The organism is Provencibacterium massiliense (genome assembly GCF_900169495.1).
GTDB classification, from domain to species: Bacteria; Bacillota; Clostridia; order Oscillospirales; family Ruminococcaceae; genus Harryflintia; species Harryflintia acetispora.
Genome location: NZ_FWCH01000011.1, coordinates 57672 through 173014, shown reverse-complemented (window position 1 = coordinate 173014; position 115343 = coordinate 57672). Strand labels below are relative to the sequence as shown.

102 protein-coding genes, 2 tRNA genes and 1 pseudogene (1 of these 105 only partly in view) are annotated in these 115343 nt (G+C 59.1%); 43 read left to right on the top strand and 62 right to left on the bottom strand.

What is annotated here, in order from left to right; genetic code table 11:
• Nucleotides 1-264 carry the start of a hypothetical protein gene (locus tag B5477_RS04510; protein ID WP_079698622.1) on the bottom strand. The gene continues 723 nt to the left of window position 1, outside the view, so only the first 264 of its 987 coding nucleotides appear in the window; it begins with the start codon at nucleotides 262-264; its stop codon lies beyond the left edge, outside the window.
• A gap of 188 nt (nucleotides 265-452) precedes the next feature.
• Nucleotides 453-1706, bottom strand: coding sequence for a serine hydroxymethyltransferase (locus tag B5477_RS04505; RefSeq protein WP_079698700.1), 1254 nt, complete (start codon nucleotides 1704-1706; stop codon nucleotides 453-455).
• Between the two features lie 263 nt (nucleotides 1707-1969).
• On the opposite strand from B5477_RS04505, the gene guaA reads away from it, so the two are divergent.
• From guaA to B5477_RS04485, 4 genes are read left to right on the top strand one after another with little or no spacing between them, the layout of a single operon-like run.
• Complete coding sequence (gene guaA, locus B5477_RS04500) at nucleotides 1970-3502, top strand: glutamine-hydrolyzing GMP synthase (protein WP_079698621.1); 1533 nt, start codon at nucleotides 1970-1972, stop codon at nucleotides 3500-3502.
• Between the two features lies 1 nt (nucleotide 3503).
• The gene (locus tag B5477_RS04495; protein ID WP_079698620.1) at nucleotides 3504-4055 is read left to right on the top strand and encodes a GNAT family N-acetyltransferase; all 552 of its coding nucleotides are present in this window, start codon (nucleotides 3504-3506) and stop codon (nucleotides 4053-4055) included.
• A 37-nt stretch (nucleotides 4056-4092) separates the two neighbouring features.
• Entirely contained in the window at nucleotides 4093-4485 is a 393-nt protein-coding gene (locus tag B5477_RS04490) for a DUF3795 domain-containing protein (RefSeq protein ID WP_079698619.1), read from the top strand.
• A complete protein-coding gene (locus B5477_RS04485; RefSeq protein ID WP_079698618.1) occupies nucleotides 4482-5660 on the top strand; it encodes an iron-containing alcohol dehydrogenase in 1179 nt (392 codons plus the stop codon). Before B5477_RS04490 ends, B5477_RS04485 begins: the two co-directional genes overlap by 4 nt.
• 53 nt (nucleotides 5661-5713) lie before the next feature.
• Here B5477_RS04485 and B5477_RS04480 read toward each other — a convergent pair whose 3' ends face one another.
• A complete protein-coding gene (locus B5477_RS04480) occupies nucleotides 5714-6091 on the bottom strand; it encodes a thioesterase family protein (RefSeq protein ID WP_159448929.1) in 378 nt (125 codons plus the stop codon).
• Between the two features lie 171 nt (nucleotides 6092-6262).
• On the opposite strand from B5477_RS04480, the gene B5477_RS04475 reads away from it, so the two are divergent.
• A complete protein-coding gene (locus B5477_RS04475; protein WP_159448928.1) occupies nucleotides 6263-8173 on the top strand; it encodes an ABC-F family ATP-binding cassette domain-containing protein in 1911 nt (636 codons plus the stop codon).
• A gap of 166 nt (nucleotides 8174-8339) precedes the next feature.
• Here the strand turns inward: B5477_RS04475 and B5477_RS04470 are convergent, their stop codons facing one another.
• From B5477_RS04470 to B5477_RS04455, 4 genes are all read right to left on the bottom strand, one after another.
• A complete protein-coding gene (locus tag B5477_RS04470; RefSeq protein WP_079698615.1) occupies nucleotides 8340-9587 on the bottom strand; it encodes a hypothetical protein in 1248 nt (415 codons plus the stop codon).
• Between the two features lie 237 nt (nucleotides 9588-9824).
• Nucleotides 9825-11087 (bottom strand): hypothetical protein, encoded by a 1263-nt coding sequence (locus B5477_RS04465; protein ID WP_079698614.1) that lies wholly within the window; start codon nucleotides 11085-11087, stop codon nucleotides 9825-9827.
• A gap of 234 nt (nucleotides 11088-11321) precedes the next feature.
• Nucleotides 11322-12548, bottom strand: a complete 1227-nt coding sequence (locus tag B5477_RS04460) for an AI-2E family transporter (RefSeq protein ID WP_079698613.1) — start codon at nucleotides 12546-12548, stop codon at nucleotides 11322-11324.
• An 81-nt stretch (nucleotides 12549-12629) separates the two neighbouring features.
• Nucleotides 12630-13598, bottom strand: coding sequence for a BMP family ABC transporter substrate-binding protein (locus tag B5477_RS04455; RefSeq protein WP_159448927.1), 969 nt, complete (start codon nucleotides 13596-13598; stop codon nucleotides 12630-12632).
• A gap of 350 nt (nucleotides 13599-13948) precedes the next feature.
• On the opposite strand from B5477_RS04455, the gene B5477_RS04450 reads away from it, so the two are divergent.
• Nucleotides 13949-14035 (top strand) — tRNA-Leu (locus B5477_RS04450).
• Between the two features lie 146 nt (nucleotides 14036-14181).
• Here B5477_RS04450 and B5477_RS14815 read toward each other — a convergent pair.
• Nucleotides 14182-16002: a hypothetical protein gene (locus B5477_RS14815; RefSeq protein ID WP_143533539.1), complete on the bottom strand. Its 1821-nt coding sequence runs from the start codon at nucleotides 16000-16002 to the stop codon at nucleotides 14182-14184.
• 544 nt (nucleotides 16003-16546) lie between these two features.
• Here B5477_RS14815 and B5477_RS04440 point away from each other — a divergent pair.
• Both B5477_RS04440 and B5477_RS04435 read left to right on the top strand, forming a co-directional pair.
• Nucleotides 16547-16936 (top strand): iron chaperone, encoded by a 390-nt coding sequence (locus B5477_RS04440; protein WP_079698610.1) that lies wholly within the window; start codon nucleotides 16547-16549, stop codon nucleotides 16934-16936.
• A 368-nt stretch (nucleotides 16937-17304) separates the two neighbouring features.
• Nucleotides 17305-17754: an NUDIX hydrolase gene (locus B5477_RS04435; protein ID WP_079698609.1), complete on the top strand. Its 450-nt coding sequence runs from the start codon at nucleotides 17305-17307 to the stop codon at nucleotides 17752-17754.
• 50 nt (nucleotides 17755-17804) lie between these two features.
• Here B5477_RS04435 and B5477_RS04430 read toward each other — a convergent pair whose 3' ends face one another.
• Entirely contained in the window at nucleotides 17805-18599 is a 795-nt protein-coding gene (locus B5477_RS04430) for a MerR family transcriptional regulator (protein WP_079698608.1), read from the bottom strand.
• 97 nt (nucleotides 18600-18696) lie between these two features.
• The gene (locus B5477_RS04425) at nucleotides 18697-19410 is read right to left on the bottom strand and encodes a GntR family transcriptional regulator (RefSeq protein ID WP_079698607.1); all 714 of its coding nucleotides are present in this window, start codon (nucleotides 19408-19410) and stop codon (nucleotides 18697-18699) included.
• Nucleotides 19411-19656: 246 nt separating this feature from the next.
• Here B5477_RS04425 and B5477_RS04420 point away from each other — a divergent pair, with 246 nt between their 5' ends.
• The 10 genes from B5477_RS04420 (at nucleotide 19657) to B5477_RS04375 (ending at nucleotide 26339) form a co-directional block, all read left to right on the top strand.
• Nucleotides 19657-20667 (top strand): SIS domain-containing protein, encoded by a 1011-nt coding sequence (locus tag B5477_RS04420; protein WP_079698606.1) that lies wholly within the window; start codon nucleotides 19657-19659, stop codon nucleotides 20665-20667.
• A gap of 167 nt (nucleotides 20668-20834) precedes the next feature.
• Entirely contained in the window at nucleotides 20835-21164 is a 330-nt protein-coding gene (locus B5477_RS04415; RefSeq protein ID WP_079698605.1) for a hypothetical protein, read from the top strand.
• 53 nt (nucleotides 21165-21217) lie between these two features.
• Nucleotides 21218-21424, top strand: a complete 207-nt coding sequence (locus B5477_RS04410) for a TM2 domain-containing protein (RefSeq protein WP_079698604.1) — start codon at nucleotides 21218-21220, stop codon at nucleotides 21422-21424.
• 82 nt (nucleotides 21425-21506) lie between these two features.
• Nucleotides 21507-22802, top strand: a complete 1296-nt coding sequence (locus B5477_RS04405; protein ID WP_159448926.1) for a patatin-like phospholipase family protein — start codon at nucleotides 21507-21509, stop codon at nucleotides 22800-22802.
• A 121-nt stretch (nucleotides 22803-22923) separates the two neighbouring features.
• Nucleotides 22924-23274 carry a DRTGG domain-containing protein gene (locus B5477_RS04400; protein WP_079698602.1) on the top strand — a complete coding sequence of 117 codons (351 nt, stop codon included), beginning with the start codon at nucleotides 22924-22926 and terminating at the stop codon, nucleotides 23272-23274.
• On the top strand, nucleotides 23274-23699 hold the full coding sequence (locus tag B5477_RS04395) for an ATP-binding protein (RefSeq protein WP_079698601.1): 426 nt from the start codon (nucleotides 23274-23276) through the stop codon (nucleotides 23697-23699). The genes B5477_RS04400 and B5477_RS04395 overlap by 1 nt, the downstream gene beginning before the upstream one ends.
• Nucleotides 23700-23760: 61 nt before the next feature.
• The gene (locus tag B5477_RS04390) at nucleotides 23761-25044 is read left to right on the top strand and encodes a [Fe-Fe] hydrogenase large subunit C-terminal domain-containing protein (RefSeq protein ID WP_079698600.1); all 1284 of its coding nucleotides are present in this window, start codon (nucleotides 23761-23763) and stop codon (nucleotides 25042-25044) included.
• A 12-nt stretch (nucleotides 25045-25056) separates the two neighbouring features.
• Nucleotides 25057-25404: a DRTGG domain-containing protein gene (locus tag B5477_RS04385; RefSeq protein WP_079698599.1), complete on the top strand. Its 348-nt coding sequence runs from the start codon at nucleotides 25057-25059 to the stop codon at nucleotides 25402-25404.
• The gene (locus B5477_RS04380) at nucleotides 25394-26113 is read left to right on the top strand and encodes a PHP domain-containing protein (RefSeq protein WP_079698598.1); all 720 of its coding nucleotides are present in this window, start codon (nucleotides 25394-25396) and stop codon (nucleotides 26111-26113) included. Before B5477_RS04385 ends, B5477_RS04380 begins: the two co-directional genes overlap by 11 nt.
• A gap of 134 nt (nucleotides 26114-26247) precedes the next feature.
• Nucleotides 26248-26339: transfer RNA gene (locus B5477_RS04375), tRNA-Ser, on the top strand.
• A gap of 428 nt (nucleotides 26340-26767) precedes the next feature.
• Here B5477_RS04375 and B5477_RS04370 read toward each other — a convergent pair.
• The 8 genes and pseudogenes from B5477_RS04370 to B5477_RS04330 form a co-directional block, all read right to left on the bottom strand.
• Nucleotides 26768-28270: a hypothetical protein gene (locus B5477_RS04370; protein WP_143533538.1), complete on the bottom strand. Its 1503-nt coding sequence runs from the start codon at nucleotides 28268-28270 to the stop codon at nucleotides 26768-26770.
• A gap of 829 nt (nucleotides 28271-29099) precedes the next feature.
• A complete protein-coding gene (locus tag B5477_RS04365; RefSeq protein ID WP_159448925.1) occupies nucleotides 29100-30233 on the bottom strand; it encodes a Gfo/Idh/MocA family protein in 1134 nt (377 codons plus the stop codon).
• Nucleotides 30234-30248: 15 nt separating this feature from the next.
• Nucleotides 30249-31376 carry an enolase C-terminal domain-like protein gene (locus B5477_RS04360; RefSeq protein WP_079698595.1) on the bottom strand — a complete coding sequence of 376 codons (1128 nt, stop codon included), beginning with the start codon at nucleotides 31374-31376 and terminating at the stop codon, nucleotides 30249-30251.
• Nucleotides 31373-32161 (bottom strand): HpcH/HpaI aldolase family protein, encoded by a 789-nt coding sequence (locus B5477_RS04355; RefSeq protein ID WP_079698594.1) that lies wholly within the window; start codon nucleotides 32159-32161, stop codon nucleotides 31373-31375. The genes B5477_RS04360 and B5477_RS04355 overlap by 4 nt, the downstream gene beginning before the upstream one ends.
• Before the next feature lie 19 nt (nucleotides 32162-32180).
• On the bottom strand, nucleotides 32181-33572 hold the full coding sequence (locus tag B5477_RS04350) for an L-fucose/L-arabinose isomerase family protein (RefSeq protein ID WP_159448924.1): 1392 nt from the start codon (nucleotides 33570-33572) through the stop codon (nucleotides 32181-32183).
• A gap of 99 nt (nucleotides 33573-33671) precedes the next feature.
• Nucleotides 33672-35102, bottom strand: coding sequence for an aldehyde dehydrogenase family protein (locus B5477_RS04345; RefSeq protein WP_159448923.1), 1431 nt, complete (start codon nucleotides 35100-35102; stop codon nucleotides 33672-33674).
• A gap of 22 nt (nucleotides 35103-35124) precedes the next feature.
• Nucleotides 35125-35955 (bottom strand): class II fructose-bisphosphate aldolase, encoded by an 831-nt coding sequence (locus tag B5477_RS04340; protein ID WP_079698591.1) that lies wholly within the window; start codon nucleotides 35953-35955, stop codon nucleotides 35125-35127.
• A pseudogene (locus B5477_RS04330) lies at nucleotides 35933-36919 on the bottom strand (carbohydrate kinase family protein). The gene B5477_RS04340 and the pseudogene B5477_RS04330 overlap by 23 nt, the downstream one beginning before the upstream one ends.
• A gap of 111 nt (nucleotides 36920-37030) precedes the next feature.
• Here B5477_RS04330 and B5477_RS04325 point away from each other — a divergent pair.
• Nucleotides 37031-38530: a response regulator transcription factor gene (locus B5477_RS04325; RefSeq protein WP_079698588.1), complete on the top strand. Its 1500-nt coding sequence runs from the start codon at nucleotides 37031-37033 to the stop codon at nucleotides 38528-38530.
• A 31-nt stretch (nucleotides 38531-38561) separates the two neighbouring features.
• Nucleotides 38562-40331 (top strand): sensor histidine kinase, encoded by a 1770-nt coding sequence (locus B5477_RS04320; RefSeq protein ID WP_079698587.1) that lies wholly within the window; start codon nucleotides 38562-38564, stop codon nucleotides 40329-40331.
• Here the strand turns inward: B5477_RS04320 and B5477_RS04315 are convergent.
• From B5477_RS04315 to B5477_RS04295, 5 genes are all read right to left on the bottom strand, one after another.
• Complete coding sequence (locus B5477_RS04315) at nucleotides 40328-40813, bottom strand: zinc-binding dehydrogenase (RefSeq protein WP_079698586.1); 486 nt, start codon at nucleotides 40811-40813, stop codon at nucleotides 40328-40330. The two genes, B5477_RS04320 and B5477_RS04315, sit on opposite strands and share 4 nt — an antisense overlap.
• A complete protein-coding gene (locus B5477_RS15015) occupies nucleotides 40810-41451 on the bottom strand; it encodes an alcohol dehydrogenase catalytic domain-containing protein (protein ID WP_079698585.1) in 642 nt (213 codons plus the stop codon). The genes B5477_RS04315 and B5477_RS15015 overlap by 4 nt, the downstream gene beginning before the upstream one ends.
• 24 nt (nucleotides 41452-41475) lie before the next feature.
• Nucleotides 41476-42306 (bottom strand): carbohydrate ABC transporter permease, encoded by an 831-nt coding sequence (locus tag B5477_RS04305; RefSeq protein ID WP_079698584.1) that lies wholly within the window; start codon nucleotides 42304-42306, stop codon nucleotides 41476-41478.
• A complete protein-coding gene (locus B5477_RS04300) occupies nucleotides 42306-43184 on the bottom strand; it encodes a carbohydrate ABC transporter permease (protein ID WP_423241243.1) in 879 nt (292 codons plus the stop codon). Before B5477_RS04300 ends, B5477_RS04305 begins: the two co-directional genes overlap by 1 nt.
• A 117-nt stretch (nucleotides 43185-43301) precedes the next feature.
• A complete protein-coding gene (locus tag B5477_RS04295; RefSeq protein ID WP_079698582.1) occupies nucleotides 43302-44672 on the bottom strand; it encodes an ABC transporter substrate-binding protein in 1371 nt (456 codons plus the stop codon).
• 368 nt (nucleotides 44673-45040) lie between these two features.
• Between B5477_RS04295 and B5477_RS04290 the strand changes: the two genes are divergently transcribed.
• The 12 genes from B5477_RS04290 to B5477_RS04230 all read left to right on the top strand — a co-directional run bounded on the left by B5477_RS04290 (nucleotide 45041) and on the right by B5477_RS04230 (nucleotide 58826).
• The gene (locus tag B5477_RS04290) at nucleotides 45041-46048 is read left to right on the top strand and encodes a LacI family DNA-binding transcriptional regulator (RefSeq protein WP_079698581.1); all 1008 of its coding nucleotides are present in this window, start codon (nucleotides 45041-45043) and stop codon (nucleotides 46046-46048) included.
• 26 nt (nucleotides 46049-46074) lie between these two features.
• The gene (locus tag B5477_RS04285) at nucleotides 46075-46899 is read left to right on the top strand and encodes a transketolase (protein ID WP_079698580.1); all 825 of its coding nucleotides are present in this window, start codon (nucleotides 46075-46077) and stop codon (nucleotides 46897-46899) included.
• The gene (locus tag B5477_RS04280) at nucleotides 46892-47827 is read left to right on the top strand and encodes a transketolase family protein (RefSeq protein WP_079698579.1); all 936 of its coding nucleotides are present in this window, start codon (nucleotides 46892-46894) and stop codon (nucleotides 47825-47827) included. Before B5477_RS04285 ends, B5477_RS04280 begins: the two co-directional genes overlap by 8 nt.
• Nucleotides 47824-49314 carry an FGGY-family carbohydrate kinase gene (locus B5477_RS04275; RefSeq protein ID WP_079698578.1) on the top strand — a complete coding sequence of 497 codons (1491 nt, stop codon included), beginning with the start codon at nucleotides 47824-47826 and terminating at the stop codon, nucleotides 49312-49314. The genes B5477_RS04280 and B5477_RS04275 overlap by 4 nt, the downstream gene beginning before the upstream one ends.
• 2 nt (nucleotides 49315-49316) lie before the next feature.
• Nucleotides 49317-50780, top strand: a complete 1464-nt coding sequence (locus B5477_RS04270) for a DUF5605 domain-containing protein (RefSeq protein WP_079698577.1) — start codon at nucleotides 49317-49319, stop codon at nucleotides 50778-50780.
• Nucleotides 50781-50836: 56 nt separating this feature from the next.
• Entirely contained in the window at nucleotides 50837-52135 is a 1299-nt protein-coding gene (locus tag B5477_RS04265; protein ID WP_079698576.1) for an ABC transporter substrate-binding protein, read from the top strand.
• 99 nt (nucleotides 52136-52234) lie between these two features.
• Nucleotides 52235-53152 carry a carbohydrate ABC transporter permease gene (locus tag B5477_RS04260; RefSeq protein WP_200806039.1) on the top strand — a complete coding sequence of 306 codons (918 nt, stop codon included), beginning with the start codon at nucleotides 52235-52237 and terminating at the stop codon, nucleotides 53150-53152.
• On the top strand, nucleotides 53149-53991 hold the full coding sequence (locus tag B5477_RS04255; RefSeq protein ID WP_079698574.1) for a carbohydrate ABC transporter permease: 843 nt from the start codon (nucleotides 53149-53151) through the stop codon (nucleotides 53989-53991). The genes B5477_RS04260 and B5477_RS04255 overlap by 4 nt, the downstream gene beginning before the upstream one ends.
• A gap of 37 nt (nucleotides 53992-54028) precedes the next feature.
• Entirely contained in the window at nucleotides 54029-55429 is a 1401-nt protein-coding gene (locus tag B5477_RS04250; RefSeq protein ID WP_079698573.1) for an L-fucose/L-arabinose isomerase family protein, read from the top strand.
• A 195-nt stretch (nucleotides 55430-55624) separates the two neighbouring features.
• Nucleotides 55625-56335 carry a DUF2461 domain-containing protein gene (locus B5477_RS04240; protein WP_079698571.1) on the top strand — a complete coding sequence of 237 codons (711 nt, stop codon included), beginning with the start codon at nucleotides 55625-55627 and terminating at the stop codon, nucleotides 56333-56335.
• Nucleotides 56336-56561: 226 nt separating this feature from the next.
• Entirely contained in the window at nucleotides 56562-57905 is a 1344-nt protein-coding gene (locus tag B5477_RS04235; RefSeq protein WP_242942118.1) for an MATE family efflux transporter, read from the top strand.
• A 24-nt stretch (nucleotides 57906-57929) separates the two neighbouring features.
• Nucleotides 57930-58826, top strand: coding sequence for an AbiJ-NTD4 domain-containing protein (locus B5477_RS04230; protein ID WP_079698569.1), 897 nt, complete (start codon nucleotides 57930-57932; stop codon nucleotides 58824-58826).
• A gap of 80 nt (nucleotides 58827-58906) precedes the next feature.
• On the opposite strand, the gene malQ is transcribed toward B5477_RS04230, so the two are convergent.
• From malQ to B5477_RS04205, 5 genes are all read right to left on the bottom strand, one after another.
• On the bottom strand, nucleotides 58907-60391 hold the full coding sequence (malQ, locus tag B5477_RS04225; RefSeq protein ID WP_079698568.1) for a 4-alpha-glucanotransferase: 1485 nt from the start codon (nucleotides 60389-60391) through the stop codon (nucleotides 58907-58909).
• A gap of 40 nt (nucleotides 60392-60431) precedes the next feature.
• Nucleotides 60432-61268 carry a carbohydrate ABC transporter permease gene (locus B5477_RS04220; protein ID WP_079698567.1) on the bottom strand — a complete coding sequence of 279 codons (837 nt, stop codon included), beginning with the start codon at nucleotides 61266-61268 and terminating at the stop codon, nucleotides 60432-60434.
• Entirely contained in the window at nucleotides 61268-62113 is an 846-nt protein-coding gene (locus B5477_RS04215) for a carbohydrate ABC transporter permease (protein WP_079698566.1), read from the bottom strand. The genes B5477_RS04220 and B5477_RS04215 overlap by 1 nt, the downstream gene beginning before the upstream one ends.
• A gap of 227 nt (nucleotides 62114-62340) precedes the next feature.
• A complete protein-coding gene (locus B5477_RS04210; RefSeq protein ID WP_079698565.1) occupies nucleotides 62341-63750 on the bottom strand; it encodes an ABC transporter substrate-binding protein in 1410 nt (469 codons plus the stop codon).
• A gap of 57 nt (nucleotides 63751-63807) precedes the next feature.
• Nucleotides 63808-64809: a LacI family DNA-binding transcriptional regulator gene (locus B5477_RS04205; protein ID WP_079698564.1), complete on the bottom strand. Its 1002-nt coding sequence runs from the start codon at nucleotides 64807-64809 to the stop codon at nucleotides 63808-63810.
• 248 nt (nucleotides 64810-65057) lie between these two features.
• On the opposite strand from B5477_RS04205, the gene B5477_RS04200 reads away from it, so the two are divergent.
• From B5477_RS04200 to B5477_RS04180, 6 genes are all read left to right on the top strand, one after another.
• Nucleotides 65058-65285: a hypothetical protein gene (locus tag B5477_RS04200; RefSeq protein ID WP_079698563.1), complete on the top strand. Its 228-nt coding sequence runs from the start codon at nucleotides 65058-65060 to the stop codon at nucleotides 65283-65285.
• An 11-nt stretch (nucleotides 65286-65296) separates the two neighbouring features.
• Entirely contained in the window at nucleotides 65297-66241 is a 945-nt protein-coding gene (mmuM, locus tag B5477_RS04195; protein WP_079698562.1) for a homocysteine S-methyltransferase, read from the top strand.
• A gap of 105 nt (nucleotides 66242-66346) precedes the next feature.
• Complete coding sequence (locus B5477_RS04190) at nucleotides 66347-66652, top strand: hypothetical protein (protein ID WP_079698561.1); 306 nt, start codon at nucleotides 66347-66349, stop codon at nucleotides 66650-66652.
• A 420-nt stretch (nucleotides 66653-67072) separates the two neighbouring features.
• The gene (locus tag B5477_RS15010) at nucleotides 67073-67219 is read left to right on the top strand and encodes a hypothetical protein (protein WP_159448921.1); all 147 of its coding nucleotides are present in this window, start codon (nucleotides 67073-67075) and stop codon (nucleotides 67217-67219) included.
• Nucleotides 67216-67413 (top strand): hypothetical protein, encoded by a 198-nt coding sequence (locus B5477_RS04185; RefSeq protein ID WP_079698560.1) that lies wholly within the window; start codon nucleotides 67216-67218, stop codon nucleotides 67411-67413. Before B5477_RS15010 ends, B5477_RS04185 begins: the two co-directional genes overlap by 4 nt.
• 95 nt (nucleotides 67414-67508) lie before the next feature.
• Nucleotides 67509-69494 carry a hypothetical protein gene (locus B5477_RS04180; RefSeq protein WP_143533537.1) on the top strand — a complete coding sequence of 662 codons (1986 nt, stop codon included), beginning with the start codon at nucleotides 67509-67511 and terminating at the stop codon, nucleotides 69492-69494.
• Between the two features lie 49 nt (nucleotides 69495-69543).
• On the opposite strand, the gene B5477_RS04175 is transcribed toward B5477_RS04180, so the two are convergent.
• The 5 genes from B5477_RS04175 to B5477_RS04155 all read right to left on the bottom strand — a co-directional run bounded on the left by B5477_RS04175 (nucleotide 69544) and on the right by B5477_RS04155 (nucleotide 74987).
• Nucleotides 69544-72213 (bottom strand): cation-translocating P-type ATPase, encoded by a 2670-nt coding sequence (locus B5477_RS04175; RefSeq protein WP_079698699.1) that lies wholly within the window; start codon nucleotides 72211-72213, stop codon nucleotides 69544-69546.
• Between the two features lie 263 nt (nucleotides 72214-72476).
• Nucleotides 72477-73154: a manganese catalase family protein gene (locus B5477_RS04170; protein WP_079698558.1), complete on the bottom strand. Its 678-nt coding sequence runs from the start codon at nucleotides 73152-73154 to the stop codon at nucleotides 72477-72479.
• Nucleotides 73155-73264: 110 nt separating this feature from the next.
• Nucleotides 73265-73435 carry a DUF1540 domain-containing protein gene (locus tag B5477_RS04165; protein ID WP_079698557.1) on the bottom strand — a complete coding sequence of 57 codons (171 nt, stop codon included), beginning with the start codon at nucleotides 73433-73435 and terminating at the stop codon, nucleotides 73265-73267.
• A gap of 124 nt (nucleotides 73436-73559) precedes the next feature.
• Nucleotides 73560-74432, bottom strand: coding sequence for a hypothetical protein (locus B5477_RS04160; RefSeq protein WP_079698556.1), 873 nt, complete (start codon nucleotides 74430-74432; stop codon nucleotides 73560-73562).
• 3 nt (nucleotides 74433-74435) lie between these two features.
• Entirely contained in the window at nucleotides 74436-74987 is a 552-nt protein-coding gene (locus B5477_RS04155) for a sigma-70 family RNA polymerase sigma factor (protein ID WP_079698555.1), read from the bottom strand.
• Nucleotides 74988-75545: 558 nt separating this feature from the next.
• Here B5477_RS04155 and B5477_RS04150 point away from each other — a divergent pair.
• Nucleotides 75546-76190: a recombinase family protein gene (locus B5477_RS04150; RefSeq protein WP_079698554.1), complete on the top strand. Its 645-nt coding sequence runs from the start codon at nucleotides 75546-75548 to the stop codon at nucleotides 76188-76190.
• 198 nt (nucleotides 76191-76388) lie between these two features.
• The gene (locus B5477_RS04145) at nucleotides 76389-77687 is read left to right on the top strand and encodes a cation:proton antiporter (protein ID WP_079698553.1); all 1299 of its coding nucleotides are present in this window, start codon (nucleotides 76389-76391) and stop codon (nucleotides 77685-77687) included.
• 48 nt (nucleotides 77688-77735) lie between these two features.
• Here B5477_RS04145 and B5477_RS04140 read toward each other — a convergent pair whose 3' ends face one another.
• The 13 genes from B5477_RS04140 to B5477_RS04080 all read right to left on the bottom strand — a co-directional run bounded on the left by B5477_RS04140 (nucleotide 77736) and on the right by B5477_RS04080 (nucleotide 91407).
• Nucleotides 77736-78194, bottom strand: coding sequence for a NusG domain II-containing protein (locus tag B5477_RS04140; RefSeq protein ID WP_079698552.1), 459 nt, complete (start codon nucleotides 78192-78194; stop codon nucleotides 77736-77738).
• 255 nt (nucleotides 78195-78449) lie between these two features.
• Nucleotides 78450-80237 (bottom strand): aspartate--tRNA ligase, encoded by a 1788-nt coding sequence (gene aspS / locus B5477_RS04135; RefSeq protein ID WP_079698551.1) that lies wholly within the window; start codon nucleotides 80235-80237, stop codon nucleotides 78450-78452.
• Nucleotides 80238-80255: 18 nt separating this feature from the next.
• A complete protein-coding gene (gene hisS, locus B5477_RS04130) occupies nucleotides 80256-81581 on the bottom strand; it encodes a histidine--tRNA ligase (RefSeq protein WP_079698550.1) in 1326 nt (441 codons plus the stop codon).
• Nucleotides 81582-81703: 122 nt separating this feature from the next.
• Nucleotides 81704-82105, bottom strand: coding sequence for a methylglyoxal synthase (gene mgsA / locus B5477_RS04125; protein ID WP_079698549.1), 402 nt, complete (start codon nucleotides 82103-82105; stop codon nucleotides 81704-81706).
• Between the two features lie 52 nt (nucleotides 82106-82157).
• Nucleotides 82158-82895, bottom strand: coding sequence for a P-loop NTPase (locus B5477_RS04120; RefSeq protein ID WP_079698548.1), 738 nt, complete (start codon nucleotides 82893-82895; stop codon nucleotides 82158-82160).
• Nucleotides 82896-83078: 183 nt separating this feature from the next.
• On the bottom strand, nucleotides 83079-85103 hold the full coding sequence (locus B5477_RS04115) for a penicillin-binding transpeptidase domain-containing protein (protein WP_079698547.1): 2025 nt from the start codon (nucleotides 85101-85103) through the stop codon (nucleotides 83079-83081).
• A 24-nt stretch (nucleotides 85104-85127) separates the two neighbouring features.
• Entirely contained in the window at nucleotides 85128-85652 is a 525-nt protein-coding gene (gene mreD / locus B5477_RS15005; protein WP_079698546.1) for a rod shape-determining protein MreD, read from the bottom strand.
• Complete coding sequence (gene mreC, locus B5477_RS04105; protein ID WP_079698545.1) at nucleotides 85649-86626, bottom strand: rod shape-determining protein MreC; 978 nt, start codon at nucleotides 86624-86626, stop codon at nucleotides 85649-85651. Before mreC ends, mreD begins: the two co-directional genes overlap by 4 nt.
• Before the next feature lie 44 nt (nucleotides 86627-86670).
• Nucleotides 86671-87702 carry a rod shape-determining protein gene (locus tag B5477_RS04100; protein WP_079698544.1) on the bottom strand — a complete coding sequence of 344 codons (1032 nt, stop codon included), beginning with the start codon at nucleotides 87700-87702 and terminating at the stop codon, nucleotides 86671-86673.
• Between the two features lie 77 nt (nucleotides 87703-87779).
• On the bottom strand, nucleotides 87780-88370 hold the full coding sequence (locus B5477_RS04095; RefSeq protein WP_079698543.1) for a Maf family protein: 591 nt from the start codon (nucleotides 88368-88370) through the stop codon (nucleotides 87780-87782).
• Nucleotides 88367-88831, bottom strand: a complete 465-nt coding sequence (dut, locus tag B5477_RS04090; protein ID WP_079698542.1) for a dUTP diphosphatase — start codon at nucleotides 88829-88831, stop codon at nucleotides 88367-88369. Before dut ends, B5477_RS04095 begins: the two co-directional genes overlap by 4 nt.
• 40 nt (nucleotides 88832-88871) lie before the next feature.
• Complete coding sequence (locus B5477_RS04085) at nucleotides 88872-90944, bottom strand: U32 family peptidase (RefSeq protein ID WP_079698541.1); 2073 nt, start codon at nucleotides 90942-90944, stop codon at nucleotides 88872-88874.
• A gap of 88 nt (nucleotides 90945-91032) precedes the next feature.
• The gene (locus B5477_RS04080) at nucleotides 91033-91407 is read right to left on the bottom strand and encodes a cell division protein ZapA (protein WP_159448920.1); all 375 of its coding nucleotides are present in this window, start codon (nucleotides 91405-91407) and stop codon (nucleotides 91033-91035) included.
• Nucleotides 91408-91746: 339 nt separating this feature from the next.
• Between B5477_RS04080 and B5477_RS04075 the strand changes: the two genes are divergently transcribed.
• Both B5477_RS04075 and B5477_RS04070 read left to right on the top strand, forming a co-directional pair.
• Nucleotides 91747-94155, top strand: coding sequence for a glycogen/starch/alpha-glucan phosphorylase (locus B5477_RS04075; RefSeq protein WP_079698539.1), 2409 nt, complete (start codon nucleotides 91747-91749; stop codon nucleotides 94153-94155).
• Between the two features lie 21 nt (nucleotides 94156-94176).
• On the top strand, nucleotides 94177-96033 hold the full coding sequence (locus B5477_RS04070) for a glycoside hydrolase family 13 protein (protein ID WP_079698537.1): 1857 nt from the start codon (nucleotides 94177-94179) through the stop codon (nucleotides 96031-96033).
• 65 nt (nucleotides 96034-96098) lie between these two features.
• Here the strand turns inward: B5477_RS04070 and B5477_RS04065 are convergent, their stop codons facing one another.
• From B5477_RS04065 to B5477_RS04045, 4 genes are all read right to left on the bottom strand, one after another.
• A complete protein-coding gene (locus tag B5477_RS04065; RefSeq protein WP_079698536.1) occupies nucleotides 96099-96794 on the bottom strand; it encodes a lysophospholipid acyltransferase family protein in 696 nt (231 codons plus the stop codon).
• Between the two features lie 1150 nt (nucleotides 96795-97944).
• Nucleotides 97945-98754 (bottom strand): NYN domain-containing protein, encoded by an 810-nt coding sequence (locus B5477_RS04055; protein ID WP_079698534.1) that lies wholly within the window; start codon nucleotides 98752-98754, stop codon nucleotides 97945-97947.
• 9 nt (nucleotides 98755-98763) lie between these two features.
• The gene (locus B5477_RS04050) at nucleotides 98764-99936 is read right to left on the bottom strand and encodes a phosphopentomutase (protein ID WP_079698532.1); all 1173 of its coding nucleotides are present in this window, start codon (nucleotides 99934-99936) and stop codon (nucleotides 98764-98766) included.
• A 13-nt stretch (nucleotides 99937-99949) separates the two neighbouring features.
• On the bottom strand, nucleotides 99950-100663 hold the full coding sequence (locus tag B5477_RS04045) for a GntR family transcriptional regulator (RefSeq protein ID WP_079698531.1): 714 nt from the start codon (nucleotides 100661-100663) through the stop codon (nucleotides 99950-99952).
• 242 nt (nucleotides 100664-100905) lie between these two features.
• On the opposite strand from B5477_RS04045, the gene B5477_RS04040 reads away from it, so the two are divergent.
• Nucleotides 100906-101727, top strand: a complete 822-nt coding sequence (locus tag B5477_RS04040) for a histidinol-phosphatase HisJ family protein (RefSeq protein ID WP_159448919.1) — start codon at nucleotides 100906-100908, stop codon at nucleotides 101725-101727.
• Nucleotides 101728-101877: 150 nt separating this feature from the next.
• Here the strand turns inward: B5477_RS04040 and B5477_RS04035 are convergent, their stop codons facing one another.
• The 12 genes from B5477_RS04035 to B5477_RS03980 form a co-directional block, all read right to left on the bottom strand.
• The gene (locus B5477_RS04035; RefSeq protein ID WP_079698529.1) at nucleotides 101878-102693 is read right to left on the bottom strand and encodes a biotin--[acetyl-CoA-carboxylase] ligase; all 816 of its coding nucleotides are present in this window, start codon (nucleotides 102691-102693) and stop codon (nucleotides 101878-101880) included.
• 130 nt (nucleotides 102694-102823) lie between these two features.
• Nucleotides 102824-104230 carry an SH3 domain-containing protein gene (locus tag B5477_RS04030; RefSeq protein ID WP_079698528.1) on the bottom strand — a complete coding sequence of 469 codons (1407 nt, stop codon included), beginning with the start codon at nucleotides 104228-104230 and terminating at the stop codon, nucleotides 102824-102826.
• A 47-nt stretch (nucleotides 104231-104277) separates the two neighbouring features.
• Nucleotides 104278-105021 carry an ABC transporter ATP-binding protein gene (locus B5477_RS04025; protein ID WP_079698527.1) on the bottom strand — a complete coding sequence of 248 codons (744 nt, stop codon included), beginning with the start codon at nucleotides 105019-105021 and terminating at the stop codon, nucleotides 104278-104280.
• 11 nt (nucleotides 105022-105032) lie between these two features.
• Nucleotides 105033-105800 (bottom strand): ABC transporter permease, encoded by a 768-nt coding sequence (locus B5477_RS04020; protein ID WP_079698526.1) that lies wholly within the window; start codon nucleotides 105798-105800, stop codon nucleotides 105033-105035.
• A gap of 31 nt (nucleotides 105801-105831) precedes the next feature.
• The gene (gene rfbD, locus B5477_RS15290) at nucleotides 105832-107571 is read right to left on the bottom strand and encodes a dTDP-4-dehydrorhamnose reductase (RefSeq protein ID WP_079698525.1); all 1740 of its coding nucleotides are present in this window, start codon (nucleotides 107569-107571) and stop codon (nucleotides 105832-105834) included.
• The gene (locus B5477_RS04010) at nucleotides 107568-108668 is read right to left on the bottom strand and encodes a rhamnan synthesis F family protein (protein WP_159448918.1); all 1101 of its coding nucleotides are present in this window, start codon (nucleotides 108666-108668) and stop codon (nucleotides 107568-107570) included. Before B5477_RS04010 ends, rfbD begins: the two co-directional genes overlap by 4 nt.
• A gap of 163 nt (nucleotides 108669-108831) precedes the next feature.
• Nucleotides 108832-110463: a glycosyltransferase family 2 protein gene (locus tag B5477_RS04005; RefSeq protein WP_079698523.1), complete on the bottom strand. Its 1632-nt coding sequence runs from the start codon at nucleotides 110461-110463 to the stop codon at nucleotides 108832-108834.
• Nucleotides 110464-110523: 60 nt separating this feature from the next.
• Entirely contained in the window at nucleotides 110524-111543 is a 1020-nt protein-coding gene (gene rfbB / locus B5477_RS04000) for a dTDP-glucose 4,6-dehydratase (protein ID WP_079698522.1), read from the bottom strand.
• Nucleotides 111540-112103, bottom strand: a complete 564-nt coding sequence (gene rfbC, locus B5477_RS03995; RefSeq protein WP_079698520.1) for a dTDP-4-dehydrorhamnose 3,5-epimerase — start codon at nucleotides 112101-112103, stop codon at nucleotides 111540-111542. The genes rfbB and rfbC overlap by 4 nt, the downstream gene beginning before the upstream one ends.
• Before the next feature lie 12 nt (nucleotides 112104-112115).
• Nucleotides 112116-112994 (bottom strand): glucose-1-phosphate thymidylyltransferase RfbA, encoded by an 879-nt coding sequence (gene rfbA / locus B5477_RS03990; RefSeq protein ID WP_079698519.1) that lies wholly within the window; start codon nucleotides 112992-112994, stop codon nucleotides 112116-112118.
• A 108-nt stretch (nucleotides 112995-113102) separates the two neighbouring features.
• Nucleotides 113103-114029, bottom strand: a complete 927-nt coding sequence (locus tag B5477_RS03985) for a glycosyltransferase family 2 protein (protein WP_079698518.1) — start codon at nucleotides 114027-114029, stop codon at nucleotides 113103-113105.
• 34 nt (nucleotides 114030-114063) lie between these two features.
• Nucleotides 114064-115266 (bottom strand): glycosyltransferase, encoded by a 1203-nt coding sequence (locus B5477_RS03980; protein ID WP_079698517.1) that lies wholly within the window; start codon nucleotides 115264-115266, stop codon nucleotides 114064-114066.
• Nucleotides 115267-115343 lie beyond the last annotated feature (77 nt).

Here is a 115343-nt window from a genome sequence, read left to right as displayed (position 1 = left end):
GTAAAGGCTCCCGGCGAGCCCCTCCTCGACATTCAGCTGGGCGATCACCCGCTGCGGCTCCTCCACCCCTTCCCGGGTGAAGGCCAGCAGGAGCCTGTCCTTTTGTGGCCACTGCCAGCTTTCGAGCACCACCCCGCCGGTGACCTGCTCCTCGCTGCCCGCGTCCAGCCGCACGCTGGTGGATCGCATCTTGGCCGCCGCGCCCGGCAGCGCGACCGCCAGGCTGAGCACCCCTGCCAACACGCCGACAATCAGCTTTTTCATTCCTTGACACTCCTTTCTTGGGAACCGGTTTTGGCCTTGGCGAAATGGCAGTATTACAACTGCCAAGGTGAAGAACCGGCCGCTTGAAAGACAAACCTTTCAAGCTTTTCCCTCTTTTTTCGATCCTTTAAAACGGCGCCGCCCCACAGTGGGGCGGCGCCGTGTAAAGTCGTCCTTCGCTTTCCAAATTACTCGTAAAGCGGATATTTTTCACACAGCGCATTCACGCCCGCGCGAATCTTGTCGGCACTTCCCTCGAAGTCGGTGGCGGTAAGATAGAGGAACTCGGCGATTTTGTCCATGTCCTCCTCGACCATCCCGCGCGAGGTGACCGCCGGGGTGCCCAGGCGCAGGCCGCTGGTGATAAAGGGGCTCTGCGGGTCGGCCGGGATGGCGTTCTTGTTGGCGGTGATGTACACCTCGTCGAGCTTCTTCTCCAGCTCCTTGCCGGTGATCCCCAGGTTGCGCAGGTCGAGCAGGATCAGGTGGTTGTCGCTGCCGTCCGAAACCATATGGAAGCCTCTCGCGCGCAGCCCCTCCTCGAGCGCCTTGCAGTTTTTGAGGATCTGCTGCTGATAGGATTTAAACTCCGGCTGCAGCGCCTCGCCCAGGCAAACCGCCTTGGAGGCGATGATATGCATGAGCGGGCCGCCCTGGGTGCCGGGGAAGATCGCCTTGTCGATCGCCTTGGCGTACTCCTCGCGGCAGAGGATCATGCCGCCGCGCGGGCCGCGCAGGGTCTTGTGGGTGGTGGTGGTCACCACGTCGGCGTAGGGCACCGGCGAGGGGTGCAGCCCCGCGGCGACCAGGCCCGCGATGTGCGCCATATCCACCATGAACAGGGCGCCCACCTCCTTGGCGATGGCCGCGAAGCGCTCAAAATCGATGGTGCGCGGATAGGCGCTCGCCCCCGCGACGATCAGTTTGGGCTTACATTCCTTCGCCTTCGCGAGCACTTTATCGTAGTCGATCCGGTGGGTCACCTCGTCCACGCCGTAGGACTCGAAATGATAATACTTGCCGGACATGTTGACCGGCGAGCCGTGGGTGAGGTGCCCTCCCTCGGCAAGGCTCATGCCCAGCACCGTGTCCCCCGGCTGCAGCAGCGCGAAATAGACCGCCAGATTCGCCTGCGCGCCCGAATGGGGCTGCACGTTGGCGTGCTCGGCGCCGAAGAGCTCCTTGGCGCGTTCGCGCGCGATGTTCTCCACGATGTCCACGCACTCGCATCCGCCGTAGTACCGCTTGCCCGGGTACCCCTCGGCGTATTTGTTGGTCAGCACCGAGCCCATCGCCGCCATCACCGCCGGGGAGACGATATTCTCCGACGCGATCAGCTCGATGTTGCGGCGCTGCCGCGCGAGCTCCTTGTCCATCGCCGCGGCGACCTCGGGGTCGCTCTTTCCCACATACCCGATCGTATCCATCAGATCCCTGTACACCTTCGCCATACCTCCATCTCGTCGGGCCCGCGCCGGGGCCCGCCCATATTCTCTCTCTATTATACATGGTCGGCGCGAAAACACCAATAGCTATGCGGTAAATTTTCTTGTCAGCACAACTTATTCAGAAATCCTTCCCTTCCCTTTTGGAAATTCTATCATCTTGCCACTTGTTTTTTTTGCTGAATAATGGCAGAATAAAATCAGTATATGTATACAAAATTTCGCCCGCGGGCGCGGCCGACAATCGGAGGTAATAATCTGTGGAACATCAACTGGTCCTGGTCCTGGATTTCGGAGGACAATACAACCAGCTCATCGCGCGCCGGGTACGGGAATGCTCGGTCTATTGCGAGGTTATCCCCTATCACACCCCGCTTCATGAAATCGAACGGCGCGCCCCCATCGGGATCATCTTTACCGGCGGGCCGAACAGCGTCTTCGCCGGCGAGGCGCCCTCGGTCGATCCGAAAATTTTTGAGCTCGGGATCCCGGTGCTCGGCCTTTGCTACGGCTGCCAGCTGATGGCCCAGCTGCTCGGCGGGTCGGTTTGCAGCGCCGAGGTCAAGGAGTTCGGCAAGACCGAGACCCAGTTCGACTTCCAGTCCCCCCTCTTTAAGGGCCTGCCGGTCTCGGGGATTACCTGGATGAGCCACAACGACTATATCGACAGGCTGCCCGCCGGCTTTCAGTCGGTCGCCCATACCAAGGGCTGCCCGGTGGCGGCGATGGAATGCAAGGAGCGCCGGCTCTACGGCATGCAGTACCATCCCGAGGTCAACCACACCGAGAACGGGGTCGCCATGCTGCGCAACTTCCTCTACGAGGTCTGCGGCGCAAAGGGCGACTGGACCATGGGGGACTACGCCAAGCGCTCGATCGAGACGATCCGCGCGCAGGTGGGTGACGGCCGGGTGCTGCTCGCCCTATCGGGCGGGGTGGATTCGTCGGTCGCCGCCGCGCTGATCTCCAAGGCGGTGGGCAACCAGCTGACCTGCATCTTCGTCGATCACGGCCTCATGCGCAAGAACGAGGGCGACGAAGTCGAGGCGGCCTTCGGGGGCGGAGACCTCAACTTTATCAGGGTCAACGCCAGGGACCGCTTCCTCGGGAAGCTCGCGGGGGTGGAAGAGCCGGAGCGCAAGCGCAAGATCATCGGCGAGGAGTTCATCCGTGTCTTTGAGGAGGAGGCCAAGAAGATCGGCGCGGTCGATTTCCTGGCCCAGGGCACCATCTATCCCGACGTGATCGAGTCCGGCACCGGGGATGCGGCGGTGATCAAGAGCCACCACAACGTCGGCGGACTGCCGGACTATGTCGACTTCAAGGAGATCATCGAGCCGCTGCGCCTTCTCTTCAAGGACGAGGTGCGCCGCCTGGGGCTCGAGCTCGGGCTGCCGGACTACCTGGTCTGGCGTCAGCCCTTCCCGGGGCCGGGATTGGCCATCCGGGTGATCGGGGAGATCACCGAGGAGAAGCTCGAAATCCTGCGTGACGCCGACTTCATCTTCCGCGAGGAGATCGCCAAGGCCGGGCTGGACCGGGACATCCACCAGTATTTCGCGGTGATCACCAACATGCGCTCGGTGGGCGTGATGGGCGACGGGCGCACCTATGATTATACCCTCGCGCTGCGCGGCGTGACCACCACCGACTTCATGACCGCAGACTGGGCGCGCATCCCCTACGAGGTGCTCGACCGCGTCTCGGTGCGGATCATCAACGAGGTGCGCCACATCAACCGGATCGTTTACGACATCACCTCCAAGCCCCCGGCAACCATTGAGTGGGAATAACATGCATATCATCTTTTACCCCCAGCAGGATTCCTCGCCGGAGTTGCGCGAACAAATCCTCGCGCTCGAGGACCGTGCCTGGCCATCTTTGCGCGGTGCCCCCTGGCCGCAGAGGGAGCACCGCGTTTCCCTTTGCGGCAAAGAGAACGGCCTGCTGATCGCCCACGCCGCCGTCGCGGCTGCCGCGCTTTCCTATAAAGGACAATCCTACCGCGCCTTCGGGTTGTGCGAGGTGGTCGTTGCCCCCGAATATCGGGGCCGGGGATTGGCCCTTGCTCTGATCGCCGCCGCCCGGGAAACTATGCAGCGGGAGGGCGCGGATTTGTGCGTCCTCACCTGTGAGCCTGAGCTTTGCGGGCTGTACACCCGTGCCGGATGGCGGCAAATGGACCGTCTTTCCGTTTGCGGCGGGACCGCCCCAGGAGCCCTTCACAGCGATTCACTGGGGCTGTGCACCCTGCTGAGCTTGTTTTCGCCCAAGGCGGTTTCCCACCAAAGCGACTTTGCATGCGGGGAGCTGATCCTCCCCCTGGAGGAGGGCGATCTGTGGTGAGCGCGCCCGGCAAACCATCTGAAACGGAGGAACCTTCATGAACCGTTCGCTCGGCGTCGGCTACTGCGGGCTGGTCTGCGCCCTGTGCAGCGAGAGCGAGGGCTGCCCCGGCTGCAAGCAGGGCGGCTGTCCTAAAAAAGACAGCTGCAAAAATTATCTCTGCTGCACACAAAAGGGATATTCCGCCTGCCACGAATGCGCCGGGTTTCCCTGTACGGATAGCATCCTACATAAAATGCGCATACGCGCCTTCGAGCGCTTCATCGCCCGCTGGGGCGAAGAAGCGCTGCTCGACTGTATGGAACGAAATGAACGCCAGGGGCTGGTCTACCACTATCCGGGCGGACATGTCGGGGACTATGACAAGCCGCAGAGCGAGGAGGAGATCATCGCCCTGGTTTTAAACGGAAAGGAGCAATCACAACTATGAAAAACTTTTCTTATTATACCCCCACCCGGGTGGTCTTCGGCAAGGGGACCGAGCTGCAGACCGGGGAGCTCATCAAGGCGCAGGGCGCCAAAAAAGCGCTGATCCACTACGGCGGCGGCAGCGTCAAGCGCACGGGGCTGCTGGAGAGGATCTGCCAGTCCCTGGATGATGCGGGGGTGGAATACGTCCTGCTCGGCGGGGTGGTGCCCAATCCCCGGATGTCCAAGGTCTACGAGGGGATCGAGCTCTGCCGGCGCGAGGGGGTCGACTTCCTGCTCCCGGTGGGCGGCGGCAGCGTGATCGACTCGGCCAAGGCGATCGGCTACGGGCTGTGCTACGACGGGGATGTCTGGGATTTCTACGCCAAGAAGGCGGTCCCCAAGGCCTGCGCCCCCATTGGCGCGGTGCTCACCCTCTCGGCGGCGGGCAGCGAGATGAGCGATTCATCGGTGCTCACCAACGAGGATGGCTGGCTCAAGCGCGGCTGCAACAGCGATTTGTGCCGCTGCCGCTTCGCGGTGATGAACCCCGAGCTGACCTACACCCTGCCCCCCTACCAGACCGCCTGCGGGGCGACCGACATCCTCATGCACACCATGGAGCGCTACTTCACCCGCGAGCCGGACACCTCCCTGACCGACGCGCTGGCCGAGGGCCTCATGCGCACTGTGATCGAGAGCGCCAGGACGGCGCTGCGCGATCCTCAAAACTACGACGCCCGCGCCCAGATCATGTGGGCGGGCAGCCTCTCGCACAACGGCCTCACCGGCTGCGGCACGGTGGGCGACTGGGCCAGCCACCAGCTCGAGCACGAGCTGGGCGGCATGTTCGACGTGGCCCACGGCGCGGGGCTCGCCGCAATCTGGGGCAGCTGGGCGCGGTACGTCTATAAGGAAGACCCGGCGCGCTTCGCGCAGTTCGCGGTCAACGTGCTGGGGTGCAAAAACGATTTTGCCGACCCCCGGCGCACCGCCCTGCGCGGGATCGAGGCGATGGAGGACTTCTACCGCTCGATCGGGATGCCCACCAACCTGCGCGAGCTGGGGGTCGAGCCGACCGAGGAGCAGTTCCGTGAGCTCGCCTACAAGTGCAGCTTCCAGAACACCCGCACCATCGGCGGCTTCAAGGTGCTTAACATCGACGACATCGAAGCCATCTACCGGATGGCGAAATAACAAGAAAGCGGGGGGCTTCTCTATAGAGAAGCCCCCCGTTTGTTTTATGTAGCCTATTTTACCTTCGCCGCGGCGCGCTGCTGGAACTTGTCCCGGTTGACGATCAGCCGCAGGTGGGTCCCCTTGCCGACGATCCCCTCCCGGTCCTCGCAGAAGATCTTGAAGAGCACCTTCTTCCCCTCGATCTTGATGATTTCGGCGGTAGCGGTGATCTCCATCCCGGCGGGCACGGCGCTTATATGGGCCAGATCGATCTGCGCGCCGACGGTGGTCTCCCCCTCCTTGAGGCAGTCCTGCACGCAGGCACAGGCGGCCTGTTCCATCAGCGAGAGCATGACCGGCGTGGCCAGCACGCCCACATCCCCGCTGCCCAGGGCGCTGGCGAGCATCCCCTCGTCAACCTTGGCGCTGACCTGATACGATTTCCCCATATGCATATTCTGTTTCCATTCCTTTCCCAGACACCGGCGCCGATTCCACCCGGCAGTTTCACCAAACATCTATATGTTGCATTATAAAAAAAGACGAATTGTTTGTCAATCCTAAATCGACATGTTATAATACCTTTGGTTTATTTTTCTTAATAAAAGGTGGTGCTTTGCTTGCTGCTCGAGCTCGATCATATCTGTAAAAGTTTCGGCGTGGACGTCGTGCTGCAGGACGTCTGTCTCTCTCTGGAGGAGGGGGACCGGATCGGCCTGCTCGGACGCAACGGCGCGGGCAAGTCCACTTTACTGAATATCATCACCGGGAAGCTGGACTACGATTCCGGCTCGCTTTCCATCGGCCGCGGGGTAACCCTCGGCTATCTGCAGCAAAACGGCGCGCTGGACCTGCAAAACACCATCGAAAGCGAGGCCGCCTCGGTCTTCCACGACACCCTTGAGCTGGGGCGGCGGCTCCAGGCGCTGCGCCTGCGGTTGTCATCCCTCCCGCAGGACGATCAGTCCCGCGCCGGGCTGCTCGAGGAATATGACCGGATGAACACCGCCTTCGAGGCGCAGGACGGCTACCAGATCGACGTAAAGATCAGCACCGTCCTCAACGGCATGGGCTTCGGGAATTACGACCGCCGCCAGCCGGTGGCTGAGCTCAGCGGCGGGGAGAAGACCCGCCTGGCCATCGCCAAGCTCCTGCTGCAAAACCCCCAGGTGCTGATTTTGGACGAGCCGACCAACCACCTCGATTTCGTCACGCTGGGCTGGCTGGAGGAATATTTGCGCGCCTACCGCGGGGCGCTGATCGTGGTCTCCCACGACCGGTATTTTCTGGACAGCGTGGTCAGCGACATCTGCGAGCTCGAGCGGCACGCCCTGACCCGGTACAAGGGCGGGTATTCCCAGTTCGTGCGCCAGAAGGAGGAGCGGCTCGACTACTGGCGCAAGCAGTACGAACGCCAGCAGGAGGAGATCGCCAAGATGGAGGACTACGTCGCGCGCAACCTGGTGCGCGCCTCCACCTCGGGCAGCGCCAAGAGCCGGATCGCCGCGCTCGAGCGCATGGAGCGCATCGACCGCCCGCCCGGGGAGCTAAAGGATTGCAAGCTGCGCTTCGCGCTGGATTTCGAGCCCTACAAGGACGTGCTGATCGCCGAGGAGGTTTCGGTGCGCGTCGGCGAGGGGGAAAGTGAAAAGCTGCTCTGCCAGGACATCGGCCTGCACATCGAAAAGGGCGAGAAGGTCGCCGTCATCGGCCAAAACGGGGTGGGCAAGTCCTCCCTGCTGCGGGCGCTGCAGGGGATGATCCCCCACGGCGGCCGGATCAAGTGGGGCACCAACGTCAAAATTTCCTACTTCGAGCAGGAGAACCGCCAGCTCTCGCCGCAAAAGACGGTGATCGCCGAGCTGCGCGACCACTTTCCCCGCAAGAGCGAGACCGAGCTGCGCACCCTGCTCGGCTCCCTGCTGCTGCAGGGGGACGACATCTATAAGCAGATACGCGACCTCTCGGGCGGCGAGCGGGCCAAGGTCGCCTTCGCGCTGATCATGCTCGAGCGGGCGAACGTGCTGATTTTAGACGAGCCGACCAACCACCTCGACTACTCCACCAAGGAGGTGCTCGACGAAGCGCTCTCCTCCTACCAGGGCACCATCCTGATGGTCTCGCACGATCGGTACCTGCTCAACCGCGTCCCCAGCCGGATCATCGAAATGTTCCCCGACCGGCTGCAGAGCTACGCCGGCGGCTACGACTACTATAAGGAGCACAAGGTTTCCCCGCAGGAGGTGCCGCAGCAAAGCGAGCCGCAGGAGCAGCCAAAGCAGAACCCCTATTACCGCTCCAAGGCCCAGCGCGCCGCCGAGCAGCGCCGCAAGAGCCGGCTCTTATCACTCGAGGGCGAGGTCTCAGCCCTCGAGGAGGAGATCGCCGCGATGGAGCGGCAGCTCGCCTCGCCAGAGCTCGCCAGCGATTATCAAAAGCTGGGTGAGCATTGCGCCCTGCTCGAGGAGCGCCGCGCGCTGCTCGGCGCGCGCATGGACGAGTGGCTCGCCCTCACCGAGGAAACGGAGTAATTATGCCCCATAAGGGATCGATGCAGGAAGGGCCCGCCGGCTTCGGCGGGCCCTTCCTGTTGGGGATGTTTTCCTCAGCGGCGAAATTGGGGGATCGCCGCCATATAGACGGGCCGTAGGCCCGCCGGTAAACCCATGGGGGGATATGGGTGTTACCCGATGTTAATCAGCCGCCCTGGAAGACCCGCAGCACGGGCGCGGTGGCGGTCACGGCGTTGCCGGAGGCGTCGGTGTAGGAGACCTCTCCCATCACCCAGACGTTTTCAAAATCCCAGCCCGCGGCTTCAAAGCGGGACTGATCTGCGAACTGCGAGAGCTCCAGCGGGGCGGCGTTGGTGTTGTCGCCCGAGGGTAGGCTCCCGTAGCTGGCAACACCCTTGAGGTAGAAGGAATTTCCCACCGTACCGGAGCGGATGTAGGCGGCGATGCCCGCCGGCTTCGGGGAGGTGAGCTTGGCCGGCATGGCATAGGTCTTGTCAATCTGTGAAGAGTAGGACATGCAGCCGGTGATCCCGCCTGCACCGTAGGACTCGTCCTTCGTTGTCGTCAATTGGCCGCCCACGGTGTAGCAGTTCTCGATCCTGCCCTCGGCCCAATGTACAAGGGGGCTGGCATGGTTGTTTGCGCTCGCGTCGATGTCCTTGCCGTAACAATACTCCACAACCGACGTGGTATCCCCAGAAACCGGGCCCGCGCCGTTGGTGCCGGAAAAGGACAGCTCTTCAAAGCCCAGGTTGCGCAGGGTCGATCCCTTTACGCCAAAGATCGCCGCACTGCTGTTCGCAGCGGTGCAACGCACCGAGCCGTCCCGGATGACATGCCCGTTGCCGTCATAAACGCTGCCGGCGCCGAGCTTTACCTCTTCGTTTTTTTGCTGCGAGTAGGTGTGGTCCCCAAAAATGATGTCCGCCGTCTGCATATAATAGCATTTCTGCGCGGCGTGCTGGTTGATGTGCAGCAGCTGCCCGAGCGTCCCGACGAGATAGGGGTCGGCCTCGGTGCCGCTGCCGATCTGGAAGCGGTCCGCCGTGGCGCAGGAACAGCCCTTGGCCGCGCTGGCTTCCTGCCTGACGCTTGCCGTACTGTCAAACCCCGCCCGCTCGCCGGAGGGGTAAGCCGTCACCCGCACGGTATATGTGCCGGGATTGGCCGCGTCGATATTTTCAATTGGCAGGAAGCAAGCGGCATCCGCGACATGCTCGCGGGAGGCGACCACGCGCTCCCCCTCGAGCAGCTCATAGGTGTAGTCCTTCGTCCGGGTACTGGCAGGATCCAGCGCCACATGAAAGCCATACTGCCGCTGTGCGCTCCCGGCCTGCGCCGTGAGGCGCAGGGCGCCCTCCTGCGCCGCGGCCGGAAGGGCTGCAAGCGCCAGCAGGCAGGCGGCCAGGGCCGCGCCGATCAGATGTTTCATGCCATTTCCTCCCCATCGGAAAAGACCGGTACCATACGTTACTGTAGGTCTTTTTTTAAGTCTCAATATCCAGAATATACCAAAATTAAATAAATTTTATAACAGTTCGTCCTAATTATATCCTGTTCTGGGAGAGAATGCAAGCAAAAAGGGCCGTAAACGGCCCTATCCCCTTTAAAAAAAGACCTGTAGTAACGTATACTATAGGCCTTTTTATTTTTCTGCCGTTGCATGCCTTCAGCGCTTTGCAAAGACCCGCAGCACGGGCGCCGCGGCGGTCACGGCATTGCCGGACGCATCATTATAAGTGATTTCCCCCATTGTCCAGACATTCTCAAAATCCCAGCCCGCGGCTTCAAAGCGGGACTGGTCCGCGAACTGTGAAAGCTCCAGCGGGGCGGCGTTGGTGTTGTCGTTGCCCGGTAGGCTCCCGTAGCTGGCGGTGCCCTTGAGGTAGAAGGAATTGAGGATGGAACCCGCGCGGATATAACCGATCCCGCTGATCTTCGGCGCACTCAGCTTGGCGGGAAAGGCATAGGTTCTCGCTACGGTGGGAGATACCGCACCGGGACTGCCCAGATACCCGATCAGACCGCCCGAACCGTAAGTGCTGTCCGAAGTCGAGCTCGCCTTGATCCCGGCGGTATAGCAGTCCTCCGCCCCGATACCCCAGCAGTTGATCAAGCCGCCCGCGTGGTTTCTTCCCACCGCGTTGATGTTAATTGCATAGCAGCGCTTGACCGTCCCGCTGTGGCCGCCAACCGGCGCCGCGCCGTAGCCTGAGCTGTTGACCGAAAAGGTCATGTCCTCAAAGCCCGTATTGAGCAGGTTCCCGTTCTTGAGCGAAAACACCTCGGCATTGTCCCCGGTTCTGGTGACCTTCACCGACCCGCCCCGGATCACATGCCCGTTCCCGTCATAGGTGCTGCCGCTGTGCAGCTTGACGACACCGTAGTCGTCCACCATACTGGTGTAGTCCCCGAACTGGATGTCCGCCGTCTGCATATAGTAGCATTTCTGCGTGGCGTGCTGGTTGACGTGCAGCAGCTGCCCGAGCGTCCCGACAAGGTAGGGATCGCCCTCGGTGCCGCTGCCGAGCTGGAAGCGGTCCGCCGTGACGCAGGAACAGCCCTTGGCCGTGCCAAATTCCTTCTGGATGCTCGCCGCCCGCTCAAACCCCGCCCGCTCGCCGGAGGGATAAGCCGTTACCCGCACGGTACACCTGCCGGGACTGGCCGCGTCGATATTGACGATCGGCAAAAAGCAAGCCGTGTCCGCGACATGCTCGCGGGAGGCGATCACGCTTCCCCCCTCGAGCAGCTCATAGCTGTAGTCCTTCGCCCGGGCGCTGGCGGGGTCCAGCGTCACATATACGCCGTATTCCCGCCGCGCGCCGGCCTGCTGCGCCGTGAGGCGCAGCCCGCTCCCCTGCGCCGCGGCCGGGACGGCCGACAGGGCCAGCAGGCAGGCCGCCAGGACCGCGCCAATCCATCGTTTCATACCATTCTCTCCCTTTCACAAAAGACCGATAGCATAGCATGCTTCCGGTCATCCCCTGGCAGGGAATCGGCAAAAAGACGGGTTCCGGCTTGAATTTTCTCCCAGAACCGGGTATAATTAGGACGGAATTTGACGAAGCGGACGCTTTATTTCCACAAACCGGAAAATACAACGCAAAAAAAGACCTGCAGCATGCTATGCTATAGGTCTTTCTTTTTATCTTGTCATTCCCACTTATTTTTTGGACTTTGGCTTTTTGGGCGGCTTGCCCTCGATGAGGGGGTGCTTCTTTGAGGCAAATGCGCCGGTGGAAATGGGCAGCCCCTTCTTCTCCAGCCGCCACTCGGCGAACTGCCGGATGAGCGAGTAGATCACCGCAAAGAGGGGTACGCCGATAAACATCCCGACCAGCCCCAGCAGGCTGCCGAACACGGTGATCGAAAAGACCACCCAGAAGGCGGAAAGCCCGGTCGAATCGCCTAAAATCTTCGGGCCGATGACATTCCCATCCAGCTGCTGCAGCAGCAGCACGAAGAGCGCGAACCACAGCGCGGTGACCGGCTCGACCATCAGCAGGATCAGGATGGAGGGGATCGCCCCGATGAACGGCCCGAAGTAGGGGATGATGTTCGTCACCCCGACGATCACGCTGATCAGCATGGCGTAGGGCATTTGGAACAGGTTCATGCCGCAGAAGCAGAGCACCCCAATGATCAGCGAGTCGAGCAGCTTGCCCGAGATGAAGCCGCTGAAAATCTCATGGCTCTGGTGGGTGATGTCCAGAATTTTCTGAACCACCGGGCTGGGGATCAGGGCGTTCATCAGCTTTTTGATCTGCGCAAAGAAGCGCTCCTTGCTCAGCAGCATATAGATCGAGATGATGATCCCCAGGATGAAATTGAGCACCCCGGTGGTGACCGAAAGGGTCGCCTTCCAGACGTGGGGGATCGCGTCGGTGAGCACCCCGGTCACCGAGCTGAGCACCTGCTCGAACGCCTTCATGATCTGCTGTAAGGTCGAGGTCGGCAGGTTATACAGGTCATATTTCGCTATAATGTCGTTGGCGAACGCCTCCACACTAGTCATCCAGCCCGGGATCTGCACCGCGATACTCGTCACGCTCGAGACGATCTGCGGGATGACGATCCAAAAGAAGATGGTCAAGACGATGATGGTGACGATGTAGGTCAGAATCAGGCAGATCACCCGCCGCGTACCGCGGCGCAGGCGCTCCCCCGTCAGCCTTGCCAGCAGCCGCTCGATGGCGTTGAGAATGGGACACAGGATGTATGCGAGCACGAACCCGATGATGAAGGGGGTGAGCAGGGAAACGAAATTCCCCAGATACGCCCATATCTTCGGGAAGTTGATGATCGCCGCAACCACCACGGCCGAGACGGCAACCACCAGCACCGCATAGATCGCGATGGTGTTATATTTCCTGTTAAAGTCCGGCTTCACGCAGCAGCCTCCATTTCAAATTAAACGTCCCAGGGTATTGCAACAGCAGGATGAACCCCTTCACCCTGCTGTCAAATCAGTTCAGCCCAGCGCCTCCATAAAGACCTCGTAGCTCGCCACATCCGCGGGCGGTACGATTGCGCCGCCGGAAATCTGGGTGCCCAGGCGCTCCATGCGGCTGACGACGTCCTCCGGCACCTTGACCGAGCAGTCCAGCTTGAGGCAATTCTCAGCCAGCCCCAATGAAAGGGTTTCCCCTCCCTTGCTCCCCGCAAGGTAGCGGTTCGCCGTCTCGCACATCGCGTTGCCCACCTGCTTGACCGCCACGGCCAGCATGCCGTCCACCCGGTCGGTGCGGTCGGCGCAGATCACATACCGGCCGCTGTCCAGCGCCGCTTTGAGCGCCGCGTCCACATCGTCGAGCGCGAAGACCACCTGCGCCCGGTCCCCGAACAGCCCGGCGGCCAGCTCTCCCGCGCTGGAGTCTGTGTCCTCGGCGTAGCGGACCGCCACCTCGATCGTCCTGCCCTGCTCCCTGGCGCCGAAGGCGGCGCCGGCGCGGTAACCGTATTCATATTCCTCGCTGCGCGCATCCCGCGCCTGTGCGACGAAGCCGACCTTGCCGCCCTGTGGCATATAAGAGGCGACATAGCCCGCCAGGAAAGCGCTCTCCTGGCTGCGGAAAGTCACCCCATAGACGTTCGGCATGGGCGCGCCGGGGTCGGCATCGAGCAGTGCGAAGCTGGTGCCGGAGTGCTCCTGCGCCGCGTAGAGGAGCGGGTCGCCCATCTCCTTGCCGACGGCGAAGACCAGCTTCTGCCCCGCGAGCTTATTAAGGCTGTCCCGGTATTCTTCGCTCGATTGGCTGTCCTGCTGCTTGGCGCTTGCCGACAGTTTTTTCTTCACTGTCTCGAGGCCCTGCACCGCCTGCGCTCCCACGCCGCCGTCCGCCTGCGCGGGCGTCGCGAGTCCGACGCTGAGCTTCCCTTTGCAGCCGCCCAGCGAAACCGCCAGCACGACCGCCAGCAGCAAAGTCATGATCCGTTTCATGGTTGTCCCCCCAAAGTTGACGGCGCACACCCAAAAAGCGCGCCTTTCGCTTGTGCGCTCCTGACAATGGGCAGCTGGATCCAAAACAGGGCCAGCCCTCCATGACGGGCGCTTTTCTCTGTTTGCATAGCCGGGCGTTCCAAGGGCTTGGCCCGGGCAATCAACTGGATTTATTATAATACAGATTGCCATAATTTACAACTTCTATTCTAACTTTCGCTGCGGTTTCGGCAGCCGGACGCGTGGAAAATCTTCGGAAGCGTCTTGACAAGTTTTTTGGGTGATGCTATAATCAATCATGCTGATTGCGGCTCGTCCCTTTTGGGGATCTTGCCGGCAGCATATAAAATGCGGATATGGCGGAATTGGCAGACGCGCTAGATTCAGGTTCTAGTGGGGGCGACTCTGTGCAGGTTCAAGTCCTGTTATCCGCACCATATTTTGTCGAAAGAAGCCGAATGCTGAAAAGCAATCGGCTTCTTTCGTTAAGTATAACCTTATGTATTATTGTAAGCGATAGTTTGAAAAAAGTATTACATGGTGTATATAAATTTGTTAAAAAATAATGATACCCCGCCCTTCATTATATACATTCAACGATGCCGTTAGGCAGTATATCGTCTATTTTCAAAAAATCTTGTTTGAGAATATCATAATAAGTAATGTAATTTTCTTTTAAAATCGCAAGAGCTTCCTCTACGGAGTTCGCATTTTTGTGCTCAATATAAAACACAATTTCACTCATTATCTGAGCTAAATATGAATACAGATGCTCAATATAGATAATCAAAGACTTATTTTGCTTAAATGCCGAGTGTGTGATTTCATTCCGTATCCTATACAATCTTTGTATATGCCACCGGATTTTTTGAGTGTAATGATCTAATCTTTTAATGATTTCATCTACACTAGTTAGTAGAGAGTGGATTTCGTTACAGCGATATAACAATAAAGAGTTGCAATTACATCTTCGCTGGAGTATTGGATATTTTTCCGCATTTCGAAACAAATGGATCAATTTTTCTACAACTTCCTTTTTGTTTGGTGATTGCATGTCAATACCAATGGTTGGGTCTGAAGAAAAATTACATCTTATGCAATCTTCCGAAAAGTTACGTACGATACGGTAGACATAACGGGTGCACATTATTTCTGGAAGAACTAACTTTATATGAGAAATGATATCACCATATTGGCCGGTTCTCATCAGTGACTCCAAAGCAATCCAAAGAGAAATATATTTAGTTTCTTGAAACAATGCCGACCGACTCAGGCTGGTATATGCGAATGCGGCACCAATTTTAGCTGCGATCTCGTTCATGCCTTGGTCAACAAAAATTTGGTTCGTATCTTCAAAAAGACTATTATGACTATCAATATAGTCATAGGTTTTGAATATGTCTGTGAGCCTTAAATTTGTAGTATAATTTGTATCGGCATCATAAACAATAATTTGAGGGGAATTTGCAATCCAAGGGCTAATAATATTATAAAAAGTGGCAATGCTCAATTTGCTGTTTAGAATATTGATTGCTGACAAAACTCCAGCATAAATGTCTGTAGCGTTTATATTTAGAATTAAGTATGTGGTTATCGGAGTAATTTTTGAGCACAAATCAGGTCTTTCACGAGAATTTTCCAATATTTGTATTCCGAGTTCTGTTCGTAATCCAAGACTGCAAATTATTCCTCGAATGTTTTGAGCATCGAGTCCAGGAGATGTTTCTATCTTTAAACTATAATATACCTCAAATGATTTGAAAGGATGATCAACTAGCCGACTTTTGAATGTTTCCCACTTCTCCGTCGGGGTCTTATCGCCAGTAAAATAGGCAGCTAATTGAAATAAACCTTTTGCAGACCAGCCATTAAAAACGCATTGACTGATTAAACAACTTGTACAACTTTCTATTTTAGCATTATCTAGAGTATCGATGGATTCATTCAAGTCATCTAATATATAAGCCAAATATGAAGTTTCTAACTGGCGAATCGGTGTCTTAAGTTGGTATTTGAGTCTATTTAAGGAAATATTTTGAGTTCCGTTTTTATCATCGCTAGATTCTCCTCGAGGTTTTCCGTCGATTTTAGAAGCTAAAATGCGAAGTAGCATTATTTTTAAGGAACGATTATGCTTTTCAAGAATCTTATCCGATTTTACTATCAATAATGCTTCTTCTTTGCAATCATCAACATTTTGGCGTGAAGTTAGTAGCCCAGACATTGTCTTTTCTATTACATCCGACAGTTCCATGCAAGCAACATAGGAATTTAAAATATTGTATTGGTACATATCAAGTGTACGGCTTTCTAGCATTTCTTGCCATCTCTGATAGAAAAATATATGTTTACTATTAATTTTTCGATATTGTTGTAATCGTTCGTCGTTAGACCCTGCTAACATAATTTTTGAAGCCCCCTTTATGTATTGACATTTTTGCTAATTTCACGTATAATAATGGTGTGGAGAAATCCATACTATATATTGATATTAAGAGGCAGATTCTTTAGTGACGAGGCGCTTGCCCGCACGAAAAGAACAAGCCTCTTATTTTTTGTGTAAATGTCTCGCATTTAGCTGAAGTTTGGAATATTATAACACAAAAATGGTGATGTGTCACCTGATAAAGAGCTTGATTTGGCTGAGTCGGAATTGTCCCGCGCCAACATGATGCTGATTTATGAAAAAGGCTTTAAGGACCCGTACCGCATGATGTTTTTGAGAACCGTTCTTGAAAGTGTAAAATGCTCAACTTTGGATATGCATCTTTTTTGAGCGAAAGACACAGATTTTATTGAAAGAAGTCGACTGCTTTTTAGTAGTCGACTTCTTTTGTTTTATATTACCGCTTAATCCATTCTATAGGGTCTTGGAGTGCGCTTTTGGAATGATCCGGTGTTTCACGGCAACAATATTAACACTTAAGCAACGAAAGCGGCGGGTGAAAATGGACATTTTTGAGAACTATCTGCTCCAAATAGAAAACCAGGATCACCGCGCCCTTTTGCGAAAAACTCTGCATTGGGTCCAGAAGTCTTTTCCCCCATTGGAGCCGCGGATCGCATGGAATCAGCCGATGTTTACCGATCACGGCACGTTCATCATTGGATTCAGCATTGCAAAGCGGCATTTCACCGTCGCGCCGGAGGCAAAGGGGATGGAACGCTTTTCAAGCGAAATTGAAAGAGCCGGATACAGCCAAACGCCTAATTTGTTCCGTATCAAATGGGGCGAACCGGTCGATTATCCGCTGCTGGAACGCATAATCCAATTCAACCGGGAGGATAAGGCGGATTGTCCGACCTTTTGGCGAAAATCGGAAGTATCCCGTCAATAGGTACTCCCTGTCCTATTGGTGCTTATGAATCCATCCATATCTATCCGGTATTCCGACACTGCCCGAGGATAATTGACAAAAATACGCTCTGCCTTTACAATGAATCAAAAATAGGAGGTGGAGAGATGCCAGCGGGATTGGCTCGCTAAATGATGCAACTGCGCATGGAATCGAAAGCAAAGGAGAATCAAAACAAACCGCTTCAAGGAGAAACGGCGCCGCAGTCTCCTCGTGCTCGCGCAGTGTTCCAGCATTTGTCTTTGTATTTTAAAACAATCTCAAAATTTAGCGCAATGAGGAGAAGGCACGCATAAGTGCCGTAAAACGGAAGAATTACAGGTGTTTGGACAAAAGAAAGGAGACCCGTTATGGCGTTTCACACCTTGGCCGTCGGCGGCCTGATCCGCGATCGGAGCGGGAAGATCCTGATCGTGAAAAGTCCGCTGCGGGGCTGGGAATTTCCGGGCGGCATGGTGGAACGCGCAGAGAGCCCGCTCGTGGCCCTCATGCGGGAAATACGGGAGGAGAGCGGCGTCGCGGTCACGGTGCGGGAGCTGGCGGGAATCTACACCAACCTGGAGCGGGACATCGTCAACCTGGACTTTCGCTGCGACTACCGCTCGGGAGAGCTCGCCACCAGTGAGGAGAGCGTGGAGGTTGGCTGGTTTTCGCCGCAGGAAGCGGTGCGAATGGTGACAAACGATAAGTATGTCCCGCGCCTACGAAACCTGTTGGACGAGCGTCCCGTAATCCATTTCGCCTCGTTTTATGAAGACCCCTTTCGCTATATGATGGAAACGGAGCTTCCGAGAAAATAAGAAGCAGGGACCGCACACCGAAACGGTGTGCGGTCCCTGCTTTCTACCCACTAGCCTTCCCGCTTCTTAACCGGAAAGAGTACGCCGGTCTGCAGCTCTTCGGGGTCCCCCACCTCGTTTTCATCCCGCAGGTACCGCTCGATGGCCGGCCCGCAGACCTCGTAATCCGGGTGGGATGACAGCCACGCCCCGATGGCCTCGTAGGCGTAGCGGATGGTCTCATACGGCCCGGTGTGGGTGACCGCGGCACAGAGCGAGGCGGGCAGCGTTTTCACGTCCGGGTGCTCTCCCGCCACCTCGACCTGGGCCTCCACGTCCGCCTGCTCATAGGAAAACTCCTCCCCCAGGCAGACAAGCTGGGTGGCGCCGCTGCGGCGCAGTCCCCGCTGCTCCATTTCGCGGTAGAGCTCCGAGAACAGCTCGTGCACCTCGCCGATGGCGATGGTGCGCCGCAGCCCCAGCACCCGCCGGGATGGTGTCTCCATTAAAATGACATGGTATCTTGACAAATTGATTCCCTCCATCTTGCTCAAGTCCTCCTCCATCCGGCGAAGGGCGCGCCGCAGCTCGCCCAGCTTCCGGTAGGCCGTCACCCGCCGGCGCTGGACGGCGACAGCCAGCTCCTGAGGCCCAAGCTCCAGCAGCACCCCGATCTCAGTGAGTGAAAAGCCGTAGCCTTTGAGCGTCTCAATTTTATGCACCCTGGCGAGCTGATCCGCTTCATAATAGCGGTAGCCGTTTTCGCTTCCGGTGCTAGCCGGGTGCAGCAGCCCGAGGCGGTCGTAATGCCGCAGCATCCGCGCGCTGACCTGGCACAGCCTGGAAAATTGCCCGATGGTGAACATCGCTTTCTCCTTTCTTCTATCCTGAACCGGTCCATAAGGAGAGGATACACCTTGTCACATTGTCAAGGTCAAGAGGGAATCAAGAAAAATTTATAAGCTAGCGGATTTCATATTTAAACCGGTCCCCCAGCACGATCTGCCGGGTGCGGTGGACCGGGATGTCCGGCTCTTCGAACATCAGCTCGCGCACCAGCAGTACCGGCGTGCGTTTTTTGACCCCGAGCTGGGAAGCCTCCCACTCGTTTGCCCGCGCGATTTCGATGCTCTTGCTCGGGCGCAGCCGGGTGATCCCGAAGCGGGAAGTCAGCAGCGCGTAGATCGACTCGTGCTCCAGATCCTCCTTGATCAGTGGGCAGAAGCGCTCGGTGAAGAAATTTTCTTCGAGCACGACCGGCACTCCGTCGGCATAGCGCAGCCGGTGCAGGTAGAGGATCCGGCTGTCAGAAGCGACCCCGAGCTCGCGCACGTCCTCCTCCCCGGCGGGCCTGATCGCCACCGAGATCAGCTTGGCCCCCGGCACCACCCCGTTGCGCTGGCAGACCGAGGTAAAGCTGAGGTTTTCCATAATGTTTTCCCCGATCTTGGGGTTGCACACATAGGTGCCCTTCCCCTGCCGGCGGGTGAGGTGCCCCTCTTCCACCAGCTCGGTGAGCGCCTTGCGCACCGTCACCCGGCTGACGCCGTAGTGGTCGCTCAGCTCCATTTCGGTTGGCACCCGTTCTCCCCGGCGCAAGGAACCGGCGTTGATTTGCGAGAGCAGGTCCTCCTTGAGCTGCTTATAGAGCGGGGTGGAGGAATGTTCATCCAGCATGGTCCGCTTCTCCTCTCATTTGCGCAATTTATTAGTGCAATAAATTTATAATACAATTATCTATATTTGTATTATATAATTTTTATAATCCAAAATCAATTGGATAAAAAGAATAAATATATTAAAATTAATTAAATTAAACTGGATGATATTCTAAAATTTAAAAAACCTCTTTACAAATAAATTGTATCTATGATATTATCTGATCGTAGAACAATACATACATCGCATGAAGGAGGAAATGAAATGTTCAATTTTGACATTCCCCGGTATGAAAAGGTCGTCGGCGACGCGCTCGCGCTGCGCCCCGAAATCGAGAAGGCGGCGGACGAGATCAGCAAGCAGGGCTACTCCAACATCTTCTTTATCGGCTGCGGCGGCACCTATGCGCACTCCCTGCCGCTCAAGTACATGCTGGACACCCAGTCCGAGATCGAGTCCCACTCGGTGATCGCCGCGGAGTTCATGCTCATGGGCCACAAGAAGTTCTCGAAGGACAGCGTCTGCGTCTTCTCCACCCGCTCGGGCAACACCAAGGAGATCGTGGCGGCCGCCAAGTTCTGTAAGGACGCCGGCGCCAGAGTGGTGATGTACGTCTCGAACGCCGGGACCCCGGCCTGCGAGTACGCGGACTACCTCTTCTGCTCCTTCGCCGAGGACGATGTGCTCTGCGAAGCGATCTACCTGACCAACATCCCCTTCGTTGCGCGTATGATGTATAACGCGGGCGCTTTCCCGAAGTATGAGCAGTTCGCCGACCAGCTGCAGAAAATCACCCCCTACCTGATCAAGGGCAAGGAGCTCTATGAGGACCGCTGCAAGGCGATGGCCGAGCATCACAAGGACACCGATTACCATATGGTCATCGGCGGAGGCAACCTCTGGGGCGAGGCGTACGACTACGCGATGTGCATCCTCGAGGAGATGCAGTGGATCAAGACCAAGTCCATCCACGCCGCCGAGTTCTTCCATGGCACCTTGGAGCTCGTCGAGGAGGACACCAGCCTGATCCTCTTCTTCGGCGAGGACGAGACCCGTCCGCTGATGGACCGTGTCCTCAACTTTGCCAAAAAGATCACCAAGGAGATCAACATCTTCGACACCAAAGAGGTCGAGCTGCCCCTGGACGAGGAGTTCCGCAAATACATCTCCCCGATGATCGTCTACACCATCACCGAGCGCCTGAGCTGCCACCTCGAGCATGTGCGCAACCATCCGCTGACCACCCGGCGCTACTACCGCCAGATGGAATATTAATCGGTCCTTACCGGTGTTTTCGGGAAGCCGCGAGCCCAAGCTCGCGGCTTCCCTTTTCGTCCGCCGGAGCGCCAGGCAGCATGGACGTGCTGCCCGCCGGCGGGCCGGTGCAATCTGGACTTTCCGGGGGAACTGTGCTAGAATTTTGTCGGGAGGGGAGGGTGCGCTTGAAATGTCCGATCTGTGCGCAGGAGTATGACGGCGTGGAGTGCGCCAGCTGCGGCTACCGCTCCACAGAGCCGAAGGAGCAGGGGGAGGCTTTCTCCTGCCCGGGCTGCGGCGCGGCGGGCAGGGGCGCGTTCTGCCAGTACTGCGGCGGCCCGGCCCCGAAAAAGGAAGTGCGGCCCGCAACGAAGGAAGCGGAGCAGCCCCCGGCAAAGGGCGTTTACTCCTGTCCGAACTGCGGGACCAAAAGCACCGGGCGTTTTTGCTCGAACTGCGGGTTCGCCATCGACGCCATCTCCCCGCCAGAGCCGGTCCCGCCGGCGCGCCCGTAAAAAACGTCTATACCGCGCGGGAAAACGTGCATAAACCCGCGGCGCCCGCGCTTATGATTAGCAGGAGGAACCGGTGGTCCGCCTTCGTCCTCTGCCTGTTTGCGGGCGGTTTTGGCTTCCACAGGTTTTATGTGGGCAAGACCGGGACCGGGCTGTTATACTTCTTCACCGGAGGCCTGTTCCTGGCCGGCTGGATCTGCGACCTGATCTGTATTTTGACCGGCATATTCAGGGACGGTGAAGGGAAATATCTGAAGTAGAAACGTTGAACGCGGGAGGAGGGCCAAACCTTGGCCTTCCTCCCAATATCTTGTGCGTAGGCGGTCGGAAAGGAGAGAGCGTGTGGCAAGGGATATCTGTGCGGTGGCGCTGGCGGGCGGCGGCTCGCGGGGGGCCTATCAGGCGGGGGTCTACCAGGCTTTGCAGGAGTGCGGGATCGGGTTCCAGATCGTGACCGGCACCTCGGTGGGCGCGCTCAACGGCGCGATGATGGTGCAGGGGGACCTCGGGGAGATGCTCACCCTCTGGCAGAGGATCACCGCGCAGGACGTGGCCAACGTGGACATCGACAAGGCGATGATGAGCCCGGTGGCGGGCGCGGTCTACGCCGAGTTTTTAAAGAAGGCGGTGCGCAGCGGCGGGGTGGATATCTCGGGGCTCGAGGCCCTCATGCGCGCGGTGGTGGACGAGGAGCGCTTCTTTCGCTCCCCCACCGACTTCGGGCTGGTGACGGTGGAGTATCCCTCCCTGCATCCGGTGGTGATGAAAAAGCGGGACATCCCGCGCGGGAGGCTCTGCGACTACCTGATCGCCTCGGCCTCCTGCTTCCCCGCCTTCCCGGTCCACCAGATCGGCGAGAGCCGGTTCATCGACGGCTCCTATCACGACTACCTGCCGATCAACGTGGCGGTGGAGCTGGGGGCCACCCGGGTGATCGCGGTGGATCTCGAGGCGGTCGGGCTGCGCCAGCGCCCGAGGATTGCGCCGGAAAACCTGACCATGATCCGGCCCTCCCACCCGCTCGGACCCTTTTTGATGTTCGAGCCGGACAGTGCGCGGCGCAACATCCGCCTGGGCTACCTCGATGCGCTGCGCGCCTTCGGCAAGGCCGAGGGCGGCTGGCTGACCTTCCGCGCGGGGGAGATCGAGGCGCTGCGGCAGCGGCTGCACCCAATGCTGGAGCAGGCCGCGCAGCTGCTCGGCGAGCCGGACGGGGAATCCCTCTGGCGGCTGCTCTTCGAGCGGCAGCTGCAGCAGATCCGCCAGAGGGAGGGCGACTGGTTCGAGCGCGCGGTGCTCGACCTGGGGGAGTGGTACGCGCTGGACGACGAGGCGCTCTACACCGCCGACGGCTTTTGCTATGAGCTGCTGCTGCGCTTCAACGCCGGGGAGGCGGGCGAGAGCGCGGAGATCGCCGAGGTGCTCTCCCGGGCGGGCAGCGCGGTCCAGCTCGCGCAGCAGGCCGCCGAGTTCGGCCACCAGCGGCTGGTGGCGCACCTCTACGCGGGGATCCGTGACTTTTCCTATGGGCACGGCGAGCGCGGGGCGCTTTGCCGGGGGGCGGCCGTGCTGCAGCGCGAGGCGGCGTGCGCCATGCTGCTCTTCGCGCTCAAGCGCACCCTGGCGCAGGAAATATAAGAAGACATAAAGAGATTGGCCCGGCCCCCTTGCGGGCCGGGCTGTAAAAATGTTATAATTTGATTGTCTTTGAGCGCACTGCCTTTGTTGAAATTTTAGTACCTTAGGGGGTCGTATTGATATGGATGTCCAGGACATTAAGAAAATTCTGAACGCGACGGTTTACTGCGGGGAGGAATTCCTCGAGCGCGAGGTACATACCGCCTGCGGTTCCGACATGATGAGCGACGTGCTCGCCTTCGTCAAGGACCAGTCGGTGCTGCTCACCGGGCTGGTCAACTCCCAGGTGGTGCGCACCGCCGAGATGATGGACATGGTCTGTATCGTCTTCGTGCGGGGCAAGCGCCCGGACGAGACGATGATCACACTGGCCAAGGACTACGGGATCGTCCTGATGAGCACCGGACTGCGCATGTTCACCGCCTGCGGCCTGCTCTATGAAAACGGGCTGAAAGGCGGGTGCAACGCCTAGTGTCGGAGCCAATCAAATTATCCTATCACGTCCCGGGGGATGACTTCACCCGCGCGGGCGAGGCTTCCAGCGCGGTCAAAAAGACCCTGAAAAAGCTGGGCGTCCATCCCGATGTGGTGCGCCGGGTGGCCATCGCGATGTATGAGGGCGAGATCAACATGGTGATCCACGCCCACGGCGGGGAGATCGAGGTGGAAATCCATCCCGACATCGTCAAGATGGAGCTGCGGGACACCGGCCCCGGGATCGAGGACATCTCCTTGGCCATGCAGGAAGGGTACTCCACCGCGCCCGACGAGGTGCGCAACCTCGGGTTCGGCGCGGGCATGGGATTGCCCAACATGAAAAAATACACCGACGACATGCGCATCGAAAGTGAGCTGGGCGTCGGCACCACCGTCTGGATGACGGTGAAGAACGAATAAAACGTGCGGGCGCGCCCCAGGCGGCGGGCCCTACGAAAGGGAAAAGGTGGGTGTTGCTTTGATGGAAAGCTATTTCCATTCAGTTACGCTCGACAGGGATGCGTGCAAGGGCTGCACGCACTGCGTGAAGCGCTGTCCGACCGAGGCCATCCGGGTGCGCGGCGGGAAGGCCAAGATCATCAGGGAGCGCTGCATCGACTGCGGGGAATGTATCCGGGTCTGCCCCCATCACGCAAAGCAGGCAATCTTCGACCCCCTCTCGGTGATCGACAGGTTCCAGTATAAAATCGCGCTGCCGCCGCCGGCGCTCTATGGGCAGTTCAACAATCTGGACGATGTGGACATCCTGCTCAACGCCCTGAAGATGATGGGCTTCGACGACGTGTTCGAGGTGGCGCGCGCCGCCGAGATCGTCTCGGACGCGACCAGGCGGATGATGAGCACCGGGCTGCTGCCCCGCCCGGTCATCTCCTCCGCCTGCCCGGCGGTGGTGCGCCTGATCCGGGTGCGCTTCCCCGAGCTGATCCATAATATCCTTCCCATCCACGCCCCCATCGAGGTGGCGGCGCGCATGGCCAAACGGGAGGCCGCGCAGCGCACCGGGCTGCCGGCCGATCAGATCGGCGCCTTCTTCATCTCGCCCTGCCCGGCCAAGGTCACGGCGGTGCGCATGCCGCTGGGCTCCAGGCGCTCGGCCGTGGACGGGGTGGTCGCGGTGCGGGACGTCTACCCCAAGCTGATCCATCTGATGAAGGAGGTCAGCCTCCCCGAGGAGATGGCCGGTTCGGGCCGCATGGGGATGGGCTGGGGCTCCTCGGGCGGCGAGGCGGCGGCCCTGCTCAATGAGCGCTACCTCGCGGCGGACGGGATCGAGAACGTGATCAGCGTTTTGGAGGATTTGGAGGACAACAAGTTTACCGACCTCGACTTCGTCGAGCTCAACGCCTGCAGCGCCGGGTGCGTGGGCGGGGTGCTCAACGTCGAGAACCCCTATATCGCCAAGGCCAAGCTGAAAAGGATCCGCAAGTACCGCCCGGTGAGCTGCAACCACATCGAGGACGAGGTCCCGCGCGAGGTGAAGTTCGACCAGGCGGTCGAATACCAGCCGGTGATGGAGCTCGACCCGGACATCCGGGTGGCGATGGAGAAGCTCGGGCGGATGCAGGCCATCGAGCAGAGCCTGCCCGGGGTGGACTGCGGCTCCTGCGGGGCGCCGACCTGCCGGGCGCTGGCCGAGGACGTGGTGCGCGGCTTCGCCAGCGAGGACGACTGCATCTACCGCCTGCGGGAGATGCGCGAGGCGATCGAACGGCTCCAGGAGAGCCAGAGCGCCATCAAGGAGTAGGAGGTCATTTCCATGAAACAGGTAAGCGAGCTGGCAAAGGCTCTGGGCTTCGAGGTCGTCTGCCCCGGGGAGGACCCGCACCGGGAGGTCAGCGGCGGGGTCTACTGCTGCGACCTGCTCTCGATCGCGATGGGCCGCGCCAGGAGCGACGGGGTCTGGGTGACGGTGATGGCCAACGTCAACGCGGTGGCGGTGGCGGTGCTCTGCGACGTGGCCTGCGTGGTGATCGCCGAGGGGATGGCGATCGACGAGACGACCAGGCAGAAGGCGGTTGACCAGGGGGTCTGCCTGCTGCACACCGACCTGCCCATCTACGACGCCGCCAAGGCGGCCGACCGGTTTTTGAGCGATGAAGCTTAGCTACGATTTACATATCCACTCCTGCCTCTCGCCCTGCGGGGACAACGACATGACGCCCAACAACATCGTCAACATGGCGATCCTCAACGGGCTTGACGTCATCGCGCTCACCGACCACAACTCCTGCAAGAACTGCCCGGCCTTTTTGGAGGCGGCGCAGCGCAGCGGGATTCTGGCCATCCCCGGCATGGAGCTGTGCACCAGTGAGGAAATCCACGTCGTCTGCCTCTTCCCGGAGCTCAGGCAGGCGATGGCTTTCGATCGGGAGGTCTACCAATACGTCCCGCCCATCAAAAACGACCCGCGTATCTTCGGCGAGCAGCTGATCCTGGACGGGGAGGATCGGCAGATCGGGCAGGAGGAGCGCCTGCTCATCAACGCTTCATCCATCCCGATCGACGGGGTGGGCCCGCTCGTTTCGCGCTTCGGCGGCTTCTGCTTCCCGGCGCATGTGGACAAGGACGCCTACAGCGTGCTCTCCAGCCTCGGGTTCATCCCGCCGGAATGCGGCTTCACCACGGTTGAGGTTAAAAATCCCGACCGTTTTTTTGCCGTGCCGGAGAACCTGCAAAAGATCAAGGGCATGCTGGCGGTGACCGATTCGGACGCGCATTATCTCTGGGACATCGCGGACGGGCAGCGTTTTCTGGACCCGCAGGCCTGCAGCGCGCGCAGCGTGCTGGAATACCTGCGCCGCGGCGGGGCATAATGGTTTTGTTCCTTTCTGTAGAAAAACAAAATTAGGGGTTGATTTCCCCGGAGAAATCCAGTATAATAATTAGGCGTGATAAAAAGCATGCGGTGGACAAGCCCGCCGCGCAAAAAAATTGAATAGCTGTATACGGAGATGTCGCCTAGCTGGTCGAGGGCGCACGACTGGAAATCGTGTAGGCGTCAAAAGCGTCTCGAGAGTTCGAATCTCTCCATCTCCGCCACAATCCCGCTTAGAGCCATTCTAAGCGGGATTTCTTTATTTAAAAGCCACTCACAATGATTAACGAACGTATAGGCGGGAACAGCGGCGCCGGCGGGATCGGGGTATTTGCTCCATCATTCGCTGCCCAACCTGCAAGGGCCAGCGGACCGCTCATATCGCTCAAAGACACGCCCACGCGCTTCCTGGATATCATGCCGGACGCGAGACATGTCGCGCGGGGCGGGGGCTCCTGGACCTCCGGGGAGTCTTCTGGCGCCGCCATGGCGTTTGATCCCATGCGCTTGCGGAAAACCATGCAAACGCGCTTCAACGCAGCTAAAAAACAGAACGGCGTAACCTCAATAGAGGTTACGCCGTTGAGGTCTGCCGCATTGCAGCGCAGCCCCTGGTTTCTTTTTACTGGAATTCACAGTGTGGGGCGCCGGGTCATGAAACACTTGATGACCCGATGGTCAGCGTCTCCTGGGCGGAGGTATAGCCCAACACGGAGGCGGAGAACCGGTAGGAGCCCGGCACCGTCAACGCGTTGGCCGTAATCGTCATCCTCGCTTCATTCCGTAAGAACCTTTCGATATTGATAGACGCGGCGGGCTCGCTGTCCCATGTGACGTTTAGGCTGGTAGCGTCCGGGACACCCTGCGCAGTGATGGTATACATTACGTTGTCGCCGATTCTATCCGTCATCGTGCCGCTCCCGCTGATGATAACCTGCCTACTCTGGACGGTGTACCAGTCGGAGCGGACGTTGCCGCTGGTATCCCCCTTACCCTCCACGCGCACCCGAACTTCATCCCCCGCCTTCACGTCGGTCCCGTCGATATAGAGCGAGGAATCCGTCTCGCCGCCGAGGGCGCTCATACCGCCGGATGTCCGCACGAACCACTGGTAGCCCGCGCGGCCGTACGGCCACGCATAGCGGTAGGACACCTGTGCGTTCACCGTCTTGCCCACACTCACGTCGCCGACAATGCTTACGCCGGTGATGTAGTTTCTATTATTGAGACTCTGGACGGTGTACCAGTCGGAGAAGGCGTTGCCGCTGGTATCCCCCTTGCCTTCCACGCGCACCCGAACTTCATCCCCCACCTTCACGTCGGTCCCGTCGATATAGAGCGAGGAATCCGTCTCGCCGCTGAGGGGATACACGCTGCCGGCGGATGTCCGCACGTACCACTGGTAGCCCGCGCGGCCGTACGGCCACGCGTAGCGGTAGGACACCTGTGCGTTCACCGTCTTGCCCACATTCATGTCGCCGACAATGCTTACGCCGGTGATGTAGTTTTCATCATCGCGGCGGTTACCGTCACTGCGGGAGGAGGACGGGCTTTCCGCCCTGCCGCCCGCGATCCGGTTCACTTGCGGGACGTTTGAGCCAAAGGTCGCTTTGAGGGCGGCTCCGCGATTGTTGAGTGATACCAGGCCGACCTCGGCGTTCCTCTGGAGTGAAGCTACTGCTGGTCCGTTCATCGCGACATGACCGGCTCGTCCGTAGATGAACGCCGTTCCAGAGAAGTTGAGGTTAAAGGTTTCCACGCTCGCATCGGATTTCAGGTAGAAGCGCGTATCACCGAGGGAGGCGTTGAGCGTGATCGTGTCGAAAGTGCCGGAGAGTGCAAGCTGAATACTCGTGCCCAACGCGATTTTGCGGTCGTCGCCATTTTTGTCCGTAAAGCGCACGCAGAGCTGCCCTGTAGGCTCATAGCGGTAGAAAGCAATGTCGAACCCTTCGCCGCCCACGGCGAAACTGCCGGTCTGGACGCCGCCCTGGCGGATGGTTAGCGTATCGCCGGAGAGGGTCAGAAAACAGATTTCAGCCTGTGGCTCCGGCAAGGCCGCAATCGCGCTGGAACCGAAAGCGCATACCATCATTACCGCTGTAAGCAGACACCACAGGCAACGCGTACTTCTTCTCATTTGAATCATTTTCATTGGCACCTCTTTTCAAATCGTTGCCCGCAGCGTATATCGCGGGACTGGCGTTTATTATCCATACAGCACTCCATTTCCAATTATAGTTTGGATTGCCGTCAATTTCCTTGTCATCCTCTCCGCCTTCCCCCCGTCTCGTGCCGTCGACACGGGCAGTGAATTCAGGAGCGGGAACAATGCCGCCAGCAAAGCAATCATTGGATTTGGAGAAGTCCTTTCAGTTTGTTAATAAATGCGTCATTTATCGCGCTGCGAATTTTTTAGTCAGACGCTTTCCACACACCGCGCGCTCCATCTGTAAAATTCTCCTGACTTCATTATAGGAAAAACCCCCTCGGATTTCAATAAGCTGGCCGGGACTTGCAATTTTTGGCCGAAAATAGCATTGACAAAATGGTCTTGACAGAGAAATAATTTCAGTGCTGGGGAAGGAGCCTTATTATTTGAAAGCCATGGCGTGGTCGAGGCTGGTAGTCACAAACACCAGGGCAACCTGCCGGTCCCTCTCCCAGATTTTTCCGGCGGTAGTAATGCCGGATACCCCCTCCACATGTCTGATCCAACGTCCTCACTCTTGTCATCCGTAAAGCTGGTGAACGTGTTGATATTTTCCAGCACCCGTGGCCCAGTAAACCGGTGCGGAGTTTTCCTTATCTCCCACGAGGCCGTTTTCAGCACCGATCACGCCTTCATAATCAGCTTGAGGGTAGCGGAACAGGATGCACTGAAATTTCACGCCGTCCCATATCATAAAAGTGGTCGATGTAACTTTATCCGGATGTTCCCCGGCAACAGAGCAGGCCGTTGACTAAAGTCAACGGCCTGCTCTTTACACCCCGACCCATTGTCCCGAGGAGGCGCTTTGGAAGGCGGCCTCGCAGAGCTCCATGTCCCGTGCCCCCGCCGCAAAGTCCGCGTAGTCCCGCCGCGTCCCGGGGTCCTTGAGCGATCGGTAAAACTGCTTAAACCCCTGGTAGAACGCCCCCGGAAACCCCTCGCCGTGCCCCGCCGGGTAGGAGATCAACTCCGCCGTCCCCCTATCGCAGTCCGACGGGTCCTTTTGCAGCAGCAGATTGCCCCCCTCCCGGCGCCCCAGCTCCAGCTGGTCCGGCCGTTCCAGCTCCCACTGCGCCGACTGTTTCGTCCCCGAGACCTGCAGCCGCAGGCTGTTCTTCCTCCCCGCGCACATCTGCGAGAAGTAAGCGCTCCCCACCGCTCCTCCCTCAAAACGCAGCAGCACGCTCGCCAGGTCCTCCGTCTCGACCGGCTCCTCAACGTACCCGGTATCCGGCCCCGCCTTCGCAAAGGTCGCAAGCTCCCCCTTCGCCCGCTTTCGCACCGGGTACCAGGTTTTAAACTGCGCCATCATGCCCGTGATCCGCTTCCCCGTCACATACTCCGCCAGGTCCAGCCAGTGCGAGCCAATGTCCGCCACCGTGCGCGTGCGCCCCGACTGCTCCTTCGACAGCCGCCAGCTGTAGTCCGTCTGGTAGAGCAGCCAGTCCTGCAAGTAGGCTCCGTCCACCGAGATGACCTCTCCCAGCTCCCCTCCCAGACAGAGGGTGCGCAGCCGGTGGGCCATGGGATAGAAGCGGTTGTGAAAGTTGACCATGTTGCCGTTCCCCCGCTCCTGCGCCAGCGCGGCGAGCTCGCGGGCTTCCTCCACCGTGCGGGTGAAGGGCTTCTCGCAGACGACGGCGAGCGAGCGCTCAATCGCCGCCTTGGCGATGGGATAATGCAGGTGGTTGGGGGTGCAGATATGCACCGCGTCTAAGGTCTCCTGAGCCAGAAGCTCCTCCCAGTCCTCGCACCAGAACGGGACATGGTAGCGGCCTGCGATCTCCTGCGCCCCCACCGGGGCGCAGACGGCGGCCACCTCCACCCCGGGCAGGCGGCGCAGCGCGTCGATATGCGCCATCCCGACGAAGCCCAGACCGATCACCCCGACTTGGCAGCGTTTCATCCTCATGCCTCCCTTCTAGCATTTCCCGGCGCGCAGAGTCGCCGTGGCGGTGCGCCCGATGCGCTCGCGGTCGATTTTCGCCCCCAGCCCGGGAGCCTTCGGGGCCGCTACCATCCCGTTTTTGTCCGGGCGCGGCTCGTCGAGCAGCCCGAAGCGCTGGCCGCAGTCGGGGAGCATCACCTCGTACCAACGGCAGTTCGGGATGGCCAGCGCCGCGTGCAGGTTGGCCACATTGTTGAGCGAATTCGCCCCGTGGTGGATGGCAAATTCCATCCCGAATGCCTCGGCCAGCTTGGCCGCCCCCAGCACCGGGGTCAGCCCACCCTTGACCGCCACGTCGCCGCGCAGGTAGTCGCTCGCCCCCTGCAGCAGCCAGGGGACGTATCCCTGCACCCCGTAGCCGGGATACTCGGTGGCCATCACCGGGATGTCGAGCTTTTGGCAGAGCTTTTGGTAGGAGGCCACGTCGTTTTCCGGCAGCGGGTCCTCGAACCACTCATAGCGCAGCTCCTCGAGAGAGCGGCCGGCCTGCAGCGCGCCCGCGTAGTCGTAGCTCCACATCGAGTCGAGCATCAGCGGGTACTCCTCCCCCGCCGCCGTGCGCACCGCGCGGCAGACGGCGATATCCTCCCGCCAATCCCTCGCCGGGGGATGGATCTTGTAGCCCTTCCAGCCCTCCTCCTTGCAGCGCAGCACCTCCTCGGTGTAGTCCTTTACCCCGGGCAGGGACTGGGAGCTGGCATAGGCCGCGACCTCCTCGCGGCATCCGCCGATCAGCCGGTAGAGCGGCAGCCCCGCCTTCTTGCCCGCCAAATCCCACAGCGCGATATCCACCGCGCCGACCGCGCGCCGGGTGGTGCGCCGCCGCTGCCGCCAGTCGTCGATCTTACGGTAGAGCTCCCCCCGCAGCAGCGGGTCCTGCCCCAGCAGCACCGGCGGCAGCGCCTCTATCAGGCTCCCCGCGTCCGCCGTGGCTGGGCAGACCGACGAGCCGAGGAAGGCGTTTCCCTCCATCCCCTCGTCGGTGTGGATGCGCAGCAGTCCCAGCTGCACCTCGCCAAAGCCGCTGCCGTAGGCCGCGTCCGAAAGCCCTTGCAGCCCCTCCCAGGGGAAGAGGGTCAGGGACATCCCGGTGATCTTCATCGCGCCGCCTCCTTTTGAAACAGCCCCTTCATCCCTTGCAGAGTGGCGGTGCCCTGCTTGACCAGGAATTCTTCGTCCCCGCCCACCGAGATCAGCCGCGCGCCCCGCGCCATCCATTCCTCCACAATCTCCGGCATGTATCCCATCGACACTCCGAACGGCCGCCCGTCCGCGCGGCACTTCTCCCCGATCTCGTCGAGCAGCCCCAGCAGCTGCGGATCGCGCAGCTGCCCGATCTTCCCGATCGAGGCCGACAGGTCCATCATCCCCACCACAAACGCGTCGATCCCCGGCACGCTGAGGATCTCATCCAGGTCGCGCACCGCGTCGATGTGCTCGAGCTGCGCGATCACCCAGGTCTTCTTCGCCTGCTCGAAGTACTCCTCCATCGGGGTGAGCCCGTAGCGGATCGCCCGCCCCGGCGCATAGCCACGGATCCCTTCGGGCGGGTATTTGCAGGCCGCCACCGCGGCCGCCGCCTCCTTCGCCGTACGGATGAAGGGGAAGATCACCCCGTCCACCCCGATCTCCAGCACAGGCTTTACCAGCACCGGGTCGTTCCAGGGCACGCGGTAGAAGGCCGCCGCGCCGTTCGCCTGCGCGGCGCGCACCTGCGCGGCCACCATGTCGAGCGTCAGGGCGCTGTGCTCCCCGTCGATCCAGATATAGTCGTACCCCTCCATCGCGAACAGCTCGCTGAAGCTCGCCTCCCGCCATTTCACATGCGTCCCGATGGCCAGGCCACCGTTTTCCAGCTTCTTCTTTAATTCGTCAATTCGGAACATTTCGTCCCCTCCTTCTTGCTCAGACCCTCTCGGGGGTCAGGCCCCCGATCAGGCGGCAGGCCTCCCGCAGGGGTTCGGCCCAGTCGCCGTGGATGGCCGCGATGTGGTGGATGTACGGCCCGCAGACCAGCTTGCGCTCCCAGGCGGGCCAATCGTTCGTCTCGATCCAGAGGTAGTTCCCGCCGGTGGGCGGCCCGTCGGTGCCCGCGGCGTTCTCGACAAAGAGGCGGTAATCCCCCCGCTCGTCGTCGAACCGGCAGAGGGTCAGCGTGCCGCCCCGCAGCTCGTATTGCCCTTTGCAGTCCACCACCGCCGGCATGACCCCGGACTCGCACAGCGATTTCGGGAAGGGCCCGCAGTGCCAGAGCAGCTCGGCGTTGTCGTTTTGCGGATGCCGGATGGTCAGGTCGGCCAGGAAGGGCACCCCCTCCCCCCGGCTGACGGCGTAGAGCAGGGCCGCCGAGACCGCGCCGTGGATGTCGCACTCGCAGGCGACGGGCAGGCCCTTTTCGGCGGTGTCGCCGTTGGCGAAGCAGGGCACGATCCCCAGCATATCCGGGAAGGTGTGCCAGCAGTCGGCCGCCAGCGCGTCGAGGTTGTAGCGCCTCGCCAGACGCAGATAGGCGCACTCGAGCGCCGCGATCTTGTCGAGCTGTCCGCCGTCTATGGCCGAGCAGTCGGCCTTTTCCGAGATGTCCTGCACGACGGCGTCAAACTCCCCGTCCCGCGCGCGCAGCACGTCCTGGACCTCTTCGAGCACCTCGGCCCCGGTGATGGCTACCACGTCGATCCCAAAGCGTTCCAACAGCCGGTTTTCGTCCACCCGCACGCTCAAAAACTGCCGCGGGCGCACGCTGAGCTGCCCCACCCGCAGCGCGCGCAGCCGCCGGGCCGCGGTGGCGGCGCCCAGGAAGTCCCGGATTCCCTTTTCCAGCTTCGGGCTGTCCAGCCAGCAGTTTTCGATGTAGGAAAAGGGGATTCCCCGGCGGCTCAGCGCCTTGCCGCTGACGAACAGGCCGCACTGGGTATCGGTGTGGCGGGTGGCATAATTTTCTGGCGGCGCGTCGTCGCGCGCTCCCCACAGCAGGGTGGGAACCCCCAGCGCGGCGGCGAGCTTCGCCACCGCCTCCTCCTGCCCGAAGTTAACGTGCGGCAGGAACAGCGCGTTGACCCCGCGCTCGCGAAAGCGGCGCACCACCGCGTCGATCTCGCCGAGGTCCATCAGCAGCCCGTCCTCGCAGACCCCTTCAAGGTCCACCACCTCGAGATCGGGTATTTTACCGAAGATTTCATAGAGCCCGGGCATCACCTTCGCCTTGCTCTCGAGCGCGTATTCGCGCGGCGGGAAAACGTCCCGCCGGGTCGGGGCGACGCCGAGCACTACTTTATAATCACCAAACAACGGATACACCCTTTCTTGTCCTAAATGATCCACTCACGGGGGTCTGTGACCCCCATGATTGCGCACTGGCGCCTTCGGCGACCCCCATGATTGCGCATATCGGGCGCGCTAGCGCACGTAGCGGATCGCAACCGTTTTCTCCTGAGACATGGTCAGCAGGCTGTAGCGTCCGCCTTCGCGCCCGAGGCCGCTCATCTTGTAGCCGCCGAACGGGATTTCCAGCCCGCGCCAGGTCGAGCAGCCGTTTAGCACCACCGTACCAGCCTGCAGCTTTGAGGCCACCCGCAGCGCCCGGATCATATCCCCGCTCATGCACCCGGCGTTGAGGCCGTAGCTGGTCTGGTTGGCGAGTGCGAGCGCCTCCTCCTCGGTATCGAAACCGATGATCGGGAAGACCGGCCCGAAGATCTCCATGTCCTTGGCCACGTCCATGTCCGGGGTCACGTCCACGAGCACCGCCGGGGTGAGGAAGGCGCCCTTGCGCTCCCCGCCGTAGAGGAGCTTCGCCCCCTGGCGCACCGTATGGGCGATCTGCTCCTCGACCTCCTTGGCCGCGCGCTCGTTGATCAAGGTGCCAACGTCGGTCGCCGGGTCGGCCGGGTCTCCGGTTTTAAAGCCCGTGAGCCACTGGACCAGTTTCCCTGCAAAGGCGTCCTTGACCGAGTTGTGGACGATGTAACGCTTGGAGGCGCAGCAGGTCTGCCCGCAGTTGCGCAGGCGCATCCAGCACTCCTGCACCGCGTGGCCCAGGTCCGCGTCCCCGAAGATGATGAACGGGTCGTTGCCGCCCAGCTCCATGATCATCCGGTGCAGATAGGGCGCCGAATTGCGGCAGATTTCGATCCCCACCTCGGTCGAACCGGTGAAGGAAATTGCGTCCACCTTCTCTGAGCGCACCACCATGTCCCCCACGTCCGCCCCATGGCCGGTGACGATCTGGGCAACGTCGCCCGGAACGCCGGCCTCGATCAGCAGCTCGGTGTAGCGGATTAGCGAGAGGGTCACGTCGGTCGGCGGCTTGATGACCACGCTGTTGCCCATGACCAGCGCGGCGGCCACCTTCTGGGTCAGGGTGTCGAAGGGGAAGTTGAAGGGTGCTATGCACGCCACCACCCCCAACGGCTCGTAGCGGGTGAACTGCACGTCGCCCATGCAGCCGGCCGCCGACAGGTCCATAAAGGAGCTGCCGGCGAGATGCCGCGCCTCCTCGCAGAGGTTTTTAAAGATTTCCACCGTCACATCCAGGTCCTCGCCGCACTGCCGGATCGGCTTGCCCATCTCGGCGCAGAGCAGCGCGCACAGCTCGTCCCGGTGCGCCTCAAAGACCCGCGGCACGTTTTCCAAAACCGCCGTGCGCGCGTCCATCGACATCGCGCCCCAGCGCTCCGCCCCCTGCCGCGCCAGCGTGAGGCAGCGCTCCACATCCTCTTTCCCGGCGCTCGGGAAGGTGCCGATCACCTCGCCCGTCGCGGGATTAATCGCATTGAGCACCTCCCCGCCCGCCGCCGGACATTTCTTTCCACCGATAAGCATTTCCATCTTCGTTTCTCCCTTCTGTTCTCTAGGCTTTGTTTTGGCTGCCGAACAGGGCGATCTTGTGCATCGCCTCGTCATGCACCGCCCGCTGCACCTCGGCGCAGAGCTCCAGGTAATTAAGCCCCGCGGCCCGCTGGCGCACCCGTCCGATCGCCGCCTGCGCCAGGTCGGTGTGGATGTTGACCTTGCAAATCCCACGCTGCACACAGGCGTGAAACTGCCCATCCGTCAGGCCCGACCCGCCGTGGAGCACCAGCGGCTTGTCGGTGGCGGCGGCGATCCGTTCCAGTACGTCGAGACGCAGGTTCGGCACCGCCGTATAGACCCCGTGCGCCGTCCCGATCGAGACGGCCAGCGCGTCCACCCCGGTACGCGCGAGGAACTCGCCCGCCTCCTGCGGGTCGGTGTAGGCCGCGCCGTCGTTTTGCACGGCGCCCACCGAGACGTGCCCGAGCTCGCTCTCCACCGAAATCCCCTTCGGGCGGCAGAGTCCAACCGCCCTTTTCGTCTGCGCGATGTTCTCCTCCAGCGGGAGGTTGGAAACATCGAGCATCACCGAGGTGTAACCCGACTTTACCGCCCGCTCGATGAGCGAGAGGTCGAAGGCGTGGTCGAGGTGGATGCACACCGGGATATGGTAGCGCTCTGCCACCGAGCGCACCATGCCCGGGAACTCCTCGAGCTTCATCACCGGCGAGAAGCCCTCGCCGTAGGCCACGATCAGGGGCGAGCGGGCCTCCTCGGCCGCCGCGAGCACCCCGTGCAGCATGGACAGGTCGAACACGTTCATGTGCGGCACGGCATAATGCCCCGCCCGCGTCCCCTCAAGGATTTCAGAAAGCGTTACCAGTTTCATCTTCGTTACTCCCCTTCATCAGTTTCATCGCCTGTTCGAGGTCCTTAAGACCGCCCGCGGCGCCGTGCGCCGTGGTGGACAGGGCCCCCGCCGCCGCGGCCAGCCGCGCGCATTGCCTATCGCTCCAGCCGAAGGACAGCCCCGCCAAAAAACCGGCCACGAAGTTGTCCCCCGCGCCCACGGTGTCCACGACCGGGACCGGGTAGGCGGGGACCATGAGCTCCCGTCCCCCCGCCGCCAGCAGGCAGCAGCGGGAGCCCGCTTAGCGGCGCGCGCCGAGCTTTAAGACCACCCCGCGCGCCCCCGCCGCTTGCAGGGCGCGCGCCGCTAAGCGCGGCTCCCGCTCCCCGGTGAGCACCGACGCCTCGCCGATACTCGGCAAAAACCAATCCAGCTGCCGGATCACCGGCAGCAGCTGGGCCGTCATCTCATTTTGGTCGTAGTCCCCCGGCGGCAGTACGGCGTCCGCCGCGGTGAGCACGCCCTGCGCCCTGGCCCGGCGGCAGACCTCCCCAAGGCCCGGAAAGTCCATCCCCGAATGGGGCATGAGGCTGCCGATGCAAAACACCTTGGCGCGCGCGATCATCCCCTCGTCGAGCATGTCGGCCTGCAGCGCGTTGCCGCCGCTCTGGAAGGACCAGAACCGGTGCTCCCCGCCGGGGAGCAGGTTGACGGCCGACAGGGTGGTTCGCCCACCGCGGCGCACCGCACCGACGTCCACGCCGGCACGGCGCAGCAGAGTCAGCAGCAGCTCGCCGCCGAGGTCCTCCCCCAGCTGGCCAAGGAAGCCCACCGATACCCCGAGCCGGCGCAGGGCCAGCGCTTCGTTGAGCGCGTCCCCGCCGGGGGCGAGGGAGGCGTCGCGCAGCGGGCCGTCATGCTCCAGCATGGGCGGGCGCACCGTGTCGAGCAGCACATCCACCACCGCGTGGCCCGCGCAGACCACCTGCAATTTTTCTTCCATCTCCGACACCTTCTCCCGATATTTGACAAGCTCTGTTTTTTCGGCTAAGCTAACCATATTCGCAGAATTGCATTAAATATTTTTGGTATATCCTACCAATTGGAGGCCGTTATGATCCGTGTCGCCGTCATCGAGGACAACTACTACACCCGCCAGGCGATCCTGCGCGCCATCGACTGGGCGGCGCTCGGCTGCGTGATGGTGGGCGAGGCCCCGGACGGTCTGGAGGGCGAGCGGCTGATCCGCAGGGAGAGCCCCCAGATCGTCGTCACCGACATCCGCATGCCCGGCTACAGCGGGATCGAAATGGTGCAAAACCTCAGCGCCCTCCCATCTCCGCCCAAGGTGATCGCGGTGACCGGCTACCAGAGCTTCGCCTACGCCCAGTCGTTTTTAAAGCTGGGCGCGGTGGATTACCTGTTAAAGCCCCTGAAAACCGAGGAGCTCTGCGAGGCGGTGCGCCGGGCGGTCGGCCTCATCCGGCAGGAGGAGGAAGCCAAGGAGGAGCTTTCCTCGCTGCATACCGAGCTCTCCCGCTCGCGCCTCTCCCTGCGCGCACAGGCGCTTTCTGCGCTGCTGCTCGACTCCTCCGGGAAGGAAGAGGAGCTGCGCCTTCGCCTGCAAAAGGCCGGGATCGCCTCCGCCGTCTACGCCGTGGCCAAGCTAATTGTCCCGGGCGTGCCCGCGCTCGAAGGGCTGCTGCCGGCGCTCGAGCGCGGCTACTCGCTGAAAATATGCTACCTCGCCTCCGAGCGCCAGCTCTTTTTGTGGAGCGAACGCCCCGTTTCCCCCGAGCGCTTTTGCGCCCGCGCGCTCGAGGCCATGGGGTCCCTGCGCCAGAAGCTGGGCGAGTGCCAGATCGGCCTGAGCCGTCCGGCGAAGGAGCTGCGCCAGGCCGATGGCTGCTGCGACCGCGCCAAGGGCGCGGCCGAGGCGCTGCGCCTGCGGGGCGCAGCGGCCGTCTCCCTCGCCGCTGCGCGCGAGGAGGGCGAGCTGCCCGAAGCGCCGGACATCGCCGGGCTTTGCCGATCGCTGCTCGCCCCGGGCGAGCCCGCAGCGCTCGCCCGGACGGCCGTGGGCGGGATCGTCGAGAGCACCGGGAGCATCTACGCCATGCAAAACTGCCTGATCCAGCTGTGCCAGGCGCTGTTGCGCGAGCGCCCGGACAAGGACAAAGAGCTGCCGCGGCAGGTGATCCGCAAAATCCGGGACCTTTCCAGTGCCGGGGAGGCCGCGCAGTTCCTGGAAGAATTCCTGGCCCCGCTGCGGGAGCGGGAGCAGTATGAGGAGTGCTCCCCCCTGGTGCGCGCGGCGCTTAGCTATATCGGTTCGCACTACCAGGAGGAGATCACCCTGCAAACCCTGGCCGACACCTTCTTCCTCGCCCCGGCCTACCTGAGCACCCTCATCAAGCGCCAGACCGGCAAGGGGTTTGTCGACCTGCTCACCGGGGTGCGCATCGAGCGCGCCAAGGAGCTGCTGCGCGACGTGAGGCTGCAGGTGCAGCAGGTATCGGGGCTGGTGGGTTACCGGGATTACGCCTACTTTTACCAGGTCTTTAAAAAGCAGACCGGCCTCTCCCCCAAGGAGTACCGCCAGCAAAATTGTTGAGCCTCCGCGCTTTGGAAAGGAGCCCTTCCCGATGAAACGCCTCTATTCCCGCTTCCTCGATCTGAGCCTGCGCACCAAGCTGCTCGTCTCCTTTTTGCTGGTGATGGCTACCCTGGTCACCGTCACCGGGGCGACCAACTACGCGCTGAGCTACAACATCAACCGCACCCTCGCGCTGCGCTACACCAACGCGGCCAACGCCCAGATGATCATGAGCCTGGAGCAACGCACCCAGGACATCGAGGACACCCTGTTTTTACAAACCCAGTCCCCCGGCCTGCTGCGCGCGCTCGGCGCGGCGCAGGGGGCGACGGAGGACTTCTCCAACCGCCAGCGCCTGGTGGCCGAGCTTGAAAGCCTGCTGCACGCCTCGGACTACTACGACTATGTGCTGCTGATGGACGGGGGCGGGCGACTCTATGAGCTGACCAAGCGCTCGAAGGAGGACCTGCCGGATCTCGACTTGGCAGCGCTGCAGCAGGAGCTCTATGCCCTGCGCGGCTCCTGCTCCTGGACCCAGGACGGGGACACCATCCGGGTGGGACGCTCCATCATCAGCGCGCAAAACTTGCAGGACCTCGGGACCATCGTGGTGGGGATCCCCGCCAGCGCCTTCGAGGGGTTCTATTCGGACGTGCGGGACTCCTCGATCGACTCCACCGCCTTTTACAACGCCCAGGGCGAGCCGATCTTCGCGGTCGAGCCCGGCGACCCCGCGCTGCAGCGCCTGGCCTATGAGACCTATTTGCAGGGCGGCGGCACGCGCGAGCCGAGCTTCTCCACCCTCGACTACGGCGGTGAGAGTTACCTCGTCACCGGCATGAGCAGCCGGCGGCAGGACTGGAAGCTGGTCAACGTGATCGACACCCGCTTCATCGCGCAGGATTTGCGGATCATCCTGCGCACCATCTTCCTGCTGTGCGGGGTGCTGCTGCTCTTCGCGGTGCTCATCGCGGTGCTCATCTCCCGCAGCATGACCGAGAACGTGGACATTTTGATGAAGAACATCGACATCATCGCCAGCGGCGACTGGGGGGTCAAGGTGGTGCCAACCAGCCGCGACGAGATCGGGCGGCTGGCGCTGCGCTTCGATTTCATGCGCGAGCGGATCATCGCCCTGGGCGAGCAGGTCGCGAGCGAGCGGGAGGATCGCAAGGCGCAGGAGCTCCGGCTGCTCGAGGCGCGCTACGCCGCGCTGCGCAGCCAATATAACCCCCACTTCCTCTACAACGTCCTCGACTCGATCTCCAGCCTCGCGCTGCTGCGCGGGGAGGAGGAGATCAGCTCGATGATCATCATGCTCACCGACATGCTGCGCGCGAGCGTGAGCCGCACCGCCCCCGCGGCCCCCCTGCGCGACGAGGTGGAATACGTCTCCAAGTTCACCACCCTCTATGAGCAGATTTACCAGGGGAATGTGGGCTTCACCTACGACGTGCCAAGCGGGCTGATGGGGATGGAGGCCCCCTCCTTCGTGCTGCAGCCGCTGGTGGAGAACGCCGTGCTGCACGGGATCGAACGCAAGAGCGGGGTGGGCCAGGTGCTGATCCACGCCGAGGAGCGCGCGGGGGACCTGGTCCTCACCGTGGTGGACAACGGCGCGGGCTTCGAGCTGCCGCCGGACGAGGCGCTCGTCCCCCGCCCCGCCGGGGGCGGGCACCATGCCCACATTGGGCTGTATAACGTCCAGGAGCGCATCCGCCTGCGCTACGGCGAGGGATACGGCCTCTTTATCGAATCGAAGCCGGGGGCGGGCACCAAGGTCGAGGTGCGCCTGCCGCTGCGCCCCTATGCGGACTAAAACTCGATCATCACCTTGAGGGCCTCCTCGCTGTGGGCGAGCGCGTACTCGAACGCCCCGGGCGACTCCGTAAAAGGGAACACCCGGTCCGCCAGCGCGCGCAGGTCGACTTTTCCGGCCGCCACCGCGGCGATCGCCGCCGGGTAGCAGCCCCGGTAACGGAAGACCCCGCGCAGCTGCAGCTCCTTCTCGTAAAAGTTATAGTAGTCGAAGGGCGCGTCGTGCCCGATATTGCCGACCTGCACGCAGACCCCGCCCCGCCGGCAGAGCCCGGGCAGGCTGTAGGCTCCCGCCGCGCTGCCGGTGCAGTCGACGGCGATGTCCACTCCCCGCCCGCCGGTGCATTCCAGCACCCCGGCGGTGAAGTCCCCGTCCCCGGCGCTTAAGGCCCCGAGGCTCTGCGCGCGCTTCAGACGGAAGCCGCTCAGGTCGTGGACGAAGACCTCCTCCACCCCGCGCAGGCGCAGGGAGAGCAGCGTCATGATCCCGATGCATCCCGCCCCGACCAGGGCGGCGCTTTTGCCCGGGGCCGCCCCCCCCCGCGCGCGGCGGCGTGCAGCCCGACGGCGAAGGGCTCGAGCATGGCCCCGCACAGGGTGTCCATCCCAGCCGGGAGCCTATGGCACATGCGCGCCGGGAAGGCGAGGTACTCGCACAGGCACCCGTCGTCGTGGAAGGCCGAGAGGAAGCGAAGATTGGGACAGAGGTTATATTCCCCCCGCCGGCACCACTCGCACTCCCCGCAGGGCGCCCCCGGCTCGACGGCCACCAGGTCGCCGGGTGCGAGGGGCTTGCCCTGCCCGTCCAAAACTTTGCTTTCTTGGGCGAGGTGATCGCCGAAACCGGCATCCTCCCATGTGGAGTTGCCGCCTTCGGCGGCAACTCCCTGGGCGAGGCGGTCGCCGAAGGCGACCACCTCGCCTGAACATTCATGCCCCAGGATTTTGGGGAAGAGGTTTTCCCGCTCGAAGCCGTACCGGTAAAAGTGCAAGTCGCTCCCGCAAATCCCGACATGCCGCACCTTGACCAGCACCTCGCCGGGGCCGGGGACCGGCACCGGCCGCCCCTCCAGGGACATTTCCCGCGCGCGGTGGGTCACCGCCGCCATCATCTGCCGCATAGGCGCCTCCCTTTCTCCTCGTGTTTAGCCCTTGACCGCGCCCGCCATGACGCCCGAGACGATGTGCCGCTGCATGAGCAGGTAGAACGCCAGCACCGGGATCATAGACAGGGTGGTGGTGGCGAAGGCCATCCCCAGCTCGACCGAATATTGCCCGAAGAAGCTGTAGAGCATGACCGGCAGAGTGTGCGCCTTCTTGTCCATCATGAAGATGACCGCCAGCTGGAAATCGTTCCAGGCGTCCAGGGCGTTGATGACCACCATCGAGGCCACCACCGGGCGCAGCAGCGGGAAGACGATCCGAAAATACACCCGCGCGGCGCCAGCGCCGTCGATCCTGGCGGCCTCCTCCATCTCACGCGGGACGTTCTTGACAAACCCCGTGATGACCATGATGTTAAAGGGCAGTGCGAAGGCGCTGCGCACCAGCACGAAGCCGAGCGGCGTGTTGATCAGCCCGAGGGAGCGCAGGTCGCTGTAAAGGGGCATCATGATCGACTGGAAGGGGATCAGCAGCGCCGCCATGAAGAGGGAGTAGAGAAGGTTGTAGCCCCTTGAGGTGTTGCGTCCCAGCACATAGGCGGCCATCGGCGCCACGACGATCAGCAGCAGCACGGTGGGCACGGTGGTGAGTAAGCTGTTCTTCATCGCCAGCCAGAAGTTGGATTTCGCCATCGCGTCGGTAAAGTTCTCCAGGTGGATGATGGTCGGGAAGGCCATGCCGGTAAAGGCGATCTCCTTGGCGCTCTTGACCGAGTAGACGAACGAGACATAGAACGGGAGCAGCACCACCAGCGCCGCCAGAATCAGCGGCACCCTGGTCAGCCAGTAAATGGCGCGCGAACGCTTCTCCATCACAGCTCGACCTCCCTTCTGCGCAGCAGGAAGGAGACCGCCGAGCTGACCGCCGCCACGAAGACAGTGAAGACGATGGCCGCCGCCTGCCCGTAGCCGGCGTGCATGAACTCGAAGATATTTTTGTAGATGACCACCGCCAGCGTCTCGGTCGCCTTGCCGGGCCCGCCGCCGGTCGCCGCCATCACCAGGTCGAACTGCTTGAGCCCCCAGGCCAGCGTGAGTACCACGTTGGCCGAGACCGAGGGCATGATCAGCGGCAGGGTGATCTTAAAAAAGCGGGTGGGCGCCCCGGCGCCCTCGACCTCGGCGGCCTCGTAGTAGTCGCGCGGGACCATCTGCAGCCCCGCGAGGTACACCACCATCGCATAGCCCGCGTCCCGCCAGACGGCGATCCCGGCCACCGCGGGCAGGGCGTAGCGCATCGACCCCAAGGGGCTGTGCAGCCCGAAGGCGATGTTGACGATGTCGCTGTAGAGGTAGCGCCAGGTATAGGCGGCCAGAATCAGGCTGATGACGAAGGGCATGAAGTAGACCGAGCGCAGGAAGTTGTTGAGCTTGCCCGTGCGCTGGACCCCCAGTGCCAGCAGCAGTCCCAGCACATTGGTGCAGGTGACGGTGATCAGGGTATAGAGCAGCGTCACCCCCGCCGCCTTGTTGAAGTCGCCCTGCTTAAAGATATTGACATAGTTTCGCAGCCCCACAAATTCGCCATGCTCGACGGTCACCCCGTTCCAGTTGGTCAGCGAGACCGGGATCCCCTGGATGAAGGGCAGCAGGATGAAGATCACGAAGAGCAGCAACGCCGGGGCGAGAAAGCAGAAGTTTGCAGCCCTTTGGCGCGCGGCGAGGGACGAACGTGGTTTCAAAATGAACACCTCCCAGTGTGGAAATTACCCCGCCCCGGTCCCTCCGGGGCAGAAAGCGGGCGTCCCCAGGCGGGGACGCCCGCTCCTTCGAGGATGCCGAACGGGCGCTCCCCAATGCTTTAATAATTACTGGTTCTTCTGGGCCAGCGCTGCGAACTCGCCGTCCACCTTCTGGATGAAGGCCTCGACCGAGGCATCGGAATAGTCGTCGAGCGCCGCGAACTCGGTGGTCAGCTCGGCCCACCTGGTCCAGAACTCGCCGGTGAAGTCCGAGATATAGCCGGTGTTGACCAGCTGGTCGTTCTCACGGTAGGTTGCGATGTCCGCGAAAACCGGCTCCATGGTGGCCGCGACCGGGTCGTCGGTCGCCGGCACGGTCTGGGCGTTCTCGATCCACTCCCTGACCCCCTCTGGCGAGACGATGTGGTCGGTCAGCTTGCGGGCCACATCCTCGGCCGGGGTCCCCGCGACCTTGGAGGAGACCATCATGCTGCCGTCGATCTGCTCGCAGACCTTGTTGCCCTCGCGGGAGAAGATCGGCAGCGCGCCCATGTTGATGTCGGGGTTATACTTCTTGACCTCGCCTATGCTCCAGGTCCCGCTGGTGTACATCGGGTACTCGCCGCTGGCGAAGAGCTGGTACATCTTGTCCACGTCCCGGCCCATGTCGTCCTCGCGCGGGAACCTCAGCACATCGGCCCAGGAATACCAGCCGCTGACCCAGTGCTCGCTGGAGGAGGGGACCCGCTCGCCGGCCATCACGTCCAAAAAGAAGGTCGGGTCCTCACTCATCAGCTGCCAGCGGATGCGGGCGTTGAACTCGGTGAGGGGCACCTCATTGGGCGGCTGGTAGCCGCGCGCGAAGGCGTACTGTCCCTTGTCCGCGAAGTGCTGGCAGACGGCGATCAGCTCCTCCTGGCTCGTCGGGGGCGCGAGCCCTTCCTTTTCAAAGATGTCCTTGTTGTAGAAGATCATGAAATAGAGCTTGTCGAAGTTGATGGAGTAGACCTTGCCGGTCTCCGGGTCACAGGCCGCCTTTTTGTTTTCCTCGCTCATCTTGGCGACGAAGTCCCAGTCGCTGAGATCGAGCGCGTGCCCGGCCGCGATGATCTCGGGGTAGGTGCCGGGGCGTCCCCAGATCATCTGGGGCGGGTTGCCGGCGGCCAGCCTGGTCTTAATGGTGGTGTTGTACTGGGACTGGGTCAGGCTGGTGTTGATGAAGTCCACCGTGCCGCCCAGCTCCTCATTGACCGAGGCGCACCAGGCGTCCACGCCCGCGCGCTTGGTCGACTCCTGCATGAGGTGCATGAGCTCGAATTCGATCTTGTCGCCGGCGGGGGCCTCGCTGGCCACGCTCTCCTCGCTCTGGGCGGGTGCGCTCCCGGGAGCGGGCGCCTCGGACGACGATTCGCTGCTGGTGGTCACCTGGCAGCCGCTCAGCACGGTGATCCCGCAGATGGCCGCCGCGATCAGAAGAGATATTGCCCGTTTATTCATTTTGCTTTCCTCCTTTGTTGTAGCCGCTTGTTTGCCGTGATTTCATTATAGAGAAGCGGGATTTGCAAAAACATGTGAAAATCTATAAAAAACATTATAAATCTTTCAAAATCATATGGGAAACGACAATTTCTTCCTTTCTTTGGTAAAATATAAACTTTTATTTAAATATTTATATAAACGTTTATATAAAACCCCGCTAAAATAATGTAATTTCCATCAAGAACCGGCTGTATTTTCGTTTCTTTTCCCCATAATTGCCAAGGTAAATTTTGATTATCCGACAAAATGCAGAGCGGAACCCCGGGGCTTTATTGAAATATTTTATATAAATTTTTTATAATTGAATTAGCAAAGGAGTTGCGAATATGAAGGTCAGCATCCGTCAGATCAGCGAGCTTTCCGGCTTCTCGCCCGCCACGGTTTCCAACGTGCTCAACAACAAAAAGGGCGTGAACAAGGACACCGCCGAGCTCATTTTAAAGATCGCCAGGGAATCGGGCTATATCAGCGAGAACCGCATCAGCAGCATAAAGCTGGTCATCTTCAAGCGAAGCGGCCTGGTGGTGGCCGACACCCCCTTCTTCTCCTCCCTTATCGAGGGGGTGGAAAAGGAAAGCGGCCTGCACGGCTTTGAAACCACCGTGTGCAACCTGGACAAGAAGAGCCCCGACTTCAAAATGCGCCTCGAGCAGGTGCTGGGCGACCACAACTCCGGGATCCTGCTGCTGGCCACCGAGCTTGGGGAGGAGGATGTCAAGCTCTTCCGCCGGGCCATCGCGCCGGTGGTGGTGCTGGACAGCTGGTTTGACACCCTTTCCTTCGACACGGTGCTCATCAACAACACCGACTCGGTCTGCGGCGCGGTGGACTACCTCATCCGCAAGGGGCACCGCAACATCGGGTATTTGAGCAGCGCGATCCCGATCAAGAATTTCTACTACCGCGGGGTGGGCTTCCGCCGGGCGCATTCGCGCCACGGACTGCGCCCGAACGCCGACTACGTCGTGCGCCTGACCCCCACCATGGACGGGGCCTACCACGACATGCTGGCCTATCTCAAAACCTTGCCGAAGCTCCCGACCGCCTACTTCGCGGACAACGACATCATCGCCTTCGGCGCGATGAAGGCGCTGCAGGAGAGCGGGGTGCGCATCCCCGAGGACGTGTCGATCGTGGGGTTCGACGACATGCCGTTTTGCTCGGTCACCTCGCCGACGCTGACCACCATCCGGGTCTTCAAGCAGGAGATGGGCTGCATGGCGGTGCGCAGGCTGCTGGAAAAAATGAAATCGAAATCCAAGGTCTGTTCCAAAATTCAGATCTGTACCGAATTTGTAGAGCGGGAGAGCGTGCGAAAGCTCCCCGAGGAGTAGCCGACCACTTTGAGAAGGGAGCCGTCATGGAGCTTTGTGAACTGAAACAGGAGTCCCGCCGGCTGCGCCGGCAGATCCTCGACACCGTTTACCACGCCGGGGGCGGGCATATCGGCGGGGACCTCAGCGTCTGCGACATTCTAAACGTTCTCTATAACCGCCAGATGGACATCACCCCGCAAAACTGGAACACCCCGGGGCGGGACCACTTCATCCTCAGCAAGGGGCACGCGGCCGAGGCGCTCTACTGCACGCTGGCCGGGAAGGGCTTCTTCCCGCCCGAGCGGCTGGAGAGCATGGGGTGTTTCGGCACCGGCCTGCCCGGCCACCCCAACCGCAAGGTGCCCGGGGTGGAGGCGAATACCGGCTCGCTCGGGCACGGGCTTTCGCTGGGGGTCGGGATGGCGCTGGCCGAGCGGATGAACCAAACCGGTTCCTTCGTCTATGTGGTGATGGGCGACGGGGAGCTCGCCGAGGGCTCGGTCTGGGAGGCGGCCATGGCGGCCTCGCACCACCATCTGGAACGGCTGATCGCCTTGGTGGACCGCAACCGGCTGCAGATCTCCGGCCCCACCGAACAGGTGATGGCCCAGGACCCGCAGCAAAAGCGCTGGGAGGCCTTCGGCTGGCGGGTGCTGGAAATCTGCGGTAACGACGTCGAGGCCATCGACCAGGCGCTGACCGTCGCAAAGACGCCGATGGGCGCGCCCACCGTAATTTTGTGTAACACCGTCAAGGGATGCGGGGTCTCCTTCATGGAGAACCGGCCCGAGTGGCACCACCGGGTGCCCAGCGCCTCGGAATATGAGCAGGCCGCGCGCGAACTTTCGGGAGGTGAAGAACATGCCTGAGTGCTCCAACCGGGAAATCATCTGCCAGGAGCTTCTAAAGGCCGCCGGTGAGGACCGGGACCTGGTGGTGCTCTGCAGCGATTCGCGCGGCTCCGCCTCGCTGGCCCCCTTTGCCGAGCGGTTTCCTTCGCAGTTCGTCGAGCTGGGGATCGCTGAGCAGAACCTCGTCTCGGTCGCCGCCGGGATGGCGCTGTGCGGCAAGCGGCCCTTCGCCGCCTCGCCCGCCTGCTTCCTAAGCTCCCGCGCGCTCGAGCAGGCCAAGGTGGACGTCGCCTACAGCGCCGCCAATGTCAAGCTGATCGGGATCAGCGGCGGGATCAGCTACGGGGCCCTCGGCATGACCCACCATTCCACCCAGGACATCGCCGCCTTTACCTCCCTGCCGGGGATGCGCGTCTTCCTGCCGTGCGATGGGCACGAGACGCAGGCGCTGATGAAGCTCCTACTAAAGGACGGCTCCCCCGCCTACCTGCGGGTATCGCGCTCCCCCTCGCGGGACGTCTACGAATCCGAACCGCAGGACCTTACCCCCGGGCGGATGATCGAGGTCCGCCCCGGCCGGGATGTGACGCTGATCGGCTGCGGGGAGACGGTGGCCATCGCGAAGGACGCGGCTGCGCTGCTCAAGGAAAGCGGGATCGAAGCGCGGGTACTCGACTGCTTTTGCCTGAAGCCCTTCGATGAGGCGGCGGTCCGGCGCGCCGCCACAGAGACGCGCGGGATCGTCACCATCGAGGAGCACCAGCCCCAGGGCGGGCTGGGCGCGCTCTGCGCGCAGGCGGCGGCGCGCCGCGGCGGCTGCCCGGTGCGCTCGATCGCCCTGCCGGACGCGCCTCTGATCGCCGGCTCCCAGCGCGAGGTGTTCGATTACTACGGCCTGACGGCGCAGAATCTCGCCGACACGGCGGCAAGGCTGGTGAGAGGATGAGCGCGCAATATGTGATCGGGCTGGACCAGAGCACCTCGTCCACCAAGGCCTTCCTCTTCGGGCCGGGGTGCGAGCTGATCGCACAAATTGGTCTCCCCCACCGGCAGCTGATTTCGCCCGAGGGCTGGGTCTCCCACGACCCGATGGAAATCCATCAAAACGCGCTGGAGGCGGTCAAATCACTTATTGACCGCAGCGGGATCGACCGGCGGCAGGTCGCCGCGATCGGGATCAGCAACCAGCGCGAGACCGCCCTGGCCTGGAACCGGCACACCGGCCTGCCCGTCTGCGACGCGGTTGTCTGGCAGTGCGCCAGGGCCAAGGACGTGTGCGAACGGCTGCAATCAGCGGGCGGGGAGGAGACTGTAAAGGCAAGCGGCCTGCCCCTCTCCCCCTATTTCACCGGGGCGAAGCTCAGGTGGATCCTCGAAAACGTCCCCGAAGCCGCGGCCGCCGCGCGGGAAAATGATCTTTGCTGCGGCACGATGGACAGCTGGCTCATCTATAAGCTCACAGACGGAAGGAGTTTTTACACCGATTGTTCCAACGCCTCGCGCACCCAGCTGTTAAACCTCGGGACCTTAAATTGGGACGAGGGGTGCTGCCGCCTCTTCGGGCTGCGCCCCGAATGGCTGCCGGGGCTGCACGGCTCGAACGGCCTCTTCGGCGAGACCGACCTTGACGGGTACTTCCCCGCCCCGGTGCCCATCCTCGCGGCCATGGGCGACTCCCACGCCGCCCTCTACGGGCACCGTTGCCTCTCGCCGGGGATGGCCAAGGCAACCTACGGCACCGGCTCCTCGGTGATGATGAACATCGGCCCCCACCCGCTCGCCCCCACACAGGGGCTGGCCTGCTCGGTGGGCTGGCAGCTGGACGGCGGGACCACTTACGTGCTCGAAGGCAACGTCAACTACACCGGGGCGGTGATGAGCTGGCTCTCGAAGGACCTCGGTCTGCTTGATAGCGCCGACCGGGCCGGGGAGCTGGCGGGTGCGGCCGATCCCCGGGACACCACCTATCTCGTCCCGGCCTTCACCGGGCTGGGGGCCCCTTATTGGTGTGCGGACGCCAAGGCCGTTCTTTGCGGGATGACCCGGCGCACCGGCAGGGCGGAGCTCGTCAAGGCGGCCGAGGAGAGTATTGCCTATCAGATCCGCGACGTGGCCGCCCTGCTGGGAGAGGCGTCGGGAATCGCGCCCAGCGCCCTGTACGCCGACGGGGGCGGGGCCAGGGACCGCTATCTCATGCAGTTCCAAAGCGATCTGCTCGCCCTGCCCGTCACGGTGCCCCAGTGCCGGGAGCTCTCGGCGCTCGGCGCGGCGCTCGCCGCGGGGATCAGTGCCGGCCTTTACACCGGCCGGGAGCTCGACGGGGCCACGGGAACCGTCTACCAACCGAGGATGGACGGGGAAACCCGCGCGCGGCTCTGCGCGGGCTGGCAGCATGCGCTGCGCCTCGCCATGCAAAACGACGACAGGAGGTAACGATGGATCAGACCACAGCAAAATGGAGCATGCTCGAGCTCTCCTTCCAGGGGCCCCGGGAGGGCAATCCCTTTACGGAGGTGTCCTTTTGCGCCGATTTCATCCACGGGGAGGATTCCCAGCGGATCGGCGGCTTTTATGACGGGGACGGGGTCTTCCGTATCCGCTTCCTGCCACAGCGCGAGGGGGAGTGGCATTACCGGACCCATAGCAGCGCCCCGGCGCTCGACGGGCTTTGCGGCGCCTTTCTCTGTACCCCGCCCGAGCCCGGAAGCCACGGGCCGGTCGGGGTGCTCGACACCTTCCACTTCGCTTATCGGGACGGCACGCCCTTTTATCCCTTCGGCACCACCTGCTACGCCTGGGCCCACCAAAACGCCGCGCTGCGCGAGCAGACCCTATGTACCCTGGGGCGCAGCGGCTTCAATAAAATCCGCATGTGCGTCTTCCCCAAGTCCTACGACTACAACCGCGCCGAGCCCGAGTGTTATCCCTTTGCGGGCTCGCCACAGGAGGGGTTCGACTTCACCCGCCCCAACCCCGCGTTCTATCAAAATTTGGAAGATTGCATCGCCCGGCTGGGAGAGCTCGGGATCCAAGCCGATCTGATCCTCTTCCACCCCTATGACCGCTGGGGCTTCGCCACAATGGGCCGTCAGGCGGACATGCGCTACCTTCGCTACCTCGCCGCGCGCCTTGCCGCCTTTCCCAACATCTGGTGGGCGATGGCCAACGAATACGACCTGACCGAAAAGAGCCCGGGGGATTGGGAGGCGCTGGGGAGCCTGCTGCAGGAGTGCGACCCGTACCGTCACCTGTGCTCGATCCACAACTGGGGCAAATTCTACGACCACGGCCGCCCCTGGATCACCCACTGCAGCATCCAGCGGGTGGACTTCTACAAGACCACTGAGAACACCGCCCTCTGGCGGCAGGAATATCAAAAGCCGGTGGTGGTGGACGAATGCGCCTATGAGGGGAACATCAACCACTGCTGGGGCAACATCACTCCGCAGGAGATGACCCGCCGCTTCTGGGAGGGGGTGCTGCGCGGGGGCTACGTCAGCCACGGCGAGACCTACGTCCACCCGAGGGATATCCTCTGGTGGAGCCACGGCGGGGAACTGCATGGGGAGAGCCCCGCGCGGATCGCCTTTTTGCGCCGGCTCGTCGAGAGCCTGCCCGCCCCCCTCTCGCCGGCCGAGGAGCCCGTGTGGAGCACGGACTACTACTGGGACATGACCTGCGGAGTGATCGGGGAGGAAGTCTACCTCTTCTACTTCGGCGGCTACCAGCCCGCCTTCCGGGTCTTCGACCTGCCGCGCGGCAAGCGTTACCGCGCCCGGCTCATCGACACCTGGAACATGACGGATGAGGCGCTGCCCGGCACCCACGAGGGGAACTTCCGCCTGGAGCTGCCCGGCAGGCAGTATATGGCGGTGCTGTTTTTGCAAGACGAAGCATAAAGCTCAAAACCTCAAGCGGCCGTATGCCGTTTGAATAAGAAACAGGAGGAAAGCAAATGTTTAAGAAACTAGGTTCAACCGCAACCGCCATCCTGCTGGCCGCCAGCCTTCTGGCCGGCTGCGCCTCGTCCTCGGGCGGGGAATCGTCCGGCAGCGAAGCCGCAGGCGAACCCGCCTCACAGGCTTCCGAGGAGGCCGCCGGCGGCAAGGTCGAGGTCGAGTTCTTCAACCAGAAGCCCGAAATCTCCGAGATCATCGCCTGGGGGATCGAGCAGTTCCAGGCCGCCAACCCCGACATCACCGTGAAGGAGACCGTCGTGGCCGATTCCGACCAGGTGCTCATGTCCCGCATGGCCGCCAACGACACCCCGGATACCTTCGTGATCTGGCCCAACAATTCCTGGTTCGGCATGGTCGACGCCGGCTATGTCATGGACATCACCGGCGCGGACTTTTTAGGGAATGTCCAGGAGGCGGCTTTGACCCCCTTCCTGCGCGAGGGCAAGAACTACGTGGTGCCGATCTCCTACAACACCTCCGGGGTTTTCTACAATAAGGATATGTACGAGGAAAACGGCCTTTCCATCCCCAGCACCTGGCCCGAGATGCTCGAGAACTGCGAGAAGCTCAAGGCCGCCGGGATCACCCCCTTCACCACCGGCGCCCAGACCGAGAGCCATACCCGCGAGGTGACCCAGTGCTTCCTGCCGATGATGCCCCACTATGACGCCTTCATCGCCGACGCCAACGCCGGCACCCTCGACCTCTCCAAGGAGTACGGATCCGAGATGAAGCGCATGGGCGAAATCCTTTACAGCATGGTCCAGAACTCGCAAAACGACGTCATCGGCCTTAGCTATGAGCAGACCTTCGCCGACTTCGCCACCGGAAAGAGCGCCATGCTCATCGACGGCAGCTGGTCCTTCCCGAGCATCACCGCCGCCAATCCCGACATCAACCTGGGCTTCTTCCCCATCCCCGGCGACACCGCCGAGGACACCCGCGCCTGCGCCTACGCCGGCGACTTCTCGGTGAGCATTGCCGCCGACACCGACGTGCCCGACGCCGCCAAGGCCTGGGCGGGTTTCCTGACCGGTGAGGAGTTCGCCACCTATTACGCCGAGCATGACGGCTCGATCTCCTGCATCAAGTCCTGCGAATACACGCCTGAGCACATGGCCTACCAGGCCGAGATCATCGCCAGCGGCAACTACAAGCTCAACCCCGACGTATATTGGACCTCGGCCTCCAGCACCGCCTTCGGCGCCGCCGTGCAGACGCTGTACATGTCCGGCGATTTGGATGCCTTCACCGCCGAATGGGTCGACGTCTTCAACACCAATCAAAACGAGTGACCCCCGCATAATACCGAGAAGCGGTGCGGCAGGCTCGCCTGCCGCACCCCCTCCTCCCAGAAGTTTCATCATCTGCCCGGATAGGAAAGGTTGGTTGCAGTGAAACAAACGAAACCGGCACAAACTGCGAAGCGCAAACGGATGACCGAAAAGAGCCTGACCCACTTTTTCTTCACTGCGCCCGCCGTTTTGCTCTATACCCTGCTGCTTGTCATCCCGGTCTTCCAGGGGGTCTATTACAGCATGACCGACTGGAGCGGGCTCTCCAAAAACATTAAGTTCATCGGCCTTGCCAATTACGCTAAAATATTCTCAGACAAACGGGTGCTCCACGCCTTCGGCTTCACCTTCAAATATTCCCTGCTGCTTCTGGTGTGCGTGCTGTCCCTGGCCACCGTGCTGGCGCTGATCCTGCACTATGTGCTCAAAGGGCGCTCCAAGACGTTTTTCCGTTCCATCTTCTTTTTCCCGGCGGTGCTCAGCCTCATCGTCGTGGGCATGACCTGGAACGAAATCCTCTTCCGGGTGGTCCCGGCCATCGGCCAGGCGCTGGGGATCGAGTGGCTTTCGGTCAACATCCTCGGCAGCCCCGCCACCGCCATGTACGGCATTCTGCTCATCCACATCTGGCAGGGCACCGCCATCCCCTTTGTGCTCATCCTGGCCGGGCTGCAGAACATCCCCACCGACCTGTATGAGGCCGCCATCATCGACGGCGCCTCCCCCTTTCAGACGTTTCGCAAGATCACCGTCCCGTTTTTGCTCCCCACCTTCAACGTGGCGTTCGTCATGGTGCTCAAGGCGGGACTGATGGTCTTCGATTACATCCGCGCCACCACCAGCGGCGGCCCCGCGCGGGCGACCGAATCGGTGGGGATCCTGATCTATGATCTGAGCTACGACAGCCTCAAGATGTCCTACGCGCTGGCCATCTCGATGGTGGTGCTGCTGGTCATCATCGTCATCACCTTCGTCCAGATGAAGGCGAGCTCGAAAGTGGAGGTGGGCCAGCTATGAAGACGAAAAAGCCCCTGCCCCTCCTCACCGTCCTGGTCTACCTCTTCGTTATCGCCGGGACCCTGGTGATCGCCTTTCCGCTCTACATCACCTTCGTCACCGCCTTCAAGACCCTGGATGAATCCGCGAGGAGCTTCTTTTCCCTCCCCTCCGGCCTTTATCTCGGGAACTTTGCGGCGGTCGTCTCGGACGAATACTTCCGGAATTACATCGCCAACTCCATCGGCGTCACGGCGGGGGCGGTGGGGATCATCGCGGTGTTCATCCCGATGGTGTCCTACGCCATCTCCAGAAATATGCAGCGCAGCCGGTATTACCGCTTCCTCTACATCTATTTCATCCTGGGCGTGTTCGTGCCCTTCCAGGTGTTCATGGTCCCGCTCACCCAAATGATGACCAAATTCGGATTGCTCAGTCAGGTCGGCCTGGTGCTGTGCTATGTGGCCTTCGGCCTGTGCGAGGGCGTGTTCCTCTACGTCGGGTACTTAAAGTCCATCCCGCTGGAGATCGAGGAGGCCGCCACCATCGACGGCTGCAACACGGTGCAGACCTTCTTTAAGATCGTCTACCCCATCTCCAAGCCGATGACCGCCACCGTCATCATCCTGGACACCCTGTGGGTCTGGAACGACTTTTTGCTCCCGGTGCTCATGCTCAACCGCAGTCCGAAAAACTGGACCCTGCCGCTGTACCAGTACAACTTCAAATCCGCCCACATGTTCCGTTACAACCTGGCCTTCGCGGCGTTTTTGTTCTCGATCGTCCCGATGATCCTCCTCTATGCCTTCCTGCAGCGCTACATCATCGAGGGCCTGACCGCCGGCGCCGTCAAGACTTAATCTATCGCAATACGGAAAGAGAAAGAAGGCCGATTATATGTCAACGATCAAGCTGGGCTTCGCGCCGACGAGGCGTTCGATCTTCAGCGCCCCGGCCGCGGTTCAATATGCCGACCTCACCCGCGCGCGGCTGCGCGAGCTCGGGGTATCCTTCATCGACATCGACGATATCAACCCCGAGGGGCTGCTCTACGACGACGGCGACTGCCAGAAAATCGCCGAGAAATTCCGCTGTGAGCGGGTGGACGGGCTCTTTTTGCCGCACTGCAACTTCGGCACCGAATACGTCTGCGCGCGCCTGGCCAAGGCCCTCGGCGTCCCGGTACTGCTCTGGGGCCCGCGCGACGAGCGCCCGGACGAAAACGGGGTGCGCCTGCGGGACAGCCAGTGCGGGCTGTTCGCCACCGGCAAGGTGCTGCGCCGCTTCGGGGTGCCGTTTACCTACCTGTGCAACTGCGACCTTCACGACCCCGCCTTCGGGCGGGGGATCAAAAACTTTTTGGCCGTCTGCAACGTGGTGCGCACCTTTCGCAATATCCGGATCTTGCAGATCGGCCCGCGGCCCTTCGATTTTTTCAGCACCATCTGTAACGAGGGCGAGCTGCTCGAGCGCTTCGGCGTGCAGCTCTCACCCGTCCCCCTGCCCGAGCTGACCGCCGAAATGAAAAGGGCGCGCGGCGAGCGGGACGAGGTCGCAAGGGTCGTGGCGTACTGCCGCCGGCAGATGGATATCGGGGTGGGCGACGAGGCGCTCGAACAGGTCGCCGCGCTCAAGATCGCCGTCCGGCGCCTGCTCGGGCGCTACGGCTGCCAAGCGGCCGCCATCCAATGCTGGAACGCCTTGCAAAGCGAAACCGGGATCATGCCCTGCGCGGCCAACTCCCTGCTGAACGAGGAAGGAACACCCGTCGTCTGCGAGACCGACATCCACGGGGCGATCACCGCACTGCTCGCCGAGGCGGCGGCGATGGGGGAGGCCCGCAGCTTCTTCGCCGACTGGACCGTGCGCCACCCGGACAACCCGAACGGCGAGCTGCTCCAGCACTGCGGCCCCTGGCCGCTCTCGGTGGCGAAAAGCCGTCCGAAGCTCGGCTTCCCACTCGCCTTCTCCCACCCCGGCGCGATCGAGGCCGAGGCCAAGCATGGCGACATCACCCTCTGCCGGTTCGACGGGGACAACGGGGAATACTCCCTCCTGCTCGGACACGCCAAGGGGATCGACGGCCCCTATACCAAGGGCACCTACCTCTGGGTGGAGGTGCAGAATTGGCCGAGGCTGGAGGAGAAGCTGGTCTGCGGCCCCTACATCCACCACTGTGTCGGAATCCACCGGGACGTGGTACCGGTGCTCTATGAGGCCTGCAAGTACATCGGCGTGGCCCCCGACCTCTACGACCCCATCGAGGAGGAGGTCAAGGCGGCCATCCGCGGAGAATGATAAGCCTCCAAGGGCCCCGAAGCATACGCTTCGGGGCCCTTGCCCATTTCCCCGTCTTGCGTCCTCTTTCCCGCCGTGCTAAACTGTAGGGAGAGGTACTGCTGTTTTGCCCCCTCTGTCTGCGGCATTTTGCCCGGCAGGCCCTTTTGCACCTGCAAAACCAGCCGGCGGCTGACATAAAAAGGAGGTCGGATCATGCCCTTTTCGATGAAAACCTTGGATTTCCTCTTTGAAAACCGGCTGCACGACAGCCGCGAATGGTTCGAGCAGCACAAGGCGGAGTATCAGAAATATGTCATCGCGCCGATGCGCGAGCTGGTGCGCGAGCTGACCCCTGCCATGCTGCAGATCGACAAGCAGTTCACCACCGAGCCGCGGGTGGATAAGACCATCTGCCGGATCTGGCGGGACACCCGCTACAGCAAGGACAAATCCCTCTACCGCGACACCATGTGGATCATCTTCAAGCGCGGGAAGATGCACGGCACCGACTACCCCGGCTTTTATTTCGAAATTACCGGCAGCGGCTACAACCATGGCTGCGGATTCTACCATGCCTCGACCGGATATATGGATACCCTGCGCCAGATGATCCTTTGCGGGGACAAGACGTTTATGAGCGCGCTGCGCGCCTTTGAGGGGCAGTCGGTCTATCACATGGAGGGGGAGCGCTACAAGCGCCCGCACTTTCCCGACCAGCCCGAGAACCTGCGCCTCTGGCTCGAGCGGCGCAACATCAGCTTCGACGCGCACAGCGACGACGCCGACCTGCTCTTCTCAGACAGGCTGGCACAATCCCTCGCGCGGGAGCTCATGCTGCTGCGGCCCATCTACCGGTTTTTGACGGCGGCGGCGCTGCAGGAGCAGCAAAACGAGGCCGCCCGCGCCGCGGCCGCGATCGGCTGAACCAAACCGGCCGTTCCGCGAGCTGGGGCAACGGTGTTGCCCCTGGCGAGCTGGGGCAATGATGTTGCCCCTGGCGAGCTGGGGCAATGATGTTGCCCCTGGCGAGCTGGGGCAATAATGTTGCCCCAGCTTGCATCCTTTCAGGGAACATGCTATCCTTATCTCAACAACCAGTTGTCAAAATCTTTTACCAGAAGAATTGCAGAGGTCCTTTATGAAGTTATTTGTGAGAGACAAACCGTTTTACAAATCATTATTGATGATCGCGGTGCCCATTGCGCTGCAGAACCTGATCACCGTCATGGTCTCGATGATGGACACCATCATGATCGGCCAGCTCGGCGAGGTGCAGCTGAGCGCCACCTCGATCGCCAACCAGCTTTGGTTTCTGCTCATGTCGGTCAACTTCGGCGTGTCGGGGGGCGCCAACGTGCTGATTGCCCAGTACTGGGGCAAGCGGGACGTCGAGGTGATCCGCCGGGTGATGGCGCTCACCTACAAGGTGTGCCTGGGCAGCGCGCTGATCTTTTCGGCCATCGCCATCTTCCTGCCGCGGCAGTTCATGTCGGTCTTTACCACCGAGGAGGCGGTGATCGAATACGGGATCCAATACCTGCGCATCATCGGCTTCTCCTACCCGCTCTACGCGCTGGCCAACATCACCATCATGATGCTGCGCTCGGTGGGGACGGTGAACATTTCGATCGTGGTCTATTCGGTCTCGCTGGTGGTCAACACCTTCTTAAACTATGTGCTGATCTTCGGCAAGCTCGGCGCGCCCGCGCTGGGGGTGCAGGGCGGCGCCATCGCCACGGCGATCGCGCGGGTGTTCGAGTTCGCCATCGCCGTCGGGTTCATCCTCTTTAAGGAGGACCAAATCCAGTTCTCCCTGCGGGACCTGCTGCCCAACAACCGCATGCTCTATCAAAAATACGTCTCCCTCTCCATCCCGGTCATCGGCAACGAGCTGACCTGGGGGCTCGGCTCGGCGATGGTTTCGGTGGTCATCGGGCGGATGGGGACCAGCTTTGTGGCGGCCAACAGCATCTTCTCGGTGCTCAACCAGTTCGTCTCGGTGATGATCTTCGGCGCGGGCAACGCCGCGCTCACCTTGGTGGGGAATACCATCGGCGCGGGGGATTACGAGCTTGCCAAGGAGCGTTCGGTCACCCTCTACGTGTTGGCGGGGATCCTGGGGGTCTTCTCCTGTTTCCTGACCATCGCGCTGGGGCCTCTGATGCGCTCGTTTTACGACCATCTCTCCGCAGACACGGTGCAGATATACAACGCCCTGGTCATCGTGGGCGGGATCATGACCTTTTTCATGTCCCTCTCGAACGTCGGGATGGTCGGGATCCTGCGCGCGGGCGGGGACGCCAAATTCGTTTTCATCGCGGACGTCGCCTTCCTCTGGCTGGTGGCCATCCCGCTGGGCTTCATCACCGGTCTGGGCTTACACTGGTCCGCGCCGGTCGTCTATATCTTTCTCAAGGCCGACGAGCCACTCAAGGTGCTGGTTTCCACCATCCGGATCCTGCGTTTCCGCTGGCTCAAGGACGTCACGCTCTGACCGACATAAAAGGAGACGAACCTCATGGCAACGCCGCTTTCCTTTTCCCAGCGCGCCGGCTACACGCCGGTGCCCATTGAGCTGCAAACCGAGTCGATGGACCGGGTGCTGCGCAGCGATCTTTGGAACCTGCTGCTCGAGTATTATTTCAATTTCATTTATTATAAGCCCTACGACCATCGCTATTTATACGATAGAAACGTTGCAATTGACCGTGTCGATGGTTTTGATCTCGCGCAATCCCTTTGGAAGGATTTCTTCCATCAGGGCCTCGACCGCATTCCCCGAACGGTTTGGGCCTTTAAGCAGGCCGTACGCGACTGGTACGACAAAGCCGAGTGGTACCGGGTGTACGACCTGATCGAGTTTATTTTTGGAGAGCTCGAGGACCCGGCGGAGATCGAAGACTTTACCGGGGCGCTCAATGAGATCCTTGAGCAGAACCGCGCCGGCTACCGGATGGTCGGCGGACTGATCACCCCCATCACCGACAGCGCTTCATTGCAGGCGGTCGAGGCGGCGCTGCAGCAGACAGGGGACCGCTTCGGCGGGGCGCGCGCCCACCTGGAAGCGGCCCTGCGGCTGATGTCCGACCGGGAGCGCCCCGACTGGCGCAACTCGATCAAGGAATCCATCTCGGCGGTCGAGGCGCTCTGCGCCCTGATCGCGGGGGACAGCTGTGCGTCGCTCGGCGGGGCGCTCAAGCTGATCCAAAAGAAGGGAACCGTCCCGCTGCACCCCTCGCTCGCGAGCGGCTTCGAGAAGCTCTACGGCTACACCTCGGACGGCGACGGAATCCGCCACGCCATGATGGACGAGCCCGACCTCGCCTTTGAGGACGCTTTGTATATGCTGGCGTCCTGCTCGGCCTTTGTCAGCTATCTGATCGTCAAGGCCGACAAATCCGGTCTGTTTTGCTGATCCGAAACAGTGGACCTGATCAGCGCAATCCAAAAACAGATGACGCCCAAAACGGGTGCCGCAATTGCGGCACCCGTTTATTAATTCCCTTTGTTTTCACGTCCATAGAGCCTGGTGAGATGTGCGATGGAATCGGCCAGCTCACCGCTCATCGCCTCCCGCTCCATCCGCCAGACCCAATTCCCTCCCAGGGTGCTGGGCGTGTTCATCCTCGCCTCGCCGCCCAAGTGCAGCCAGTCCTGCATGGGGATCACGCAGGTGTCGCAGACGCTCGAGAGCGCCGCGCGGATAAATCCGGCGCAGAGGCCGCCCCCCGGCGCTACCCCCAGGTATTCCCTCGCGTAGGCCACGTCGGCGGGCGGGGCGCTATGCTCCCAGTCGACGGTGGTGGTGTTGTCGTGGGTGCCGGTGTAGCAAACGGCGTTTCGGCGGTAGCCATGCGGCAGATAGTCCCCGCTCTCCCGCGAGTCGAAGGCGAATTGCAGCACCTTCATCCCCGGAAAGCCGCTCTCCAAAAGCAGGCGACGCACCTCATCGGTCAGGTATCCGAGGTCCTCGGCAATGATCCGCACCCCAGGCAGCTGGCGTCTCAAAGCCCCGATAAAATCGAGTCCCGGCCCCGGCCGCCAGTGTCCGGGGATCGCTGTTTCCTCCCCGGCCGGGATGGAATAATAGCTCTCGAAGCCGCGGAAATGATCGATCCGCACCACGTCGTACACCCGCGAGGCGTGCCGCAGGCGGCGGATCCACCAGTGGTAGCCGGTGCCCTTGTGGTAATCCCAGTCGTAGAGCGGATTGCCCCAGAGCTGCCCGTCCTTGGAAAAGGCGTCCGGCGGGCAGCCCGCCACCTCGCGCAGCCGCCCGTCCTCCCCCACCTGGAAGAGCTCGGGGTCCGCCCACAGATCGGACGAGTCGGGCGAGACATAGATCGGGATATCCCCGATGATCTCCACCCCGTTTTGATTGGCGTAGGCTTTTAGCGCCTCCCACTGGCGGTAGAAGAGGTACTGCACCGCCTCCCAGAAGCGGACGTCCTCCCCATATTCCCGTCGCGCCTTTATCAGGGCGTCCTCCTCCCGGCGGCGCAGCCGGTCCGGCCACTCCTGGAAAGAGACCATCCCATGCGCCGCTTTGAGCGCCATGAAGAGGGCGTAGTCGTCGAGCCACCAGCCGTTTTCTTGGCGGAAGGCGCAAAAGCCCGGTTCCTCATAGCCGAGCCTTGCGACGGCGCAGCGCAGCACCGACAGCCGGTTCGCGTAGAGCGCGCCGTAATCCACCCGCTGCGGGTCGTCCCCGAAGAAGGCCCCGACGGCTTCCTCCCGCCTGAGCAGCCCCTCCCCGATCAGCAGATCGAGGTCGATCAGATAGGGATTGGCCGCGAAGGCGGAAAAGCTCTGATAGGGGCTGTCGCCGTAGCCGGTCGGCCCGATGGGCAGGATCTGCCAAAAGCGCTGCCCGGCGCGCCTTAAAAAGTCGATAAATTCATACGCCTGCCGCCCGAGCGTGCCGACCCCATAGGGGGAGGGCAGGGAGCTCAGCGCCAGCAGAATCCCGCTCGCGCGCATCAGGCTCCCTCCCGGCAGGGCGACCCCTCACGGTAGGGGCTCATCCCTTCACGGCGCCCGCCACCACGCCGCGGATGATATATTTCTGGCAGAACAGGTAAAAGACGATGATCGGCAGGATGGTCAGCACCAGCATGGCCATCATCGCGCCCATATCCTTGGAGCCGTAGCCGCCCTTGAGGTACTGCACCGCAATCGGCAGCGTCTTATACTGCCGGCCGATGACCAGGTCGGGCAGGAGGTAGTCGTTCCAGATCCACATGGCGTTCAGGATCGCCACCGTGATGGCGGTGGGCTGCAGGATCGGGAAAACGACCTTAAAAAACAGGGTGACCGGGCCGCAGCCGTCGATGGTGGCCGCCTCCTCGATCTCCAGCGGGATCGACTTGACGAAGCCGCAGTACATGAAGACCGACAGCCCCGCGCCGAAGCCGAGATAAATGATGATCAGCCCGGTGGGATTGTCGAGGCTCAGGACGTTGGCCATCTTGGACATGGTGAACATGACCATCTGGAAGGGGACGATCATCGAAAAGACGAAGAGATAGTACATCAGGCTGGTGAACTTATTCTTCACCCGGGTGATGAACCAGGCGGTCATGGCGGTGAACAGGACGATCACGGCCACCGACCCCACGGTGATATAGACCGAATAGCCGAACGCGCTGATAAACCCGGTCTTCTGCACGCCGTTAATATAGTTCTGCACCCCGGCGAAGGTCTCGGCGCTCGGCAGGGCGAAGGGCGCGTCCGCGATGAAGAAGCGGCCCTTAAAGGAGTTCATGAAGATGACCAAAATCGGCAGGAGGAAGAGCAGCGCCAGCAGCCCCAGCAAGACGCTGAGCAGGAGGCCGCCGCTTTTTTTCCTATCGTTCATCAGTTTTCAACCTCCTTGCTTCTGGTGAGATAGAGCTGGGTGAGCGCGATGGCGGCCACCATGATGAAGAAGAGCACCGCCTTGGCCTGGCCGACGCCCTCCGACCCGGCGCGGCCGTAGAAGGTGTTATAGATGTCCAGCGCCAGCATGGCCGTCTGCTTGGAGGGCGCGCCGGCGGTCAGGGCGAGGTTCTGGTCGAACAGCTTGAAGGAATTGGTCAGGGTCAAAAAGGTGCAGATGGTGACCGAGGGCATGACCAGCGGGATGGTGATCTTGCGCAGGATCTGGAAGGAGGAGGCCCCGTCGATCCCGGCGGCCTCGATCATGTCGGGCGGGATGTTGAGGATCCCCGCGATATAGATGATCATCATATACCCGATCAGCTGCCAGTTCATTAGGATGACCAGTCCCCAGAAGCCGTACTCGGGCTTTGCTGTGATGGTCACGCCGAAGCTGTAGAGCACGCCGTTGATGATCAGCTGCCAGATGTAGCCGAGCACGATCCCGCCGATCAGGTTGGGCATAAAGAAGACGGTGCGGTAGAGGTTGGTCCCCCTGATCCCCTTTGTCAGCAGCATGGCCAGCGCGAAGGACAGCACGTTGATGGTCACGATCGAGACCACGGTGAAGCGCACGGTGAACCAGAGTGCGTTTAAGAAATCCTGGTTTTGGGTAAACACCTCGATATAATTTCGGAGCCCTACCCACTTGGCGTCCACCACGGTGGTAAACTCGGTAAACGAGAGATAGATCCCCATCAAAAACGGGATGAGAAAGGCCAATGCGAAAGCGATAAGCGTCGGCAAGGCAAAAATCGCAAAATACTTTTTCAAGGTCTTCTGCATGGCAATGGTAACTCCCTTCCGCCGCTGCGCCCGGCTCTGCAATTTATCCTGTCATCGTCACCCCGCCCGCGCAGCAGGAGGGGGAATGGCCTGTCACTATTTTTGTGGTCCGGCCGGGAGCCGGGCCACAAAAATAGTGAGCGAATGATAAACGTCACTCACTATGATTGCCCGCGGCCTCCTCCCGGGACGCTTGGCGTCCCGGGGGAAGTGCGGTCAAATTTGTCTTAAGCGTTGTTGCCGGCGCTCTCGGTCTTCCAGCTCTCGACGACGATCTGCTTCACCTCGTCGAAGGTCTTGGTACCCTGCGCGTACTCGAGCAGCGCGGCGCCGAATTCGTCCTTAAAGGTCTGGTTCGGGAAGACGAGGAAGTCCCAGGTCACGGTGTTGATCCCGTCCTTGCCCATCCAGTCCAGCACTTCTCTTGCCAGCGGGTCGGCCGGCTTCTCGTCGTCGGTGAAGGTGTCGAACGGGGCGATGAAGCCCAGCTGATTGGTCACATAATCCTTGCCCTTGTCGCTGGAGTAGAGCCAGTAGAGGTAGTCCTCGGCCAGCTTTTGCTGCGCGGGATCGGCCTTCGCGTTGATGGCGAAGAAGTTCTCGGTCCCGATGCACAGCCCCTGGTTCTCTTCACCCTCCATGCCGATGTAGATGGGCATGAATTTGATGTCCTCTTCCTTGACGGTGTTGCCCTGCACGCCGCTGATCTGGCTCCAGGCCCAGTTGCCGTTCTGGACCATGGCCGCCTTGCCCAGCGCGAACTCGGCCATCGAATCGTCGACCGATTTGCTGCCCAGCAGCCCGGGGGCCACGGTGGAGTTGTTGATATACAAATCAAAAATGCTCTTGAAGTTGTCGGCGTACTCGAAGGTGATTTCCTTGGTGGCATCGCTGGTCAGGTCGACGTTGCCGTTCTTCCACTCGTAGTGCATGGGCAGGTTGGCCAGATGGGTCTGCCAGCGCCAGTCCTCGCCGGGGGTCAGGGAGGTGGAGGCGAAGACGCCCTCGATCCCAAGCTCCGCTTTGCGGGCGGTCATGTCCTCGACGACCTCTTTAAGCTTGGTGAAGTTGTTGATCTCGTCCACCGACTTGGCCTTCGCGCCGTCGAGGGCAAAATACTTCTGCATAATGGCGTTGTTGTAGATGATCCCGTAGCCCTCGACCACGTAGGGGATGCCGTACACCCCGCCGCCGCTTTGGATGGCCATGCTCTTATCGGTCAGATGCTGGTACAGCTCGGTGTCCTTGAGGTCCTTGCAGTAATCCTTCCAGACGGCGTAGCCCTTGGGGCCGTTGATCTGGAAGAGGACGGGCGCGTCCTTCTTGGCGATCTCGCTCTTGAGCGTCTGCTCATAGGTGCCGCTGGCCGCGGTGACCACGTTGAGCTTCACGCCGGTCTCGGCCTCGTAATCCTTGGCGATCGCGTCATAGACCTCGGCGATCTCGGGCTTGAAGTTGAGAAAATAGATTTCCCCGCCCTTTCCTGTGGGCGTGCTCTCCTCGGAGGCGGACGAGCCCGGCTCGCTCCCGGGCTCGGAGCCCGAAGCCCCGCCCTTGCCGCTCGTGCAGGCGGTCATGGTGGTGGCGGCAATCAGCATGGACAGCGTCAATGCCAATACCTTGTTTATCTTTTTCATAGTGGTTCCTCCTATTCATTTATCACAGGCCGGAAATTATCCGGCCGGCTCAACATGTCAAAGCGCCCGCACCGACTCCCCTTCGAGCAGCCGCACCTGGACCGGCACCGCACGCACGGGGGTATTCTTTTCGATGTGGGAGACGAGCAGCTCCACGCTGATCTGCGCGAGCTCCCCCTGCGGCTGCTGGATGGTCGCCAGCCTCGGGCAGAAATACCGACCGAGCTCGATCCCGTCGAAGCCGATCACCGAGACGTCCTGCGGCACCCGCTTGCCCGCGTCCTGCGCCGCCCGGATGGCGCCCACAGCCATGATGTCGCTCATGCAAAAGACCGCGCTTATCGCGGGGCAGCGCAGCATGAGCTCCTGCATGGCCCGATAACCACCCGCATAGCTGAAGCTGGCTATCTGGAAGTATTCTTCCCGCAGTTCCTGCCCGTGATTCAAAAAGCTTTGCCGGCAGCCCTCAAAGCGCAGCTGGCTGATCTGGGAGCGGCACAGCCGCCCGCCGATGATCCCGATTTTTTGATGTCCTTTGGCAAAAAGATAGTCCACCGCTTCCCGCCCCGCGGCCACGTCGTCGATCCCCACGCTCGAAAGATTCGGGAAGTCAAGATTCTTCCCCGGCGCGGTCACCAGCACGCTCGGCGTCTCGATCTGTCCGAAGCGCCGCTCAAAGTTTTCGGCGTTGCCGCCCAGGAAGAGCAGACCCAGCGGCTTATGCTCCCGGCAGAGCTGCCCGGCGACCAGCACCTCGTCCGCCTCCTCGCTCAGATAGTGGACCACCGCGCTGTAGCCGTTCGAGCTGATGAGGTTTTGCATCTGCTCGACGATCCCGGAGAAGAAGAGGTTGCTGATCCCCTTGACGATCAACACGATGTTGCTGCTCTGCTGCTGCTTCAATTGCCGGGCGTTGGAGTTTGGCACGAAGCCGTACCTTGCCACAACCTGGGCGATACGCTCCTTGGCCTCGGCGCTCACGTCGGGATGGTTGTTCAGCGCCCGGGACACGGTGCTCACCGCATATCCGGATTCCTTGGCAATGTCCTTGATGGTCATGCGCGGCGCTCCTTCCGGCAACGTTCTCGGAAACGTTACTGGAAACGTTTCCGGTTTCTGTTTGTAGTATAGCGTATTTTCGCATGAGATGCAAGAGTTTCTCATCGGATTTGTCGTATTTCTATCAATTTCTTTTTGTAATTTATTTATTTTGCCCTATAAATTTTTTCGTCTTCTCCTTTGGAGTCGTCCAAAAACATGAATACTGTGGTATAATAGCCCCAGAAACATGAAAGGAGCTGCCACCTATGCTGAGACTGATCGACTGGCTCACGGCGCGTTTTCGCCGCTTCACCGTCTGGGACATCGCACTCTTCAAATCCACCCTGCTCTCCTTCGGGGTGCTGGTGGGCATGCACGCAAAGGAAGGCGGGCGAAAGTTCCTGCCCCTGGTGTGGGCGGCTTTCATCCTCTCCTATCTGGCGCTCTTTTTCCGCATTGTGACCCTTGCAAGCGACAAATTAACGGACGACTAGGAGGAAAAAAGATGGACCTGATCCAAAAGGTACTGGCCGCGCACGACCTGCTGATTCTCGACGGGGCGATGGCCACCGAACTCGAACGCCGTGGGGCCGACATCAAGGATGCGCTCTGGTCGGCCAAGGTGCTCATCGAGAACCCCGCCGCCATCGAGGGGGTGCACTACGACTACTTCGTCGCCGGCGCCGACTGTGCCATGACCGCGAGCTATCAGGCGACAATCGAGGGCTTCATAAAACGCGGCTGCTCCCCCGAACAGGCCCGGCAGCTGATCCGCAATTCGGTGACGCTGGCTCAAAAGGCCCGCGAGCGGTTTCTGGCGGACCATTCCCTGTCCCCGTCGCGCCCGCAGCCGCTGATCGTGGCGGCCATCGGCCCCTACGGGGCCTACCTCGCGGACGGCAGCGAATACCGCGGCAACTACCAAATGAGCGAAGCTCAGCTCGTTGACTTCCACCGCGAGCGGACCGCACTGCTGCTCGACGCAGGCGCAGACATCCTCGCCTTTGAGACCATCCCCTCGCTGCTCGAGGCGAAAGCGATCGTACACCTGATGGAGGAGTTTCCGAATGCCTGCTACTGGATCAGCTTCAGCTGCAACAGCGGCGACACCATCTGCGAGGGGACCCCGATCGGCGAGTGCGCCAAGTTCCTCGACGGCTGCGGGCAGCTCGGCGCCATCGGGATCAATTGCACCCCGCCCGATTTTGTGCCCTCCCTGATTTCCAAGGTGCGCGCCGAGAGCGGCAAGCCGATTGCAGTTTACCCAAATTCGGGCGAGGAATACGACCCCGTCACCAAAACCTGGCGCGGCTGCGCCAGCGCAGAGGATTTCGCCGCGCGCGCCAAAGAGTGGCGCGCGTGCGGGGCGCGCATCATCGGCGGCTGCTGCCGAACCACCCCCGAGGACATCGCGGCGGTGGCCCGTTGGGCCAGGGGCGAGGGGAATTAACTAAATATTTACAATTATACCCTGTATATCCCTTGCCGTTCTCTCCGGGCCCTGTTATAATGAGACGGTAACTGTAACACAACGACTGTGGGGGAAATTGCTTCTATGAAAAAATTGATTGTATCCGCCATGATGATTGCGGCGATTCTTGCATCTTCGATCCCTGTCGCCGCGCATCATCATGAGGCCGCGGCAATGGCATGCGGCGGTACGGGCGCCTGCATGGTGAACGGGGTCTGCGACGGGAGCTGTCTGGGCAGCGGCGACTGTCTGGGCTATGAAGGCTGCAACAGCGCCTGCAACGGCTCGAAAACCTGTGTAAACAACGGGGTCTGCGCCGGACATGCGCAGGGCTTTGCCCAAGGCAGGGGACATCACGGGGGCGGTCATCACGGCGGCTACTGCCGGTAAAAAGCAACGTGGAGGACGGATATTCCGTCCTCCATTTTTTTGCAATCAAAACCACCGGCATGTCCGGTGGTTTTAATCATGTGCTGCCTTTTATTTTGCCGCCAAATTCCTGACATGAACGCGACCCGTCTGTAAAGAATAAAGACGGGGCTTTTCCGAGGGCACCCATATTAAAGTATTGAAAGCAAAGCTTTCAATACTTTGGGAGGGGCGCAACGCCAATCCCCACCCTGAAGAAAGCAGGTGCGCTCTTTCCGAGGGCACCCATATTGAAGTATTGAAAGCAAAGCTTTCAATACTTTGAGAGGGGCGCAACGCCAATCCCCGCCCTGAAGAAAGCAGGTGCGCCCCTTTGTCGCATTTTACGGCAGAATGGAATTTGTGCATACGCAAATTCCCGAGAAAGGAACGGTTGCAATTATGACGCGGGATTATCAATTTGCCGACCTCAGCCGGGAGACGAAGGAAGAGCTGGACCTGCTCGAGATGCAGCTGAGCCGGGACTGTAACCGGCCGATCGTCCTCGTCGCCTACGAGCAACGAAAAGAGGGGGAACAGTCGCAATGAACGAAATTTACAGCGGGCTGGGAGATTATTTTTCCTTCGGATTTGCCGACGTGTCCCAAGCCGGATATTTCGACGGGCTGCCGAAGGAAATCCGCCAGGCGGTGCTGCAAAACCAGAGCCGCTTCCACTCCTTCGAGGAGATGAAGGCTTATGCAGAAAAGCAAAAGCACAAACACAAGGGAAAGAAAAAATAGGACTCCTTCATAAACTTGCAGCCGCCATCGTGACGGCTGCTTTTTTCTACCCAAGATGTTATAATAAGGAAAGAAGCAAACAAGGCGGGTGTATGATGAAAAAGAACGGCTATATTTTAAAATGGATATTGGCGGCCGCCGCCCTGGGCGCAATTCTTGCCGTTGCGGCGCCTGCCCTGCTTGGTATTGTTCTGCTGTTGGGGGCGCTCGCGGTTTTCTATGGCCTGGCGGTGTGGGCAGCAAGGATTTCCGGCACGGCGCAGATAATCAAAAAGCTGACGGTCAAAGAAAAGGTCATTTCTTTGATTCTGCTTATCGCCGTACTGTTCTTCGTCTATTTCCAGGTCCGCCAGGAGCACTTTATTTATTACTGGGACTATGCGGGCTATTGGCAGAAATCCCTGCTCCAAATGAAGCGGTTCCTGCTCTATCCCGTTCAAAGCTTCTTGTATTTAATTGTTTCCGCCAATCTGGAGGAATACAACCTGTTCCCCGCAACCATAATGGCCCTGCCGCTTCGGCTGTCTGGCAGCAGCTTCACCAGTTATGTGATGTTGATCTTTTCCATGTTCATCCTTCCCACCTGCGTTCTGATGGCAGCCCTGGTGCGAAAGGCGGCCTTACGGTTAAACATAAGGGCACTGCCCTTCCCGGCCATATTGGGGATCTGTCTGCTCTTCCCTATTTTGTATCTGCCCGCCTTGTACGGTTATATTGACTCCATCTGCCTGCTGAGCGCAGTCAGCTGCCTTTCTCTGCAAATTGGCTGGGATTATCGCGCCCTTGATAAAAAACGCTGTATCGCAACCGCTCTGCTGTTGCTTGAGACAGTCCTCTTACGCAGGTACTTTGCCTATTGGGCGTTGGGGTTTCTGTTTGCCTGGCTGCTCATATTCTGTTTTCAGCTTTTAAAGGAGCAAGACAAAAGGGCGTTTGCCGGCGGATTTGTCAAAAATGCCGCTCTGGCAGGAACGGCCTGCGCCTCTGTTCTGCTGATCTGCTTTCCAGTCTTCGTCTATCGGTCTGTCTTTGTCTCCTACGGGGAGGCTTATTCAGCCTATGCCGCCGCCAGCTTCGGAGCCTCGATGAAAGAATACTTCTCCTTTATCGGGGCCAGCGGCCTGCTCTGCGCCGTCGTGCTTCCCATCGGCTTGCTTTTGGTTTATCCCAAGGCGAGAGAGTCCCTGATTGTCCCACTGGTGCATATTGCGGTATCCTTCCTCCTGTTTGGTTTCGTCCAGCAGATGGGCGTCCACCATTATTATATATTGGCCCTGCAGATGATGTTTTTATGCGGACTGTCCCTCTCTCTGCTGACCCATACCGGTTCATCCCACAAAATTGTTTCCTTAGCCGGCATAGGTTTGGCCACTCTGCTTGCGGTCAATTTTGCAGCATGCTTTTTCCCACTGCCTCAAACGCCTTTATTTACTCAGGAGCGCTACCATCCAAGGGTGCGAGGCGATATATCAGTTATCCGGCAGATGGTCGACGAGCTGCAGCAATTGTCCCAAGACGGCAGGTCCATCTATGTACTGGCCAGCTCCGAAATCCTCAACGACGATATCATCCGGCAAGCCTCCCTGCCCGATCAGATGAATTATCCATACACCTTGGAAAAAAGCAATCACGTCGATCTCAGAGACGGCTTTCCAACGCAATTTTTCACATCCTCCATCGTGCTTGTCGCAAGCCCCGCCCAGCACCATCTGCGTCCCCAGGACCAACAGGTAATCGGGGTTTTGGCAGAGGAGATGTCCCGGGAATCTTCCCCCGTCCGAAAAAGGTTCGTGTTTTATAAGTCCTATCCGCTCGATGGCGGCGTGAAAGCCGATCTCTATCTAAAACAGTCGGAGTTTGATCAAGACGATATTCTATATCTAAAACAGATCTTTCAGGACAGATACCCAAATCATCCTGAGCTATTTTCCGAGCGCCTCGATCAATTCTTAGCAGGTGTCGCACCGCCCACCGCCGATATTCATACCAAATTGCAGCGCCTGGCCGACAATCCAAAATACCGCCTGCTTCGCCCGGCCATAGAATGGATGTCCGTCATTTTTAAAGATCATTTGTATTAGCGGCCCTAAAGCAACAGGACGGGTTTCCCCGTCCTGTTGCTTTCTGTTTTTAACTGCCCTTTTTGGCCTTTCCCCCAATCCATTTCGCCAGCACGATCAGCTCGTGGAACACCAGCGGCAGCAGCGAAAGCAGCACCAGGTCCACCCATTCCGTAAGGCTCAGCTGCGCGGTGCCGAAGAGGGAGCTCAGAAGCGGCACCTCGGTCACGGCGATCTGCAAAACGAAACCCACCGCAAAGGCCAGCAGCATGGTCTTGTTTTCCAGATGGTTCATCCGAAAGACCGAACGGGAGGTGTTTCGCATCCCAACCGCATGGAAGAGCTGCGAGGTGCCCAGAGTCACAAAGGCATAAGTTTGAGCATGCAGCAGGATGTCCGGCTGCAGCAGCATGTCGCGGATCCCGGCAAAGGAGACCGGCATTCCGGCTCCCATCAGGTGCCGGATGGGGGAATAGAGGAAGGCACCTAGGGTCATGGCAGCGATCACCACCCCATAAAACAGGGTCAGCGCCAGCCCACCGTGGGCAAACAAGCTCTCCTTGGGGTCGCGGGGCGGGTCCTTCATGATGTCCTTATCCTTGCTGTCCACGCCGAGGGCGAGCCCCGGCAGGCTGTCGGTGATCAGGTTGACCCAAAGGATGTGGATCGCCCGCAGGGGGGCGGCCAGTCCCGCCGCGATGGCGCAGAACATGGCGATCACCTCGCCGAAGTTGGAGGAGAGCAGGAAGAGCACCGACTTTTTGATGTTCTGATAGATCCCCCGCCCTTCCTCCACCGCCCGCTCGATGGTGGCGAAGTTGTCGTCGGTGAGCACCATGTCGGCGGCGCCCTTCGCCACATCGGTGCCGGTGATCCCCATCGCCACACCGATGTCGGCGGCTTTTAAGGAGGGCGCGTCGTTGACCCCGTCCCCGGTCATTGAGACGATCTGCCCTTGAGACTGAAAGGCCTTGACGATACGCACCTTGTGCTCGGGCGAGACCCGCGCAAAGAGGCGCAGCCCGCCAATACGCCGGTTCAGCTCCTCCTGGGGCAGTTCGTCGAGCTCGTCACCGCTCATGCATTGCTCTTCGCGCTCGGCGATCCCGAGGTCCTTGGCGATGGCCAGCGCGGTGTCCCGGTGGTCCCCGGTGATCATGACGGTGGTGATCCCCGCCTCCCTGAACACCTGCACCGCGTCCCGCGCCTCGGGCCGCGCCGGGTCGATCATCCCGCACAGCCCCAGGAAGGTGAGGTTTTCCTCGCTGGCGCTCTCGTCCCCCTCCCGCTCGGCCAGGGCGAGCACGCGCAGCGCCTGCCGGGCCATCTGCGCGGCCGCGCCGGCGATTCGCCCGCGGTCCTGCTCCGTGATCGGACGGGTTTCCCCCCGCTCGCTGATCCGGTCACAGCGCGCGAGCAGCAGGTCCATCCCGCCCTTGGTATAGGCGCGCACCGAGCCCCCCGGGGTGCGGTGGACGGTGGTCATCATCTTGCGCTCGGAGTCGAAGGCGCGCTCGTTGATCCTCGGCAGCTCCCGCTGCAGCCCCTCGCGGGTGAGGGAGTAGCGCGCGCCCATGTCCAGCAGCGCCAGCTCGGTCGGGTCGCCCAAGCGGTTTTGACCCTCCAGCGAGGCGTCGTTGCAGAGGATGAACCCTTCGAGGAAGCGGCGGTCCCGCTTATCGTCGAGCTCCGTGGCGGCGCGCAGCTCCCCGTCGAGGTAGCAGCTTTTGACGGTCATCCGGTTCTGGGTGAGGGTGCCGGTCTTATCCGAGCAGACCACGCTGACCGCGCCCAGCGTCTCGACCGAGGGGAGCCGGCGCACAATGGTGTTGACCTTGACCATGCGCTGGACCCCCAGCGCCAATACGATGGTGACCACCGCGGGCAGCCCCTCGGGGATGGCGGCGACCGCCAGCGAGATGGCGGTGAGCAGCATCTCCGGGATGTCCCGGCGCTGGATCAGAGCGATCCCAAACATCAGCACACAGATGACCACCGCCAGGATCCCCAGCAGCCGTCCGAGGTCGGCCAGGCGGCGCTGCAGCGGGGTCATCTCGTCCTTCTGCCCCTCGAGCAGCGAGGCGATCCGCCCCATTTCGGTGTTCATCCCGGTGGCGACGACCACCCCTTCGCCCCGCCCGTAGGTGACGCTGGTGGAGGAATAGGCCATGTTGGCCCGGTCCCCCAGCGCCGTCTTGCCAGCGGCGACAAAGGAGGCGTCCTTCTCGGCCGGAACGCTCTCGCCGGTGAGGGCGGACTCCTCGACCTTTAGGCTCATGCTTTCCAGCAGCCGCAGGTCGGCCGGCACCACCCGTCCGGCCTCGAGCAGCACCACGTCGCCCACCGCCAGCCCGGCGGCAGGCACCTCGCAGAGCTTCCCGTCCCGGCGCACCAGAGCCTGCGGGCTCGACATCTTTTTAAGCGCCTCGAGCGCCTGCTGCGCCTTGGACTCCTGGGTCATGCCGATCACGGCGTTGAGCAGCACCACCATCAGAATGATCAGTGCGTCGCTCCATTCGCGCAGGAAGATCGAGATGGCCGCGGCGGCAAAGAGGATGTAGATCATCGGGTCGCGCAGCTGGGAGAGGAACATCTGCACCCGGCTCTTCTGTTTTTTCTCCCGCAGCTCGTTGGGGCCGTTTTCCTGAAGGCGCCTTTGCGCCTCCTGCTCGGAAAGTCCCTGACGCGGGTCGACGGACAGCTCCTGGCAGACCGATTGGGCCGATTTGGATTCGTACAAGTTCAGCAGCTCCTTTTTGATGTGGGTCGTCCTTAGTATGCCCCGCTCCATGCGGGATACCGTGGGCGGCGGGAAAAGAAAAGAGACCTCCCGCCCGTCCATAAGACGTGCGAAAAGTCTCGTTACCTCAAGCGGACCCCAGGCCAGGGCGGTCGGCCCATGTATGTTGAACCTGAGATTTGAAACTACTCCCTTGATTCGCTGTTTTTATTATAGCGCAATTTCAGCGCAAGGTGTTAACAAAGCGTAAAGATTGGGAATTTTTACTTGTTGGGGTTCTGGAACTTGGGCGGGTCGGCCTTGGTTTCGCCAAAGTGGTTATCCGGCGAAGGGGTGGAGAGGTTGAAGTAGAGCTTGGAGTCCTCGGTCACGCCGAAGCTCTGGTTGGAGCCGGTGTCCTGCACGCGGTTGAACGCCTCGCGGAACATGGCGTTGTGCGCCTCCTCGCGGTTGAGCAGAAAGTCGATGGTCTCCTTGACGCACTTGTCGTCGATCTGGCGGTAAAGGTACTCGTAGACCACCTTGGCGCGTTGTTCGGAGGCGATGTTCGAGAGCAGATCGGCGCACAGGTCCCCCGTGACGGTGACGTAGTCGGCGGTCCAGGAATAGCCCGAGGCGTTGATCAGCCCGGGATTCAGCCCGGTGAGGACATGGGTCTCGATCTCGCCGGCGGACACCTTCTGACTGTCCACGTCATGGCCATTGAGCAGGTTGATGGTGGTGGCGACCATCTCCATGTGGCTGAGCTCCTCGGCGCCGATGTCCAAAAACAGGTCCTTGATGGCGGGGTCCTTGATCCGCATGCTCTGGGAGATATACTGCATGGCGGCCTTGAGCTCGCCGTTTGCCCCGCCGAGCTGCTCCTGCATGAGCACCGCGTACTGCGGGTTGGGCCGCTCGACCTTGACCTCGTGGAAAAGCTGCTTTTCGTGTTTGAACATGAAATCCCTCTTTTCATAAAGTTTTGCCATTAGGTTGCGCAGAAAAAAGGAAATTATAACAAGTGAGCGGGCCGTTGAAATACAACGGCCCGCTCACTATCCACATCAAACTACTTCTTCAGCTCAAAGGACTTGCAGTCGGTGCACTGATCCATGGTCGGGTTCATTTCGTGTGTGCCGACGGTGATGCACTCCAGCGCGCAGTAATTCTCGTTCTGGCAGTGGTTGGCGCACTGCTGCACGGTGCACTTGATGCAATGGTTGGCATGGCAGGTATCCATTCAAAAATCCCTCCTTTTTCGGATTTATCTTTAGTTTGCCCCGGTAAACATCTTTTATAGCTAGGGGGAAAAAGGGATTTTTAAATTGGAAGATTCTTCTTTTTATTAAAAAGCTATTCTGCCTCTACTGAATCGACTCGGCGACCGCGATCAGCTCCTCACGGGTGAGCGGCGCTTTGGCGATCAGGCTCAGCAGCGTCCCGTCGCGCTCGAAGTCGATCTCGTTCCCGTTCACCAGTGCGGCGCTGTGCCCTGCGACCGTGATCTCCTCCACCGTCCCGTCGGTGGCGCTCACGTAGGCCATTTCGGGGGAGTCTTCCCGCTCCTGGAGCAGCAGGACCTCCTCGCCCTTTCCGTTTACAAAGTAGAGATTGGTCCAGCGCAGCCGCTCGCCGCTGTCCCGGCTTCGGACAAACTTCGCGTGCGAAAAGCGGATATCCTCTGGCAGCGAGGCGGGCAGCAGCACCGGAAAGGTGGTGTAGTCGCTTAAGAGCCGGGGGTCGGTGACCGTGAAGGTGTTCTCCTCCTCGATCCTCTCCTGCTCCTCATATTCCTCTTTTGTCAGCGCCTGTTCCCCGTCGAACGAGACAATCCTTTCCCCTTCGCCGTTGTAGAGCATTCCGGCGGCCCGCAGCACCTCGCCATAGGTCATAAGCTCCCGCCCGTTTTGGTCAAACAGCCGACCCCTCATCTCCTCTGGCAGCGGCTCATCCTCACCCGGCTCCCGCGTCTGCACCACCCGCGAATTGCCCAGCCCCACCATCGCCAGCACCCGTCCGGCCAGCTCCCGGGCAAAGGCGGTCTGGGAGAGCAGGCACACCGCCGCCACACAGGCGGCCGCCGTGCCGAGGCGGCGCCCCCTTTTCCCGGAAACTCCGGCGCGGCGGCGGAGCGCCTCCTTCCTCTTTTGTATTTCGAGCTCCCCGAGCGCCTCCCCCTCGTACCCCGACAGGTCGGTTTCGATCAGGTTGCACAGGTCATAGAGATTTCGTTTCATCGTTCATTCCTCCTGATTCCCGGATTCATACAGCCGGCGCAGCCGGCGGCGGCCGCGCGAAAGCCGGTTGTAAACGGCCGCCGGGCGCAGCCCCGAGCGTTTCGACAAGCTATCGACGTCCTCCCCGCCGAGGTAGTAACATAAAAAGAGCTCCCGGTCCCGTTCATTGAGGCAGCCCAGTAAGCTTTCCAGCTCCTCGCGCGCCTCGGCGCGCAGGGTGCTGTCGTCCGCGGCCGGCTCCGGCTCAAGCCCGTCCAGGCTGCTGCTCCTACCATCGAGGTACCGCCGCAGGTAATCCACACAGCGGCACCGCGCGATGGCCGCCACCCATCCCTCGAAGCTGCAGCGCTCCCCGTCAAAGCGCTTGGCGTTCTTCCACACCTCGTAAAGGATATCGTTCTGGCAGTCCTCCTGCCAGGCGGGCAGGGCGTAGAGCTTGCGCGAGACCACGCTTCTTATCAGCCCCGCGTAGTGCTCCACCAGATAGTCCAGTGCGCGCTCGTCCTGCCTTCGCAGCGCGCCGAGAAAATTCTCCCCATTGATTTCCTGTTTCATCTTCTGCTCCTCACTCTTGACAAAAGCGCTTTCACCTATTTATTCGCAGAAAGCGCGTAAAATCTATCACGCGCATTTATTTTTATATCCGCCCTACGGCCATGGCTGTTTTTATTGCTTCGCTGACGCTCAAGCATCGAAAACGCCCATACCTGCGGTATGGGCGGTAATTGGTGGTCTGTCCTGCCCGCCGGATCGGTATTCCGGCCATCCGGCGGGCTGACAGTGAGGCGGTCCCCCCACTCCTGGTTGTGCCGGCTGGGAGCGCGCGGACCTATGTATATTTGCGGTTCGTACCGCCAAATTCGGATTCGTCTGCCTCGCCGGGGCAAATGGGCGGATACCTCCTTTCTCGTTTCTCTGGTTCCCATTATATCCGTCAAGTGTGAGGCCCGCTTTACCGTTTTTTGAACAGTTTGGTAACGTTTTCCCGATCGGAGCGAAAATAATCAACATTTTGACGTGACTATATTGTGCTTTACCATGTATAATTTTCCTATGCGCGTTCGAAATCCGTCGAAATTTCTGCGCAAAATCTACAGAAAGAGGGAAATCATGATGGCAAACAAAGTCTACGGTTACGTCCGGGTCTCGACCCGGGACCAGAACGAACACCGCCAGCTCATCGAGCTGCAGGCGTTCGGGGTCGATCGAAAAAACATCTACATGGACAAAATGAGCGGCAAGGATTTCAACCGCCCCTCCTACCAGCGCCTGGTGCACCGCCGCCTAAAGTCGGGCGACCTGCTGGTGGTCAAGTCGATCGACCGGCTCGGGCGCAACTACGAGGAGATCCTCAACGAGTGGAAGTACATCTCCAAGCGCCTGGGCGCGGACATCAAGATCCTGGACATGCCCCTGCTCGACACCCGGCGCAGCAACGACCTGATCGGTACCCTGATCAGCGACATCGTGCTGCAGCTGCTCTCCTTCGTGGCCCAGAACGAGCGCGAAAACATCCGCCAGCGCCAGGCGGAGGGGATCGCCGCGGCCAAGGCGCGCGGGGTGCGCTTCGGCCGCCCGCCGGCGGTGATTCCGGAGGATTTCCCGGAAATCTACGAGCTCTGGCGCGCCAAGGAGATCACCCCCCAGGAGGCGCGGGAGCTCAGCGGACTGAAATACCACACCTTTTACAAGACCTGCCGCAAGCTCACCGCCGAATACGAAGCGAGGCTTGCGCAGCCCCCCGTCCCGGAGCATTAGCGCAAATGAAGGCGTGATAAAATAAATTTATTTTCCATCAATCAAAATGTTTATATTTTGATAACAACTCTTGTTTTTGATCATTGCCGGTAGTATACTTGGGAGCGGTTATTAAATAAGTAGGGAGTACTGCAAAAGAATGCAGCCCGCCCCGCGGCATTGGACCGGGGGGTTGTCTTTGGGAAAGGAAGCATTGCTATGGAATCTTACCGCTATCTTCTGGACGTCGCACTGATCCTGATCAGCACCAAGCTGTTCGGGCTTTTGACAAAACGTTTTGACATGCCGCAGGTCGTGGGGGCGCTGCTCGCCGGGCTGATCCTCGGGCCGGCCGTGCTCGGGATTCTGAGCGAAACGACCTTCATGGACCGGATCGCCGAGATCGGCGTCATCGTGCTGATGTTCACCGCCGGGCTCGAGACCGACATCCAGGAGCTCAAGCACTCGGGCAAGGCTTCGTTTATTATCGCGCTGCTGGGCGTGCTCTTCCCGCTGGGCGGCGGATTCCTGGTGGCCCGCCTCTTCAACTCCTCGCCGGACGCCTTCTTACAAAACGTCTTTATCGGCGTCATCCTCACCGCCACCTCGGTGAGCATCTCGGTCGAGACCCTCAAGGAGATGGGCAAGCTCTCCACCCGCTCGGGCAATGCCATCCTGGGCGCGGCGCTGATCGACGACATTCTGGGGATCATCGCTCTGACCGTCATCACCAGCCTTGCCGACAAGAGCGTGAATATCGGGCTGGTGCTGCTCAAGATCGTGGCCTTCTTCGCGGTCAGTGTCGTGATCGGCCTGCTGGGGCACAAGGGCCTTTCCCACTGGATGGCCCGCTCCGAAACGGATAAACGCCGCTTCGTGATCGTGGCGTTCACCTTCTGCCTGCTCTACTCCTTCATCGCCGAGGCGGTGTTCGGGGTGGCGGACATCACCGGCGCCTTCATCGCGGGGCTGGTGATCTCCAACACCAGCAAGACCACCTACATCGCCTCGCGGTTTGAAACCTCGTCCTATATGCTGCTCTCGCCGGTCTTCTTCGCGAGCATCGGACTAAAAGTAGTCCTGCCGCCCATGAGCGCCTCGATCGTCCTCTTCTCGGTGCTGCTGCTGGTGGTCGCGGTGCTCACCAAGGTGGTCGGCTGCGGACTGGGGGCAAAGCTCTGCCGCTACTCGGGCAGCGAGGCCATGCAGATCGGCGTGGGCATGATCTCCCGCGGCGAGGTCGCGCTGATCGTCGCCACCAAGGGGATCTCCAACGGACTGATGAACGAGACGTTCTTTGGCCCGGTGATCATCATGGTGGTGGCCACCACCATCGTCACCCCGGTGCTGCTGCGCATGGTCTACCACGGCAAGCAGGCGGACTACAGCGAGCTTATGCACAGCGAGCTGGTCGAGCAGTACGAGGAGGTCGAGACCTTCGACCTGGCCTCCCAGGCGATCCTCGAGCAAAACGAGCACCTGCGCGAGGAGAAACCCGTCCCCTCCGGCAGGAAATAAGCCGCAAAAGGGCCGCCGCAAATTTGCGGCGGCCCTTTTTATCCTGTGTCATATGACGATCTTTTTTTCAATGCTGATTTTCAGCTTGCTGTCCGCGCACTCGAGCGATTGATCCAGCTTGCCGATGTACCCCTGCTTGACGCAGGCTTGATCCTTGCAGCCCGCCTTGTCGACCCGCACGCGGTAGTCCTTCTTGATCCGCAGGACCACCGGCACCTCCATCGGGTTCATGTCGATGTACAAATCCCCGCGCTTCTTGCTGATCTGCACCACGCTCTGTGAGTTCTGGGTGATGATCCCATCCTCAAACAGGTCAATGGCCAGCACCTCGCTTCCGTCCACCCGCACGCGCGCGACCAGCCGCTCACCGGGCTTCCCTCCGCCGGACAGAACCGAGAGCACCGCCACGATCAACACGAACAGGGCCAGCACCGCTCCCGAGATGGCAAGCACCTTTTTATTCACTTGCAGATTGCGCACCCCGTCGCCAATGCCGGCCATCGTCATTTCGGTCAACCTCTAAATCCACAAATTGTTGCGCTCAATTCACAAACAACCTACCATATATGTATATTAACAGAACCTGCCAGCGAATGCAACCGCTTGGAGGAAATAACTTGACCGTTTAAGGGCGGCAGATAGAATCTGCCGCCCTTAGATCTTTTATGTGCGCTTCCCCTGGCAAGAGCGCCCACCCAAAGGGCGGCGCCTGCCTTCTTCAGGGTGGGGGTCGACGCTGCGCCCTTCCCAAAGTATTGAAAGCTATTGTTTATCCGTTGCCCTCAGCCCGATCCCCAGCTCCTCGAGCGCCTTCTCGTCCACCGGCGAGGGGCACATGCTCATCAGCTCGCTGGCGTTCTGCACCTTGGGGAAAGCGACCACGTCGCGCAGGCTCTGCGCGCCGCACATCACCATCGCCAGCCGGTCCAGCCCCAGCGCCGCGCCGCCGTGGGGGGGCGCGCCGTATTTGTAGGCCTCGACCAGGAAGCCGAATTTCGCCTCGATTTCCTCGGCGCTAAGCCCCAGCGCCCCAAACATCTTCTGCTGCAGCTCATAGTCGGTGATGCGCATCGACCCGCTGGAAATCTCGGTCCCGTTGAGCACCAGGTCATACGCCTTGGCCCGCACCGCGCCCGGATCGGTGTCGAGATAGGGCAGGCACTCCTCGAGCGGCATGGTGAACGGATGGTGCATGGCCACCCACGTCCCCTGCTCCTCGTCCCACTCGAAGAAGGGGAACTCGGTGATCCAGAGGAAGTTGTACTGCTCCTGCGGGATCAGGTCGAGCTGTTTGCCCACCGTCAGGCGCAGCTGCCCGAGCACCGGCAATGTCACCTTGTTTTTATCCGCCACGATCAGGGCCACGTCGCCCCGCTCCATCCCGAGACGCGCGATGAGGGCGGAGAGCTCCTCCCCGCTCATGAACTTCTGGAAGGAGCAGCTGGGCGCGTCCTCCACCCAGCGGATGTAAGCCAGGCCCTTGGCGCCGATCCCCTTCGCCTGCTCGGTCAGCTTGTCGATGGCCTTGCGGGTGAGGGTGGCGGCGGCGTTCTTGCCCACGATCGCGCGCACGCTGCCGCCCGCCTCGAGCGCCCCGGTGAACACCCCGAAGCCGCAGCCGCGCACCGTCTCGCTCAAGTCGATGATCTCCATCCCGAAGCGGGTGTCCGGCTTGTCCGAGCCGTAGCGCTCCATCGCCTCCTTGTAGGTCAGGCGCGGCAGGGGCAGGGGCAGCTCGACTCCCATAACCTCCCGGAAGAGGTGGTGCACATACCCCTCCAGCATGTCCAGGATGTCGTCCTGGTCCACGAAGGACATCTCCAGGTCGATCTGGGTGAACTCGGGCTGACGGTCGGCGCGCAGGTCCTCGTCCCGGAAGCAGCGCGCAAGCTGGATATACCGGTCATACCCCGAGACCATCAGCAGCTGCTTATAGATCTGCGGGGACTGGGGCAGCGCGTAGAAGCTGCCCGGATGGACCCGTGAAGGCACCAGGTAGTCCCTGGCCCCCTCGGGGGTGGATTTCATCAGCATCGGCGTCTCAATTTCGAGGAAGCCGTTGTCATAGAAGTAGTCCCGCGTCGCCTTCATGATGTTGTGGCGCAGCAGCATGTTGTGCTGGATCGACGGGCGGCGCAGGTCGAGGTAGCGGTAGCGCAGGCGCAGCTCGTCCTTGACGTCGGTCTTGTCGGTGATCTCGAAGGGCGGGGTCTGCGCGCGGCTCAGCACCCGCAGCTCCTGCACCAGCACCTCGATCTCGCCGGTCGGGATGTCCTTATTCTTGCTCTCCCGCTCCCGCACCACGCCCCGCGCGGCCAGCACATACTCGGCGCGGCAGGAGGAAGCCTTCTCGAAGACGTCGCGCGCGGTGCTGTCGTCGAAGGCGAGCTGCACGATCCCGGTGCGGTCCCGCAGGTCGATAAAGGTGAGATTGCCAAGCTCCCGCGTCTTCTGCACAAAGCCGGCGACCACCACCTCATGGTCCTTTTGTGAAAGCGTCAATGTCCCGCAGTAATGGGTCCTTTTGAGGCCCTTCATTGTTTCAGCCATGGTTCTTGCTCCCTTTCTTTACTCCTGCCCTTTTTGCAGCTGCTCCCCAGCCTCGATCACCTCGGTATAGGCGCCCTCGAGCAGCAGCCGGTAGATCTGACCGGCGAAGTCGGTGAGGCTCACCTGCACGCTCTTGCCGCCGCGCATGTCCTTGACGGTGCATTCCCCGCTTTGCAGTTCGCTCTCCCCCAGCACGGCGGCGTACTTGGCGCCGAGCTTGTCCGCATACTTCATCTGCGCCTTGACGCTGCGCTCCATGCAGTCGCACTCGGCATAAAAGCCCTCCTGCTGCAGCTCGTAGCACAGCTGCTGCGCACGCAGCGAGCCCGCCTCGCCCATCCCGGCGAGGTAGATGTCGCAGGTGTTTTCCTCGGGGAACTGGCAGCCGCAGGCGTCCATCTGCAGCAGCAGACGCTCGAGACCCATCGCGAAGCCCAGCGCCGGGGTGGCGCTGCCGCCCAGCTCCTCCACCAGCCCGTCATACCGCCCGCCCCCGCAGACGGTGCCCTGGGCGCCGATCTTTTGGGAGACGAATTCGAACACGGTGCGGGTGTAGTAATCGAGCCCCCGCACGATCTTCGGGTCGACTGAATAGGAGATTCCCAGCAGGTCCAGCCGCTTTTTGAGTCCCTCAAAGTGCTCCCGGCAATCTTCGCAGATGTAGTCGAGCACCAGCGGCGCGCCCTCGACAACGGCGTGGCACTCGGGGCTCTTGCAGTCCAGGATGCGCATGGGATTCTTCTCGAGCCTCCCCTGGCAGGTCTCACAGAGGGTACCGAGATGCGCGGTGAAATACTCCCGCAGCGCCTGCTGGTACCTGGCGCGGCAGGTGGGGCAGCCGATCGAGTTGATGTGCAGCTCGATCTCCCCGATTCCCAGTGTTTCAAAGATTTCATTGGCCAGGGCAATCACCTGGGCGTCGGCCGCCGGGGACTTCGGGCCGAGCATTTCGACCCCGAACTGGTGGAACTCCCGCAGCCGGCCGGCCTGGGGCTTCTCGTACCGGAAGCACGGGATCACATAGCAGGTGCGCAGCGGCAGCGCGCCGCCGAGCAGCCCGTTTTGCAGCACCGCGCGCACCACGCCCGCCGTCCCCTCGGGACGCAGGGTGACGCTGCGCTTGCCCTTATCAAGAAAGGTATACATCTCCTTTTGCACCACGTCGGTGGTATCCCCCACCGAGCGGGAGAACAGCTCGGTGTGCTCGAACACCGGGGTGCGGATCTCCCGAAAGCCGAAGAGCTCGGCCGTGCGCAGCAGGGTATTTTCGATATACTGCCAGCGCGCGCTCTGCGCGGGAAGCACATCCTGCGTGCCCCTGGGGGCGTTGGTGATAACTGCCATTGCTCGCTTCCTCCAAATTAAGGATTCTTTTTCATACCACAAGAGTATATCACATCAACACGCACAAATCCAGACGTGAGAAGGAAGTTCCCACGTCTGGATACCAATTTTCCGTATTTCGCCTAGCGCTTGGGATTGACGATGTCCCGCCAATCGAGGTCGCCCCGCTCGAGGGCGTGGATCAGCGCCTCGGCGGTGGCCAGGTTGGTGGCGACCGGAACGTTGCGCGTGTCGCACAGCCGCAAAAGGTTCGCGTCGTCCGGCTCATGGGGCTTGTAGTTGGCGGCCCTGAAAAAGAGCAGCAGATCGATCTCGTCGCAGGCGATCCGCGCGGCGATCTGCTGGTCCCCCCCCTGGGAGCCCGAAAGGAATTTAAAAATCTGCAGCCCGGTGGCCTCGCTGATCAGCCTGCCGGTGGTGCCGGTGGCGCACAGATTGTGCCGGCTGAGGATCCCGCAGTAGGCTATACAAAATTGCACCATCAATTCTTTTTTGGAGTCATGCGCAATCAAAGCTATGTTCATTCTTTTTTCAGTCCTCCTCAATCAGGATGTTCGTCTGCTGCGTCGCAATGCTCTAACGTATATCGAGAGGGATATAAAGCCCCTGCATCCGTCCTGCAATGTTTAGGAATTCTTTTGCCGCCGGGCTCTCGGACGGCAACGGGCGCCCGAGCGCCGCGCACCGCGCGACCTCCCGCTCCTCGGGCAGCGCGCCGATGAGCTGCACGCCCACCGCATCGATGACCGCGTCGAGGTTTTCCACCGGCATCTGGGCGGGGCGCTGGGGAATCCGGTTGATGATAAGCTTGGTGTCGTCGATCCCGCCCTCAAAGAGCAGCCCCGCGACCGAGGCCGCATCCCGCATCGAGATCGGGTCGGGCGTGGCGACCAGGAAAGCGGAATCCGCCACCGACAGCGAAACGTCGAAGCCGACGCCCAGCCCCGCGGGGGTGTCGATGATGAGATAGTCGTAATACTCGCTGAGCCCCTTGCACAGCCGGCGCAGGTCGTCCGCCTTCGGGCAGAAGCCGCGGTCGGTCGGGGCCGGCATGAAATGCAGCGAGCGCAGGTACCCGCACGCGACGATCGCCTTGATCGGCTCGCAGCGGCTCTCCAGCACGTCGCCCATATCGAAGACGGTGCGGTCGCTCGCACCGAGCATGATATCCAGCCCCCGCAGCCCCGCGTCCATCTCGAGCAGCAGGACCCGCTTGCCGTATTGCGGCGAAGCCAGCGCGGCGGCGGTGTAAACGCTCACCGTACTCTTGCCCGCCCCGCCCTTTCCGGAGGTCACCAGCTTGATATGCGACATCGCATGCTCCCCATTCCTGCAGCAATCCGCTTAAATCCATTCTATCACACGAGGACAGCATTTCACAATAGTTTCGTGTAACTTTGTGGAATAATAGCAGCTTTTTGCTTCATCTCTTGTAAAATTCAACGATAAACAGTCCTTGGGCTAAAGAAAAATTCTCCCGCCCGGCACCGCCCTCCATCAGGGCAGCAGCACCCCGTAATCGGGTAGGGCGCTCTGGCGGTTCTGGGAAAAGAAATACTCGTCGAAGATATCCTTGGCCACCTGCGGGCAGCCCAGATGCCCGCTCCACCCCTTCTCGATGACCACCGCCACCGCGATCTGCGGGTCCTCGGCGGGGGCGAAAGCGATGAAGGTGGCGTTGGGGTAATCCTTGGTCTGCGGGGTGCCGGTCTTGGAGGCCACGTCGATCGGATAGTTGGCGAAATACCGCTGCGCCGTGCCCACCCGCGAGGCCTTGACCATCCCCTGGATCACCGTCTCGAAGGCCTCGGGCGGCGCGTCCACCTGCTGTGCCACTCGCGGCTGGCTCGTAAAGACGGTCTCGTCGAAGGTATAGCTCTCGATGGATTTGACGATATTGACGTCCATGCGCTTTCCGCGGTTGCCTAAAGTCGCCGCATAGTTGGCCAGCTGCAAGGGGGTGAAGTTGTTATAGAGCTGCCCAATGGCCGACTGGATCACGTCGCCCCCGGTCCAGGGGTTCTGCGGCTCGTGCTTCGCCTTGGTTTCAGGCGAGGAGAGCTCGCCCACGCTCTCGGGGATCTCGATCCCGGTGGGCTGGGCCAGCCCGAACTGGGTGCTGTAGCGGTTGATGTTCTCGATCCCCAGCTGCCGGCCGAGGTCGTAGAAGAAGATGTTGCAGCTGTAGCGCAGCGCATCGACGACGTTGATCGCCCCGTGGGTCCCGAGACAGGTCGGCTGGTAGCCTTGATAGAAGGTGTAGACATGCCCGCAGGTGATGGTGGAGACAGGGGTGATCAGCCCCTCGGAAAGCCCCGCCACCGCCACCGAGGGCTTATAGATCGACCCGGCCGCGTAGGTGCCCTGGATGGCGCGATTGAGCAGCGGGCGGCGCGGGTCATTTAGGAGGGAGGCGTAGTTGGTCCGGTAGGTGTCCATGTCGTAGCTCGGGTAGCTGGCGGCCGCCAGCACGTCGCCCGTTTTGCACTCGATGACCACCACCGCGCCCGAATCGGCCTCCTTGCCCTCCCCCGCCTTTGCGGTCTGCTGCAAATTGAGGATTTCCCGCTCGAGCGAGCGCAGCGCCACCTGCTGGAGTCCCGAATCGATGGTCAGGATCACCGTGTTGCCCGGCACCGGGGGCTCCTCCTGGATCACGTCGATCACGTCCCCGCTCTGGTTTAAGGTGATCTTGCGCTTGCCGTCCCTGCCGCGCAGCTCGTCCTCGAAGGCGCGTTCGATCCCGGCCTTGCCCACCGTATCGTTGGGGGCGTAGCCCTTCTCCTTGAGCTCCTGGTATTCCTCGGCATAGATCGGGCCGATGAATCCAATCTCGTGCGGGGCCAAATCCCCGCTGACGTACTCGCGCACCGTGCTCTCCACCACGTCCACGCCGGGCAGGTCGTACCCGCGCTCCTTGACCTTGGAGACGGTGCCCATCGAAATATTCTCGGCAAAGGTGTACTGCACCGAATAGTTAAAGCCCCGGCGCTCCATCTCATAGCGGATCCCGGCGATGGTGCGCTGCTCCTCGGGCGAAAAGCCGGAGGAAATCTTATAGCGCTCGCAGAGCCAGTACATCACGTTTTCCACCGAGGTGTCCGGCTGCACGCCGATGTCCGACTTGAGCCGGGCGATGGCGTCGTCCATCCCCTCGACATACTGGAAGGGCTGCGATCTGGTGACCGGCAGGTTGTCGATCCATCCCTCGCCCGAAGCGGCGAGGAGGTTTGTCAGCTTTAATATGATCTTGTTCTGCTCGTTCACCGGCAAAAACGCCCGGTCCAGCACAATGTTATAGCCGGTGGCGTTGACCGCCAGCGGGTTGCCATAGCGGTCCAGAATCTCGCCGCGCGCCGCCGCGACGACCTGCTCGCTGGTCGAGCCCTGCTGGACCAGCGCCTTATATTGCTCGCCCTCCACGATCTGCATCTGCATAAGCCGCAGCACATACGCGGTGAAGACCGCCGCTACGACCCCGCACAGCAGCAGGGTGCGCACACCCTTTTTCGGCAGATTCATGGCAGTTTCCTTCCCTTAGAAAAATCAGATGTTGATCCTCGAATCGAAGCCGCTACAGAGCTTCCCGAAGATCCAGAAAAATAGCGGGGCGGTCACCGTGGTATAGACGATGGTGGGCAGCGTATGCGAAAGGAACAGGGAGCCGATTCCCGCATAAGCCCACAGCCCATACTGGAAATAGAAGTCGAGCAGCCCACAAAGGGTGCTCGTGCAGAGCACCATCAGCAGGGCGTTTAAGAGGGTGCGCCGCATGAGATAGATGGTCAGCAGCCCGGCGGCGGCCGCCAGGATCAGCAGCAGCACCGAGTAGAGCCCATAGAAGGCAAAGCCCCCCAAATCGCAGAGCATCCCCGCGAGCAGCCCGTAAAGTCCGCCGGAAAACTCCCCCTCATACATCGCCAGGGTGATCGCCGCCGGAATCAGCAGCACCGGCTTGACCCCGAGCACGGAAAAGAGCCCCGGCGTGCTCTGCAGCACATAGATCAGCAGGAACAGCACCGTCAGGGTGCAGTATTTGATGGTCAATATCTTGCGTCGGTTGTTGGTCACGGCTGCCCCTCCGAGGAAGCGTCCTCCCGGGACGGGGTCCCTTCGGACGAGGCGGACGGGGCGGATGACGACGCATCCCCGCCGAGGGTGGCGGGCACGCCGCTGCGCTGCGCTCCCTGCGCGGGCTTCGGGCCGCCGCCCTGGCCGGAGAAGGAGGTGATGATAAACACATCCTTGATGTTCTGCACCTGCGCGGCGGGAGTGATGACCGCATAAAGGGTCATCCCGGCGGCCTCGGTGCGCACTTCCTTCATGGTGCCGATGACCAGGCCCTTGGGGTAGACCCCGCCCAGCCCCGAGGTGAGCACCAGGTCCCCCGGCGCCGCGGCGCTCTCCCGCTCGAGGTAGCTCATCTTGCAAAGCCCCTCGGCGCTGAGCGCCACATCCCCCGACACCACCCCGATATCCCGCGTGCGCGAATCGGTCGCGCCGATGTCGTTGGCCACGTCGAGGATGGTGGTCACCTTGGCGTAGCTGAGCCCCACCTCGCTGACCCGGCCCACCAGCCCGTCGGGGGTGATCACCGGGTCGTTGGGCGATACCCCGTCGAGCGACCCCTTATCAATCGAGAAGGCGTAAAAGCGCTCGTTCGGGTCCCGGCCGATGACCTCGGCCGGCTCGAAGGTCAGGGTGGGATTCTGCTCCTTTAGGTCGAGGTATTGCTTATAGTGGTCGTTCTCCTGCTTGTAGCGCTCGATGTCCACCACCTGCTCGCGCAGCCGGCGGATTTCCTCCTTGAGCTGCTGGTTCTCCTCATAGAGGCTCTGGGCATCCACATATTTCTCGAAAAAACCAGTAGCCGCCCCCGAGATGGTCGAGGACAGCTTTTGGATCGGAGTGGTGATCAGCCCGAGGAACTGCGAGGTGGGGGAGGCCCGTCCGCCGAGATAGGCGCCCACGAACATCAAAACCACCAACACGCAGAGGATTGCCACCAGGATTTTAAATTTTACACTCCTGAAAAAATCGCCCAACTTGAACCCTTGCCTTTCGGGGAACTATCGCCATTGTTTTGGCTTTAGTACTTCTTGTCGTCGTCCGAGGAGATCACGTCCCCCAGCTTGTCGAAGTTGTCCAGCACCTTGCCCGAGCCCAGCGCGACGCAGTCCAGCGGGTTTTCGGCGATGTAGACCGGCATGCCGGTCTCCTTACTGATCAGCCGGTCCAGCCCGCGCAGCAGCGCGCCGCCGCCGGTGAGGTAAATCCCGTGGTCGATGATGTCCGCCGACAGCTCGGGCGGGGTGCGCTCGAGGGTGGTCTTGATCGCATCGAGCACCGAGGAGAGCGGGTCGGTCAGCGCCTCTCGCACCTCGGAGGCGGAGAGCATGATGTTTTTCGGCAGCCCGTCCATCAGGTTGCGCCCTTTGATCTCCATGGTGGCGTCCTCCTCGTCCTCGAGGGCGTAGGCCGAGCCAATCTGGATTTTGATGTCCTCGCTGGTGCGCTCGCCGATGAGCAGGTTATATTTCTTCTTGACGAAATCGATGATCGAGGAATCGAACTCGTCGCCTCCAACCCGCACGCTGCGGGCCGCGACGATCCCCCCGAGGCTGATGACCGCCACCTCGCTGGTGCCGCCCCCGATGTCCACGACCATGCTGCCGCTCGCCTCGGCGACCGGCAGTCCGGCGCCGATGGCGGCCGCCATCGGCTCCTCGATGATCGACACCTGCTTGGCTCCCGCCTTTAAGGTCGCCTCCTTGACGGCGCGGCGCTCGACCGCGGTGACGCCCGAGGGGATGCAGATGACCACCCGCGGGCGGGCGAAGGCGGAATTGTTAAAGGCCTTCTTGATAAAAATCTGCAGCATGCTCGCGGTGATGTCGAAGTCGGCGATCACCCCGTCCTTGAGCGGGCGCACCACCACGATCGACCCCGGGGTGCGGCCGATGACCTCCTTGGCCTCCTGCCCGACGTAGCGCACCGTGTCGGTGCGGGTGTCCACCGCGACCACCGAGGGCTCGCGCATGATGATGCCCTTCCCCTTCATGAAGATCAGCGTGTTCGCCGTGCCGAGGTCGACCCCGATATCCTTATTAAACGAAAACATATCGAAACTAGCTCCTCTCGCCGTAGCCTATTTACCTACCTATTATAACCGCTCGTGGAATTTTTCACAACAATTTTTCACGAATCACTTAATCCCGCGGCGCCCGCCTCCCAAAGTCCCAGCCGCCGCAGCTCCCGCCAAAGCCTTGCCACTGGCAGGCCGACCACATTAAAGTAGTCGCCCCGCACCGCCCCCACGAGCAGCGAGCCGTATCCCTGGATCCCGTAGGCCCCCGCCTTGTCGGCGTATTCCCCGGTCTCGAGGTACCAGCTTATCGTATGCGCATCCAGCGGGTAGAACTCGACCTCGGTACAGACACTGAAGCCGGCGTCCCCCTTCGGGGAGCGGACGGCCACCCCGGTGTAAACCTCATGGGTGCGCCCGCTCAAAGAGCGGAGCATATCCGCCGCCTGCGCCCGGTCCCGGGGCTTGCCGAGAATTTTGTTATCAATGGCCACCACCGTGTCCGCCCCGATGACAAGATCGTGCGGGTGCGTACCGGCCACTGCTCCCGCCTTGAGCGCCGCCAGATATTCCACCGCCTCGCGGGGGGACATATCCCCCGGCAGGGTCTCGTCGGCATCGGCGGGGACGACCTCGAACCGGCTGTAGATCAGGCGCAGCAGCTCCTGGCGGCGCGGGGATTGGGAAGCCAAGATCCGCCTCACTGCTTTTCTCCCCCGAGCGTCCCCCTGCCGGTGCTGCCGAAGCCGCCCGCCCCCCGCTCGGTCTCGTCGAGGGACTCCACCTCGCACAGCTCGGGCGTATGGACGGGCAGGACCACCAGCTGGGCGATCCGCTCGCCCGGCTGCACGGTGTAGGGCACCTCCCCGTGGTTGCGCAGGCCGATGATGAGCTCGCCGCGGTAGTCGCTGTCGATCACGCCCACCGCGTTGGCGGGGGTGAGCCCATGCTTATTTCCCAGCCCGCTGCGCCCGAAGATGAGCGCAACGTAGCCCGGATCGGGCAGCGCGATGGCGATCCCGCTGCCCAGGCGCTGCGTCTCCCCCGGCAGGATGGTCACAGGGGACCGGATGTCCGCGCACAGGTCGTATCCCGCGCTCCCCCCGGTGGCGCGCGCCGGCAGCACGGCGGTCTCGCTCAACCGCTTTATCATCAGTTTTTCCATACTATCATCTTGCCCCTTCCGATTGATGTTTAGGCAGGCTCTAGAGCACCTTGCGGAAATAGAGCCCGCGGGTGACGCCGCCCCGCATATCGGCCGGGGCCTCTCCCGCGTATTCCCGCGCGATTTGCAGCGCCTCGGCGCCGCTTTCAAAGGTGAAGGAGAGCCAGTAAAAGTCGATGTTCTGTATTTCTCCCATCCGGTCGGCCAGATAGAGGGTCTCGCTGTTAAAAAGCTGGGCGGCGCCCATCGCGCAGCAGACCGGGAAGGCATGTCCCTGCCGGTCGCGCAGGGCGCCGGTCCCCTCGCGGCAGCGCCGGCAGCCGAGGGTCTCCCGCAGCGGGCAGGCGCGCATGGTCATCAACGGTAGCCGCCCGTAGGCGACGATCCCCCGTGCCGCCTCCCCGCCAAGGCCGGCGATACGCGGGGCCATCAGCTCGAAGGAGAGGGTGCTCTCCCCCACCCCGAGTTCACGGTACTCCTCCAACGCCCGGGAATTTGTGATGTTGAGCGAGGCGTCCCCGATCAGTGTAAAGCCGAGCGCCTTGCCAAGCCGGACCCCCGCCAGCCCCGAGACCAGCAGCCGTTCCACCCCCAGCTCCCGCAGCGCGCTGAGCTCCCGGCGCAGCTCGCCGTCGTCAAAGCTGACGATCGGCTGCCGCACCGCCAGCTTGTGGAGGTTCTCCTGCCCCAGCGGGCTTTCCAGCAGCGTGCGCAGCGCGCGCGGCGGCAGGGCGCACAGCTCACAGAGCTTTAGCAGTCCGGGCGTGACCTGCCCGGCCGAAAGTGCGCAGACCCGCAGCGCGGGCTTATCCTTTGCCCGGTGCCGGGGCAGCGGCGGGGTCCAGTCCTGAAACGGGATGGGCGCGAGCTGCCGCCGCTGCTCGCTCAGCTCCTGCAAAGCGCTGCGCCGCAACGCGTTCAGCGACGAGAGCGGAACCATCAACTTATCGTCAATTTCTGTCGAAATATCACCAATTGTATAATACGTTCCCCCCAGCTTCCCCAGTGCCTTGCAGGCGTCCTCCCGGGTGGTGGGACGGTTTTGCGCCGGCGCCGGGGTATCTCCAAGCGCCACGGCGGTGTGCCCTTCCCTGTCCCGGACGGTGAGGGAGGAGGGCTCCCCTTCGCGCAGGCAGAGCTCCATCGAAACCGGAACGCCGGGGTATTCCCGCTGCCCGAGGCGCTGCAGCGCGGGCAGCGCCTCCTTGGTGGCCCGCACATCCTCCTGGCGGCGCACCCCGAACATGGAGCGCTCCAGATGGCCGGTATAATACCCGTCGGTGAACCCCCCGCGGGAGAAGGCGCTCTGCAGCGCCTGCCAGTCGGGGTTTCTGCCCTCCAGGGCTTCTCTGGCGGCCGTCACCGCCGCCGCCACATATTCGGGGCGCTTCATCCGCCCCTCGATCTTGAGCGAGGCCACCCCGGCGCGCCGCAGCTGCCCCATATATTCGGGCGTGAGCAGGGACATGTCCCGCAGTGAGAGGGCGTAGCCATTGTCCGGCTTCGCGCTCGCGGCGCAGGTGATCCTCTGGCGGCAGGGCTGGGCGCACATCCCGCGGTTTCCGCTGCGCCCGCCCGCCATGGCGCTGAGGGTGCATTGGCCGCTCAGAGACATGCACAGCGCCCCATGCACGAAGAGCTCGATCTCGATCGGGGAGTGCCTGCAGATGTGTTCGATCTCGGATCGGGAAAGCTCCCTGGCGAGCACCGCGCGGGAAAAGCCCATCTCTGCGAGCTGCAGCACCCCTTCCAGGTTGTGCACGCTCATCTGGGTCGAGGCGTGCACCGGCAGCGCGGGCGCACATTCGCGCAGAAGCCGCAGCACGGCCAGGTCCTGCACGATCACCCCGTCGAGCGCGCAGGCGCACGCGGTACGGATGACCGACCTGGCCTCCTCCATCTCCCGGTCGAACACCAGGGTGTTGAGGGTCAGATGGATTTTGACCCCCCGCTCATGGCAGAAGGAGGCGGTGCGACAAAGCGTCTCTTCATCGAAATTCCTGGCCCCCCGCCGGGCGTTGAGGCCCTGCAGCCCCAGATAGACGGCGTTCGCCCCGCAGCGCACCGCGGCGAGCACGCTTTCCTCGCTTCCCGCCGGCGCCAATATCTCCATTTCAGAAGTCCTCCTCCCGGCAGCTAAACTCCAAAAACGGGTCCCGCCCACAGGCGGGGCCCGCTCTCGCCCTTGAGAGCCCGGCGGCTCATTTCTTCTGGGCAGCCCCTCCGGCCGGCGCGCCGCTCTTCTTGAGCAGCTCGTTTTCCCGCGACAGCCGCTTCACCTCGGCGCGCAGCTCGTCGAGCTCGATGCGCTGCTTGGCGTTGTCCTCAAGGTATCCGGTCAGCTGGTCGCGGATGTGGTCGGCGCCCTGCTCGCTCTTCTTCTTCCCGTCGGCATAATCCAGCAGGCAGAGGATCAGGGCATCGCTCTGGGACAGGGTGCCGTTGGCGCCCATTACCTCCTCGAGCTTTTCGTTGATCCCGCGCGCGAGCTCGAGCACATATTCCTCCGGCTCGTTGGTCGAAATGGTGTATCTTCCCGTGCCGATCTCCACGCGCACACGATTGATAATCTCCATGATGACGGCTTGTCCTCCCGCTTTTTCACTGGCAAATTTCTGCATAACGCCCCGAACGCCGTGGCATTCTTTTTTAAGGGGCGGATCAGTCTACCCCCATTATAAACTATTTTTCGCCCCTGCAAAAGACCATTTCCCAAATTATCAGATTGTTTACAGCATAGTCATAAAAATACGCCGCTGTGGGGCGCTCTTTTCCCCTGTGGCACTTGCAGAAAACTCGTTTCTGTAATATGATAGAATAGTATAGGTGTCTGCTATAAAAAGTTTTCGAGACCAGATGCTGACGACATCATAAGGGGACCGCTATCCCGCAGAATAAATGGAGGTGCCAATTCAATGGCCTACACCGTGCAGCAGATCAAAACGATGATCATAAAAGAGCTTCAGGAAACGCTGGGCACCACGCCCGACAAGGCGTCGGACGCCCAGTTTTATAAGGCCACCGTGCCGGTGGTCAAGGAAATCCTGGAGGAGAAACGCCGCCACTTCATGTCCCAGAGCCGCTCGCAGGGGAAAAAGCAGGTCTATTACCTGTGCATGGAATTCCTGCTCGGGCGCTCGCTCAAAAACAGCCTTTCCAACCTGTGCATGGTCGAAAGCTTCCAGCAGGCGCTGGGGGAGCTCGACGTCAAGCTCGACAACCTCTATGAATACGAGCCGGACGCGGGGCTGGGCAACGGCGGGCTTGGGCGGCTGGCCGCCTGCTATATGGACGCCCTGGCCACCGACGGGTACCCCGCGATGGGGTACTCGATCCTCTATGAGTACGGGATTTTCAAGCAGCAGATCATCGACGGCTGGCAGAACGAGCTGCCCGACTACTGGCTGCCGGGCGGCGAGGTATGGCTCACCCCCATGCCCGAGCACGCGGTCGAGGTGCGCTTCGGCGGGCAGGTCAGCGAGAGCTGGGACCACAACTACCACAATGTCGAATACAAGGGCTACAGCTCGGTGATGGCCGTCCCCTACGACATCTGCATCTCCGGCTACAACACCAAGGCGGTCAGCCGCCTGCGGCTGTGGAAGGCGAAGAGCACCGGTTTCAACATGGAGCTGTTCAACAAGGGCGAGTATTCCTCGGTGCTGGGCGAGGGGATGATGGGCGAGGCGATCAGCAAGGTGCTCTACCCCAACGACAACCACCGCGAGGGCAAGGCGCTGCGCCTGCGCCAGCAGTATTTCCTCACCGCCGCCTCGATCGCGGACATCGTGCGCCGGCACATCGAAACCTACGGCACGCTCGACAACCTCCCCGAGAAGAACGCCATCCACCTCAACGACACCCATCCCACCCTGGCGATCCCCGAGCTCATGCGCATCCTGCTCGACGAGTGCGGCTACAGCTGGGAGCACGCCTACCATATCGTGAGCGCCACCTTCGCCTACACCAACCACACCGTCATGCCCGAGGCGCTGGAGGTCTGGAACATCGACCTCTTTAGGTCCCTGCTGCCGCGCATCTACCAGATCATCTGCGAGATGAACGCACGGCTCTGCGCCGAGCTGTACGACGCGCACCACCTGCAAAGCGAGCAGGTCGCGCGCATGGCCATCCTCACCGACCGGGACATCCGCATGGCCAACCTCGCCGTGGCGGTCTGCCACAGCGTCAACGGGGTCTCCAAGCTGCACAGCGAAATCCTCAAGGACGAGGTCTTCCACGACTTTTACACCCTCACCCCGCAGAAGTTCGGCAACGTCACCAACGGGATCGCTTCCCGGCGCTGGCTGCACCAGTCCAACCCGGGGCTGAGTTCCCTGTGCGCCGAGCTGCTGGGAGAAAACTACCTCAACGACATGGACTCCCTGCGGGGGCTGCAAAAATACCGGGACGACTCCTCGGTGCTCGAGCGCCTGGCCGCCATCAAGCGGCAGAACAAGCAGTCCCTCTCGGACTACCTGGTGCGCCACGGGGGCGCGGCGCTCAATGTTGATTCCATCTTCGACGTGCAGGTCAAGCGCATGCACGAGTATAAGCGCCAGCATCTCAATGCCCTGCGCATCCTCTCGCTCTACCAGTACCTGAAAGCGAACCCGAACGCCGACTTCACCCCCCGCACCTTCATCTTCGGGGCCAAGGCGGCGCCGGGATACTTCCTCGCCAAGCAGATCATCAAGCTGATCTGCACCATGCGGGACATGATCGAGCGCGACGAGAGCGTGCGCGACAAGCTGCGGATCGTCTACCTCGAGGACTACCGCGTCACCCTCTCCGAAATCCTGATGCCCGCCTCCGAGGTCAGCGAGCAGATTTCTCTGGCCGGCACCGAAGCCAGCGGCACGAGCAACATGAAGTTCATGCTCAGCGGCGCCATCACCCTGGGCACGATGGACGGGGCCAACGTCGAGATCTACGACGAGGTCGGGGCGGACAACATCGTCATCTTCGGCATGACCACCGCCGAGGTCTCGGCCCTGCGCCAGAAGGGCTATTCGGCGCACGAAATCTACGGGAAGAACGCCACGCTGCGCGCGGCGGTGGATATGCTCAAAAACGGGATTAACGGCGAGCAGTTCATGGACATCTACAACTCCCTCGTCTTCAAGGACCCCTATATGGTCTTCGCGGACTTCGACAGCTACCTCGAGGCCAGCAAAAAAACCGCCTCCCTCTATACCGATACCCGCCGCTGGCAGCAGATGTCGCTGCAAAACACCGCCTGCTCCGGGATTTTCTGCGCCGACCGCTCGATCCGGGAATATGCCCGGAATATCTGGAAGCTCGACGAGCCCAGCGCGCGCTAAGGGCCAAAAGGAGACCTTTTTATGTACACCTTCCCCTATGACAGCTTCGATGCGCTCCACAAGTCCCCCTTCGGGGCGGTGCGCACCGGGGTGCAGATCACCTTCTCGATCTCGCTGAGCGACTCCATCCTGCCCACGCGCTGCGAGCTGCTGCTCTATAAGGCGGATGAGTTCGACGCCCCCGCCCGCTATGAGATGACCATCAACCGCGCGCACGTTGGCTATAACCGCTACGGCTGCACCATCCTGCCCGAGCCGGTGGGACAGCTCTATTTCTATTGCTTCGAGGTGACGGTCGGCGGCGAGCGCCGGCAGATCAGGCGAGTCGATTCGCATTATGGGGATTTCGATGAGAACGGCGCGCTCTGGCAGCTGACCGTCTATGACCGGGACTTCCACGCGCCGCAGCTCTACTCCCGCGGGATCATCTATCAGATTTTCCCCGACCGCTTCTATAACTCCGGCGTACCCAAGGACAATGTGCCGAAGGACCGCACCCTCCATCAAAATTGGAACGACATGCCCGAATACCTGCCCAATCAAAACGGGGAGATCACCAACTCGGACTACTTCGGGGGTGATTTGCGCGGGATCGCCGAGCAGCTCGATTACCTGCAGGATTTGGGCGTTTCGCTGATCTATTTAAACCCCATCTTCGAGGCGCACTCCAACCACCGCTATAACGTGGCCGACTACTTCAAGGTGGACCCGCTGCTGGGCACCAACGAGGACTTCCAGCTGCTCTGCCGGCAGGCCAGGGCACGCGGGATCGGGATCGTGCTCGACGGGGTCTTCAGCCACACCGGTTCGGACAGCGTCTACTTCAACAAGGCCGGGCGCTACGGCGAGGGCGGAGCCTACCGCGACCCGAAAAGCCCCTACCGCGACTGGTATAAGTTCACCGAATATCCGCAGAAGTACCACTCCTGGTGGGGGTTCGAGACCCTGCCCGAGATCATCGAGGAGAACGAGGACTACCTCGAATTCATCTGCGGGGAACACGGGGTCATCCGCTACTGGATGTCCCTGGGCGCGCAGGGCTTCCGGCTGGACGTGGCCGACGAGCTGCCCGACGTGATCCTGGACCGGCTGCGCCAGGCGGTCAAGGCCGCCAACCCCGAGGGGATTTTGATCGGGGAGGTCTGGGAGGACGCCTCGAACAAGATCAGCTATTCCCAGCGCCGGCATTACCTGTTGGGCTCTCAGCTCGACTCGGTGATGAACTACCCCTTTATGAACGCCATCCTGCGCTATGTGCGCTACGGGGACAGCAACACCCTCTACCACGGAATCCTTACCATCCTGGAAAACTACCCGGCCCCGGCGGTCCAGATGCTTTTCAGTTCCCTCTCCACCCACGACACCCCGCGCGCGATCACCCAGCTCGCCGGGGAGGAATACAAGGGCGGGGACCGCTCCTGGCAGGCGCAGCATTACCTGCTCCCGCCCGAAATGTACCGGCGCGGCTGCTCGCTGCTGCTGATCGCCTATACCATCCTGTATTTCCTGCCCGGGAACCCCTGCCTGTACTACGGGGACGAGATGGGGGTTTGCGGCTGGCGCGACCCCTTCAACCGCACCACCTACCCCTGGAACAGCGGGGATGAGGCGCTGCGCGAGCGCTTCCGGCTTTTGGGGAGCCTCTACCGGGAGAACGCCTTTTTGGCGGAGGCCAACTTCCTGCCGGTCTCCTGCACCGGGGAGGTGTTCGTCTTCACGCGGGACGCCCAGTCCCGCGCGCTGACCGTGGCTGTCAACCGCTCGGACGCGCCGCAGGACGTTTCGCTCGTCACCGAGCAGGGGGAGCAGACCGTCATCACCGGCAGCTACGAAAATGGAGTGCTGGGGCCGCTCTCGGCGGTGGTTATTGTTGAATAAGAAAAAGGAAGGAGAATCTCCTTCCTTTTTTGTTTGGGTTTCTCAAGGGCTAAGTGCGCCCCGCCCTAGTCCGGCTCCACGTCGGCCGGGCGGGTGAACCAGGTGCGGCGGAAGGTATCCAGCGCCTTTTGCGAAGTCTCCAGCTGGACGCGGCGGAGCAACAGCTCCAGCGTAATCTCCCGGTAGCCGGTGAAAAATTCGTCCCACAGAGTGGTCGGCAACAAATAATTTTGCAGCAGTGTGTAAAAATCCATAAACAGGGGCGGCGCGGGCTGGTTGTTCAGGTAGACGGCATCCAGCATGCTCTTCAAATACCCCGCGTTGAGCGTTTCGTCCATTTTGTGGCAGAGCTCGTTCTTCCAGTCGGGATAAACCTCCTTTAAATACGCGTCGGCAAACAGCAGCGTAAAACGTGCGAACTCGCGTGGTTCCCGCTTGGGCAGCGGCATGGCTTCGCCCACAAGGCTCTCGGCATAGCGGCGATAAATCCGGCCGCCGGAGCCGAGCTCCTCGGCGATGCGCATTGCCTCGACTCCACAGGCCCGCCCGCAGGAGCGCACCCAGGCGGGCTGGATTTGCGTTTGCGCACCGCGAACACAGGCATAGAGCCAGAAAAAGAGAGTGTCCCGGTCGCCGGGCAGGTCGTCGAGCGCCTGGAGCGCCTCCTCGAGCCGGCGACCGAGGGTGAACAGTTCACCGAACGGGTCCATTCCCCAAAACTCGTATGGGGAGGGCAGGATCTTTTTTTCAACGTTTTCCATTTTTTCTTTCCCCCTTGACCGCGCCCGGCGGGTTGTTCCGGGCGCCTTTAAAGTCAAGGGGTTTTCCGCGGGACGGGGAAGCCGGCCCCCGTCCCGCACGGGGAACCCCCGCAGGGCGCACTTTGCCAGAGCCAAATGCCGCCCGCAAAGGGTGCCGCTGCAAATGAAAAAGCGCATATCGGGTGTGCCTCGAAGAGGCAACGCAACCCAACATGCGCAAAAAATGCGTTTTTTCCTGGCCGGACGGCGCACAGTCCTTCTCAAGGAGAGGGAAATGTGTTATAATTGTAGCGGAGATCGCTACGGTGCCGGAATTCCGGTAGGACGTTGGGTGCCTAGTACACCTGACGGACTGGTCTCTCGTGGTAACGACACGGGAGGCTGCCGTGGCTTTCTCTTTTGCAAGAAAACCCCATGGGTCTATTATAGCACGGGCGGGAGAAAAAGGCAAGAAAAAAGGGGGATATTGGGGGATTTTGGCGAAAAGCGAAATCCCCTTTTTGGTGGCGGCGGGGCTGTCTGCGGGTGCGCGGGCGGCGGCCGTTTTTTCAGGGGAGAAGATGGCGGCGGGGCCGCCTGCGGGCACGCGGGCACCAGCCGTTTTTTCAGGGGAGAGGATGCCGGCGGGGCCGCCTGCGGGCACGCGGGCACCGGCCATTTTTTCAGGGGAGAGGATGCCGGCGGGGCCGCCATGGGGAAACCCCTTGATAGGGTTTCCCCACGCAAAAACCTTCCACTGGAAGCTTTTTGCTCCCCTTCCTGATCCGGGAGAGGATTTGTGGACGCGAGTGACAGCAACCCGGAAAGGTCGCGGGCGCCGCCCGCACCCGCCAAAGGACTTAGTCCTTTGGAAACCGATCGGGAAGGCTCCGGCGAGGGAGACCCCCTGCGCGGGAAAGGGCCCCCGAAGGGGGTGCAATCGTTGTTGCCATCAGTCGCCTTCGCGGGCAAAAAGCCCCGCTCCGGTTTTCCGGAGCGGGGCTTCGCATTTCGCGGCGAGCGCAACTGTGTATAGTCCGCGCGTGGTCGCGCGTGGGGTGGTCTCAAAGGAGGGGTGTCCCCTCCTTTGTTTGCTTTCTTTCCCCCTTTCTTTTCAAACAAAAGAAAGGGGTCGGGGTGCGGGGCGGACAGCCCCGAAGCGGCCCCGCCGCTACTTAAGCTTCACATAAATCAGTTTACTGCTGCCCTCGCCGCCGCGCTCGCTCTGGATTTCAAACATCCCCAGCGAGCGGATGAAGGGGGTCAGCTTGCTGTAGCCGTAGTTGCGCACATCGAAGTCCGGGTACCGCTTGACCAGCAGGTTCCCGATCGTGCCGATAAAGAGCCGGTCGTCCTCGTCCGAGTTTTCCGCCACGATGGCCCGCAGCGCCTCCTTGATGGTGGCAAGCCCGGTCTCGGACTGCTCGCTCTGCGCCTCGGGAGCGGGCGGCGCTTCCTTTTGCTCCTGCGCGCGGCCGCCCCGGGAACGGGCCTTCACCGGCAACGGCGCTTCGGCGGCGACGGGCGGCGCGCTCGCCGGCTCCACCGTTGCCAGGATGTCCAGATACTTGAAGCGGTTGCACGCCGAGATGAAGGCCTTGGGCGTCTTGCGTTCCCCCATTCCGACCACGATCATCCCCGACTCGCGCAGCCGGGCGGCCAGGCGGGTGAAGTCGCTGTCCGAGGAGACCAGGCAGAAGCCCTCCACCTGCCCGGAATAGAGGATGTCCATCGCGTCGATGATCATTGCCGAGTCGGTGGCGTTCTTGCCGCTGGTGTAGCCGTACTGCTGCACCGGCAGGATCGAGTGGTCGAGCAGCACCTTCTTCCAGGAGCCGAGCTCGGGACGGGTCCAGTCCCCGTAAATGCGCTTGTAGGTGGCGATCCCGTCCTTCGAGATCTCGTCCAGGATGATCTTGATGTACCGCTCGGATACGTTGTCCGCGTCGATGAGCACGGCGAATTTGTTGTCGTTGGGCATGGCTCCTCCTTATCTTTCGACCTGCGGCAGGAACGAGGTCCCGGCGATCGGGCCCTCCACTCCCAGCAGGTCGAGCACCGTCTTTCCAATGTCCGCAAAGGTCTCCCGCGTGCCGAGGTCCACCCCGCCCTGGATCCGCTCTCCGTAAATGAGCATCGGGGCGTATTCCCGCGAGTGGTCGGTGCTCGGGGTGGCCGGGTCGCAGCCGTGGTCGGCCGTGAGGATGAGCACATCCCCCGCCCCCAGCTCATGCAGCAGCAGTCCCAGCCGCGCGTCGAACTCGCCGAGCGCCTTCGCGTACCCGTCCACATCGTTGCGGTGGCCGAAGAGCATGTCGAAGTCCACCAGGTTGACGAAACAGAGCCCCTCGAAGTCCTTTTGCAGCAGCGCGAAGGTCCTGTCCATCCCGTCGCGGTTGGACTTGGTGGGGTAGCTTTCCCCGATCCCCTTCCCGGCGAAGATGTCCGAAATCTTCCCCACCCCGATGGTGACCTTCCCCGCGCGGGAAAGGGCGTCGAGCATAGTCTCCCCCGGAGGCTGAAGCGAGAAGTCGTGCCGGTTGCGGGTGCGGGCGAAGCTCCCCGGCGCGCCGGTAAAGGGCCTCGCGATCACCCGGCCCACCGCATGCTCGCCGCAGAGGATCTCCCGCGCCATGCGGCAGTACCGGTAGAGCTCCTCAGGCGGGACGAGCTCCTCGTGCGCCGCGATCTGGAAGACGCTGTCCGCCGAGGTGTAGACAATCAGCTTGCCGCTTTTCAGGTGCTCCTCGCCGTAGTCGGCGATCACCTGGGTGCCGGAATAGGGCTTGTTGCAGAGCACTCCCCGCCCGGTCTCGCGCTCGAAGCGCTCGAGCACTTCCCTTGGGAAGCCGTTTGGATAGGTGGGCAGGGCCTTGGGGGAAACGATCCCCGCGATCTCCCAGTGCCCGATGGTGGTGTCCTTGCCCTTGGAGCGCTCGCGCATCCTGGCAAAGCTCCCGGCCGGATTTGCGACCGGCTCGGGCGCCGAAATCCCCTCGATGTTCAGCAGTCCCAGCCGCCGGCAGACCGGCATACAGAAATAGGGGCTGCGGCTGACCGAGCCCAGGGTGTCGCTCCCCTCGTCGCCGAATTCGGCGGCGTCCGGCTCCTCGCCGATGCCGAAGCTGTCCAGCACGATGAGGAAGACCCGTTTTGTTTTCATACTTTGCGCTCCTTTATACGATCAGCTTGAATTTGTCCCCCACGATGAACTGCATGGCCCGGTGCCCCGGCAGCCCGTCCTGGTCCCGCGCCATGCTGCGGATCGCGAGCAGCGGGTACCCGCTGGGGATTTCGAGATAATGCGCCATCTCATAGGTGGCGAAGGCCAGCTCGATCACCTTGGTCGCCTTCTCGAAGGTGACGGCATACTTCTCCTTGAGCAGGTCGAACATCGAGCAGTTGTTGAGGTCCTCGTGCAGCAGGAACGAGAAGCGCTCGGGGAAGCGGGAAATCTCATACGAGACCGGCACCCCGTCGGCAGAGCGGATCCGCTCGAGCACGATGACCTTGGCCCCCGGCTGCAGGCGCAGCTCGGCGATGTCCTGCTCGCCCGCGTCCTCGATCACCGATTTGATCACCTTGGCCCCCGGCTCGCAGCCGTTGGCGCGGCACATCTCGGAAAACCCGCGTATCCCCGAAACCGGCTGGCTGATCTTGTCCGCCGTCACAAAGGTCCCCTTGCCCTGCTTTCTCACCAGCAGGTTCTCCTTGGTCAGCTCGTCGAGCGCGTTGCGCACCGTGATCCGGCTGACGTGGTAGCGGCGGCTGAGCTCCAGCTCGGTGGGGATTTTCTCCCCCTTCTGGTACCGCCCGCTTTCGATCTCCCCCTGCAAAATGCTTTTCAGCTGCTTATACAGCGGCTGCATATCTGAACTTTTGAGCTCCATAGTCGTGACCAATCCTCTCTGGGCGTTTCATGCCGGTTTCGCCGCGGGGCGAAACCGGCCCCTCTTCCTCATAATGGTATCATACAATATAATACAATTAAAAGCAAGCGCGAAGATGGATTCTTAGTCAAAACGGCAAAGATTTCGCTTCCCAAAGCCAAGCGGCGGGGGCTTTCTTGACACCCCACCCCCGCTGGTGCTAGAATTCAGGATAGGACAATTAAGGATGGAGGATGGACGGGATGAACCGGATTATAGCGGACTACCACATGCACAGCAGGATTTCCCCCGACGCGCACGACGAGATGCGCCTCATGTGCCAGGCGGCCATTGACAAGGGGCTAAAGGAAATCTGCGTGACCGAGCACTTCGAGTATTATCCCAAAACGAGAGACAAGATGTGCATGGACCCCGCGCTGTTGGATGAGTATGACGAGATGCTCTCCATCTGCCAAAGGGAGTTCGAGGGCCGGCTGGTTCTCAGGGCCGGGATCGAGATCGGCCAACATTATTATTGGCCGGAGCATGCCCATGATATCCTGCATGTTAAGCATCATTACGATTATGTGATCGGCTCGGTGCACAAGCCTAACAAGCAGGGCAAGGACCTGGGGGACGTGCCCTACAGCGCCGAAACGCTGGACGCCATGTGCCTCGAGTACATCGACGGGCTCTACCAGATGGCGGACAAGGCGGACTTCGACTGCGCGGGCCATCTCGACCTGATCAAGCGTTACGCTGCCAAGAGCGGTTTTACCGTCAGCCTGCTGGATTATAAAGATGAGGTGGCGCAGGTGCTGCGCCGGATCATCGAGCGGGGCAAGGGCCTGGAGATCAACACCTCCGGCCTGCGCCAGGAGGTCGGGCTGCCCATGCCCTCGCTGGATATTTTAAAACTCTACCGGGAGCTGGGCGGCGAGATCCTCACCGTCGGCTCGGATGCGCATTTCGCCAAAGACATCGCCGCCAACTTCGACGACGCGCGCCGTCTCGCCCTCTCGGCGGGCTTTGACCACCTCGCGCTCTACCAGGAGCGCAAGCCCTCCTTCTATCCGATCGCATAGAATTTCTTTTTAAACAGGCCCCCCGCGTGTTCCGGCAGCACTTACAAGGAAGTATGGCAGGCTTTGCCTGCCATACTCTGAGAGGGGCGGGGTTCCACCCCCGTCCGGAAGAAAAGAAGTGCGCCCCTTATGTATGCGCGGGGGCCTGTTTCATTTTACCTGTAAGCGGCGGTAGTCTTTCAAAAGCCGCTCCCCCCCCCCCGCCTGTAACGCCGTATACTGTTCATAAAGCCGGTTCACGATCGCGCTGATCAGCTCGCTGCGGTTGTAGTAGCACCCGGTAACGGTCCCGAGCGAGGTCTCGCTCTCCTCCTCGGGCATATAGACCCGTATCCCCATCCCGATGGCGGCGAACTCGACCTGGCCGCTTTCGCACTCGCACATCATTTCGCAGAGTATCCCGCAGAGCTTCTTACCCCCATAGACGATATCGTCCGCGCCGGCGATCCCTGCGGCGACGCCGGTGCGCTCACGAATCCCGCCGCAGACCGCGAGTGCGGCGAGCATGGGCAGCTCCCGCCGGGGGTCCGAAAGTCCCCGCGGGCGCAGCAGCACGCTGAGATAGACCCCCTTGCCGCTGGGGGAGGGGTACTCCCGCTGGCGGTGCCCGCGCCCCTTCGTCTGCTCCTCGCTGGCCGCGATGGTCCATTCGCCGTCCCCCTTGAGGGCGGCGAGCTTGATTTGCAGGTTGGTGGAGTCCACGCTTTTATAGACCGCGATCCTGGCGTTTTTCAGCGGCGCGCTCAGCCCGCTGCGAATCTTCACCTCGGAGAGGATGTCCGAATTTTCTTCCAGCCGGTAGCCGGTGCGCTTGAGGGAAGTGATGTCGTACCCCTCCTGCCGCAGCTGCTGCACGCTCTTCCAAACGGCGCTTCTGGTTATGCCCAGCAGCAAAGCCAGCTCATTCCCGGGAACGACCTCCCCCTTATGCTCCTCGAAATAGGCCAGTATCCGATCTCTCGACATGGCGGCTTCCCTCCTCGCACTCCCTATTTTACACCATAAAAATGAATAAGCCAACTTAAATGCTTAAGCCGGCTTATTCAGTAGGTGGGGATATATCATCAACACCCTTGCGGGTGCGATGGCAAAGGGATCAGGCCTTGGGCGTTATCAGGGCAATGGAGTCGGCGAGGTAGGTGTTCCCGTCCGAATCCAGGGTATCCAGATCGCTCACCACGATCGCATTGACGAGCTTTTCTTCGAGCTTGTCGCCATTCTTCTCATAGACGGTGTAAATCGAATGCAGCACATAGGGCTTCCCCTCGATCGTCCCGAGGTAGATGGCAACGTGCTTGGTCGTTGCCAACAGATCACCCGCATTGGCCTTCTCAAGTTCGCTGAGCTTCTGGCTGTCGTCCTTCCCTTCCAGTTCTATCCGTTCTCCCAGAATCAGCTTCTGCTGGGAGGAATTGCGCGGCAGCCGGATGCCGAAGGAGGCGAAGACGTCCATGCTAAGCCCCGAAGCGTCACGGCTCTCGTTCTGACCGCTCCAGCCGTGCCGGTCCCCCAGGAGCTTAAACGCCTGGGCGACGATATTCCGCCTGGTATAGGGCAGGTAGCCGACTGAAACATCGGCGTTATAGGGCACCAGCGCCTGCTTGACCACCAGCCGCCCCTCCTCACTGCGGGTCGGGAAATAGACCGCGTAGCCGCTCTCGGAGGTCATGGAGTCGATCACCTCGGGAACCTCCGACTCCGGAACAAGGGGCAGCGCCGTCCCCATAAAGAACTTCTGTCCCGAGATGTCGGGACTGAAGAGGTTTTGGTTGAGTTCGATCTTATTCCCGGTTACTACCAAGACCTCAGCGGGCGAGAGATACTTCTCCCATTCGGCCTTTTCACACAGCGCAATGTACTCGTGGTTGACCCAGCCCCGATAGTTATAGCTCTGGACATAATACCACTTTCCGTCTGTCGATTCGTGTAGAATAATGGCGGGTTCCCAAACCTTGAGCACCGTTTCGTTAAAGAGGTCGAATTCAATGTCGCTTTCAAATTCATAGGACGGGTCCCAGGTCGGGAAGGTGCGCAGCGGCGCGTTGTCGATCACATAGCCGTAGCGGACCGGATTTTCCTCCTTGACGCCTGCCAGGTTGACGTTTTGCTGCAGCTGCGCATAATAGGCGCTGTCCGCCTTTCGCTCCCCTATGTACCGGTCCTCCTCAGAAGGCTTGTCCTCCTGGAGCAGGGCCGTCAACTCGGACTTGGAAAGCTTTTCCGGGTAGGAGCCGAGGTCGACGCACTTCGTCCCCTCTGTTCCAATAATGCTCTGGTTATATTGTATGATCTCCTGCTCGTTCATCAGGATTTCATCCGGGCTCTCAAGGGTGCTGATCCAGTAGTCCGCGCTGTTCGGATCGACCGAAACGCCCGTGGCCGAGTTGTTGTTCTCCGGTTCGGAGGAAGAAACCTCCCCGTCGCCGGACTGCGTTTTGCAGCCGGAAAATAGAAACACCAGGGCGGTGGACAGGGCAAGAATGTTGAGTAATTTTTTTTTCATAAGCGCCTCCTTTTTAATAATATTAATTTTGAACTTAACTCCTATCTTCAAATCCTAAATTTTCCATCTAAATAATCCTGATATCGGTCACAAATCGGTTGCGTCTCACCAAAGTCGATCTGCTTGCCTTTATGCAACCACAAAACTTTACTGCACATTTCTCTTACTTGGTCAAGAGAATGGGATACTAAAATAGTTGTTGCGCCTCCATGGATAATTTCGCGCATTTTCGCTTCACTTTTTTTGCGAAAAGCTCCGTCTCCGACCGACAAAACTTCGTCCAAAATTAAAATATCTGGACTAACCAAAGAAGCAATGGAGAACGCCAGCCGAGATTTCATACCAGAAGATAGCTGTTTAAACCGACGATCCTGAAATTCTCTCAGCTCAGCAAAATCTACGATCTGATCATAGGTATCGTCCATAAATTTTTTGGTATATCCCAACATAGCTCCCCGCAAATAGGTATTCTCACGAACTGTTAAATCAGGGTCAAAACCGCTTCCCAACTCAAGCAGTGCCGCAATTGTACCCTCCCTTTTTACAGTTCCTTTTGTGGGCTCCATTATACCGGATATCACCTTAAGCAGGGTTGATTTTCCCGCTCCATTGGTGCCGATTATCCCAAGCATTTCTCCCGCTTCCAGGGAAAATGACACCCCATCCACAGCCCAAAACTCATGAACAGTATAGTTATGCTTTAGCTTGCGTATCACATATTCTTTAAGGCCAATCTCTTTAAAATCACCCGTCATATAGCGGATTGCTACGTCTTGCAATTCTAATACCATCTCGCAACCCCCTATACGTAATATAAAAACTTTTGGTTGTATTTTTTATACATCCAGCAACCGATTGCGAGCATGACAAGAGCATAGAATGCACACAAAAGATGGAAGCTTGGCATAGGAATCGAATTATCAATTACAATTTTTCGAAAATATCGTATATACACATAAAGCGGATTGAGATAATAAAGATATTGAATTTTAATATCATATACGTTGATATTATAAAATATTGCGGAAACGTACATCAACATCAAGGTGAAAACGCTGTATAGATATTCAATATCACGAAAGAAAACATATAGGGCCGATAAAATCATACCGACTCCAATATTAAAAATTGTTAAGCAAGCTATTGGATACAGAAGAAGGATAAACGTCCAGCGAATTGGCAAGCCATCGAACAACACAAAAATAAAAAACACCACCAAGGTTATTGCAAAATTCACGAAGGCCTGTACATTTCGCGATAATAAAAACATATATTTAGGGACATTAACCTTGGTAAAAATGTTCGCATTGCTCATGAGGGAACGCATCCCCCCATTCGTGGCATCGGTAAAATAAGTGTACAAAAGATTCCCAGCAAACAAATAAATCGTAAAATGCGGGGTATCTCTTCCAAAAAATTTTTGAAACACTACCGTCATAACCAATAGCGTAAGCAAAGGTGAGAGTATACTCCAAATTATACCCAGCACAGTTCTTTTATATTTCGCTTTGAAGTCTCTTTTTACCAACTCTTCAAATAAAAAACGGTACCGCTTAAGGTTATTCAACATATAAACAATCCCTTTGTCATCCAAATTAAAGTCAATGCCGTGCCCTATCCTTTTCCAGATTTCTCATGATCGAATTGATTTTGTCAGCGTTCCCCCAAATACATGGCGAATCGTACTTTCGATTAGGAAATGCACCATATTCCAGACTAATAGGCAATCCATTATACTCTATAAACTGCTCTACTTGATCCCGTAATGAAACATCCTTTCCTGAACAACAATTAATAATACCTGATATCTGTTTTTGCGTCGCAGCAGCGGCAATTTGTCTTCCAAGTTCTTCCACGCTTATAAAATCATATCGGTTTGTCCCTGTATTAAAAGGAAATTTACTTTGACCTTGCTCTACAGCCGCAACTATTTTTGCAAAAATCGAATTGCTATACCTATCATCTCCATAGATATAAAAAGCCCTTAGCCACTGAAAAACAGTATTTGGATACTGTGAAGACAGCACACTCATACATTGCCGCAATGAATTTTTCGCGATTCCATAAAATGATAGGGGGTTGGTAGGGGTGTTATCATTTACTTCCCCCTCCCAATAGCCGATTTCATGCATTGTGCCCATAACAGCAACCTGAGCCACCCCACCTACTATCATATCACGTAAAAAACGGAGATGGAGGGGTAAATTCCCCATATGGGCATCGCTATTGTGGATAAAGCCATCCTGCCAAGCCAAGTGAATCAATACGTCCGGTGAACCAAAAATTCTATATACTTCTGGATCCCCAGAAAATATTTCACTACTAATAACTTGAGCGGCGCTATCAACCCGCTCAGCATGATAAGCTGCCGCCATAACATGATGCCCCATATCAAGCAACGCTTTTACAACATGGCGGCCAATATAACCTCCCGCCCCTGTTACCAAGACTCTCTTCGGTTCATGTTCCATCTTGATCAGACAATCACGCAGAGCCGTCTGCCAAGGCCGCATTTCATCTCCAACCACGCCCTTCAATTTCTCATGATTTAATACCGAGTTGGCAGGCCGTATAGCTTTCGATGGAAACTCATCCGATTTACATGGCAGTACATTAGCAGAATAACCACTAAATTCAAGAATCTTTTGAGCGAACTCAAACCAAGTGCAGACGCCATCCCCTGTACAATGATAAATTCCAAAGTGGTTAGTTGCGGCCAGTTTTAAAATGTGAAAAGCCAAATCTTCTGCATTGGTTGGGCTTCCGATCTGATCATCCACGACACTCCACTGTTTCTCCGTACGTCCCTTATTTAATATTGAACGAACAAAATTCCTGTGATATTTGCTATATAGCCAAGACGTACGAACAATAAATAATCTGGAACAATATGAAGAGGCAAATACTTCACCCTGATATTTACTCAACCCGTATACATTGCATGGATTGCAGGTGTCTGTTTCAATATAAGGAGACTTCTTTTTTCCATCAAAAACATAGTCAGTTGAAATATATACCAACTTGGCTCCAATAGCATCGCACTCTTGAGAAATAATCTTGGTCGCCTCAGCATTAATATCCATAGCCACATCTTTTTGCTCTTCACAAGCATCAACCGCGGTCATTGCAGCACAATGAAATACCAATTCCGGACGACTCTCTTTAAACAAATTTTGTATTGCAGCATAATTGGTAATGTCCACTTCACTATGCTTCGGCGCAATAATCTCGGCCTCTTGATAACAGGAGGGAATCGGTCCGATTGAAGATGAGCCTGAACACAATTGATTGAACAATTCCATTCCCAGTTGTCCCGTAATTCCAGTTATTAAGATTCTCATACCATCCCACCTTTATTAGGAATATTTATTGAATTGGAACCGTTTTGTAAAAGTCCAATAAATTTGTCACGGCAAAAAGGAGTATTCAGCCTTATGGCACAACCGACACGACGAGACGGCAATAACCAATAAATCCAATGCAATAGTACACGCCTAAAAAAAGAAAGGTTTGGTTTTGATGTTTGAGAATTAAGGTTACAGACTCTTTCTATATTCTGCAAAATCAGCTTTGTATCATAGTCTGTAAAACTATTTATAAATTCTATCAAATTATAAACGGAATGCGTTTCAAGAAGAGGAAATTCAAATTGTCCTTCTTTAACAAAAAACACTTTTCTTTTTAAAAGCGGACTTCTATCCTTAGTCAATTGAGAATAGGCAAAAAACACAGGGGCATTCGTTAAGAACTTTTCATAGTCTTTCCACGGCATATAGGCCGCCGACACGAACCCCCGTGATTCGAAATATTGTGTACAGCGCAATTCATGGTAAGCGATCGCCTGTTCATAGCTTTCCGGTATTAAAAGGGTCTCCCAATACTCTTTAAAACTCGACGACTGTAGTATGCTTTTTCTGAAAGATATGAAATATGACTGGAGATGATCTATAATTTTGGAATCAGCAATATAATCATCATGGCCAATATATCGGTTATGACCCCAAAAATCACACTGCTTTTTATCCATTACATCAAACATTTCAGAAAAGGGATAAATCGGACCAAAATTTGTATAGTTATTTAGCAACAACTCATCGAAATTGCTCGCTATATAATCATAACCATATGATTCAATCGCTTCTTTATACGCCCAAGAATCAAAACCAATATTTTCACGAATTATTAATTGGTCACATCTACTCTCAAGGCCATTTTTTCCTTCTTCCAAAATTTTTCCGTTAATTACAGCACAAAGCTCCTGGCAAAAAGGCCTCAGGCTTTCAAGATAATAATACACATAATCATCCACAATGCCATCGGCGTCATAAAAGAAGTAAATTCCTAGACGCTTAATAGAACCCATTTCTTTCAAAATAGGTTGCTTTGGTTTATACTCAATCAGGTTATCACCAGATTTAGAATTATCTTTAGTTATCATATTTTCTTCCGATCGCATAGCTGATATATCTTACTATCTTCTGTAAATTTAAACAACTTATATTATAATTCATTAATTACCACAAAGCAACAAAATGCTTATACATTAAGCATTGCAATTTAAAAGTTTGCTATTCAAAAGATTACTAAATAAAATTAAATTTTTAAAAATTCGGATTGCAATGGGGATCGTTTTGCTTACATAGCTGGCCCCAATGGTCATAAAAGAATCTGTCAGTAAAATCTTGGTTCTTTCTGATTCTATTAATTTTAAATACAGCCTTTGCATAAGGAGTCCATAGTATTTCTCCATCCCCTTTCAGCCGTAAACATAAATCAGGGCCTAGAAAATCGGACGTCAAGCCGGAAAACCCACCCGTCCTTCTCCAATCATCTGCCTTAAACATCATAAAGCCTTCCCACAATGCGGTTGTACTCCTGACATGATGTAATTCCATTTTATATCTTATTAGATCCGTAGACAGTCCTTCGTGCCAATAACAAAGTGGTTCATTCATATTATGGGTATAGGTAATACCGGCATACAACAATTTTTGTTTATGGTTAATCGGCATTCCCCCGACTAATTTTATTTTCGGTTTTTGCAACAGCATTAATAATTCTTGTATGCAATCCTCCCCGATCGAAATTAAAGAAGTATCAAGCAATAAAATATATTTTCCATTCGTCTGTTTCCTTATTTCTTCATTGCTAACTGTCAACGGATTTTCAGAGCAAATAATTTCGTATGGTTGATAACTCAAAGCTTTTTTTAGCAACAATTTACATTGTCTAGTTTGGGCTAGACTCCCACCACTAATTATGATAGAAACCAGAGACTTTTCTGCCAATTCATATTTAATGCGATAAACCGTTGGAAATAATTCAGTACTTTCAATCTTTCCCTTTTCGTTACATCGTTTCAATTGCGAAAGGATCGCTTCTTGGGCTGCTTTAATGGCATAATGCTTTGCCTCAATGCTAAAGGCCACAGATTCTTTGTGTACTCTCCAATAATATAGCACCTTGGGAATATGAATAATACATTCCGCTTTTTCTGTTAAACGTAAAACCAGATCATGGTCTTGACTGCCATCGTAAGTACTATTAAACGCACCGGCCTGATCAATTAACTGTCGTTTAAAAGCCGTAAAATGACAAATATAATTTAAAGCACGAAGCTCTTCTTCAGAAAAATCCGGCTTAAAAGCCGGGTCATAAGGATCATTTATATTATGTGAAAATTTGACCTCATCGGTGAAGATAAAATCCGCATTGTATTTGTTAATGGATAATACCACTTCGAACAACGCGCTAGGATGAAGAATATCATCGTGATCCAAAAGCCCCAGGAATTCCCCGGATGAAATGCGAATGCATTCATTGGTATTTTCTGAAATCCCTCTATTTTCCTTGAGCTTTTTATATTGAATACGGGAATCCAGATTGGCATATTCCCGACATACTTCTTCGACATATGAGTTTTCTACATCGCTGCCATCTGCCAGACAAAGCTCCCAATATGGATAGGTTTGCCCTATAACCGAATTAATCATATCTCGCAAGAAACACTCTGGCGTATTATAAAGCGGAGTAAGAATACTAATAACCGGAGACTGACGAAATCGGTAATTTCTTTGAATTTCCAATTCCCGGTCATCAATCTGCAAATACCTTTTAAGTTTCCAATTTGCAAGGTATCTCTGACCGTGTAACATCACGCGCCGATATAATACGACCGGCCCTTTTGTGAACAATAATCGGATACCTTTTATTAAATAGGTGCTGCTTAACATTTTTTCACCACCAAATTTTTACAAACTGAAAATCATTAGAAAGTGTATGGGAACCGGCAATCACCGATTCCCATACATATTATCATAATAATTTTGGTATTCTCCGCTGATAATATTTTGCCACCATGACTTATTGTTCAAGTACCAGTGAATCGTCTTTTTAATACCATCATCAAATTTTGTCTGAGGCAGCCATCCCAACTCTCCATGTATCTTAGATGGGTCAATTGCATAGCGCCGGTCATGCCCAGGACGGTCGGTCACAAATTGAATCAAGTCCTCCGGCTTATCGAGCTCACGCAGAATCGTTTTAACAACTTCTAAATTAGTTCGTTCATTATGCCCGCCTATATTATAGACCTCGCCTTCACATCCTTTATGAATAATAAGGTCAATGGCAGAACAATGATCTTCCACATAGAGCCAATCCCGAACATTATCACCTTTTCCATAAACAGGAAGAGGTTTGTTTGCTAAAGCATTCGCAATCATAAGCGGAATCAGCTTTTCAGGAAAATGATATGGTCCATAATTATTTGAACAGCGTGAGATGCTTACCGGAGTTCCAAAGGTACGATAATAAGCTAAAACGAGAAGGTCAGCTGATGCCTTAGAGGCAGAATATGGACTGGATGTATGCAGTGGCGTCTCTTCTGTAAAAAACAGATCGGGTCTATCCAGTGGAAGATCACCATACACTTCATCCGTAGATACCTGATGATATCGCCTTATTCCATATTTTTTACAGGCATCCAACAGAACTCCTGTCCCAAGGATATTTGTTTTAAGAAAAATTCCAGGATCGAGAATAGAACGATCAACATGGCTTTCTGCTGCAAAATTTACAACAATATCGGGTTTCTCTTGTTCAAAAAGAGCATATACAGTATCCCTGTCTGTAATATCTCCCTTCACAAATAGAAAACTCGGATTGTCCATAACGCCTACTAGTGTTTCCACATTTCCAGCATAAGTCAAAGCGTCGAGACAAATAATTTTATAGTCCGGATATTTCTTCAACATGTAATGAACAAAGTTACCGCCAATAAAACCTGCGCCACCTGTTACGATGATCTTCATGAATTCACCTCATATATAAAATCGACATCGCTCTCTTTCAGCAACGGTGCATGGGCATCCTTTTCGGCAACAATTGGATTCTCTATCCCCCATTGAACGCCAATTTGAGGATCACTCCAAAGAATACTTCTTTCTGCCTGAGGCGCATAAAAATTATCCGCTTTATAAAGAAACTCCACATCATCGGTCAAAGTCAGGAAAGCATGCGCAAACCCACGCGGAATCAAAAGCTGACGTTTGTTTTCGGCCGAAAGCTCAACCGCCACCCACTTTTTATAAGTTGGCGATCCCTTTCTTAGATCTACCGCTACATCCATAACCGAACCTTTACAGCAGCGCACCAGTTTTGCTTGGGAGTACTCGCCCTTTTGAAAATGCAGTCCTCGCAATGTTCCCTTGTGCGCTGAAAAAGACTGGTTGTCCTGCACGAAATTATAGTGCAGCCCTGCCTCCTCCATGCTTTTTTGAGACCAGCTTTCCATAAACCAGCCTCGATGGTCTCCAAACACCTGGGGCTCCAAAATATAAACGTCAAGGACTTCCGTTTTTATCACATTCATACTATGCCTCTTTCAATATTTGATCTTGTTGTCCGCCACCGCCCTCAAATGGGTGCCATATGTTGATTTACCATATCGATCAGCCGATTCCAAAAGCTGTTGCCGATTTATCCAACTATTTTTAAATGCTATTTCTTCAACAGCCGAAATTTTAATTCCTTGCCGTGTTTCAATCACCTTAATAAATTCCGAAGCATCATTGAGCGCATCAATCGTTCCGGTATCCAACCAAGCAAAACCGCGTCCCAATGTTACCACTTCTAAACTACCCTTCTCCAGATAAATACGGTTTAGATCCGTAATTTCCAACTCTCCACGCGCAGAAGGTTTCAGACTTTTCGCATAATCACAAACATTTTTATCATAAAAATAAAGTCCTGTAACTGCATAGTTGGATTTTGGAACGGAAGGTTTTTCTTCGAGTGAAACCGCTTTTCCGTTCTCATCAAATTCTACCACACCAAACCTCTCGGGGTCCTCTACATAATATCCAAAAACTGTAGCGCCCTCTGCTTGCTGGGCAGCCGTCCTCAAGTGCTTGACAAAGCCATTTCCGTAAAAAATGTTGTCTCCAAGGACCATAGCGCAACTGTCGCCGTCAATAAATTCTTCGCCTAGAATAAACGCTTGTGCAAGGCCGTCAGGAGATGGCTGAACCTTATAAGAAAGTTTGATCCCCAAATTGGAGCCATCACCTAAAAGCTTTTCAAAATTCGGGAGATCCTGTGGTGTGGATATAATCAATATATCACGGATACCCGCCAGCATTAGGGTAGAGAGTGGATAATAGATCATCGGCTTGTCATAAACCGGCAACAATTGCTTGGAGGTGACCAAAGTCAACGGATAGAGGCGTGTTCCGCTTCCTCCCGCTAAAACGATACCTTTCATAACACACTCTCCTGAAATAATTTTTATAATATTACTTTCGAATTGAGTATAACATACAAAACAAGCTATTTCAACGCGATGGACTAAAAACCGCCAAATAATGGATTTTTATCGAAAAAGCCACGTGGATAATAAATGAATCCAACCAGATTTAACGACTCCCAGCTGATAAATCTCCCATACTCTCTGAATTTTATTGTGCTCTGGAATAGCGCAATAGAAATCCAGCATTTTTCTATTTTCATCCTCCAGCAAACTGCCATACATCTTTTTAAAGCTTTCCGCCTGTCTGTATGATTCCGCTATATCACGCTTCACTTTGTCTCGATGAAGAACGCGGTTTATACGATAGCGAAGGGACTTCACCTCTACTGCGCCTATCGCATTTCCGGAATGCTGCCGATACAGTATTGTTTGCTCATCCAAATGCCCCACTTTTCCAAATGCAGAAGCAATTAACATCAGCCACCAGTCATGCATGACCATATACTCCGGTTCTTTTGTAATGTATTCTCCTAGGGCACGATTATACATAACCGTACAACCTGTCATAATTGCTTGGACCAATTGGATGTGAAATTGTGTCCTTTCAAAATTCATATTGGAGGCTTCCCGAAATGATGGTTTAAGAATATTCAAGGATTCATCAACTATAGTCAGATCCGTATGAACAGCAATTGGCATGTTCGTCCCGAATTGCCGTTCCATCTCTTTTACTTTAGCCAGCGTATGTTCAATCTTAGTTCCCAACCATACATCATCCTGATCACACAACATGATATAATCATCGTGATGGTCAATCATTAGCTTAATAAAATTGTGTTTTGCGTTTCCTGTATTTTTTTCATTGGCTTGCACATGTATTTTTTCCGGATATTGATTTTGATACTCTTTTAAAATTGCCAGGGTGTTATCTGTTGAGGCATCGTCCCTGATATAAAGCTGAAATTCGGTATACGTTTGATGCAATAGCGATTCAATTTGTTCCGCGACATATTTTTCGCCATTATAGGTTGCCATCAAAATTGTAATCATTTTCTCAATAATCTCTCTTTGCTTGTTTCGTCATTTATTCATACAGCGCCAGTATGTGCCGGCTATACGCCTGGGTCGTGAATTGGTTTAACCGGCTCCTGGCCTGCAAAAGCGAGGCTACATCCGACTCATACTGCAAGTAAGCCGTTTTTAATGTTTCGGCGCCTTCCTGATCGTTCATTGGATCAAACGTATAACCCACTCCAAAAAGATCGATCAGCTCTTTCATCCCCCCAATATTGGAGGTAATCGGAATCATCCCCAAGTTGACCGCTTCAATAATCGAAACCGGACTGTTTTCAAACCAGATCGAAGGCAATACATAAAACTTGGCCGTTCTTATTGTTTCATACAACTCGTCCGACTTGAGAAACCGATGAATAAATTCTATCCTGTTGTAATCGGCCCCCTTGAGTAAAGCCTCAAGCTCGTCAGCCTCAGGGCCGTCCCCAATAATCAGAAGTTTTAAGGGGATTTCAATTTGCATGAACTGCCTGGCAAACTTAACGATATTCTTTTCTTTGCTGATTCTGCCGAAGAATACGACCGTATTCTCTTTCGCCTCCAGGCAATCCGGTTCTATCCTATCCACGCAAGGATTTCTCACAACCTCGACCTTTATCTGAGGATTTGCTTTTAGCAGCTCCGCTTTTAAAAAGTCGCTCGGAGAAATGTGGACGTCGACCAGGTCCGCAAAGAATTTCGACATCTCATTTTTCTGTAAATACTTTGCCAGCGAGACCAGTCTGTTATTGGCACAATTGTCCCGGATAATCGTCGTGTCGAACGTCCCGATGCATTTCTCGCAAAGCTTGTCCTGCGAATAGTTATAGAGCGAATCATTGGTGCAGATATAGGAGTAGGTGTGGTGGGTGAGGATCACCTTACAGCCGCACTTTTCCTTATACTCCTTCAGCGCCCGCAGCATGGACGGAGAAAACGGGATATAGTTGTGCAGATGAATGATGTCCGGCCGAAACTCCTGGAGGCACCGGGCGGTCATTTTATAATTTTCCGGAATCCCCATGGTCGCAAACACCTTGCCCGGCCCCCGGACCTTGCGAAAATCCTTGGCGAGATAATGCTTGACCGGATACTGATCCCACAACGCTTTATCACAGGTCAAAACGGCTACGTCAAAATCCTTTTCATGCAGGAGAATCTCAAGGTTCTTACGCGCCACATGTTCCGCGCCGCCGCCGGAGAGGGAGGAAACGATCAAAAGGACCTTCTGCAATTCATTCTCCCCTTTCCCGCTTTTCCTGGCATAGACCGGCCATTACGTTTTTATTATTATACCCTTTTTATCTTCGT

What these genes read in the sequence shown, in the direction of transcription:
- B5477_RS04165 (WP_079698557.1), bottom strand. Translation starts at nt 73,435, where the DNA reads ATGGATACCTGCCATGCCAACCATTGCATCAAGTGCACCGTGCAGCAG.
- B5477_RS04155 (WP_079698555.1), bottom strand. Translation starts at nt 74,987, where the DNA reads ATGAAACAGGAAATCAATGGGGAGAATTTTCTCGGCGCGCTGCGAAGG.
- aspS (WP_079698551.1), bottom strand. Translation starts at nt 80,237, where the DNA reads ATGGCTGAAACAATGAAGGGCCTCAAAAGGACCCATTACTGCGGGACA.
- B5477_RS04265 (WP_079698576.1), top strand. Translation starts at nt 50,837, where the DNA reads ATGTTTAAGAAACTAGGTTCAACCGCAACCGCCATCCTGCTGGCCGCC.
- B5477_RS04380 (WP_079698598.1), top strand. Translation starts at nt 25,394, where the DNA reads ATGAAGCTTAGCTACGATTTACATATCCACTCCTGCCTCTCGCCCTGC.
- B5477_RS04020 (WP_079698526.1), bottom strand. Translation starts at nt 105,800, where the DNA reads ATGTTGAATAACCTTAAGCGGTACCGTTTTTTATTTGAAGAGTTGGTA.
- malQ (WP_079698568.1), bottom strand. Translation starts at nt 60,391, where the DNA reads ATGCGCGCGAGCGGGATTCTGCTGGCGCTGAGCTCCCTGCCCTCCCCC.
- dut (WP_079698542.1), bottom strand. Translation starts at nt 88,831, where the DNA reads ATGGAAAAACTGATGATAAAGCGGTTGAGCGAGACCGCCGTGCTGCCG.
- rfbC (WP_079698520.1), bottom strand. Translation starts at nt 112,103, where the DNA reads ATGAATGTGATAAAAACGGAAGTCCTTGACGTTTATATTTTGGAGCCC.
- B5477_RS04085 (WP_079698541.1), bottom strand. Translation starts at nt 90,944, where the DNA reads ATGGAGATATTGGCGCCGGCGGGAAGCGAGGAAAGCGTGCTCGCCGCG.
- rfbA (WP_079698519.1), bottom strand. Translation starts at nt 112,994, where the DNA reads ATGAAAGGTATCGTTTTAGCGGGAGGAAGCGGAACACGCCTCTATCCG.
- B5477_RS04035 (WP_079698529.1), bottom strand. Translation starts at nt 102,693, where the DNA reads ATGTCGAGAGATCGGATACTGGCCTATTTCGAGGAGCATAAGGGGGAG.
- B5477_RS04435 (WP_079698609.1), top strand. Translation starts at nt 17,305, where the DNA reads ATGGCGTTTCACACCTTGGCCGTCGGCGGCCTGATCCGCGATCGGAGC.
- B5477_RS04315 (WP_079698586.1), bottom strand. Translation starts at nt 40,813, where the DNA reads ATGACGCTGCTCTCCCTGCGCCTGCGCGGGGTGGAGGAGGTCTTCGTC.
- B5477_RS04290 (WP_079698581.1), top strand. Translation starts at nt 45,041, where the DNA reads ATGAAGGTCAGCATCCGTCAGATCAGCGAGCTTTCCGGCTTCTCGCCC.
- B5477_RS04430 (WP_079698608.1), bottom strand. Translation starts at nt 18,599, where the DNA reads ATGTTCACCATCGGGCAATTTTCCAGGCTGTGCCAGGTCAGCGCGCGG.
- B5477_RS04170 (WP_079698558.1), bottom strand. Translation starts at nt 73,154, where the DNA reads ATGTTCAAACACGAAAAGCAGCTTTTCCACGAGGTCAAGGTCGAGCGG.
- B5477_RS15015 (WP_079698585.1), bottom strand. Translation starts at nt 41,451, where the DNA reads ATGCGGCAGATGATGGCGGCGGTGACCCACCGCGCGCGGGAAATGTCC.
- B5477_RS04220 (WP_079698567.1), bottom strand. Translation starts at nt 61,268, where the DNA reads ATGAACGATAGGAAAAAAAGCGGCGGCCTCCTGCTCAGCGTCTTGCTG.
- B5477_RS04295 (WP_079698582.1), bottom strand. Translation starts at nt 44,672, where the DNA reads ATGAATAAACGGGCAATATCTCTTCTGATCGCGGCGGCCATCTGCGGG.
- B5477_RS04400 (WP_079698602.1), top strand. Translation starts at nt 22,924, where the DNA reads ATGGATGTCCAGGACATTAAGAAAATTCTGAACGCGACGGTTTACTGC.
- B5477_RS04320 (WP_079698587.1), top strand. Translation starts at nt 38,562, where the DNA reads ATGAAACGCCTCTATTCCCGCTTCCTCGATCTGAGCCTGCGCACCAAG.
- B5477_RS04215 (WP_079698566.1), bottom strand. Translation starts at nt 62,113, where the DNA reads ATGCAGAAGACCTTGAAAAAGTATTTTGCGATTTTTGCCTTGCCGACG.
- B5477_RS04280 (WP_079698579.1), top strand. Translation starts at nt 46,892, where the DNA reads ATGCCTGAGTGCTCCAACCGGGAAATCATCTGCCAGGAGCTTCTAAAG.
- B5477_RS04285 (WP_079698580.1), top strand. Translation starts at nt 46,075, where the DNA reads ATGGAGCTTTGTGAACTGAAACAGGAGTCCCGCCGGCTGCGCCGGCAG.
- B5477_RS04270 (WP_079698577.1), top strand. Translation starts at nt 49,317, where the DNA reads ATGGATCAGACCACAGCAAAATGGAGCATGCTCGAGCTCTCCTTCCAG.
- B5477_RS04340 (WP_079698591.1), bottom strand. Translation starts at nt 35,955, where the DNA reads ATGAAACTGGTAACGCTTTCTGAAATCCTTGAGGGGACGCGGGCGGGG.
- B5477_RS04145 (WP_079698553.1), top strand. Translation starts at nt 76,389, where the DNA reads ATGGAATCTTACCGCTATCTTCTGGACGTCGCACTGATCCTGATCAGC.
- B5477_RS04045 (WP_079698531.1), bottom strand. Translation starts at nt 100,663, where the DNA reads ATGGAGCTCAAAAGTTCAGATATGCAGCCGCTGTATAAGCAGCTGAAA.
- B5477_RS04205 (WP_079698564.1), bottom strand. Translation starts at nt 64,809, where the DNA reads ATGACCATCAAGGACATTGCCAAGGAATCCGGATATGCGGTGAGCACC.
- B5477_RS04005 (WP_079698523.1), bottom strand. Translation starts at nt 110,463, where the DNA reads ATGTTAAGCAGCACCTATTTAATAAAAGGTATCCGATTATTGTTCACA.
- B5477_RS04030 (WP_079698528.1), bottom strand. Translation starts at nt 104,230, where the DNA reads ATGAAAAAAAAATTACTCAACATTCTTGCCCTGTCCACCGCCCTGGTG.
- B5477_RS04040 (WP_159448919.1), top strand. Translation starts at nt 100,906, where the DNA reads ATGAACCGGATTATAGCGGACTACCACATGCACAGCAGGATTTCCCCC.
- mmuM (WP_079698562.1), top strand. Translation starts at nt 65,297, where the DNA reads ATGGACCTGATCCAAAAGGTACTGGCCGCGCACGACCTGCTGATTCTC.
- B5477_RS04200 (WP_079698563.1), top strand. Translation starts at nt 65,058, where the DNA reads ATGCTGAGACTGATCGACTGGCTCACGGCGCGTTTTCGCCGCTTCACC.
- B5477_RS04230 (WP_079698569.1), top strand. Translation starts at nt 57,930, where the DNA reads ATGGCAACGCCGCTTTCCTTTTCCCAGCGCGCCGGCTACACGCCGGTG.
- B5477_RS04150 (WP_079698554.1), top strand. Translation starts at nt 75,546, where the DNA reads ATGGCAAACAAAGTCTACGGTTACGTCCGGGTCTCGACCCGGGACCAG.
- B5477_RS04390 (WP_079698600.1), top strand. Translation starts at nt 23,761, where the DNA reads ATGGAAAGCTATTTCCATTCAGTTACGCTCGACAGGGATGCGTGCAAG.
- B5477_RS04365 (WP_159448925.1), bottom strand. Translation starts at nt 30,233, where the DNA reads ATGAAACGCTGCCAAGTCGGGGTGATCGGTCTGGGCTTCGTCGGGATG.
- B5477_RS04325 (WP_079698588.1), top strand. Translation starts at nt 37,031, where the DNA reads ATGATCCGTGTCGCCGTCATCGAGGACAACTACTACACCCGCCAGGCG.
- B5477_RS04275 (WP_079698578.1), top strand. Translation starts at nt 47,824, where the DNA reads ATGAGCGCGCAATATGTGATCGGGCTGGACCAGAGCACCTCGTCCACC.
- B5477_RS04080 (WP_159448920.1), bottom strand. Translation starts at nt 91,407, where the DNA reads ATGGAGATTATCAATCGTGTGCGCGTGGAGATCGGCACGGGAAGATAC.
- B5477_RS04480 (WP_159448929.1), bottom strand. Translation starts at nt 6,091, where the DNA reads ATGGGGAAATCGTATCAGGTCAGCGCCAAGGTTGACGAGGGGATGCTC.
- B5477_RS04255 (WP_079698574.1), top strand. Translation starts at nt 53,149, where the DNA reads ATGAAGACGAAAAAGCCCCTGCCCCTCCTCACCGTCCTGGTCTACCTC.
- B5477_RS03985 (WP_079698518.1), bottom strand. Translation starts at nt 114,029, where the DNA reads ATGATTACAATTTTGATGGCAACCTATAATGGCGAAAAATATGTCGCG.
- B5477_RS04470 (WP_079698615.1), bottom strand. Translation starts at nt 9,587, where the DNA reads ATGAAACATCTGATCGGCGCGGCCCTGGCCGCCTGCCTGCTGGCGCTT.
- B5477_RS04355 (WP_079698594.1), bottom strand. Translation starts at nt 32,161, where the DNA reads ATGTTCCGAATTGACGAATTAAAGAAGAAGCTGGAAAACGGTGGCCTG.
- B5477_RS04075 (WP_079698539.1), top strand. Translation starts at nt 91,747, where the DNA reads ATGGCCTACACCGTGCAGCAGATCAAAACGATGATCATAAAAGAGCTT.
- B5477_RS04025 (WP_079698527.1), bottom strand. Translation starts at nt 105,021, where the DNA reads ATGGTATTAGAATTGCAAGACGTAGCAATCCGCTATATGACGGGTGAT.
- B5477_RS04425 (WP_079698607.1), bottom strand. Translation starts at nt 19,410, where the DNA reads ATGCTGGATGAACATTCCTCCACCCCGCTCTATAAGCAGCTCAAGGAG.
- B5477_RS04050 (WP_079698532.1), bottom strand. Translation starts at nt 99,936, where the DNA reads ATGAAAACAAAACGGGTCTTCCTCATCGTGCTGGACAGCTTCGGCATC.
- rfbB (WP_079698522.1), bottom strand. Translation starts at nt 111,543, where the DNA reads ATGAAGATCATCGTAACAGGTGGCGCAGGTTTTATTGGCGGTAACTTT.
- B5477_RS04055 (WP_079698534.1), bottom strand. Translation starts at nt 98,754, where the DNA reads ATGCCCAACGACAACAAATTCGCCGTGCTCATCGACGCGGACAACGTA.
- B5477_RS04185 (WP_079698560.1), top strand. Translation starts at nt 67,216, where the DNA reads ATGAACGAAATTTACAGCGGGCTGGGAGATTATTTTTCCTTCGGATTT.
- B5477_RS04120 (WP_079698548.1), bottom strand. Translation starts at nt 82,895, where the DNA reads ATGTCGCATATCAAGCTGGTGACCTCCGGAAAGGGCGGGGCGGGCAAG.
- B5477_RS04010 (WP_159448918.1), bottom strand. Translation starts at nt 108,668, where the DNA reads ATGATAACTAAAGATAATTCTAAATCTGGTGATAACCTGATTGAGTAT.
- B5477_RS04250 (WP_079698573.1), top strand. Translation starts at nt 54,029, where the DNA reads ATGTCAACGATCAAGCTGGGCTTCGCGCCGACGAGGCGTTCGATCTTC.
- B5477_RS04455 (WP_159448927.1), bottom strand. Translation starts at nt 13,598, where the DNA reads ATGAAACGGATCATGACTTTGCTGCTGGCGGTCGTGCTGGCGGTTTCG.
- B5477_RS04180 (WP_143533537.1), top strand. Translation starts at nt 67,509, where the DNA reads ATGAAAAAGAACGGCTATATTTTAAAATGGATATTGGCGGCCGCCGCC.
- B5477_RS04490 (WP_079698619.1), top strand. Translation starts at nt 4,093, where the DNA reads ATGAACCGTTCGCTCGGCGTCGGCTACTGCGGGCTGGTCTGCGCCCTG.
- B5477_RS04140 (WP_079698552.1), bottom strand. Translation starts at nt 78,194, where the DNA reads ATGACGATGGCCGGCATTGGCGACGGGGTGCGCAATCTGCAAGTGAAT.
- B5477_RS04070 (WP_079698537.1), top strand. Translation starts at nt 94,177, where the DNA reads ATGTACACCTTCCCCTATGACAGCTTCGATGCGCTCCACAAGTCCCCC.
- B5477_RS04100 (WP_079698544.1), bottom strand. Translation starts at nt 87,702, where the DNA reads ATGTTTTCGTTTAATAAGGATATCGGGGTCGACCTCGGCACGGCGAAC.
- B5477_RS15010 (WP_159448921.1), top strand. Translation starts at nt 67,073, where the DNA reads ATGACGCGGGATTATCAATTTGCCGACCTCAGCCGGGAGACGAAGGAA.
- B5477_RS14815 (WP_143533539.1), bottom strand. Translation starts at nt 16,002, where the DNA reads ATGTTAGCAGGGTCTAACGACGAACGATTACAACAATATCGAAAAATT.
- B5477_RS04410 (WP_079698604.1), top strand. Translation starts at nt 21,218, where the DNA reads ATGATTAGCAGGAGGAACCGGTGGTCCGCCTTCGTCCTCTGCCTGTTT.
- B5477_RS04160 (WP_079698556.1), bottom strand. Translation starts at nt 74,432, where the DNA reads ATGAAACGAAATCTCTATGACCTGTGCAACCTGATCGAAACCGACCTG.
- B5477_RS04360 (WP_079698595.1), bottom strand. Translation starts at nt 31,376, where the DNA reads ATGAAGATCACCGGGATGTCCCTGACCCTCTTCCCCTGGGAGGGGCTG.
- B5477_RS04465 (WP_079698614.1), bottom strand. Translation starts at nt 11,087, where the DNA reads ATGAAACGATGGATTGGCGCGGTCCTGGCGGCCTGCCTGCTGGCCCTG.
- B5477_RS04370 (WP_143533538.1), bottom strand. Translation starts at nt 28,270, where the DNA reads ATGAAAATGATTCAAATGAGAAGAAGTACGCGTTGCCTGTGGTGTCTG.
- hisS (WP_079698550.1), bottom strand. Translation starts at nt 81,581, where the DNA reads ATGGCAGTTATCACCAACGCCCCCAGGGGCACGCAGGATGTGCTTCCC.
- B5477_RS04440 (WP_079698610.1), top strand. Translation starts at nt 16,547, where the DNA reads ATGGACATTTTTGAGAACTATCTGCTCCAAATAGAAAACCAGGATCAC.
- B5477_RS04240 (WP_079698571.1), top strand. Translation starts at nt 55,625, where the DNA reads ATGCCCTTTTCGATGAAAACCTTGGATTTCCTCTTTGAAAACCGGCTG.
- B5477_RS04305 (WP_079698584.1), bottom strand. Translation starts at nt 42,306, where the DNA reads ATGGAGAAGCGTTCGCGCGCCATTTACTGGCTGACCAGGGTGCCGCTG.
- B5477_RS04210 (WP_079698565.1), bottom strand. Translation starts at nt 63,750, where the DNA reads ATGAAAAAGATAAACAAGGTATTGGCATTGACGCTGTCCATGCTGATT.
- B5477_RS04485 (WP_079698618.1), top strand. Translation starts at nt 4,482, where the DNA reads ATGAAAAACTTTTCTTATTATACCCCCACCCGGGTGGTCTTCGGCAAG.
- B5477_RS04495 (WP_079698620.1), top strand. Translation starts at nt 3,504, where the DNA reads ATGCATATCATCTTTTACCCCCAGCAGGATTCCTCGCCGGAGTTGCGC.
- B5477_RS04065 (WP_079698536.1), bottom strand. Translation starts at nt 96,794, where the DNA reads ATGGAAAACGTTGAAAAAAAGATCCTGCCCTCCCCATACGAGTTTTGG.
- B5477_RS04115 (WP_079698547.1), bottom strand. Translation starts at nt 85,103, where the DNA reads ATGAATCTGCCGAAAAAGGGTGTGCGCACCCTGCTGCTGTGCGGGGTC.
- B5477_RS04345 (WP_159448923.1), bottom strand. Translation starts at nt 35,102, where the DNA reads ATGGAAATGCTTATCGGTGGAAAGAAATGTCCGGCGGCGGGCGGGGAG.
- B5477_RS04420 (WP_079698606.1), top strand. Translation starts at nt 19,657, where the DNA reads ATGTTCAATTTTGACATTCCCCGGTATGAAAAGGTCGTCGGCGACGCG.
- B5477_RS04385 (WP_079698599.1), top strand. Translation starts at nt 25,057, where the DNA reads ATGAAACAGGTAAGCGAGCTGGCAAAGGCTCTGGGCTTCGAGGTCGTC.
- rfbD (WP_079698525.1), bottom strand. Translation starts at nt 107,571, where the DNA reads ATGAGAATCTTAATAACTGGAATTACGGGACAACTGGGAATGGAATTG.
- mgsA (WP_079698549.1), bottom strand. Translation starts at nt 82,105, where the DNA reads ATGAACATAGCTTTGATTGCGCATGACTCCAAAAAAGAATTGATGGTG.
- B5477_RS04190 (WP_079698561.1), top strand. Translation starts at nt 66,347, where the DNA reads ATGAAAAAATTGATTGTATCCGCCATGATGATTGCGGCGATTCTTGCA.